The sequence below is a fragment of the Mycolicibacterium pyrenivorans genome (genome assembly GCF_025821625.1).
GTDB lineage: Bacteria > Actinomycetota > Actinomycetes > Mycobacteriales > Mycobacteriaceae > Mycobacterium > Mycobacterium pyrenivorans.
Map to the genome: position 1 here is coordinate 1 of NZ_JACKSH010000039.1, position 100,704 is coordinate 100,704.

General features: G+C 67.7%; 100 protein-coding genes, 1 tRNA gene and 3 pseudogenes. 43 read left to right on the top strand and 61 right to left on the bottom strand.

Translation table 11 applies throughout. The annotated features are described in order from the left end of the window. Nucleotides 1-185: 185 nt before the first annotated feature. Nucleotides 186-1,259: an NAD(P)H-dependent amine dehydrogenase family protein gene (locus H7I57_RS05630; RefSeq protein WP_264022376.1), complete on the top strand. Its 1,074-nt coding sequence runs from the start codon at nucleotides 186-188 to the stop codon at nucleotides 1,257-1,259. A gap of 29 nt (nucleotides 1,260-1,288) precedes the next feature. Here the strand turns inward: H7I57_RS05630 and H7I57_RS05635 are convergent, their stop codons facing one another. Both H7I57_RS05635 and H7I57_RS05640 read right to left on the bottom strand, forming a co-directional pair. Continuing rightward, nucleotides 1,289-1,954: an NAD(P)H-binding protein gene (locus H7I57_RS05635; RefSeq protein WP_264022377.1), complete on the bottom strand. Its 666-nt coding sequence runs from the start codon at nucleotides 1,952-1,954 to the stop codon at nucleotides 1,289-1,291. A 10-nt stretch (nucleotides 1,955-1,964) separates the two neighbouring features. Continuing rightward, entirely contained in the window at nucleotides 1,965-2,396 is a 432-nt protein-coding gene (locus tag H7I57_RS05640; protein ID WP_264022378.1) for a VOC family protein, read from the bottom strand. A gap of 102 nt (nucleotides 2,397-2,498) precedes the next feature. Between H7I57_RS05640 and H7I57_RS05645 the strand changes: the two genes are divergently transcribed. Further along, on the top strand, nucleotides 2,499-3,689 hold the full coding sequence (locus H7I57_RS05645) for a metallophosphoesterase (RefSeq protein ID WP_264022468.1): 1,191 nt from the start codon (nucleotides 2,499-2,501) through the stop codon (nucleotides 3,687-3,689). A gap of 11 nt (nucleotides 3,690-3,700) precedes the next feature. Here H7I57_RS05645 and H7I57_RS05650 read toward each other — a convergent pair whose 3' ends face one another. The 5 genes from H7I57_RS05650 to H7I57_RS05670 all read right to left on the bottom strand — a co-directional run bounded on the left by H7I57_RS05650 (nucleotide 3,701) and on the right by H7I57_RS05670 (nucleotide 9,881). Then, nucleotides 3,701-5,182 carry an acyl-CoA synthetase gene (locus tag H7I57_RS05650; protein ID WP_264022469.1) on the bottom strand — a complete coding sequence of 494 codons (1,482 nt, stop codon included), beginning with the start codon at nucleotides 5,180-5,182 and terminating at the stop codon, nucleotides 3,701-3,703. After that, nucleotides 5,179-5,964 carry an SDR family NAD(P)-dependent oxidoreductase gene (locus tag H7I57_RS05655; RefSeq protein ID WP_264022379.1) on the bottom strand — a complete coding sequence of 262 codons (786 nt, stop codon included), beginning with the start codon at nucleotides 5,962-5,964 and terminating at the stop codon, nucleotides 5,179-5,181. Before H7I57_RS05655 ends, H7I57_RS05650 begins: the two co-directional genes overlap by 4 nt. Nucleotide 5,965: 1 nt before the next feature. Next, nucleotides 5,966-7,489 (bottom strand): AMP-binding protein, encoded by a 1,524-nt coding sequence (locus H7I57_RS05660; RefSeq protein WP_264022380.1) that lies wholly within the window; start codon nucleotides 7,487-7,489, stop codon nucleotides 5,966-5,968. 68 nt (nucleotides 7,490-7,557) lie between these two features. Continuing rightward, a complete protein-coding gene (locus tag H7I57_RS05665; RefSeq protein WP_264022381.1) occupies nucleotides 7,558-8,301 on the bottom strand; it encodes a GntR family transcriptional regulator in 744 nt (247 codons plus the stop codon). After that, nucleotides 8,298-9,881 carry an SMP-30/gluconolactonase/LRE family protein gene (locus tag H7I57_RS05670; RefSeq protein ID WP_264022382.1) on the bottom strand — a complete coding sequence of 528 codons (1,584 nt, stop codon included), beginning with the start codon at nucleotides 9,879-9,881 and terminating at the stop codon, nucleotides 8,298-8,300. Before H7I57_RS05670 ends, H7I57_RS05665 begins: the two co-directional genes overlap by 4 nt. Before the next feature lie 139 nt (nucleotides 9,882-10,020). Here H7I57_RS05670 and H7I57_RS05675 point away from each other — a divergent pair, with 139 nt between their 5' ends. From H7I57_RS05675 to H7I57_RS05730, 12 genes are all read left to right on the top strand, one after another. Then, entirely contained in the window at nucleotides 10,021-10,872 is an 852-nt protein-coding gene (locus H7I57_RS05675) for an SDR family NAD(P)-dependent oxidoreductase (protein WP_264022383.1), read from the top strand. Continuing rightward, nucleotides 10,872-12,242: an aromatic ring-hydroxylating oxygenase subunit alpha gene (locus tag H7I57_RS05680; protein ID WP_264022384.1), complete on the top strand. Its 1,371-nt coding sequence runs from the start codon at nucleotides 10,872-10,874 to the stop codon at nucleotides 12,240-12,242. The genes H7I57_RS05675 and H7I57_RS05680 overlap by 1 nt, the downstream gene beginning before the upstream one ends. A gap of 63 nt (nucleotides 12,243-12,305) precedes the next feature. Then, on the top strand, nucleotides 12,306-14,153 hold the full coding sequence (locus H7I57_RS05685) for a flavin-containing monooxygenase (RefSeq protein WP_264022385.1): 1,848 nt from the start codon (nucleotides 12,306-12,308) through the stop codon (nucleotides 14,151-14,153). Then, a complete protein-coding gene (locus H7I57_RS05690; protein WP_264022386.1) occupies nucleotides 14,146-15,063 on the top strand; it encodes an SDR family NAD(P)-dependent oxidoreductase in 918 nt (305 codons plus the stop codon). Before H7I57_RS05685 ends, H7I57_RS05690 begins: the two co-directional genes overlap by 8 nt. Beyond that, nucleotides 15,056-16,258, top strand: a complete 1,203-nt coding sequence (locus H7I57_RS05695; RefSeq protein WP_264022387.1) for a CaiB/BaiF CoA transferase family protein — start codon at nucleotides 15,056-15,058, stop codon at nucleotides 16,256-16,258. Before H7I57_RS05690 ends, H7I57_RS05695 begins: the two co-directional genes overlap by 8 nt. 8 nt (nucleotides 16,259-16,266) lie before the next feature. Beyond that, nucleotides 16,267-17,445, top strand: coding sequence for an acyl-CoA dehydrogenase family protein (locus H7I57_RS05700; protein WP_264022388.1), 1,179 nt, complete (start codon nucleotides 16,267-16,269; stop codon nucleotides 17,443-17,445). After that, nucleotides 17,442-18,359, top strand: a complete 918-nt coding sequence (locus H7I57_RS05705; RefSeq protein ID WP_264022389.1) for an acyl-CoA dehydrogenase family protein — start codon at nucleotides 17,442-17,444, stop codon at nucleotides 18,357-18,359. The genes H7I57_RS05700 and H7I57_RS05705 overlap by 4 nt, the downstream gene beginning before the upstream one ends. Next, a complete protein-coding gene (locus tag H7I57_RS05710) occupies nucleotides 18,356-19,552 on the top strand; it encodes an acyl-CoA dehydrogenase family protein (protein ID WP_372510129.1) in 1,197 nt (398 codons plus the stop codon). The genes H7I57_RS05705 and H7I57_RS05710 overlap by 4 nt, the downstream gene beginning before the upstream one ends. Then, a complete protein-coding gene (locus H7I57_RS05715) occupies nucleotides 19,552-20,553 on the top strand; it encodes an acyl-CoA dehydrogenase family protein (protein WP_264022391.1) in 1,002 nt (333 codons plus the stop codon). Before H7I57_RS05710 ends, H7I57_RS05715 begins: the two co-directional genes overlap by 1 nt. A gap of 10 nt (nucleotides 20,554-20,563) precedes the next feature. After that, nucleotides 20,564-22,276 carry a thiamine pyrophosphate-binding protein gene (locus H7I57_RS05720; protein ID WP_264022392.1) on the top strand — a complete coding sequence of 571 codons (1,713 nt, stop codon included), beginning with the start codon at nucleotides 20,564-20,566 and terminating at the stop codon, nucleotides 22,274-22,276. 39 nt (nucleotides 22,277-22,315) lie between these two features. Beyond that, entirely contained in the window at nucleotides 22,316-23,740 is a 1,425-nt protein-coding gene (locus H7I57_RS05725) for an aldehyde dehydrogenase family protein (protein ID WP_264022393.1), read from the top strand. A 257-nt stretch (nucleotides 23,741-23,997) separates the two neighbouring features. Next, nucleotides 23,998-25,233, top strand: coding sequence for a KasA/KasB family beta-ketoacyl-ACP synthase (locus tag H7I57_RS05730; RefSeq protein ID WP_275080940.1), 1,236 nt, complete (start codon nucleotides 23,998-24,000; stop codon nucleotides 25,231-25,233). Here H7I57_RS05730 and H7I57_RS05735 read toward each other — a convergent pair whose 3' ends face one another. Both H7I57_RS05735 and H7I57_RS05740 read right to left on the bottom strand, forming a co-directional pair. Next, nucleotides 25,234-26,130 carry a cyclopropane mycolic acid synthase family methyltransferase gene (locus H7I57_RS05735; RefSeq protein ID WP_264022394.1) on the bottom strand — a complete coding sequence of 299 codons (897 nt, stop codon included), beginning with the start codon at nucleotides 26,128-26,130 and terminating at the stop codon, nucleotides 25,234-25,236. It lies immediately after the preceding gene. Nucleotides 26,131-26,226: 96 nt separating this feature from the next. Next, nucleotides 26,227-27,162: a cyclopropane mycolic acid synthase family methyltransferase gene (locus H7I57_RS05740; protein ID WP_264022395.1), complete on the bottom strand. Its 936-nt coding sequence runs from the start codon at nucleotides 27,160-27,162 to the stop codon at nucleotides 26,227-26,229. Between the two features lie 119 nt (nucleotides 27,163-27,281). Between H7I57_RS05740 and H7I57_RS05745 the strand changes: the two genes are divergently transcribed. The 3 genes from H7I57_RS05745 to H7I57_RS05755 all read left to right on the top strand — a co-directional run bounded on the left by H7I57_RS05745 (nucleotide 27,282) and on the right by H7I57_RS05755 (nucleotide 29,766). Next, nucleotides 27,282-28,175 (top strand): amidohydrolase family protein, encoded by an 894-nt coding sequence (locus tag H7I57_RS05745; RefSeq protein ID WP_264022396.1) that lies wholly within the window; start codon nucleotides 27,282-27,284, stop codon nucleotides 28,173-28,175. A 73-nt stretch (nucleotides 28,176-28,248) separates the two neighbouring features. Further along, a complete protein-coding gene (locus H7I57_RS05750) occupies nucleotides 28,249-29,022 on the top strand; it encodes a VOC family protein (protein WP_264022397.1) in 774 nt (257 codons plus the stop codon). Between the two features lie 15 nt (nucleotides 29,023-29,037). Beyond that, nucleotides 29,038-29,766 carry a 3-keto-5-aminohexanoate cleavage protein gene (locus tag H7I57_RS05755; RefSeq protein WP_264022398.1) on the top strand — a complete coding sequence of 243 codons (729 nt, stop codon included), beginning with the start codon at nucleotides 29,038-29,040 and terminating at the stop codon, nucleotides 29,764-29,766. Here the strand turns inward: H7I57_RS05755 and H7I57_RS05760 are convergent. After that, nucleotides 29,756-30,202: a cupin domain-containing protein gene (locus tag H7I57_RS05760; RefSeq protein ID WP_264022399.1), complete on the bottom strand. Its 447-nt coding sequence runs from the start codon at nucleotides 30,200-30,202 to the stop codon at nucleotides 29,756-29,758. The two genes, H7I57_RS05755 and H7I57_RS05760, sit on opposite strands and share 11 nt — an antisense overlap. Nucleotides 30,203-30,227: 25 nt before the next feature. Here H7I57_RS05760 and H7I57_RS05765 point away from each other — a divergent pair, with 25 nt between their 5' ends. Together H7I57_RS05765 and H7I57_RS05770 are read left to right on the top strand one after the other, a co-directional pair. After that, nucleotides 30,228-30,674, top strand: coding sequence for a hypothetical protein (locus H7I57_RS05765; protein WP_264022400.1), 447 nt, complete (start codon nucleotides 30,228-30,230; stop codon nucleotides 30,672-30,674). Further along, complete coding sequence (locus H7I57_RS05770) at nucleotides 30,671-31,267, top strand: GNAT family N-acetyltransferase (protein WP_264022471.1); 597 nt, start codon at nucleotides 30,671-30,673, stop codon at nucleotides 31,265-31,267. Before H7I57_RS05765 ends, H7I57_RS05770 begins: the two co-directional genes overlap by 4 nt. A 67-nt stretch (nucleotides 31,268-31,334) precedes the next feature. On the opposite strand, the gene H7I57_RS05775 is transcribed toward H7I57_RS05770, so the two are convergent. The 5 genes from H7I57_RS05775 to H7I57_RS05795 are packed head-to-tail and all read right to left on the bottom strand — an operon-like array spanning nucleotide 31,335 to nucleotide 36,033. After that, a complete protein-coding gene (locus H7I57_RS05775; protein ID WP_264022401.1) occupies nucleotides 31,335-31,784 on the bottom strand; it encodes an Hsp20/alpha crystallin family protein in 450 nt (149 codons plus the stop codon). A gap of 53 nt (nucleotides 31,785-31,837) precedes the next feature. Continuing rightward, nucleotides 31,838-32,266: an isochorismatase family protein gene (locus tag H7I57_RS05780; protein ID WP_264022402.1), complete on the bottom strand. Its 429-nt coding sequence runs from the start codon at nucleotides 32,264-32,266 to the stop codon at nucleotides 31,838-31,840. 39 nt (nucleotides 32,267-32,305) lie between these two features. Continuing rightward, entirely contained in the window at nucleotides 32,306-33,160 is an 855-nt protein-coding gene (locus tag H7I57_RS05785; protein ID WP_264022472.1) for a winged helix-turn-helix transcriptional regulator, read from the bottom strand. 30 nt (nucleotides 33,161-33,190) lie between these two features. Further along, nucleotides 33,191-34,819, bottom strand: coding sequence for a carotenoid oxygenase family protein (locus H7I57_RS05790; RefSeq protein WP_264022403.1), 1,629 nt, complete (start codon nucleotides 34,817-34,819; stop codon nucleotides 33,191-33,193). Continuing rightward, a complete protein-coding gene (locus H7I57_RS05795; RefSeq protein ID WP_264022404.1) occupies nucleotides 34,816-36,033 on the bottom strand; it encodes an acetyl-CoA acetyltransferase in 1,218 nt (405 codons plus the stop codon). The genes H7I57_RS05790 and H7I57_RS05795 overlap by 4 nt, the downstream gene beginning before the upstream one ends. A 196-nt stretch (nucleotides 36,034-36,229) precedes the next feature. Between H7I57_RS05795 and H7I57_RS05800 the strand changes: the two genes are divergently transcribed. Further along, nucleotides 36,230-36,916 (top strand): GAF and ANTAR domain-containing protein, encoded by a 687-nt coding sequence (locus H7I57_RS05800; protein WP_264022405.1) that lies wholly within the window; start codon nucleotides 36,230-36,232, stop codon nucleotides 36,914-36,916. A gap of 11 nt (nucleotides 36,917-36,927) precedes the next feature. Here the strand turns inward: H7I57_RS05800 and H7I57_RS05805 are convergent, their stop codons facing one another. Beyond that, nucleotides 36,928-37,437, bottom strand: a complete 510-nt coding sequence (locus H7I57_RS05805; RefSeq protein WP_264022406.1) for an MmyB family transcriptional regulator — start codon at nucleotides 37,435-37,437, stop codon at nucleotides 36,928-36,930. A 100-nt stretch (nucleotides 37,438-37,537) separates the two neighbouring features. Between H7I57_RS05805 and H7I57_RS05810 the strand changes: the two are divergent. Next, nucleotides 37,538-38,361: pseudogene (locus tag H7I57_RS05810) on the top strand (aldo/keto reductase); the annotation flags it as partial. 182 nt (nucleotides 38,362-38,543) lie between these two features. Here H7I57_RS05810 and H7I57_RS33425 read toward each other — a convergent pair. Then, entirely contained in the window at nucleotides 38,544-39,302 is a 759-nt protein-coding gene (locus H7I57_RS33425; RefSeq protein ID WP_264022407.1) for an SPW repeat domain-containing protein, read from the bottom strand. A gap of 96 nt (nucleotides 39,303-39,398) precedes the next feature. Here H7I57_RS33425 and H7I57_RS05820 point away from each other — a divergent pair, with 96 nt between their 5' ends. Continuing rightward, nucleotides 39,399-39,656 (top strand): hypothetical protein, encoded by a 258-nt coding sequence (locus H7I57_RS05820; protein ID WP_264022408.1) that lies wholly within the window; start codon nucleotides 39,399-39,401, stop codon nucleotides 39,654-39,656. A gap of 62 nt (nucleotides 39,657-39,718) precedes the next feature. Here the strand turns inward: H7I57_RS05820 and H7I57_RS05825 are convergent. After that, nucleotides 39,719-39,791 (bottom strand) — tRNA-Arg (locus H7I57_RS05825). A 157-nt stretch (nucleotides 39,792-39,948) separates the two neighbouring features. Here H7I57_RS05825 and H7I57_RS05830 point away from each other — a divergent pair. From H7I57_RS05830 to H7I57_RS05840, 3 genes are read left to right on the top strand one after another with little or no spacing between them, the layout of a single operon-like run. Beyond that, nucleotides 39,949-40,602 carry a hypothetical protein gene (locus tag H7I57_RS05830; RefSeq protein WP_264022473.1) on the top strand — a complete coding sequence of 218 codons (654 nt, stop codon included), beginning with the start codon at nucleotides 39,949-39,951 and terminating at the stop codon, nucleotides 40,600-40,602. Next, nucleotides 40,599-41,201: a cytochrome c oxidase subunit 3 gene (locus H7I57_RS05835; RefSeq protein ID WP_264022409.1), complete on the top strand. Its 603-nt coding sequence runs from the start codon at nucleotides 40,599-40,601 to the stop codon at nucleotides 41,199-41,201. The genes H7I57_RS05830 and H7I57_RS05835 overlap by 4 nt, the downstream gene beginning before the upstream one ends. After that, nucleotides 41,201-41,470, top strand: a complete 270-nt coding sequence (locus tag H7I57_RS05840) for a cytochrome C oxidase subunit IV family protein (RefSeq protein ID WP_264022410.1) — start codon at nucleotides 41,201-41,203, stop codon at nucleotides 41,468-41,470. The genes H7I57_RS05835 and H7I57_RS05840 overlap by 1 nt, the downstream gene beginning before the upstream one ends. A gap of 6 nt (nucleotides 41,471-41,476) precedes the next feature. Here H7I57_RS05840 and H7I57_RS05845 read toward each other — a convergent pair whose 3' ends face one another. After that, complete coding sequence (locus tag H7I57_RS05845) at nucleotides 41,477-42,301, bottom strand: LLM class F420-dependent oxidoreductase (RefSeq protein WP_264022411.1); 825 nt, start codon at nucleotides 42,299-42,301, stop codon at nucleotides 41,477-41,479. 119 nt (nucleotides 42,302-42,420) lie between these two features. Between H7I57_RS05845 and H7I57_RS05850 the strand changes: the two genes are divergently transcribed. Continuing rightward, nucleotides 42,421-43,518, top strand: coding sequence for a glutamate--cysteine ligase 2 (locus H7I57_RS05850; RefSeq protein ID WP_264022412.1), 1,098 nt, complete (start codon nucleotides 42,421-42,423; stop codon nucleotides 43,516-43,518). Here the strand turns inward: H7I57_RS05850 and H7I57_RS05855 are convergent. The 13 genes from H7I57_RS05855 to H7I57_RS05920 all read right to left on the bottom strand — a co-directional run bounded on the left by H7I57_RS05855 (nucleotide 43,515) and on the right by H7I57_RS05920 (nucleotide 54,754). After that, nucleotides 43,515-44,261 carry an anti-sigma factor gene (locus tag H7I57_RS05855; RefSeq protein ID WP_264022413.1) on the bottom strand — a complete coding sequence of 249 codons (747 nt, stop codon included), beginning with the start codon at nucleotides 44,259-44,261 and terminating at the stop codon, nucleotides 43,515-43,517. The two genes, H7I57_RS05850 and H7I57_RS05855, sit on opposite strands and share 4 nt — an antisense overlap. Beyond that, nucleotides 44,258-44,839, bottom strand: a complete 582-nt coding sequence (locus H7I57_RS05860) for a sigma-70 family RNA polymerase sigma factor (RefSeq protein WP_308204317.1) — start codon at nucleotides 44,837-44,839, stop codon at nucleotides 44,258-44,260. Before H7I57_RS05860 ends, H7I57_RS05855 begins: the two co-directional genes overlap by 4 nt. A gap of 129 nt (nucleotides 44,840-44,968) precedes the next feature. Further along, a complete protein-coding gene (locus tag H7I57_RS05865; RefSeq protein ID WP_264022416.1) occupies nucleotides 44,969-45,700 on the bottom strand; it encodes a DUF1365 domain-containing protein in 732 nt (243 codons plus the stop codon). Nucleotides 45,701-45,890: 190 nt separating this feature from the next. After that, nucleotides 45,891-46,973: a poly-gamma-glutamate hydrolase family protein gene (locus H7I57_RS05870; protein WP_264022417.1), complete on the bottom strand. Its 1,083-nt coding sequence runs from the start codon at nucleotides 46,971-46,973 to the stop codon at nucleotides 45,891-45,893. Beyond that, nucleotides 46,974-48,200: an Nramp family divalent metal transporter gene (locus tag H7I57_RS05875; protein WP_264022418.1), complete on the bottom strand. Its 1,227-nt coding sequence runs from the start codon at nucleotides 48,198-48,200 to the stop codon at nucleotides 46,974-46,976. Nucleotides 48,201-48,291: 91 nt separating this feature from the next. Next, nucleotides 48,292-48,513, bottom strand: a complete 222-nt coding sequence (locus H7I57_RS05880) for a hypothetical protein (protein ID WP_264022419.1) — start codon at nucleotides 48,511-48,513, stop codon at nucleotides 48,292-48,294. A 37-nt stretch (nucleotides 48,514-48,550) separates the two neighbouring features. Next, the gene (locus H7I57_RS05885) at nucleotides 48,551-48,802 is read right to left on the bottom strand and encodes a hypothetical protein (protein WP_264022420.1); all 252 of its coding nucleotides are present in this window, start codon (nucleotides 48,800-48,802) and stop codon (nucleotides 48,551-48,553) included. A gap of 25 nt (nucleotides 48,803-48,827) precedes the next feature. After that, on the bottom strand, nucleotides 48,828-49,904 hold the full coding sequence (locus H7I57_RS05890; protein WP_264022421.1) for an NAD(P)H-dependent amine dehydrogenase family protein: 1,077 nt from the start codon (nucleotides 49,902-49,904) through the stop codon (nucleotides 48,828-48,830). A 46-nt stretch (nucleotides 49,905-49,950) separates the two neighbouring features. Then, nucleotides 49,951-50,742 (bottom strand): SDR family oxidoreductase, encoded by a 792-nt coding sequence (locus H7I57_RS05895; RefSeq protein ID WP_264022422.1) that lies wholly within the window; start codon nucleotides 50,740-50,742, stop codon nucleotides 49,951-49,953. 76 nt (nucleotides 50,743-50,818) lie between these two features. Beyond that, on the bottom strand, nucleotides 50,819-51,025 hold the full coding sequence (locus H7I57_RS05900; RefSeq protein ID WP_264022423.1) for a hypothetical protein: 207 nt from the start codon (nucleotides 51,023-51,025) through the stop codon (nucleotides 50,819-50,821). A 105-nt stretch (nucleotides 51,026-51,130) separates the two neighbouring features. Continuing rightward, complete coding sequence (locus tag H7I57_RS05905) at nucleotides 51,131-51,502, bottom strand: heme-binding protein (protein WP_372510130.1); 372 nt, start codon at nucleotides 51,500-51,502, stop codon at nucleotides 51,131-51,133. Nucleotides 51,503-52,892: 1,390 nt separating this feature from the next. Then, on the bottom strand, nucleotides 52,893-53,804 hold the full coding sequence (ku, locus tag H7I57_RS05915) for a non-homologous end joining protein Ku (RefSeq protein WP_264022425.1): 912 nt from the start codon (nucleotides 53,802-53,804) through the stop codon (nucleotides 52,893-52,895). Continuing rightward, on the bottom strand, nucleotides 53,804-54,754 hold the full coding sequence (locus H7I57_RS05920; RefSeq protein ID WP_264022426.1) for a carbohydrate kinase family protein: 951 nt from the start codon (nucleotides 54,752-54,754) through the stop codon (nucleotides 53,804-53,806). Before H7I57_RS05920 ends, ku begins: the two co-directional genes overlap by 1 nt. A 62-nt stretch (nucleotides 54,755-54,816) precedes the next feature. Between H7I57_RS05920 and H7I57_RS05925 the strand changes: the two genes are divergently transcribed. After that, nucleotides 54,817-57,144, top strand: coding sequence for an ATP-dependent DNA ligase (locus tag H7I57_RS05925; RefSeq protein WP_264022475.1), 2,328 nt, complete (start codon nucleotides 54,817-54,819; stop codon nucleotides 57,142-57,144). 1 nt (nucleotide 57,145) lies between these two features. Here the strand turns inward: H7I57_RS05925 and H7I57_RS05930 are convergent, their stop codons facing one another. After that, a complete protein-coding gene (locus H7I57_RS05930; RefSeq protein ID WP_264022427.1) occupies nucleotides 57,146-58,138 on the bottom strand; it encodes an NAD-dependent epimerase/dehydratase family protein in 993 nt (330 codons plus the stop codon). A gap of 84 nt (nucleotides 58,139-58,222) precedes the next feature. Between H7I57_RS05930 and H7I57_RS05935 the strand changes: the two genes are divergently transcribed. Beyond that, complete coding sequence (locus tag H7I57_RS05935) at nucleotides 58,223-58,681, top strand: MarR family winged helix-turn-helix transcriptional regulator (protein WP_264022428.1); 459 nt, start codon at nucleotides 58,223-58,225, stop codon at nucleotides 58,679-58,681. 85 nt (nucleotides 58,682-58,766) lie between these two features. Here H7I57_RS05935 and H7I57_RS05940 read toward each other — a convergent pair whose 3' ends face one another. From H7I57_RS05940 to H7I57_RS05955, 4 genes and pseudogenes are all read right to left on the bottom strand, one after another. Continuing rightward, nucleotides 58,767-59,204, bottom strand: a complete 438-nt coding sequence (locus H7I57_RS05940) for a TetR/AcrR family transcriptional regulator C-terminal domain-containing protein (RefSeq protein WP_264022482.1) — start codon at nucleotides 59,202-59,204, stop codon at nucleotides 58,767-58,769. Between the two features lie 9 nt (nucleotides 59,205-59,213). Continuing rightward, nucleotides 59,214-59,420 (bottom strand): annotated as a pseudogene (locus H7I57_RS05945) (TetR/AcrR family transcriptional regulator); the annotation flags it as partial. 59 nt (nucleotides 59,421-59,479) lie between these two features. Then, complete coding sequence (locus H7I57_RS05950) at nucleotides 59,480-60,550, bottom strand: dihydrodipicolinate reductase (protein WP_275080951.1); 1,071 nt, start codon at nucleotides 60,548-60,550, stop codon at nucleotides 59,480-59,482. A gap of 221 nt (nucleotides 60,551-60,771) precedes the next feature. Continuing rightward, a complete protein-coding gene (locus tag H7I57_RS05955) occupies nucleotides 60,772-61,116 on the bottom strand; it encodes a hypothetical protein (protein ID WP_264022430.1) in 345 nt (114 codons plus the stop codon). A gap of 232 nt (nucleotides 61,117-61,348) precedes the next feature. Between H7I57_RS05955 and H7I57_RS05960 the strand changes: the two genes are divergently transcribed. Next, on the top strand, nucleotides 61,349-61,960 hold the full coding sequence (locus H7I57_RS05960) for an LLM class flavin-dependent oxidoreductase (RefSeq protein WP_264022431.1): 612 nt from the start codon (nucleotides 61,349-61,351) through the stop codon (nucleotides 61,958-61,960). A gap of 103 nt (nucleotides 61,961-62,063) precedes the next feature. Next, nucleotides 62,064-63,545 (top strand): HNH endonuclease signature motif containing protein, encoded by a 1,482-nt coding sequence (locus tag H7I57_RS05965; RefSeq protein ID WP_264022432.1) that lies wholly within the window; start codon nucleotides 62,064-62,066, stop codon nucleotides 63,543-63,545. Between the two features lie 109 nt (nucleotides 63,546-63,654). On the opposite strand, the gene rnhA is transcribed toward H7I57_RS05965, so the two are convergent. The 8 genes from rnhA to H7I57_RS06005 form a co-directional block, all read right to left on the bottom strand. Then, nucleotides 63,655-64,107 (bottom strand): ribonuclease HI, encoded by a 453-nt coding sequence (gene rnhA / locus H7I57_RS05970; RefSeq protein ID WP_264022477.1) that lies wholly within the window; start codon nucleotides 64,105-64,107, stop codon nucleotides 63,655-63,657. Nucleotides 64,108-64,133: 26 nt separating this feature from the next. After that, nucleotides 64,134-64,322, bottom strand: a complete 189-nt coding sequence (locus tag H7I57_RS05975) for a helix-hairpin-helix domain-containing protein (protein ID WP_264022433.1) — start codon at nucleotides 64,320-64,322, stop codon at nucleotides 64,134-64,136. A gap of 34 nt (nucleotides 64,323-64,356) precedes the next feature. Beyond that, on the bottom strand, nucleotides 64,357-65,001 hold the full coding sequence (locus tag H7I57_RS05980; RefSeq protein ID WP_264022434.1) for a glyoxalase: 645 nt from the start codon (nucleotides 64,999-65,001) through the stop codon (nucleotides 64,357-64,359). Between the two features lie 93 nt (nucleotides 65,002-65,094). Next, on the bottom strand, nucleotides 65,095-65,376 hold the full coding sequence (locus tag H7I57_RS05985) for a hypothetical protein (RefSeq protein ID WP_264022435.1): 282 nt from the start codon (nucleotides 65,374-65,376) through the stop codon (nucleotides 65,095-65,097). Between the two features lie 86 nt (nucleotides 65,377-65,462). Next, complete coding sequence (catC, locus tag H7I57_RS05990) at nucleotides 65,463-65,747, bottom strand: muconolactone Delta-isomerase (RefSeq protein WP_264022436.1); 285 nt, start codon at nucleotides 65,745-65,747, stop codon at nucleotides 65,463-65,465. A gap of 1 nt (nucleotide 65,748) precedes the next feature. Then, on the bottom strand, nucleotides 65,749-66,645 hold the full coding sequence (gene catA / locus H7I57_RS05995; protein ID WP_264022437.1) for a catechol 1,2-dioxygenase: 897 nt from the start codon (nucleotides 66,643-66,645) through the stop codon (nucleotides 65,749-65,751). A gap of 58 nt (nucleotides 66,646-66,703) precedes the next feature. Then, a complete protein-coding gene (locus H7I57_RS06000) occupies nucleotides 66,704-67,810 on the bottom strand; it encodes a mandelate racemase/muconate lactonizing enzyme family protein (protein WP_264022438.1) in 1,107 nt (368 codons plus the stop codon). Beyond that, complete coding sequence (locus H7I57_RS06005) at nucleotides 67,807-68,721, bottom strand: LysR substrate-binding domain-containing protein (protein WP_264022439.1); 915 nt, start codon at nucleotides 68,719-68,721, stop codon at nucleotides 67,807-67,809. The genes H7I57_RS06000 and H7I57_RS06005 overlap by 4 nt, the downstream gene beginning before the upstream one ends. A 206-nt stretch (nucleotides 68,722-68,927) precedes the next feature. Here H7I57_RS06005 and benA point away from each other — a divergent pair, with 206 nt between their 5' ends. Genes benA through H7I57_RS06025 form a run of 4 tightly spaced genes read left to right on the top strand, consistent with a single transcriptional unit; the run spans nucleotide 68,928 to nucleotide 76,176 of the window. Next, nucleotides 68,928-70,298, top strand: coding sequence for a benzoate 1,2-dioxygenase large subunit (gene benA, locus H7I57_RS06010; protein ID WP_264022440.1), 1,371 nt, complete (start codon nucleotides 68,928-68,930; stop codon nucleotides 70,296-70,298). Between the two features lie 40 nt (nucleotides 70,299-70,338). Then, on the top strand, nucleotides 70,339-70,812 hold the full coding sequence (benB, locus tag H7I57_RS06015; protein ID WP_264022478.1) for a benzoate 1,2-dioxygenase small subunit: 474 nt from the start codon (nucleotides 70,339-70,341) through the stop codon (nucleotides 70,810-70,812). A gap of 9 nt (nucleotides 70,813-70,821) precedes the next feature. Continuing rightward, nucleotides 70,822-73,500 (top strand): benzoate 1,2-dioxygenase electron transfer component BenC, encoded by a 2,679-nt coding sequence (gene benC, locus H7I57_RS06020; protein ID WP_264022442.1) that lies wholly within the window; start codon nucleotides 70,822-70,824, stop codon nucleotides 73,498-73,500. Between the two features lie 36 nt (nucleotides 73,501-73,536). Further along, nucleotides 73,537-76,176: a helix-turn-helix transcriptional regulator gene (locus H7I57_RS06025; RefSeq protein WP_264022443.1), complete on the top strand. Its 2,640-nt coding sequence runs from the start codon at nucleotides 73,537-73,539 to the stop codon at nucleotides 76,174-76,176. On the opposite strand, the gene H7I57_RS06030 is transcribed toward H7I57_RS06025, so the two are convergent. The 4 genes from H7I57_RS06030 to H7I57_RS06045 are packed head-to-tail and all read right to left on the bottom strand — an operon-like array spanning nucleotide 76,122 to nucleotide 79,598. After that, entirely contained in the window at nucleotides 76,122-76,808 is a 687-nt protein-coding gene (locus tag H7I57_RS06030) for a CoA transferase subunit B (protein ID WP_264022444.1), read from the bottom strand. The two genes, H7I57_RS06025 and H7I57_RS06030, sit on opposite strands and share 55 nt — an antisense overlap. Further along, a complete protein-coding gene (locus H7I57_RS06035) occupies nucleotides 76,805-77,593 on the bottom strand; it encodes a CoA transferase subunit A (protein ID WP_264022445.1) in 789 nt (262 codons plus the stop codon). Before H7I57_RS06035 ends, H7I57_RS06030 begins: the two co-directional genes overlap by 4 nt. Next, complete coding sequence (gene pcaD, locus H7I57_RS06040; RefSeq protein ID WP_264022446.1) at nucleotides 77,590-78,390, bottom strand: 3-oxoadipate enol-lactonase; 801 nt, start codon at nucleotides 78,388-78,390, stop codon at nucleotides 77,590-77,592. Before pcaD ends, H7I57_RS06035 begins: the two co-directional genes overlap by 4 nt. Continuing rightward, nucleotides 78,387-79,598, bottom strand: coding sequence for an acetyl-CoA C-acetyltransferase (locus H7I57_RS06045; RefSeq protein WP_264022447.1), 1,212 nt, complete (start codon nucleotides 79,596-79,598; stop codon nucleotides 78,387-78,389). The genes pcaD and H7I57_RS06045 overlap by 4 nt, the downstream gene beginning before the upstream one ends. 87 nt (nucleotides 79,599-79,685) lie before the next feature. Between H7I57_RS06045 and H7I57_RS06050 the strand changes: the two genes are divergently transcribed. Beyond that, complete coding sequence (locus tag H7I57_RS06050) at nucleotides 79,686-80,567, top strand: LysR substrate-binding domain-containing protein (protein WP_264022479.1); 882 nt, start codon at nucleotides 79,686-79,688, stop codon at nucleotides 80,565-80,567. On the opposite strand, the gene H7I57_RS06055 is transcribed toward H7I57_RS06050, so the two are convergent. Together H7I57_RS06055 and H7I57_RS06060 are read right to left on the bottom strand one after the other, a co-directional pair. Beyond that, nucleotides 80,501-81,787 (bottom strand): MFS transporter, encoded by a 1,287-nt coding sequence (locus H7I57_RS06055; RefSeq protein WP_264022448.1) that lies wholly within the window; start codon nucleotides 81,785-81,787, stop codon nucleotides 80,501-80,503. The genes H7I57_RS06050 and H7I57_RS06055 overlap by 67 nt on opposite strands. Continuing rightward, nucleotides 81,784-82,122 (bottom strand): hypothetical protein, encoded by a 339-nt coding sequence (locus H7I57_RS06060; RefSeq protein ID WP_264022449.1) that lies wholly within the window; start codon nucleotides 82,120-82,122, stop codon nucleotides 81,784-81,786. Before H7I57_RS06060 ends, H7I57_RS06055 begins: the two co-directional genes overlap by 4 nt. An 86-nt stretch (nucleotides 82,123-82,208) precedes the next feature. Between H7I57_RS06060 and H7I57_RS06065 the strand changes: the two genes are divergently transcribed. Together H7I57_RS06065 and idi are read left to right on the top strand one after the other, a co-directional pair. Continuing rightward, nucleotides 82,209-83,393, top strand: coding sequence for an ROK family transcriptional regulator (locus H7I57_RS06065; protein WP_264022450.1), 1,185 nt, complete (start codon nucleotides 82,209-82,211; stop codon nucleotides 83,391-83,393). Between the two features lie 91 nt (nucleotides 83,394-83,484). Then, on the top strand, nucleotides 83,485-84,042 hold the full coding sequence (gene idi, locus H7I57_RS06070) for an isopentenyl-diphosphate Delta-isomerase (RefSeq protein WP_264022451.1): 558 nt from the start codon (nucleotides 83,485-83,487) through the stop codon (nucleotides 84,040-84,042). Here idi and H7I57_RS06075 read toward each other — a convergent pair. The 6 genes from H7I57_RS06075 to H7I57_RS06100 all read right to left on the bottom strand — a co-directional run bounded on the left by H7I57_RS06075 (nucleotide 83,966) and on the right by H7I57_RS06100 (nucleotide 90,981). Next, the gene (locus H7I57_RS06075) at nucleotides 83,966-85,069 is read right to left on the bottom strand and encodes a Rieske (2Fe-2S) protein (protein WP_264022452.1); all 1,104 of its coding nucleotides are present in this window, start codon (nucleotides 85,067-85,069) and stop codon (nucleotides 83,966-83,968) included. The two genes, idi and H7I57_RS06075, sit on opposite strands and share 77 nt — an antisense overlap. After that, nucleotides 85,066-86,601 (bottom strand): FAD-dependent oxidoreductase, encoded by a 1,536-nt coding sequence (locus H7I57_RS06080; RefSeq protein ID WP_264022453.1) that lies wholly within the window; start codon nucleotides 86,599-86,601, stop codon nucleotides 85,066-85,068. Before H7I57_RS06080 ends, H7I57_RS06075 begins: the two co-directional genes overlap by 4 nt. Then, nucleotides 86,598-87,308, bottom strand: coding sequence for a class I SAM-dependent methyltransferase (locus H7I57_RS06085; protein WP_264022454.1), 711 nt, complete (start codon nucleotides 87,306-87,308; stop codon nucleotides 86,598-86,600). The genes H7I57_RS06080 and H7I57_RS06085 overlap by 4 nt, the downstream gene beginning before the upstream one ends. A 67-nt stretch (nucleotides 87,309-87,375) precedes the next feature. Beyond that, nucleotides 87,376-88,314 (bottom strand): phytoene/squalene synthase family protein, encoded by a 939-nt coding sequence (locus H7I57_RS06090; RefSeq protein WP_264022455.1) that lies wholly within the window; start codon nucleotides 88,312-88,314, stop codon nucleotides 87,376-87,378. Nucleotides 88,315-88,327: 13 nt separating this feature from the next. Continuing rightward, nucleotides 88,328-89,839: a phytoene desaturase family protein gene (gene crtI, locus H7I57_RS06095; protein WP_264022456.1), complete on the bottom strand. Its 1,512-nt coding sequence runs from the start codon at nucleotides 89,837-89,839 to the stop codon at nucleotides 88,328-88,330. Further along, the gene (locus tag H7I57_RS06100) at nucleotides 89,839-90,981 is read right to left on the bottom strand and encodes a polyprenyl synthetase family protein (RefSeq protein ID WP_264022457.1); all 1,143 of its coding nucleotides are present in this window, start codon (nucleotides 90,979-90,981) and stop codon (nucleotides 89,839-89,841) included. The genes crtI and H7I57_RS06100 overlap by 1 nt, the downstream gene beginning before the upstream one ends. Nucleotides 90,982-91,142: 161 nt before the next feature. Between H7I57_RS06100 and H7I57_RS06105 the strand changes: the two genes are divergently transcribed. Then, nucleotides 91,143-92,423, top strand: a complete 1,281-nt coding sequence (locus tag H7I57_RS06105) for a glycosyltransferase (RefSeq protein WP_264022458.1) — start codon at nucleotides 91,143-91,145, stop codon at nucleotides 92,421-92,423. An 8-nt stretch (nucleotides 92,424-92,431) separates the two neighbouring features. On the opposite strand, the gene H7I57_RS06110 is transcribed toward H7I57_RS06105, so the two are convergent. From H7I57_RS06110 to H7I57_RS06120, 3 genes are all read right to left on the bottom strand, one after another. Then, nucleotides 92,432-93,298: an LLM class flavin-dependent oxidoreductase gene (locus tag H7I57_RS06110; protein WP_264022459.1), complete on the bottom strand. Its 867-nt coding sequence runs from the start codon at nucleotides 93,296-93,298 to the stop codon at nucleotides 92,432-92,434. Between the two features lie 65 nt (nucleotides 93,299-93,363). Further along, nucleotides 93,364-94,107: a DUF4873 domain-containing protein gene (locus H7I57_RS33430; RefSeq protein WP_264022460.1), complete on the bottom strand. Its 744-nt coding sequence runs from the start codon at nucleotides 94,105-94,107 to the stop codon at nucleotides 93,364-93,366. Continuing rightward, on the bottom strand, nucleotides 94,104-95,024 hold the full coding sequence (locus H7I57_RS06120; protein WP_264022461.1) for an AurF N-oxygenase family protein: 921 nt from the start codon (nucleotides 95,022-95,024) through the stop codon (nucleotides 94,104-94,106). Before H7I57_RS06120 ends, H7I57_RS33430 begins: the two co-directional genes overlap by 4 nt. A gap of 140 nt (nucleotides 95,025-95,164) precedes the next feature. Here H7I57_RS06120 and H7I57_RS06125 point away from each other — a divergent pair, with 140 nt between their 5' ends. The 5 genes and pseudogenes from H7I57_RS06125 to H7I57_RS06150 all read left to right on the top strand — a co-directional run. Next, nucleotides 95,165-95,548, top strand: coding sequence for a phage holin family protein (locus H7I57_RS06125; RefSeq protein WP_264022463.1), 384 nt, complete (start codon nucleotides 95,165-95,167; stop codon nucleotides 95,546-95,548). A 5-nt stretch (nucleotides 95,549-95,553) separates the two neighbouring features. Continuing rightward, a complete protein-coding gene (locus H7I57_RS33175; protein WP_275080942.1) occupies nucleotides 95,554-96,426 on the top strand; it encodes an Fpg/Nei family DNA glycosylase in 873 nt (290 codons plus the stop codon). Nucleotides 96,427-96,548: 122 nt separating this feature from the next. Beyond that, the gene (locus H7I57_RS06140) at nucleotides 96,549-97,298 is read left to right on the top strand and encodes an SDR family oxidoreductase (RefSeq protein WP_264022465.1); all 750 of its coding nucleotides are present in this window, start codon (nucleotides 96,549-96,551) and stop codon (nucleotides 97,296-97,298) included. Between the two features lie 60 nt (nucleotides 97,299-97,358). Further along, complete coding sequence (locus H7I57_RS06145; protein ID WP_264022466.1) at nucleotides 97,359-98,720, top strand: cytochrome P450; 1,362 nt, start codon at nucleotides 97,359-97,361, stop codon at nucleotides 98,718-98,720. A gap of 48 nt (nucleotides 98,721-98,768) precedes the next feature. After that, nucleotides 98,769-98,876 (top strand): annotated as a pseudogene (locus H7I57_RS06150) (helix-turn-helix transcriptional regulator); the annotation flags it as partial. Nucleotides 98,877-98,908: 32 nt separating this feature from the next. Here the strand turns inward: H7I57_RS06150 and pgi are convergent. After that, a complete protein-coding gene (pgi, locus tag H7I57_RS06155) occupies nucleotides 98,909-100,597 on the bottom strand; it encodes a glucose-6-phosphate isomerase (RefSeq protein WP_264022467.1) in 1,689 nt (562 codons plus the stop codon). Between the last annotated feature and the right edge of the window lie 107 nt (nucleotides 100,598-100,704).

The following is a 100,704-nucleotide window of genomic DNA, read 5'->3' on the forward strand; positions in this document are numbered from 1 at the left end:
GGCTACGGCCATCACACCGCCAAATCACTGACCTCGATGATCTACCTCATGCTCGGCGGAATCAGCCCGAAACTCCCCACAACAAGGTGAGGAGTCGCCGCGATCTTCCATGTCGACGGCGGCATCGACTCGAACAACTCGCCGCTCCCGATCCCCGACTACTGAGCAGGAACGGACACATCAGGATGCGCAGAGTGGTTCAGTTCTCCACCGGTAACGTCGGGCGGCACTCGTTGCAGGCGATCATCGGCAGACCCGATATGGAGCTGGTCGGCGTGCACGCCGCCAACCCCGAGAAGATCGGGCGGGACGCCGCGGAACTGTGCGGTCTGAGCGAACCGACCGGGGTCGTCGCCACGGACGACCTCGACGCGTTGATCGCGCTGAAACCCGATTGCGTGGTCTACACCGCGCTGGGAGAGACGCGGCCGATGGAGGCCATCGAGCAGATGTCGAAGCTGCTCGCCGCGGGTGTCAACGTGGTCGGCACGTCGATGGTGTGGCTGGTGACGCCGAAACAGGCCGACGACTGGCTGCGGACGCCGTTGGAACAGGCGTGCGAGCAGGGCAACGCCTCGCTGTACGTCAACGGCATCGACCCCGGTTACTCGGGGGACACGGCGGTGCACTCCGCGCTGAGTCTGGTCACCCGCGCGCGATCGGTCACCGTCCAGGAGATCTTCGACTACGGCAACTACGACGACTTCGAATACACCGGAACGGCGATGGGCTTCGGTAGCAGCCCGTCCGACGAGCTTCCGATGGCGTTCCAGCCGGGGGTCATCGCGTCACTGTTCGGCGGCTTGGTGCGCAACCTCGCCGCCCACCTCGACGTGGAACTCGACGAAGTGCGTGAGCGGTGCGACCCCTGGTACACACCCGAGCGCATCGAATGCAAGATGACGACGGTCGAACCCGGGCACATGGCCGCCGTGCGGTTCGCAGCCGTTGGGATACGCGACGGCGAACCCGTCATCACCGTCGAACACATCAACAGGCTGACCTCCGCGGCCGGCCCGCAGTGGGAGTTCCCGCCCGAAGGGCACCTCGGCGTGCACAAGGTGATCGTGGAAGGCGAGCCACGGGTGGAGGTGAGCACCCACCTGTCCCATCCCGTTCTCGACGTCACCGACGCCGGGTGTCTCTCCACTGCCGCGCGGGCGGTCAACGCCATCGACTGGGTGTGCCGGGCGCCCGCGGGCCTGGTCGCGGTCGAGGACATCCCGCCCACGGAGATGATCCGCGGGTTGATGTGGTGAGCGGACCGAGACGCGGGCTGCCGCGTTCGTCAGTCGCGGGGTGATGCAATCACCGCGTCGGCGATCGGCGTGTCGCCGGAGATCACCTCGAAGGTCGTTCCGGCGGTGTCCGGGGTGTCGAGAACCTCGAGAAGCACCGCGGCGACGTCTTCGCGGGGAATGCTGTCGCGCCCGGTCGACGATGCGATCCTCACCCGCCCGGTACCCGGATCGTCGGTGAGCAGACCGGGGCGCACGATCGTCGCGTCGAGCGTCTCCCGCCTCCGGACGGCGTCGTCCGCGGCTCCTTTCGCCCGCAGGTACGTGACGAAGACGGGATCCCCGGCGTCGTCGGGCGCCTCCGCGTCGGCCCCCATCGCCGAGATCATCACGTAGCGACGCACCCCTGCTGTCTCCGCGGCATCGGCCAACAGGATCGCGGCGTCCCGGTCGACGGTCTCCTTGCGCGCCGCCCCGCTGCCAGGTCCCGCGCCCGCGGCGAAGACCACCGCGTCGGCGCCGCGAAGATGGGTCGCGACCTCGTCTGCGGACGCTGCCTCGAGGTCCACCACGATGGCATCGGCACCGGCGTCTTCGAGGTCGGCGGTGTGGGCCGGGTTGCGGACGAACCCCCCCACCGAGTCACCGCGCTGCGACAGCAGCCGTTCCAGGAACAGCGCGACCTTCCCGTGCCCACCCGCGATCACCACACGCATGCTCTACCTCCTAAGCGGCGAACACCTGGGAGTCGTCGGCGAACGCCTTGAACTCCAGTGCATTCCCCGCCGGATCGAGAAGAAACATCGTCCACTGCTCACCCGTCTCACCTGCGAAGCGGACATACGGTTCGATGACGAACTCGACGCCGGCGGCGTGCAGTCGCTCGCTCAGCTTGTGGAACTCCGGGATCGTCAGGATCAGGCCGAAGTGGGGGACCGGCACGTCGTGCCCATCGACGGGATTGTGGAGCGCAGCCATCCGGTCGGGCGCCAGATGGGTGACCACCTGGTGCCCCTGAAGGTTCCAGTCGACCCACTGCTCGTCGCTGCGACCCTGCTGCAGGCCGAGGACGTCCCCATAGAACTTGCGAGCCGCCGTCAGATCGTCGACCGGGATGGCCAGATGGAACCGGGGGATCGGGGAGTCGAGCGTGGTCATCCCCCAATGCTAGGAGCCCGGGCCGGCGGCCGAACAGGTTCGACATGAGTAACGTCGGAGTCGATGACTGTCCGAGACCCGCATGCAGAAGATTCCGGCACCATGACGGACGCCCCTGCGGACGTGGTGGAATCCGTCGAACCGTCGCGGCGGTCGCGGCGGCGGTGGCGCCGCACGGCGGTCGTCTTCGGGATCTTGGCGCTGCTGTTCGGCGTGCCGTGGTGGACGCTGCTGGCGACGCCGGCCGACTGGCCGCCCGCCGTCTTCGTGACCGGAACGCTGTTCTTCGCCGCCGCGTTCGTCGCCACGCCGGTTTTGATGAGCCTGGGTCATGGCCGCAGGCATCTCGACTGGGCCGCTGTCACCGCGGTCACTCTGCTGGGTACCGCCTGGGTGTTGTTCGTCTGGTCGATGCTGGGCCAGGTGATGCGACTGGTACTGCAGCTCGTGGGCGTCGAGGATCAGGCGCGGTCGCGGATCGTCTCGCTTGCGGTCGTCACCGTCGCGGTGGCCCTCCTCGGGTGGGGATTCGTCGAAGCGATGCGCGTACCGCGGGTTAAGAAGGTCGATGTCGCAGGCACCCGGTTCGGTCGCGGTCTGGATGGCTTGCGCGTCGCGGTGATCACCGATACCCATTACGGGCCGATCGATCGTGCGCGGTGGTCGGCCGCCGTGGCGGCGCGGGTCAACGAACTGCGCGCCGACATCGTGTGCCACGTCGGCGACATCGCCGACGGGACGGTCGAGATACGCGAAAACCAAGCGGGCGCACTTGCTTCGGTGGAGGCCACATCGGCTCTCGTGTACGTCACCGGCAACCACGAATACTTCAGTGAGGCCCAGGAATGGCTGGACTACATGGAGAGCATCGGGTGGGAGGCCCTGCACAATCGACACATCGTCGTCGAACGCGGCGGTGACCGGCTGATCGTCGCCGGGGTGGACGACGCGACCGCGAAGGCGTCGTTCGTCGACGGACACGGCGAGGACCTGGACGCCGCCCTCGCCGACGCCGACCGCAACCTACCGATCCTCCTGCTGGCGCATCAACCCAAACAGGTCGTGCACGCCGCGCGCGCGGGCGTCGATCTGCAGGTGTCGGGCCACACTCACGGGGGCCAGATCTGGCCGTTCAATTTCTTGGTGCGGCTCGAGCAGCCGGTGGTGCACGGTCTGAGTCGACACGGTGAGCGGACGCAGCTGTACACGAGCCGCGGAACCGGGTTCTGGGGCCCGCCCTTCCGTGTGTTCGCGCCGAGCGAGATCACCCTGCTGACCCTTCGCTGCGCGTGAAGGCCGCACTCTCAGGCCAATCGGGCGCGTAGCTCCCGCTTGAGCACCTTGCCGTAACTGTTCTTGGGCAGCTCGTCGACGAACTCGTAGCGTTTCGGCCGCTTGAACCGCGCGATGCGCTCCAGCAGGTGGGTGTCCAGGTCGTCGGGGGAGACCCGGCCGACGATGAACGCGACCACCACCTCACCCCACTCGTCGTCGGGAGCGCCGACGACGCCGGCCTCCACGACGTCGGGGTGCTCCAGCAGGATCTCCTCGACCTCGCGCGGGTAGATGTTGCTGCCACCGCTGATCACCACGTCCTTGGACCGGTCGCGCAGCGTGAGGAACCCTTGAGCGTCAAACGATCCCATGTCGCCGGTGCGCAACCAGCCGTCCCGCAGCGTCGCCGCGGTGGCGTCGGGGTTGTGCCAGTAACCGGACATCACGACGTCGCCGCGGCAGACGATCTCGCCGATCTCGTCGACCCCCGCAGGCGCGCCGTCCGGACCGAGCACCGCGACGTCGACGCCGGAGCGCGCGTACCCGACCGAGCCGAGCACCGCGTCGGAGGCCCATCCGTCATCGGCGACGTGGTCGCGCTGCCGCAGACCCGTGATCGTCATCGGTGCCTCGCCCTGCCCGTAGAGCTGGACGAAGATCGGACCGAACGCCGCCATCGCCTTCTTCAGGCTGTCGACGTACATCGGACCGCCGCCGTAGACGATCGTCTGCAGGTTGCGCGGCCGCTCCCGCCCCGTCTGGACCAGTCGCGCCACCATGGTGGGCGCCAAGAACGCGCTGCAGCCCGGATGGTGCTCGCACAGGTCGAGGAACTCCAGGGGCTCGAACGCGCCCGATGCGGGCACCACCTGCCGGGCGCCGCGTGCCACGTAGGGCGGCACGTACAGGCCCGACCCGTGTGACATCGGCGCGCCGTGGATGAGGCTGCAGTTCTCGTCGGCGGAATCGAAGTCGGCGAGGTGCGACACCGTCATCGCCATCAGATTGCGGTGCGACAGCATCGCGCCCTTGGAGCGCCCCGTCGTGCCGCTGGTGTAGAACAGCCACGCCAGGCTCGCCGGATCGGTGAACCGGGGCGGGTCCGAAACCTCTGCACCACAGCGGCTTTCGTACTCCCCGCCGCCGATGGTCTCGATGGGCACCGCGGTCTCCGCGGCCAGCTGGGCGCCGAGCTTGGGGGACGCGAAGATCCGGGCGGCGCCCGAGTCGGCGACGATCTGCTCCATCTCGCGGGGGCGCAGCTTGTAGTTGATCGGCACGAAGACGCACTCGGCCGCCCAGATCGCGAACATCAACTCGACGATCTGCGGGCAGTTCTCGCTGGCCACCGCGACACGCGCGCCGGGCCCGAACTCACCGAACGTCGTCGCCAGCCGCAACGCCCGCTCCCGCAGCTGCGACCATGTATGCACCTGGCGCTCACCGTGATACACCGCACCGCGGTCGCCGTGGCGGGCCGCGGTCTGGTCGAGAAGGGCGAACAGGTTCACGACGAACCCCCACCCGGAATCCACTTGGCGTTCAGCGCGAACTCGGACAGGTACTTCGTCGAACTCCAGCCGCCGTCGACGACGATGGTCTGCCCGTTGATGAAGCTCCCGCCCTCGGAGCACAGGAATGCCACCGTGGCGGCGATGTCTTCGACCTTTCCGAGCCGTTGATGCGGCGTCATCTCGGTGTTGATCTTGCGGAAGCGCTCGTCTTCCAGACGGGTGGCGACCATCGGCGTAAGGGTGACGCCGGGAGCGACGGCGTTGCAGCGGATTCCCTGTGCGCCGTACTGGCAGGCGATGTGGGTGGTCAGCGACGTCAGGCCACCCTTGGCTGCTGAGTACGCACCGCCCCGCAGGCCGCCGACGACGGCGAACGTGGAGGTCACGTTGATGATCGCCGACCCCGGCTGCATGTGGACGATGACGTCACGCGCCAGCCGGAACGGTGCGCGCAGCATGAGACCGAGGAAATAGTCCAGTGATTCGTCGTCGGTCTCGTGCAGCGGCTTGGGGCTGCCCACACCGGCGTTGTTGATCAGGAAGTCGATGCGTCCCCACCGATCGAGGGCCGCGGCGACGATGCGTTGTGGCGCGTCGTCCGCGGTGAGGTCCACGGCCACCGTGGCGATCCGGTCGGGCTCGCCGACGGCCCGCTCCAACTCGGCGAGCCGGTCGGGGTCGCGGCCGGTGCCCAGCACCGCCATGCCCTGCTCGGCAAGCATAGTCGCGCAGCCGAACCCGATGCCGCTGCTGGCTCCCGTGACAATCGCTACCTGCATGTCACAACCCGTCTCTCTGTGTTCCGGTCAGCTCAGCCTTGATCTTGTGCTTGAGGACTTTGCCAGCATCGTTCTTCGGCAGCGCCTCGAACAGCACCACGTTCTCGGGAGCCTTGAACTTCGCGACGCCCCTGTCCGCCAGGAACTCCCGTAGTTCCGTGACGTCGGGCGCTGGTGGGGCGGTGGGAACGATGGCCGCGCAGGCCCGCTCACCGGTGCGGATGTCGGGGATGCCGACGATCGCGATCTCGGCGATCCGCGGATGGGTGACGAGAATGTCCTCGACCTCTTTGGGGGAGATGTTCTCGCCGTTGCGGATGATGATGTCCTTGGCGCGGCCCGTCACCACCAGGTAGCCGTCCTCCGTGAGGCGGCCGAGGTCACCGGTGCTGAAATAGCCTGCTTCATCGAAGGATTCACGGTTGTCCTCCGGATGCAGGTAGCCGGTGAGCATCTGGGGTCCGCGGGTCCGGATCTCTCCGTCGACCAGCCTGATGTCGGCAATGCCGGGACGGCCGTCGGTATCGGCGGCGCGGTCGACGTCACAGAGGGAGCCGACGGTGGTCACCGGGACCTCGGTGGACCCGTACACCCGGGTCACGAGGGCGCGCTCGAAGTAGTCTGCGGCGCGGCGGATCAGTGACGGCGGGACCGAGGCGCCGCCACAGATGAAGACCTTGAGATCGGGAAGGCGGGTGCCGGCCCGCTGCGCTGCGGCCAGCAGCCCGTCGAGAAACGGTGTCGCCCCGGCCATGTGGCTGCAACGGTGCGCCAGCATGAGGGCCACGGCGGCGTCGGGATCCCAGCGTTGCATCAGAACGGCCTCGGCGCCCAGCAGCAGCGGGCATTCGAACGCGTAGATCGATCCGCCGATGTGCGCGATGGGGGACGGCACGAGAAATGTGTCGCCGGGCTCGATCTTCCAGTGCTCACCCAGCTGAGTGATCAGCGCGTTCAGTGAGTCATGGCTGTGCAGAACGCCCTTCGGTCGGCCGGTGGTGCCGGACGTGTAGAGGATCATGCGGGTGGCTTCGGGATCCAGGGGCGGCAGCGTCCCGCTGGTCGACTCGCGGAACAGATCCGCGAACGCGGTGTGTTCTCCCGCGTCGCCGCGCACCACCACGACCTGCGGAGGTGACGGCAGCCCGGCGACCACCCGGTCCAGCATCGCGGCGTAGCCGTGGCCGGCGAAGGTGTGCGGGATGAAGATCATCCGGCTGTCGGCGTCGGACAGGATGAATGCCAGCTCGTGGTCACGTAGCGACGGCAGGATCGGGTTGACGGCCATGCCGGCCAGCGTTGCCCCCAGGTAGATGACCGCGGCCTCGCGCCAGTTCGGCACCATGAACGACACCACGCTGCCGACGGCCATCCGCTCGAGCAGCGCGTGCGCCAGTGTGGTCGCCTGATCGAGCAATTCCGCACAGGTCAAGCTGTTTTCGTCGTCCCGGACGAGGATTCGGTCGGGGGTCGCGTGCGCCGCGTCGCGCAGTGCGTCGGCCAGCGTGGCGCACCCGGATTTCATCGGGCGTCCCGGCTCCGGTCTCATTGTGCGTCCCGCACGCGGCTTCACTGTGCGTCCCGGCTCAGGTTTCATCGTGCGTCCCGCACGCGGCGCATCGTCATCGCGTGCCTGAACCTCGACGCCGGATGCGTGTTGACCGTCACCTGGGCGATCTCGCCGTCGGAGGTGGTGTAGCTGCGCTGCATCTGCAGCGCGGCGGTGCCCGCCTCGACCTGCAGGTGCTCGGCGAGCTCGGCGTCGAGGAGCACCGCGGAGATCTCCTGGTGGACCTCGACGACACTGACGCCGAACAGGTCTTCGATGAGCGGGAAGATCGGTCCGGTGTGGCGGTGCAGCAGCCTGCCGACCGCGGCGAAGCTGCGATTGATGTAGTACTCGGTCAGGCAGATCGGCGCCGAGTCGTCATCGGCGCGCCGGTATCCGCTCACCGCAAGCCATTCGGTGCCCGCCGCCAGGCCGGTGCGCTCCGCGAGCGCGCGGTCGACGGTGATCATGGCGTTCGTGTCGATGGCGAAGCGGGCGCCCTGGGCGAAGGCGAGCAGGTCGTCGATCGACATGACGTCCTGCTCGTAGGAGTTGGTGTTGGGGCGGGGAACCACCAGGGTGCCCGCCCGCGGCCGGGACGAGACGAGGTGGTCGTCACGCAGCCGGCGCAACGCCTCGCGAATGGTGTAGCGGCTCACCGAGAACCGCTCGCACAGCTCGTGTTCGGTGGGCAGCTGCGAGCCCACCGGGTAGACGCCGTCGACGATCTCCTTGCGGAGCGCGCGTGCCACCTGCAGGTAGCGGTGGTCGCCGGTCGTGGTCGTCATGTCCGGCGCATCGCCAGCACGCTGCCGTCGCCGTCAGCCGAGATGTACAGGGTGCCATCGGGTCCGCTGGTCACCCCGGCGAACGGCCCCTGCGGTCCGGAGAACGGCGGCATGCCCTTGAGGGGTTTGGGCTCGACACCGGGCGGGGGACCCACGGGCAGGTCCCTGGCGACGGTGCTCCGCGCGTTCGTGCTCAGGTCGACCTCGACGAGTTCCTTTGCGCCGGCGTCCACGATGTAGAGCGTGCCGTCGCGCACGTGGATGCCCTGCGGCCGCTGCAGGCCGTTCACCACCGTGTCCGCCCCGCCGCCGGCCAACCGCACCACCCTGCCCGCCCCTGACTCGGCGACCAGTGGGGCGCCGTCGGGATCGAAGGCCACGCCGACAGGATCACGCAAGCCGGACGCCAGCGTCTCGACGGTGTCGCCGCGCAGACCCAGGACCCGCCCGGTACCGAGTTCGGCGAACACGATCGCGCCGTCGCGGTCGACGGCGACGCCGTAGAGCTGATCGAAGTCGGTTGCCAGATAGTCGGTCTCACCCGCCGCCGGCCGGTACCGCGCGACCTGCCCGCCGGATGTGGTGACGACGAACTCGCCGGAGCCGACCGCCGCGAGGCCGCGCAGGAAGCCTGGGTAGCCCGGGGAGAACAGCATCCCGACGGTCTGCAGTGCGCCCTCGGGGGTGACGACATAGAAGTACGTGCCGTCGGCGACGTACAACTGCCCGTCGTCGGCGACCGTCAGGTCGAGCGGCCAGTTCAGACCGCCGGGCAATACCGTCTTCGTCTGCTGTCCGGGCAGGATCTCGGTGATCTCCCCGGTGAAGTTGGAGGCGAACAGCCGGTCACCCACGAACGTGAGGTTGTCCAGGCCCGGGTTCAGTTGGGCCAGTAGCGTTTTCTCACCGTTGCGCGGATCGATCCGCAGCACCTGTCCGCTGGCCACCTGCGTCGACACCAGGTATCCCTCGGAGTCGAACTTCACGGCGTCCGGAACCCCGAGGTCACCGGTGACGCGCTGCGGCTCGCCCCCCTCGGGATCGATTCGCCAGATCTCGTTGGCCGTCATCAGCGGGTAGTACAACAGCCCGTCGGGGCCCACCTCCATCGCGTTGGGCGAAGCGAGGTTGTCGACCAGGATCCGCGGCTCGCCGCCGTCGAGGGGCAGTTCCATCAGCCGGCCACCGTCTCGGCACTCCCCGACGAACAGGCGGCCCTGGTGCACGGTGATGCCGTTCGCGCACGGTAGGTCGCCGCGCAGCACCCGAGTGCGGCCCGCGGTGTCGCGCGCGCTGACCCGGCCGTCCATCACCTCGGTCGCGTAAAGCGTGCCGTCGGCGCCGAACGCGACGTCGTCCGGCGCGACGATGTCCCCGCCCTTGGCGCTGACGGTGTCCACAACTCCGGTCGCCAGGTCGAGCGCGCTGATCTGACTGCCCGTCACCTGCGCGACGTAGATGCGTCCGTCGGGGCCGGTGCGCAGACCGTTGGCGCCGAACAGCCGGCTCGGTGCAGTGACCCGCTGGAACTGCCATCCCGGAGCGGTGGTCGGGTCCTGCGCGACGTACCTGGCGTTCATGCGTTCGGACGTTAGCAAGCCGCGCTAGTCCAGACAATAGCGCGCAAGTCCGGCCTAAATCGGCCTTGACGTCCAGATAAGTCCTGCGGAATAGTGTTCTGCAATATGCAGAGCACCATTATTTGTCCGGACAATTGAGATGGCCGCGGGTTTGGAAATCAACCTCGCCGGCCGCGTCGTCGTCGTCTCCGGCGCAGGTGGTGGCGGTATCGGGACGACGGTGACGCGCCTGGCCGCCGAGGCGGGCGCCACGGTCGTGGCGGTGAGTCGCTCCACCGAGAACCTCGACCAGCACGTCGCGCCATTGGCGCAGCGCGGGCTGTCCGTGGTGCCCGTCGCCGCCGACGCGTCCACCGACGACGGCATCGCGACGGTCCTCGATCAGGTTCGGCGCACCGACGGGAAGCTCTACGGGCTGGTGAACGTCGCGGGCGGTGCGGCCCCCGCGACGTGGATGCCGTCCACGCGGGTGAGCCGGGACGACTGGCGCGCGCTGTTCACCGCGAACCTGGAGACGGCGTTTTTCATGAGCCAGGCTGTCGCCGCCGAGATCCGCGCCCAGGGAAACCCGGGCTCGATCGTGTCGGTCTCCTCGATCAGCGGGATGAACACCGCCCCGTTCCACATCGCCTACGGCACTGCGAAGGCTGCGGTGGTCGCGATGACGCGCACGATGGCGGTCGAGTTGGCGCTGGACGGCATCCGGGTGAACGCCGTCGCGCCGGGCGTCACCGAGACGGCGGCGTCGGCGACCTACGTCGACGAGGACCCCGAGCGTGACCGGACCGCGATCGCCATGGGCCGTCGCGGCACACCCGAGGAGCAGGCCGGGGCCATCCTGTTCCTGCTGTCCGACATGTCGAGTTACGTCACCGGCCAAACCCTGCTGGTCGACGGTGGCCTGAACCTGAAGTGGACCCATCTGGGCGCCGACAACACGTCGCTGTTCCTCAAAGACGAGTCCTTCCGAGCAGCCATTAGGAGGATCTGATGACCGATCTCGACGCGAACGTGGATGTCGCCGAGGAATTGTCGGAGTCGATGACCATTCCCGTCGACGCCTATATCTCGGAGGACTACGCCCGAGCCGAGAGGGACCGGCTGTGGCGCAAGGTGTGGCAGCAGGTCGGGCGGATCGAGGAGATCCCCGAGGTCGGCAGCTACCTGACCTACGACATCCTCGACGACTCGATCATCGTTGTACGAACGGGACCCAACGAGTTTGCGGCCCACCACAACGTGTGCATGCACCGCGGCCGAAAGCTGGTCGACACTCCCGACGGGGACAAGAACGCGGTCGGTCGCGCCCGCAAGTCCTTCGTGTGCGGATTCCACGGCTGGACATACGGTTTGGACGGTTCCTGCACCCACATCCGCGAACAGGATGACTGGAAGGGCGCGCTGACACCGCAGAACACCCACCTCGTCCCCGTCCGGGTCGACACCTGGGGCGGTTGGCTGTTCGTCAACATGGATCCCGACTGCGAGCCTCTGGCCGACTACCTGTTCCCGGCGGCGAAGATCCTCGACCCGTTCGGGCTGGAGAACATGCGCTACAAGTGGCGCAAGTGGCTGTACTTCGACTGCAACTGGAAAGTCGCGCTCGAGGCCTTCAACGAGACCTACCACGTGTTCACCACGCACCCGGAGTTCAACAGGTTCGGCGAGTTCAAGGGCTGGGCCAAGGCGCAGGGCAAGCACAGCAACATCGGCTACGACGCGCCGAAGGGGATGGACGAGACCAAGTCGAAGATCCGGCTGGGCACCGGCGACGACCCGCGGGTCTCCACCGCGGAGATGCAGATGTACACCTGGGAGCAGACCAACGCCACCACCACCGAGACTCTGGTGAACGCGGCCAAGCGCCTTGTCGACGAGTTGCCGGAGGGCACCCCGGCCGACAAGGTGCTGCAGCACTGGCTGGCCTCGGCCCGTCGTGACGACGAGGCGCGCGGCGTGATCTGGCCGACGATCCCGCCCGACATTCTTGGACAGAGCGGTACGGCGTGGCAGATCTTCCCGAACTTCCAGATCGGCCAGGGCCTGACGAGCGCGCTGTGCTACAGCGCACGGCCCGACCCGAGCTACAACCCCGACAAGTGCATCTTCGAGGTCGCGGTGTTCGAGCTGTACCCCAAAGGTCAAGAGCCGCAGACCGAATGGCAGTACACCCCGAAGGACAGCCCGAACTGGCTGTCGGTGCTGCCGCAGGATTTCTCGAACATGGCGGCGGTGCAGCAGGGCATGAAGTCTTCCGGTTTCCCCGGGACGAGGCCCAACCCGTACCGCGAGCGCAGCACAGTCAACCTGCACTACCAGCTGTCCAAGTACATGGGAACCGGCGAGCCCCGCGAGCTGTGATTTCGGTGTAGTCCGTCAACCTCAGCGTGACCAACTACACCGAAATCGCCAGAAAGAGGAGACATGGAGACCTGCGGGCCTACCGACACGCCCACCGATATCGACATTCCGGCACTGCGCGAGAAGTACGCGCAGGAGCGGGCCAAGCGGCTGCGGCCCGAAGGCGCCAAGCAGTATCTGGAGCTCAAGGACGATTTCGCCGATTTCTACGAGATCGATCCCTACACGACGGTGATGGAGCGTGACCCCGTCGTCGAGAACGCCGAGGTCGTCATCCTCGGCGGAGGATTCGCCGGGCTGCTGGCCGGGGCGTACCTGAAGAAGGCGGGCGTCGAGGGTGTCCGCGTGATCGAGATGGCCGGCGACTTCGGCGGCGTGTGGTACTGGAACCGGTTCCCTGGAATCCAGTGCGACAACGACGCGTACTGCTACATCCCGTTGCTCGAAGAGCTCGACTTCATGCCGTCGAAGAAGTTCGCCGACGGCGCGGAGATCTTCCAGCACTGCCGCAACATCGGTAAGCACTTCGGCCTGTACGACGGCGCACTGTTCTCCACCCAGGTGCGCGAACTACGCTGGGACGACTCGCTCGAGCGGTGGCGGATCAGCACGGACCGCGGTGACGACATCAAGGCCCGCTTCGTGGTCATGGCCCAGGGCTCGTACAACCGTCCGAAGCTGCCCGACATACCGGGCATCAAGGACTTCGCGGGACACGTCTTCCACTCTGCGCGCTGGGATTACGACTACACCGGTGGCGACGCCGACGGTGGCCTGGACAAGTTGGCGGACAAGCGTGTCGCACTGGTCGGCACCGGCGCGACGGGTGTGCAGCTGGTGCCGCACCTGGGCCGAGACGCTAAGCAGCTCTTCGTATTCCAGCGAACCCCGTCGTCGGTGGACGAGCGTGCGAACACCCCGACCGACCCGCAGTGGGCCGCCTCCCTGCAGCCGGGCTGGCAGGAGGAGCGCAAGCGCAACTTTCACAACTGGTCGCCGTTCGTCGCCGTGGTGTTCGGCGAGCCGGATCTGGTGTGCGACTTCTGGACCGAGCTGGGCCGTAACCTCACGGCGCGCATCGCGGGCAGCGAGGATCCCGCGGCGGTGACCGTCGAGCAGATCATGGCTTTCCGGGAAGAGGAGGACTACAAGATCATGGAGAGGCTGCGGCGGCGCGTCGCAGCCGTGGTCGACGATCCGGAGACCGCCGAGGCGCTCAAGCCGTACTACCGGTTCATGTGCAAGCGACCGTGTTCGAGCGAGGAGTACCTGACGGCCTTCAACCGGCCCAACGTGACGCTCGTCGACGTGTCCGCTACCAAGGGAGTGGAACGGTTGACGCAGAACGGGATCGTCGCCGACGGCGTCGAGTACGACGTCGACTGCGTCATCTTCGCGAGCGGGTTCGAGATCTCCACCGAGATCAGCCGACGGTATGCGATCGACACCATCGAGGGGCGAGACGGGCTCTCGCTCTTCGAATACTGGCAGGACAGCTACAAGACCCTCCACGGGATCACCAGCCGCGGATTTCCCAACCTCTTCTTCACCGGCTTCATCCAGGGCGGGGTTTCGGCCAACACCACCGCGATGTTCGAGCAGCAGGCCAAGCACATCGCCTACATCCTCGCCGAGGCGCAGAACCGCGGCGTCACCACCGTCGAGCCGAGTGAGGAGGGACAGAGCACCTGGGTCGCAACCATCAGGGAACTGGCGATCGACAACTCCGCGTTCGAACTCTCCTGCACACCCGGCTATTACAACAATGAAGGCCGTGGCGGCGCCGAAGGCAACGGCTCGTTCCTCGGCGACTTCTATTCGCCGGGCTTCTATGCATTCGACGACCTGCTCGCCGAATGGCGTGACAACGGTGATCTCGATGGCCTGACCCTGAAGAGTGGGAATGGGTGACCTGAGATACGACGGCCGGGTGGCCGTCGTGACCGGCGCCGGCAGAGGTCTGGGCCGCGCCTACGCCCTGCTGCTGGCATCGCAGGGAGCCAAGATCGTCGTCAACGACCCCGGCAGTGCACTCGACGGTGACGGCGCCGACTCGGGCCCCGCCCACGACGTGGTCCGCGAGATCGCCGACGCCGGTGGTGAAGCGGTGGCCAGCACCGACTCGGTGGCGACCCCCGCGGGTGGACAGGCGATCATCGACACCGCACTCGAGCGCTTCGGCGGCCTCGACATCCTCGTGCACAACGCCGGAATCGTGCGTCGGGCGTCCCTGGCGCAGATGACCTACGACGACTTCGACGCGGTGCTCGACGTGCACCTGCGCGGCGCGTTCCACGTGGTCCGACCCGCATTCCCCCGGATGTGCGAAGCAGGCTACGGACGCATCGTGCTGACGTCCTCGATCGGAGGTCTCTACGGCAACCACGAGGTCGCCAACTACGCCGTCGCCAAGGCGGGGGTGATCGGGCTGTCCAACGTCGCGGCGATGGAGGGTGCCGCGCACAACGTGGCCAGCAATGTGATCGTGCCCGCGGCGGTCACCCGGATGGCCGAAGGCATCGACACCTCGGCCTACCCTCCGATGGGTCCCGAACTGGTGGCCCCGGTCGTGGGGTATCTGGCGCACGAAACCTGTTCGGTCACAGGGGAGATGTTCGTCGCGCTCGCCGGCCGGGTGGCGGCCGCCGCCGTCGTCGAGTCGCCAGGTGTCTACCATCCAACATGGACCATCACCGACGTCGCCGAGCACATCTCGGCGATCCGCGACATGTCCGAACCCGTCAGGTTCCCGGTGGTACCCGACGGACACGGCGACCACATCAGGTACAGCTTCGCGATGGCGGCCGCTGCCCATGCCTGAGCAGTCGACGGGACCGCTGGCGGGGGTGCGCGTGGTCGACCTCACCGCGATGGTGATGGGCCCGTACTGCACACAGATCATGGCCGACATGGGCGCCGAGGTCATCAAGATCGAACCGCCGCAGGGTGATAACACCCGCTACATCTCGGTCGGGCCGGTGTCGGGGATGAGCGGGGTCTTCGTCAACGTCAACCGCGGCAAGCGCAGCGTGGTGCTGGACCTGCAGGAGGAATCGGGCAAGGCCGCGATGCGGGCGCTGATCGAACGCGCCGACGTCTTCATCCACTCGATGCGGTCCAAGGCAGTGACCAAGCTCGGGTTCAGCTATGCCGACGTCGCGGAGATCAACCCCTCGATCATCTACACGAACTGTTACGGATACGGCAGGCGGGGACCCGAGCGGGACCGCCCGGCCTACGACGACACCATCCAGGCCGAGTGCGGATTGCCCTATGTGCAAAAGCAACTCACCGGTGAGGCCGACTATGTCGGCACCATCATCGCCGACAAGGTGGCCGGGTTGACGGCGCTCTACGCGACGATGATGGCGCTGTTCCACCGGGAGCGGACCGGCGAGGGACAAGAAGTCGAGGTCGCCATGTTCGAGACGATGGCGTCCTTCATGCTGGTCGAACATGCCAACGGTGCCATGTTCGACCCCCCGCTCGGGCCCGCCGTCTATCCCCGCACGGTCGCGCCGAACCGGCGTCCCTACCGCACCAAGGACGGCCACATCGCGGTGCTGATCTACAACGACAAGCATTGGAACGCCTTCATCGCCGCGGTGCAGCCGCCGTGGGCGTCGGATCTGTACGCCACCCTCGAGATGCGCGCCCACCAGATCGACGCCGTGTACGGACTGGTGGCCGAGACCCTGGCGGAACGCACGACCGACGAATGGCTGGAATTGTTCGGTGAACTGGAGATCCCCGCGGCGCCGCTGAACACGCCCGACTCGTTGTTCGACAACCCTCATCTCAACGCCGTGGGCCTCTTCGAAACCGTGGACACACCGCACGGGAAGGTGCGGTTCCCCGGTGTGCCGACATGGTTCTCCCGCACCCCGGGCAAGGTGCGTGGTCCGGCGCCCGAACTGGGAGCCGACACCGCGACGGTGCTCGAGGAACTGGGGCTGGACCCAGCGGCCGCCGGAGGCACCCCGGTGCCGACACCCGATGCGGTCGGCTCAGGGTAGGGGCACCAATGGATTTCGACATGGGCAAGCGCGCCGCCGATCTGCGCCGCGAACTGCGGGACCTGGTGAACGAGGAAGTACCCGAACACTTTCTCGGCGCCTTCACCGACGATCCTGCTGACCTGCAGACCACGCAGCAGTTCTGTCGCACCCTGGCCGCACGCAACCTGCTGTGCCTGGCGTGGCCCGAGGAGTTCGGCGGTGGCGCAGCGCCGGTCTGGGAGCAGACCGTGGTGCGCGAGGAGATGTGGGCGCACCACGAACCTCGCGGTGCTCAGTACATGGGCGTCAACTGGGTCGGGCCGATCATCATGCGGCACGGCACCGCCCAACAGCAGCGCACCCACCTGCCGCCGATCGCCGCCGGGGAGGTGATCTGGTGCCAGGGCTTCTCCGAGCCCGAGGCGGGTTCTGATCTGGCGTCGCTTCGGACCTATGCCCGGCGGGCCGACGATGGATCAGCGGGCTGGCTGGTCAGCGGCCAGAAGATCTGGACGTCGTACGCGACGATGGCGCAGTGGTGTTTCCTGCTGGCCCGCACCTCCCGAGTGGGAGAAGGCGGCACCCAGAAGAAGCAACAGGGCCTGACCATCTTCCTTGTGCCGATGGATGATCCGGCGATCACGGTGCGGCCCATCGGCTGCATGATGGGCCCGCACCACCTCAACGAGGTGTTCTTCGACGACCTGCGGGTCACCGAGGCCGACGTGCTCGGCACGGTCGATCAGGGCTGGACGATCGTGCAGGACGTGATGTCGTTCGAACGTGTCGGTATCGCAAGGTACGCCCGGTGTGAACGGCTGCTCGCTGCCGCTCCCGAGGTGCTGGGGGAGCGGTGGGACGAGCTGCCCGCCGAGCTGCGCGGCCGCTGGGTCCGGATGCTGACGCACTGCCGTCGCGCCCGGCTGCTGGCCTACCGGGTGGTCGCCCTGCAGGCCAGCGGTCAGATCACGCCCGGCGACGCGGCCGCCTACCGCATCGCGGTGACGAAGCTGGATCAGGACAGCGCCGAGGTCCTGACGGACATCGCGGCGGAGGTGCGGCACTCCGACGTCCGCGCGGAATGGTTCCTCGGTGAGGTCGAGGACCATTGGCGATACTCTCAGGCCTCCACAGTGTCGTCGGGAAGCATTGAGATGCAACGAATTCTGCTGTCCCGTGCGATGCTGGCGGGAGGCAGGAAATGATCCTGGACCTCAGCGAAGACGCACTCGAGTACGGGCGACAGGCCCGGCACGCTTTCGAGGCCGCCGGCGGAGACCGACTCGTGGATCAGGCCCAAGCGGCCCCGGATGTCCGGGAGTCGTTGGTGGCGCCGGTGCTCTCCGGGCTCGGCGCGTGGGAGCTCGATCCGCGCGCCGACACCGACGGCCTGGAAGCCGCCGCCGCACTGTGCCGCAGCGCGGGCTACTGGGCGCTGCCCTATCCGCTGGCCGAGCGCCTTTCCAAACCGGTCGATCTGGAGGTCGACGGCCTGATCGTCATCGGCGCGACCCGGCCAGCCGGCACGGTCGCCGGACTCCGATCACACTGGGCAGCGGTCACAGTGGACGGACAACGCAGCCGGGTCACCGCGGTCGGACCGGCCGGGGCGGGATTCGTCGCCGAACTCGAGTTGGCGCCGATCGACGATGCCGGCTCACGCGACGTGGCGCTGGGTCTGGTGCTGCCGTGCTGGACCCTGCTCGGCATGCTCGATCGCGCGCTGGAACTGACGGTGGCGCATGTGACGCTGCGCAAGCAGTTCGGCCAGCCGCTGTCGTCGTTCCAGGGCGTGCAGTTCCAACTGACCGACGCCGAGGTCGAGCGCAGCGGGCTGGACATCCTGGCCAAACATGCGCTGTGGAGCATCGCCACCGGTCAGCGCGGAGCCCTCGATGACGCACTGGCACTGCGGATGTCCACGATCGAGGCAGCCGACGTGGTGTTCCGGGTGTGCCATCAGTTGCACGGCGCGGTCGGCTTCTGCGACGAGACCACACTGTCCTGGCTGTCGCGCTACAGCCAGCCGTTGCGACGCCTGCCTTTCGGGCTGTCCGCCACCCGTGACCACCTCACGCGAATCGCCGGGCGGCGCGGTCTGACGGGACTGTACTCATGAGCGGCCAAACTGAAGATATGGCCGAGAACTCCTCGGATTCTCGAGAACAAGCTCAGTTTCGGCGGGAGGTTCGGGCCTGGTGCGCCGAGCACATCCCGCGGAACTGGCGCGCAGCGCAGTCCGGGGTCGCCGACGAGGAGTTCGTCCGGTTCCAGAAGGCCTGGTTCGCCGAACTGCACAGCGCGGGGTACGCGGTCCCGCACTGGCCGGCCGAGTGGGGCGGCGGCCTCCCCGTCGAGCGACAGGTGATCCTGTACCAGGAACTGGCCGCACACGACGCGCCCCGGTTGGTGCTGGCGTTCGTCGGGATCCACCACGCGGCGTCGACGTTGCTGGTCGCCGGAACCGAGGAGCAACGACGACGGCATCTGCCCGCGATTCTCGACGGCGAGATCTGGGTGCAGGGGTTCTCCGAACCCGAGGCCGGGTCGGACCTGGCGTCACTGCGCACCACCGCCCGGAGGGTCGGCGACGAGTTCGTGGTCAGCGGGCAGAAGCTCTGGGCCAGCGGCGGTATGCACGCCGACTGGTGTCTGCTGCTGGCCCGCACCGATCCCGAAGCCCCGAAGCGCAAAGGCATCTCGTACTTCCTACTCGACATGACGACACCCGGGGTCGTGGTGCGCCCGATCCGCAACGCGATCGGCGACTCGCACTTCTGCGAGATCTTCCTCGACGAGGTGAAGATCCCGGCCGCCAACCTGATCGGAGCCGAGAACGCCGGTTGGCAGGTGGCGCAGGAGACGCTCGGGGCCGAACGCGGCATGACGATGCTGGAACTGGCCGAACGCCTCGCCAACGCGGGATTCCGGCGGCTTGTCCGGTCCGCGCCGGTCGACGATCCGGTCGTGGCCGACCGGCTCGCCCGGTTCGAGACCGAGATCACCGCGTTGCGCGGACTGTGCCGGCGACTCGTGGAGCACGGCGCGCGCGGTCCGGCCGACGCATCGGTCGTCAAGCTGTACTACAGCGAGCTTCTGCAGCGGCTCACCGACTTCGGCGTCGAGATCGGTGGGCCCGCCGCGCACACCGTTCTGACCAAGCCGATGTCCAGCGGCTGGGAATCCGGTTCGTGGGTCCTGGATTTCGTCGGCTCCTGGGAGTGGACCATCCCCGGCGGCGCCAGCGAGATCCAGCGCACGATCATCGCCGAACGCGGGCTGGGGCTGCCGCGAGAGCCGAGCGTGGTGTGATGGCCGACAGTCGTTTTCGCGAGTTCCACGACGAGCTGCGATCCGTTGCGGCCGGCCTCCTTGCCAAGGACCGCGAGGTCGAATGGGCGGCGCTCATCGATGCCGGGTGGGTCGGGATGGAGGTGCCCGAGGAACTCGGTGGTGCGGGCGCGACGTTCGGCGAGACCGCGGTGATCCTCGACCAGATCGGTCGGGCAGCGAGCACGAACAGCTACCTGGGTTCGGCTGTGCTCGCCGTCGGGCTACTGAACCTGGTGCAGGACAGCCAGATACGAGGCCAGCTGCTCACCGCCGTCGCCGAAGGCGGCAGCAGACTCGCTGCGGTGTCCGGCGACTTCGTGCTCGACGGTGGGCGGGTGACCGGAAGTGCGGAGTACGTCGCCGACGCCGTCGGCGCGGACCGCCTGCTGCTGATCACCGATTCCGGGGTCGCGGTCGTGCAGTCCGCCGGGCTGACCGTGCGGGCGCAACCCGTCGTCGACGAGACACGGCGACTGGCGACCGTCACCGCCGACGCCGCCGTGGTCGACGAGGTGCTCGCCTTCGAAGTGGAACCCGGAGCGGTCCGGCGCGCCCTGGAGGACCGAGCGGCCCTCGCGATCGCCTGTGACAGCCTGGGTGTGGCCGAGCAGATGCTTGCGGCCACCGTCGATTACGTGAAGGTGCGGCACCAGTTCGGCCGTCCGATCGGTTCGTTCCAGGCCGTCAAACACGCCTGCGCGGACATGCTGGTGAGCATCGAGGTGTCGCGCCAACTCGTCGCCGACGCCGCCGCGGCCATCGCGCAGGGTGGCGACGCAGCGGTGGCGGCGGCGATGGCGAAGTCGTACACCTGCTCCGCGGCCGTCGACGTCGCAGGTAAGGCCATGCAGCTACACGGCGGCATCGGCTACACGTGGGAGAGCGGGATCCACACCTACCTCAAACGCGCCGCATTGAACCGTTCCCTCTTCGGTTCCCCTGCAGCACAACGCAACAAACTCGTACAGCGATACCGATGAAGGAGCACTGATGGGCGTACCCGTGTACAAACGCATTCTCGACCTCTTCGAGGCCGAGGGGGTCAACACGCTGTTCGGCATCCCCGACCCCAACTTCGTGCACATGTTCACCGAGGCCGAAGCCAGGGGCTGGTCCGTCGTCGCGCCGCACCACGAGCTCAGCGCCGGCTTCATGGCCGAAGCCGCGTCCCGGATGACGGGCAAGCCCGGTCTGTGCATCGGCACCCTCGGGCCCGGTGTGGCCAACATCGCCGGGGCCATGATGTGCGCGCTGGTCGAGAACTCGCCGGTGATCTTCCTCGGCGGCCAGCGGGCCCGGGTCACCGAACGCCGGGTGCGTCGCGGCCGCATCCAGTTCGTCCAGCAGGAAGGGCTTTTCACCCCGTCGGTCAAGTACAGCAGCTCGATCGAGTACGCCGACCAGACCGACGAGATCGTCCGGGAGGCCATCCGGCGCTCGATGTCCGGCACCCCCGGACCGAGCTACATCGAGTACCCGTCGCACGTCATCCTCGAAGAGCTCGACGTCCCGGAGCCGTTGCCGCCCAACCGGTATCGCCTCGTCAACCAGAGTGCCGGCGAAAGGGAGGTCGCCGAGGCGGTCAAGCTGATCCGCGAGGCCAAGAGCCCGATCCTGCTGGTCGGCCACGGCGTCCACACGTCGCGCACCCAGCAGCAGGTCAAGGAGCTGGCCGAGCTGATGGCCTGCCCGGTGATCCAGACCTCCGGCGGCACGTCGTTCATCCCGGGACTGCAGGAGCGGACCTTCCCCTACCTGTTCTCCCCGGCCGCCAACGAGGCGGTCGAGGATTCCGACCTGTGCGTCGCGCTGGGCACCGAGCTCGGTGAGCCCATGCACTACGGCCGGACCCAGCACTGGGCGGGCAACGACGCGAACCGCAAATGGGTGTACGTCGAGCAGGACCCGACCGCGATCGGCGTGAACCGTCCCGTCGACGTGGCGCTGGTCGGCGATCTGCGCGGCGTCGTGCCGCAGCTCGTCGAGGCGCTGCGCGACACCCCGCGCGCACCCTCGGCCAACCTGGAGACCCTCGTCAAGGCCGACGCCGCCGAACTGGCGCGGGTGGCCGAAGAGGCCCCGAGCGGACGCACCCCCGTGCACCCGGCGCGCTACGTGGTCGAGGCGACCAAGGCGTTCGCTGAACTCGAGGACGGCATCATGGTGCGCGACGGCGGCGCGACCGTGATCTTCCAGTGGACCTACTCGCAGTCCAAGCCCCGCGACGTGATCTGGAACCAGAACTTCGGTCACCTGGGCACGGGCCTGCCCTATGCCGTCGGCGCCTCGGTCGCCGAGGGCGGCAAGCGACCGGTGATGCTGCTGACCAGCGACTCGGCGTTCCTGTTCCACATCGCGGAACTGGAGACCGCGGCACGGCGGAACCTGCCGCTGGTGTGCGTGGTCGGTGTCGACCACCAGTGGGGTCTCGAGGTGGGTGTGTACAAGCGCACCTTCGAGCAGCCGTCCCCTCAGCCCGGAGTGCACTGGAGCAAGGATGTCCGGATGGACAAGATCGCCGAGGGCTTCGGCTGCCACGGTGAGTACGTCGAGAAGGAAGAGGAGATCGGCCCGGCGATCGCCCGCGCGTACGCCAGCGGCAAAGTCGGTGTGGTGCATGTGTGTATCGACCCGACGGCGAACTCCGAGGAGATGCCGAAGTACGACCGATTCCGGACCTGGTATGCAGAAGGTACCCAATAGGCGTTTCGATCTAGCGGACCCCGAGTGAGGATTGGTGCCATGCGCGAATACCTGAAGTTCTACATCAACGGCCAGTGGGTGGACCCCGTCGAGAAGAGGTCACTCGACGTCGACAACCCCACCACCGAACAGGTCTCCGGCCAGATCGCCATCGGGAGTGCCGCCGACGTCGACAAGGCGGTCGAGGCCGCCCGCAATGCGTTCACCACCTGGTCGCAGACGAGCCGCGAGGAACGACTCGAGGTGCTCGGCAACATCATGACCGAGTACCAGAAGCGTGCCGCCGATTTGGCCGACGCCGTCAGCGAGGAGATGGGTGCGCCCGCCTCGCTGGCCGCCGGCCCGCAGGTCAACCTCGGTCTCGGCCACCTGGCCACAGCGATCGACGTGCTGAAGAACTTCTCGTTCGAGGAGCAGCACGGCAGCACGCTGGTGGTCAAGGAGCCGATCGGCGTCTGTGGCCTGATCACGCCGTGGAACTGGCCCATCAACCAGATCGCGTGCAAGGTGTACCCGGCGCTGGCCACCGGTTGCACGATGGTGCTCAAGCCGTCGGAGGTGGCCCCGTACTCCGCGCAGATCTTCACCGAGATCATGGACGCCGCAGGGGTTCCCGCCGGCGTCTTCAACCTCGTCTACGGTGACGGACCCGGCGTCGGTGCGGCGCTGTCGAGTCATCCCGACATCGACATGGTGTCGTTCACCGGATCCACCCGGGCCGGCATCGACGTCGCCAAGAACGCGGCCCCGACCGTCAAGCGGGTGACCCAGGAACTCGGCGGCAAGAGCCCCAACATCGTGCTCGACGACGAGGACTTCGCCAAGAGCGTGGCCGCGGGGACGTCGGTGATGATGATGAACAGCGGGCAGAGCTGCAACGCCCCGTCGCGGATGCTGGTGCCGAACTCCCGCATGGACGAGGCCATGGCGATCGCCCGCGAGACCGCCGGTGCGGTCAAGGTCGGCGACCCGGACGACAAGACCGCGATCGGTCCGGTGGCGTCGAAGGCGCAGTTCGACAAGATCCAGGGTCTGATCCAGAAGGGCATCGACGAGGGCGCCACCGTCGTCATAGGCGGCGTCGGGCGCCCCGACGGACTCGACGCCGGCTACTACGTCAAGCCGACCGTGTTCGCCAACGTCACGAACGACATGACGATCGCGCGGGAGGAGATCTTCGGCCCGGTGTTGTGCATCCTCGGCTACGACGACCTCGACCAGGCCCTCGAGATCGCCAACGACACCGAGTACGGCCTGGCCGGGTACGTCTCGGGAGCCGACCTGGACAAGGCCCGGTCGGTGGCCCGCCGCATCCGCGCCGGGTCGGTCGCGATCAACCACGGTTTCGACATGGCCGCGCCGTTCGGTGGCTACAAGCGCAGCGGCAACGGGCGCGAGTGGGGCCAGTTCGCCTTCGACGAGTACCTGGAGACCAAGGCGGCGCTGGGCTACGCACCGCAGTAGCCGACGGAGCCCCGAAAGTACGGTTTCTGACGAATTTCGGTGGAATCCCGTCAGAATCCGTACGTTCGGCGCACGGCTGCCGAACGATTCGCCCGGAAGCCATACCTCTGCCACGTGACATCGTCGCCCTTGTGGAAATTATGCTGTTTCATGGAGGGGCGGGTACCCGCGGCAACGCCGGCACCCGTGAATAATCGCTGACACAGCGGGTAGTCCCGGCGAGAGAAGTCGTTGGGGTGAGGGTGACGATGACGATGATGGGGAAGTTTCCTGACGTAGTGGTGACCGGGGTCGCGATGACGACCGCCGTCGGCACCGACGTGGAGAGCACGTGGCAGGCACTGCTCGAAGGCCGCAGCGGCATCCGCACGCTGGAAGACTCGTTCATAGAGGAATTCGACCTCCCGGTGCGCATCGGCGGCCACCTGCTGGAGACTTTCGACCATCACCTGACCCCCGACGAGCTCGCCCACTGGTCCTACCTGCAGCGCATGGCGGTCGTGCTCGGGAGGCGGGTATGGGAGAACGCGGGTTCGCCCGAGGTCGACACCAAGCGGTTGGCGGTCTCCATAGGTACCGGTATGGGCGGGATCGAAGAGATCTTGTGGGCTTACGAACACCTTCGTGAGGGCCGGTTGGACCTGGTCAACCCGACCGCGGTCCAGCAGTACGCGCCAAGCGGCCCGGCATCGGCGGTAGCGGTGGAACGCGGGGCGGGTGCCGGGGTGCTCGCGCCCGTCTCGGCGTGCGCATCGGGATCCGAGGGGATCGCGCAGGCCTGGCGGCACATTGCGCTCGGCGAGGCTGACATCGCCATCTGCGGGGGAGTCGAATCCAAGATCGAGGCGGTACCGATCGCCGGGTTCGTCCAGATGCGCATCGTGCTGTCCAAGAACAACGACGATCCGGCCGGCGCGTGCAGACCGTTCGACCGCGACCGGGACGGGTTCGTGTTCGGCGAGGCAGCGGCGCTGATGGTGATCGAGACCGAGGAGCACGCCAGGGCCCGCGGTGCGAACATCCTGGGCCGGTTGATGGGTGTCAGCGTCACCTCCGACGGCTTCCACATGGTGGCTCCGGATCCGAACGGAATGCGGGCCGGGCACGCGATGACCCGGGCGATTCAACTCGCCGGGCTGGCGCCGACCGACATCGACCACGTCAATGCCCACGCCACCGGCACCACCGTCGGTGACGTGGCCGAGTCGGTCGCGATCAACAACGCCCTCGGCGACCACGCGGCCGCCGTCTACGCTCCGAAGAGTGCACTGGGACATTCGGTCGGTGCGGTGGGCGCCGTCGAAGCGATCCTGACGCTGCTGGCGTTGCGGGACGGCATCGTGCCCGCGACCCGCAACCTCAAGAATCTCGACCCGGAGATCCACCTCGACGTCGTCGCAGGCAGCCCGCGACCCGGCAATTACCAGTACGCGGTCAGCAACTCATTCGGTTTCGGCGGCCACAACGTGGCGCTGGTGTTCGGCCGCCCCTGATCAGGGCTTGGTGAGCGTGAACTGCCCCAGCTCGCTGATGCCGCGCTGGAAGAAGTCGCTGCAGCCCGTCAGGTACTTCATGTAGCGCTGGTAGACCTCTTCGGAGGTGGCGGCGACGGCCTCGTCGTGGCGCGCCTCCAGAGCCTCGGCCCACGTGTCGAGCGTGCGCACATAGTGCTCGTTGAGAAGCTGCTTCTGCTCCAGCGAGAAGCCGGCGTCGGCCGACAGCCTGATGATGTCCTCGTCGCAGGGCACCGACCCGCCGGGGAAGATCTCCTTGGCGATGAACCGCATGAACTTCAGGTCGGACATCACGATCGGAATGCCCATCTCGGGCCAGCGCTTCAGGGGGTGCCCCAGGATCGCCTGCAGCACCATGCGGCCGCCCTCGGGCAGGAAGCTGTGGCAGGCCTTGAAGAACGGCGCGTACCGCTCCTGCGGGAACGCCTCGATCGCCTCGAGGCTGATGATGCGGTCGACAGGCTCGTCGAACTGCTCCCAGCCGCGCAGCAACACCCGCCGCGTGCGGTCGGTGTCCATGCCGTCGAGAAGCTCCTGGACGAATTTGGCCTGGTTCTTGCTCAAGGTCAGCCCGATGACGTTCACGTCGTACTTCTCGATCGCCCGCTGCATGACCGAGCCCCAGCCGCAACCGATGTCGAGCAGCGTCATGCCGGCCTCGAGATCCAACTTGCCGAGGGCGAGATCGATCTTCGCCATCTGCGCCTCGGCCAGCGTCATGTCGTCGCGCTCGTAGTACGCACAGCTGTACGTCCGCGACGGATCCTGGAACAGACCGAAGAAGACGTCGGAGAGGTCGTAGTGCGCCTGGACCTCTTCGAAGTGCGGTTCCATGTTGTTACTCGTCTCCCGCGGTTCCCCCGTGCTCTCCACCATCGGTCGACCGACCTCCATCCGAACCATGCGGCCACTAGTTTCGTACGCTGACAATCAGGCTACGTGTGTGGCCACAAGTTACTACACGGTCGTCAGTTACTTCTTCTCGCAGGTGAACTGGACGACGTCGGTATATCCCTCGCGGAACAGATCGGCACATCCGTCCAGGTACTTCAGGAACCGCTCGTAGATCTCCTCGGAGGTGATCCCGATCGCCTCGTCCTTGTTGGCCTCGAGGTTGCGCGCCCAGGTGTCCAGTGTCTTGACGTAATGCGGCTGCAGGTGCTGCTCACGGGTGACGGTGTAACCGGCCTTTTCGGCGTGGTCCTTGACCATCGACGCCAGCGGCAAGCGACCGCCGGGGTAGATCTCGTCCATGATGAACTTGATGAACCGCACCCGCGACATGGTCAGCGGCAGGCCCTTGGCCTTGATCTCCTCATCCTCGGGGATGGTGATCGTGTGCAGCAGCTGCACGCCGTCCTCGGGCATCCAGTCGAAGGTCTTCTTGAAGTAGTCGTCGTACTTGTTGAAGCCGAAGTGCTCGAACGCGCCGATCGAGACGATCCGGTCGACGCGGCCGTCGAAGTCCTCCCACGGCTGCAGCCGGACCTCCATCTTGCGGTCGCTCTTCGAGTTGGCGAACCAGTGGTCCTCGATGTGCTGCTTCTGGTTCTCCGAGAGCGTCAGGCCGATGACGTTGACGTCGTACTTCTCGACGGCGCGCATGATCGTGGCGCCCCAGCCGCAGCCGATGTCGAGCAGCGTCATTCCCGGCTCCAGCCCCAGCTTGCCCAGCGAGAGATCGATCTTTGCCAGTTGCGCCTGTTCGAGCGTGTAGTCGTCTTTTTCGAAGTACGCACAGCTGTAGACCTGGTTCGGGTCCTGCCACAACTTGAAGAAGTCGTTGCTGATGTCGTAGTGGAACTGGACTTCTTTCTTGTCCGACCCGCGGGTCTGCGATGCGGACTTGGACAACCACGCGGATTGCGCGGAGGTCGTCTTCGAGTCTTCGCTTGAGGTGTTCGACATCGCCCCATCCTGTCAGCAGTGCGTACCGCCACGCACCGGTGGCACGCCCCTTTTTTACTACCCGCGCGGCCTCCAGTGAAAACGATCCGGCGGTAGCGGGCCGGGGTAGCGTGCTGCGCGTGGGGGACAGGTACGAGTACGGCATCGATTTCGACCGTGTCGAGGCCATCGACGTCCACACCCACGTCGAGGTGGACAGCCACGGTCACAGGGCGTACGACGACGTGCTCGTCGCGGCGACCAGCAGGTATTTCAAGATGACGCCGGGCGTGACGGCCGGCGTGGATGCCGTCGCCGACCACTACCGGCAACGCAACACCGCGGCGGTGGTGTTCACCATCGACGCCCGTCACGGCATGCGGCATGCACCCAACTCCATCGAGGACCTAGTCGCGGGCGCCGCGCGCAACAACGATGTGCTGATCCCGTTCGGCAGCGTCGACCCGTGGCAGGGCCGGCACGCCGTGCACCGCGTGCACGAACTCGTCCGCGACTTCGGGGTCAAGGGGTTCAAGTTCCACCCCAGCATGCAGGCGTTCGAACCCAACGACCGGTCGCATTACCCGATCTACACCGCGATCGCCGAGGCCGGCGTGCCCGCGCTGTTCCACACCGGGCAGACGGGCATGGGGGCCGGCCTGCCGGGCGGGCACCGGATCAAGCTGCGCTACTCCGATCCGATGCTGCTCGACGACGTCGCCGCGGACTTCCCCGAGCTGACGATCGTGATGGCCCACCCCGCGGTGCCGTGGGTCGATGCGCAGATCTCGATCGCCACCCACAAATCGAACGTCTACGTCGACCTGTCCGGATGGTCGCCGAAGTACTTCCCCCCGCAGCTCGTGCACGCCATGACGCGGCAGCTGCGCACCAAGGTGCTCTTCGGCACCGACTACCCGTACATCCAGATGGACAGGTGGCGCCGCGACTTCGACACCCTCGACGTCGACCCGGCCGTGCTACCCCTGATCTACAAACAGAACGCGCTGCGGGTCCTGGGCCTCACCTCCTGACCGCGCGGGCGATGAGTTTTCGCGGTGGCGCCGGTCTGCCCCTGTGACCGCCCCCGCTACCCGAGGAGTACCGATGCCCGTCCGCGAAACCGCGCCATCCGGCGCACCGATCTGGATCGACCTGGCCACCTCCGACGTCGCCCGTGCCCAAGAGTTCTACGGCGCGGTGTTCGGCTGGACCTTCGAGTCGGCAGGCCCCGAATACGGGGGCTACGTCAACGCCTTCTCGCAGGGACGGCCGGTGGCCGGACTGATGCAGAATGATCCCCGGTGGAACGCCCCCGACGGCTGGACCACCTACCTGCACACCGCCGACATCAAGACCACCGTCGACAAGGCGACGGCGCTGGGCGCGGCGGCGTGCATGGGGCCGATGGAGGTCAAGGACAAGGGCTGGATGGGCATGCTGACCGACCCCGCCGGCGCCGTGTTCGGGTTGTGGCAGCCCGCCGGGCACCGCGGCTTCGAGGTCGTCGGCGAGGCGGGGGCGCCGGCGTACTTCCAGCTGACCACGCGCGACTACGCCGGCTCGCTGGACTTCTACCGGGACACCTTCGGCTGGCAGACCGAGACCGTCTCCGACAACGACGAGTTCCGCTACAGCACAGCGACTTTCGATGGTGAAGCCCTTCTCGGCGTGATGGACGGCACCGCGTTCATCCCCGAAGGCGCGCCGTCGACCTGGACGTTCTTCCTGGGCGCGGACGACGTCGACAAGACCGTTCAGTTGATCGTCGACAACGGCGGCAGCGTCGCCCGCGCCGCCGAGGACACGCCCTATGGACGGCTGGCGGCGGTGGCCGATCCGACGGGAGCCGGCTTCAACCTGTCCAGTCTCGACTCGTAGGTCAAGATTGGGGGTATGCCCCCGAGCCCGAAGATCTACCTCAAGGCATGCATCAACGGTGCCCGCACCCCGGACCAGCATCCGAACCTGCCCGTCACCCCCGAGCAGCTCGCCGCCGAGGCGGCGGCCGCGCACCAGGCGGGCGCCAAAGCGGTGCACATGCATCCCAAGAACGTCGACGGTGTCGACTCGCTGCTGCCCGCGGAGGTGGACGCCGCGGTGGCGGCAGTCCGGCACGCCGTGCCCGGGCTGCCCCTCGGGGTGACGACGGGGTTCTGGGCGCTGTCCGACGCGCGGCAGCGGCTGCGGGCCGTCGAGGGCTGGAGCGTTCTGCCCGACTTCGCCTCGCTGAATTGGCATGAGCCGGGGTCCCCCGAGCTGGCAAGGCTGCTGCTGCGCCGCGGCCTCGGGGTGGAGGTCGGCATCTTCCACGCCGACGCGGCTCAGTCCTGGGCGGCCTCGGACCTCGCACAGCACTGCATGCGCGTGATGATCGAACTGGGCGCCGACGGCGACGTCGCGACGGCCGACGAACTGCTCGCCTTGGTCACCGCGGCGGGCTCACCGGCGCCGATCCTGCTGCACGGACTCGACGAAAGCTGTTGGCCGCTTTTGGAACACGCGGGTGTGCGGGGGGTGCAGACCCGGATCGGGATGGAGGACTCCCTGTCGCTGCCCGACGGTTCCACCGCTGCCGGCAACGCCGCGCTGGTGTCGGCCGCCGTCGACCTGCTCAGTCGCTAGGCGCCCCGAGCTCGAAGTCGGCGAAGTCGAACCCCGGCACCACCACGCAGCTGACCAGGCACGGCTGGTCATCGCGCGGCCGGGCCCGCTGCCAGTGCCCTGGTGGGACGACGAACTGCGGGCTCTCGCCGGCCAGGATGTCGGCCCCCAGCAGATGGGTGGTGGCGGTGTCGTGCGTCGCGCCGACCTCCAGCAGCAGCGGACCACCAGAGTGGTACAGCCACAACTCGGCGCTTCGCACCGTGTGCCACGCGGACTGCTGACCCGGCATGAGCAGGAACAGGATTGCGGTGCCCGCGTCGCGGCACCCGGCATAGTCCGGCGGCAGGGCCGACTGCGGGATGGTCTGCCCACTGCGCCATGTCTCCCGGAACCAGCCGCCCTCGGGATGCGGGGAGAGGTCCAGCCGACGCGCCCATTCCGGAAGATCGGTCATCCGTTCACCCTAGTAGGCTCATCGCATGGCTCGCGTGCGTCCCGGTTGGCTGGTGGCGCTGTGTGCGTTGGCGGTTGCGGTCAGTGCGTGGCTGCCGTGGTTGACCTCCACGGCCGACGGTGGCGGGCGCGCCAATGCGATCGGCGGGATCGCCGGTGCCATGCCGGTGCCGCCGCCCGGGTTCGGGGTTGGTCAGTTCGTCGTGCTGCTCGCGTCGTCGTTGGCCGTCGCCGGCGCGATGTCGGCCCGCGGGATCTCCGCGCGAATGGCTTCGACGGCGGCGCTGGCGATTTCGGTGATCCTGGTGGTGCTCGCCGTCTGGTTCTACCGGCTCTACGTGTACCCGCCGGTATCGGCGGGCTACGGGCTCTACGTCGGCGGTGCCGTCGCCTCGGCCGCGGCGTTGCTGTCGGTGTGGGCGATGCTGGCGGCCTGGAGCAGTTCGGCGGCGGCCACCCGTGGGACGTCGTGAGCGGCTTCGTCGAGCCGGTGACGCTGACCGGTGACCGCTGGGTGACGTTGGAACCCCTTGCCCACGATCATGTTCCGGAGATCGAGGCTGTGGCCGCCGACGGTGAGCTGGGCCGGCTGTGGTTCACCGGCGCGCCGAAGGCAGGTGCGGCAAGGGATTGGGTCGAGATGCGGCTGGCGCTGCAGGCACCCGACACGGGCCTGACGTTCGTGGTACGCGGGCGCGACGGTTCGCTGGTCGGCTCGTCGAGCTACATGAACGTCGACGGCCCGAACCGCCGGCTCGAGATCGGCAACACCTGGTACGCCGCCTCGGCGCGGCGCACCGGGATCAACTCCGAGACGAAGCTGTTGATGCTCGGTCACGCCTTTGACGAGTTGGGTTGCGTCGCAGTGGAGTTCCGCACTCACTACTTCAACTCGGTCAGCCGGTCCGCGATCGAGCGACTGGGCGCCAAGCTCGACGGGGTGCTGCGCAGCCACCAGATCCTGCCCGATGGCTCGCGCCGCGACACCGTCGTCTACTCGATCCTCGACATCGAATGGCCCGCGGTGCGCAACAACCTGCAGTTCCGGCTGGGCCGCAACTCCTGAGCCGCAAGCCTGCGGGCAGATCGCGGGATTCGGCGCTTTGCGATCTGCCCGCAGACTCGACCGCCCGCTATCCCGAGTCGACGGTCGTCGGTCGTATCGACTTCTGCGACGCCGAGTGGGCGACGTCGATCTTGCGCGGCCTCGCCCGCTCGGCGAGCGGGATGGTCACGGTGAGGACGCCGTTCTCGTAGGTCGCGGAGATCGCCGAGGTGTCGACGCCCTCACCCAGCGACAACTGCCTGCGGTAGGTGCCGAAGAACCGCTCGTTGGCCAGCCATTGCACCGACTCCTCGGAGCGCGCGGTGCGGTGCGCCGAGATCGTGAGGGTGCCGTTGTCGACGTTGACGTCGACCGATCCGGGATCGACACCGGGCAGGTCGGCGGTCAACAGGTAGTGGTCATCGATCTTGCACAGGTCCATCGGCATGAACCGGGGGATGCGAGTTGATCCGGTCTGACTGCTCAGCAGACCCCGGGTCACGGCATCAAGGTCATTGAACGGATCAAAGCGAAGCACAGTAATCCACCTCCTATGTCACTCAGAGCCCACCACCTCGGCGGGCAGTCAAATCACTGTGCACCAGCGAGATTAGCACTCCCCACCGGGGAGTGCCAGAAAAATTTCGACCGATTTACGGATCCGGTCTCAGCCTCACTTCGTCGGTGGTGGCGGTCCCCGCCGTGCGCCCCGGCGCGGCCTGGTGCGCCTTCGCGCTCCAGGCCGGTGTCCTCGAACGAGTCTCCGTAGTGCTTCTCCACCGATGCCTCGTCCTCGCCGGGTGACAGTTCGGGCACGATCTGCCACCCGTGGCTGCTCCTGGCGAGGTCGTCGTCGCTGTGCTGCACCCACACCACGGGAACGTCCTCGCGCCGCGCACGTTCGACGAGGGCGGCGATGTTCGCCACGACGTCGTCGCGCCGGTGCGCCCCGTCGACGACGTCGTTCTGCACGTCGACGACGAGCAGCGCGCTGTGTGGCCGGTTATGCAAAGTGGTCATACCTGCATTGTGGCTTGTCGGCACACGGCCTTTGGTGCGCTACACCGGAATGACGTGCGCACCGCGTAGCGCGGTCGAGCATTGGTCGCAGACCAGAACCGGGACGAACCTGCGGCCGCACCCGGTATGCGTCAGGACCACCGCAGGGCCCTCGGCGTCCGGGTACCACCGCTGCGCCCACTGCAGCGCCGTCACCAGGACCGGGAAGAACGCGCCGCCTTTTTCGGTGAGCCCGTACCGGCCGTCGGCGTTGACGAGGATGCCTTCGCCGGTGAACACCGACAACCGGTCGGCGACTGTGGCAGGCGGAGCACCCAGCTGAGACTGGAAGTCGGTGAACCTGGCCATTCCGACGAACGCGGCGACCAGCAGTGCGAACGCCCACCGGTCGCCGATCACGCTCATGGTCTGCGGGAAGAGCAGCCCCGCACCGGAGCGGCGACCACCCGATCGGCGGCGGTTGGTGGTGGCCGGAATGGACCGTTCCCAGGAGCCGCTCGGGCCCCATTGCGCCACAACGTCGTTCCCGCTCGCCGTGGCATCGCATGCCCTGCAGGTGACTCGTGGTGCGAAGTCACCACCGCACGCTCGGTGCCGCATGCCCGGAAGCGGCGGGGAGTGGCCGGGGACCCACCGGCGCTCCCATTCCCAGATCGAGGTCAGCATCGGCCACAGCGACCTGCTCCGCGGCGTCACCAGATACTCCGAACGCGACGGGTTGGTCTGGTACTCACGGCGGTCGAGCAGCCCCTCGGCGGTCAGCGACTGCAGTCGGGCGGTCAGCACCGAGTTCGACACCGGCAGCGCGGCGCCGAATTCGCCGTAGCGGGTTGCGCCCAGGAGCGCCCGCTGAATGATCAGCAGCGTCCATTCGTCGCCGAGCAGCCCGAGCATTCGGGCCACGGCGTTGGGCGGCTGCACCAACTAGAGGCCGATCGCGGCGGCTGCGCTGTCGGTCTCCCGCCAGCGACGGAGGTCGGACCCCGGCGCCCACGTCGAGTGGGTACCACTCGAGATTCGTTCGGGCAGCTGGAGTTTGCATACCGGCCCGTCGCCGAGCCGGGCCGCGTCGAACACCAGGCAGTACGACGCGTCGGCGCCCATGTCAGTGGTCAGGGTCACCAGGTAGCCGTCGTCTTCGGCGGCGACATGTGACCGCGGAGCCGCTCCGGCGGCGACATGTGACCGCGGAGCCGCTCCGGCGGCGACATGTGACCGCGGAGCCGCTCCGGCGGCGACATGTGACCGGGGCGCCATCGCCGTCTCGCTGCCGAAGACACCGTCGCCGAAGCCGAAACGTTCCTCGGCGCCGGTCGCGAGGTCGTGGCGGACCAGGCCGTCGAACAGGAACCAGCCGGGCTTTCCGGTCGCCGCGTAGATGTAGCGGTAGTCGCGCCCGGCGAATCCGGCGTTGATCATGCCGAATTCGGTGATGCTGTCCGACAACTGTTCTTCGCGGACCTGCCCGGTGACCAGGTTGAAGCGCCAGCGGTGCAGCCGGGTCTGCATGCCGTCCAGGGACAGGCCCCGGAACACCTGCTGCCACTTGCGGCTCATCCCGTTGTCGAATCCCTCGGCGGGCTGGGGGTCGCCCTGGAAGAACCCGTCGAGCACGATCTCGTCGCCGTCCTCGTAGGCGTTGGGGAAGTGGAGCACATACGTGGGGTCGGCCTCGAACCACCTGATCTGCGAGGTGTCCCCGTGGCGCGGGATGACCGCGAACCGGGACGCCATGTCGTGGTGGTACTTGGGGAAATGGATGTTGTGTTCGAGCAGCGCCGGATCCCAGAAGAGCGGAAAGTCGTTGAGTATCAGGTAATTCTCGGTGAACGCCATGTCGTGCGGCAACCGCGGCCCCGGCAGCGGGACGTCGACACGGTGCACCACCTCGCCGGCGTCGCTGACGACGCCGTATCGCATGTAGGGGGCGTCCTTGCTGTAGCTGAAGTACAGCAGCTCGCCGGTGCGGTCGTCGACCTTCGGGTGGGCGGACACCCCCCAGTCGGACGGGAAAGCGCCGCGCCAGTCCTCCTTGCCGAGGGCGGCACCGGTGCACGGGTCGGTGCGGTAGAGGTCACCGCACTGGTAGTGACTGGTCAGTGCGGTTCCCCGGTGCACGACGACGTCGGTCGAGGACGCGTCCTTCATCAGAGTCCTTGCGCCCCAGCCGTAGTCGCGGCGGGCGAGTTCGACGGGTTCGGCGATGCCCGGCCACAGCGGCCCGCCTTCCGCGTTCTCCTCGTTGAACGCGTCGGTACGGACGAACCTGTTGCGGTAGAAGGCTTTCCCGTCGCGGAATCCGACGATGTGCAGCATCCCGTCACCGTCGAACGGGTGGTAGTACTTCAGCGCGGGGTGCAACGGGTTCTCGGTGTTGCGCAGGTACACACCGTCGAGATCGGGCGGGATCTCACCCGCGACGACTGTGAGGTCGTCATCGTCCCATTCGGTGGTCTGAGGTCGCCATGGACCGGTGCGGTAGGGGTGATCGTCATCTTCGGGCAAGGTGGACAAGAACTTGCCGACGACCTCGGGGTGGGTGTGAAGCCTCATGGTGTCCTCCCGACGACGAAGCTGACGGTGGTGGCGGTGCTGCCACCGAAGTTGAGTATTGCGAACATCTTTGCGTCTTCGACTTGACAGTCGCCCGCGGTGCCACTGACCTGCCGGGCCGCGTCCAGCAGCATCCGCACCCCGGTGGCTCCGACGGGATGACCGCCGCCGATCAGGCCGCCGCTGGGGTTGATGGGCAGGCGGCCGCCGATGTCGATCTCACCGTTCTCGATGGCTTTCCAAGACTCGCCGGGGCCCGTCAGCCCGATATGGTCGATCGCCAGGTATTCGCTTGGAGTGAAGCAGTCGTGCACCTCGAACCCGTCGACGTCGTCGAGGGTGATGCGAGCGCGGTCGAAGGCGTCGAGGACGGTCGTGCGCACGTGCGGGAGCACATAGGGCTCATCGCGGGAACGGTCGAGTTTCTGGCGCAGGCCGAGGCCGACGGTGCGGTGGCCCCAGCCGTCGATCCTGCCGAGGGGCCGAGCCCCGGGATGGTCGCGCAACCAGTCGTCGCTGACCAGCACGACGCCCGCGCCGCCGTCGGTGATCTGGCTGCAGTCGAAGCGCCGCAGCCGGCCCTCGATGACGGGGTTCTGGACCTCGTCGTCGGTCAGCGGCGTGGGAACGGCCCAGTCGCGGGTCTGCGCCTTCGGGTTGCGCCGGGCATTGGCGAAGTTGAGCTCCGCGATGGCTCTCAGGTGGGTCTCGTCGAGACCGTATCGGCGGTCGTACTCGGCGGCGACGCTGTCGAACATGTGCGGCCACATGAACCTGGCGTCCTGGCCTTCGTGGCCGGTCCACGCCGCCGCGCCGAGGATCGTCGTCGCGGCGTCCCCTGGCACGGTCTTCTCCAGTTCGATCCCCACCACGAGCGCCGTCCGGTACGCGCCGGAGCGGAGGTCGGCGATCGCCGCCAGTGCCGCGGCGCTTCCCGACGCGCACGCGGCTTCGTGGCGGAGCGCGGGGGTGCCCCACAGTCCGTCGCTCACGGTGGCCGGCATGGCCCCGAGGTGCCCCTGACGGGTGAACAGTTCGCCGAAGGCGTTGCCGACGTGCACGACGTCGATGTCGGCGGCGTCGACACGCGCTGCTTCAAGCGCATTCTCGACGACTTCGCTGGTCAGGTCCGCGAAGCCGAGACCCTCTCGGTCGAAGTTGCGAGCGAAATCACTCTGATATCCGCCGAGAATCCATACGTGCGGCGCACCCATGCCCAGCACGGTACTACAACTAACAGAGTGACTGAAGGAGGGGGACGGCCCCGCCGGCTGCAGGTCTGAACCGACGGAACCTGACAGAGGTGACGGTCGACCGTCACATCTGTCTCAGGGCTGCATTGCCCACGCCGGGGCACCGCAAACACCTGTCAGGTGTACTCCGCGGGCGGCATGGGGGATTGTGGGCGGTATGACCGAATCGCTGAACCACGATCTGGCGCACAGGATGGCCGAGCTGGCCCGTACGGTGGCCTCGCCGCGGCGCGTCGAGGACGTGCTGTCCGACGTCACCGCCGAGGCCAAGAAGCTGATCCCCGGGGTGGACGCCGCGGGGGTGCTGTTGATCGGCAAGGCAGGCAGGTTCGAGTCGCTGGCGGCCACGTCGGACCTACCTCATCGCTTGGACGAGCTGCAGATGGAATATCGCGAGGGGCCCTGCGTGCAGGCTGCCCTCGACGACCTCATCGTCCGCAGCGACGATTTCCGCACCGAGCAACGCTGGCCGATGTACTCGGCCGCCGCCGTCGAGCTCGGAGTGCTCAGTGGGGTGTCGTTCAAGCTCTACACGAGCTCCCAGACCGCCGGCGCGCTGAACCTGTTCGCGTTCGAGCCGAATGCGTTCGACGCCGAGGCGGAGACGATCGGGGCGGTGCTGGCGGCGCACGCCGCGGCGGCCATCCTGGCCAGCAGGCAGAACGAGCAGCTGGAGTCCGCGCTGTCCACCAGGGACCGCATCGGGCAGGCCAAGGGCATCATCATGGAGCGCTACAACGTCGACGACGTCAAGGCCTTCGACATGCTGCGCAAGCTGTCGCAGGACAGCAACACCCGGTTGACCGAGGTCGCGGCGAGGGTGATCGAGACGCGGGGGCAGTGACCGCGCGCTGTTCAGCGTGAATCGACGCTCTGGTCTCCGACCACGGCGAGGAGTCGCAGGTCTTCCAGCGCCGACGAACCCGGAGGCGGGGTGAGCACCACCAGATGCTGGTTGTCCGCGGTCGCGAGCACCTCGCAGTCCAGCGTGATCGCTCCCACGCTCGTCAGGAACGTCTTTCGCTGCATCCGCCGGACTGCCACCTCATGACGCGCCCAGAGTTCGGCGAATTCGGTGCTGCGCTCCAGGAGGCCGCCGACGAGTGCCCGCATGTCGGCGTCGTTGCGCCTGCGTGCCCACGCGGCCCGCAGGTCGGCCACCATGGTGCGGCCGTGCTCGTCGTGGTCAGCGGCTGGTGCCGCCTCGCGGATGCGGGGATCGGTGAGCCACTTCCAGGCTATGCTGGATGCCAATCCCGTTCCGTCGCCGACACTCTCACGGGTCAGCGCCTTCGACAGCGTGTTCTGCGCCAGCAGGATGTAGGTGTCCGAGCAGACGAACGCCGCCATCCCGTCGCGATCCATCAGCCCATTGTCACCGACCGGAGGTCGCGCAGACAGGGAGTCGGAGTCCCTGGTCGAACGGGTCGTGGTAGCGCTGCGCATTTCGACGAACACTGGCCGCATGCAAGCAAAGACACTGGGAACTCTGACGACATCGGCGATCGGCCTCGGCTGCATGGGAATGTCTGGGGCCTACGGCGAAGCGGACCGCGGCGAGAGCATCGCCACCGTGCGTACCGCGCTGGAGGTGGGCATCACGCTGCTCGACACCGCCGACTTCTACAGCATGGGACACAACGAACAGCTTCTCGCAGACGCCCTGCGGGACGTGCCGCGAGACGCCTGCCAACTCAGCGTGAAGGTCGACGCCCAGATCGGCACCGACGGATCCTGGCACGGCTTCGATGCCCGTCCTGCGGCGGTGAAGACCGCGGCTGCGTACACGCTGCAGCGTCTCGGCACCGACCACATCGACATCTACCGGCCCGCACGCCTGGATCCCGCCGTGCCGATCGAGGACACCGTCGGCGCCATCGGAGAACTCGTCGACGCCGGCTACGTGCGCCACATCGGACTGTCGGAGGTCGGGTCCGACACGATCGGTCGCGCGGCGGCGGTCAGGCCGATCAGCGACCTGCAGATCGAGTACTCGCTGGCTTCCCGCGGAATCGAGGACGGAATCCTCGACACCTGCCGCGAACTCGGTATCGGCGTGACGGCCTACGGGTTCTCTCGCGCGGGCTGATCAGTGGCCACTGGACGAAATCATCTGGAGGACAGGGAGACTCGCGCAGCATTGGACCACGCTTCTGCGGAGGCAATCTCGACCGTAACCTGGTGCTGGTCGAGGCGCTTCGCGGTGTCGCCGACGAACTCGGAATCACCGTCGCCCAGTCGGCGATCGCGTGGGTGGCCTCGCGCGGGCGCGACATCGTGCCGTTGATCATGCGACACCGAGCACCACCGATTCTCGATCATTGCAGCCGAATAATCGCCGAGCACGTTGACACGCGGAACTAGTGTGGACGCACTGCGGACGGCACAAACCGCGCAGAGGAGTACCGACGGCACCCACGCCGCCGACAACTTCTCAGATGAAGGGGAGCGGGACGTTTCCCGGAGCTGCGTCAGCGAAACCGTCTGCGATACCGCTCAGCCGAATCGTCGCGGACGGCGGTTGCGAAGTCCAGGCGCTCATCTCGCAGGTATCCCACCACGCCAAGCGCGGTGGCAAGGGCGCCAGCCACCCAGGCCGTCCATGCGAGGCTGTCCGCGGTGAACCCAGCCACCCAGGGAGACAAGAACAGTGCGAATCCCGTGATGCCGAGCGTCAGGAAGTTGTGGGTGGGCTCGGAGGCGAGCAGTGACCAGACGGCGACCACGGCGATCAGCCCGCCCAGACCGATGGTGACTGCGGTTCCGGCTGCCGTCGAGCGGAACGCGATACCCAGAAGCACGCTGGCGAGACCGATGATCAATGCCATCCGCCCGATCAAAAAACTCCAGGGGTGTCGCAGCTGTTGGCTGTCTCCCAACTCGGTGATGCCGTACTCGGTCGGCGTTCTGTCATGCGTCCAGGCGAAGCCACCGAGGATTATGGCGAGGCCCCCAGCCACCCAGCACGTCCAGGAGGCCCCCCGGTCGAAGTTGTAGGGGTTGCCAACGAACGGAACGGTGAACATGGCCAGGCCGACGAGGAGCAGGCCCCAGTGATCGGGGGTCCGGTTGTGGGCGAGGACTGACAGTGCCCCGAAGAAGGCGATGAAGGCGCCGAAGCCGAATGCGAATCCCTGTCCCGCCTGAGTCGAACTGACGGCGAACGCCGACACGACGGCGCATACGCCGATGGCTATTGCAGCCCAACCGATCCAGGTCTTCGAATTCACAAGTAACACTTAACACCGTTGTCGTCAGAACGCTAGGGACCAACGGGGTACCTGAAACGCGAAGATAGGGCGAAGACCGAGTCCGGTCTGCGGACCGTGACGCTCCCCAAGTTCAGCGTCAAGGTGCTCGAAGACCGCAAGGGCCGGGCGTTCGTCAGCGAACAGCCGATGATCTCCCGTCATCCACGGGCGGTGGCGCGGTCCCGACAACTTCAACGCGACGTGGGCGAAAGTGCGCGCGGCGCTTGGCGCAGCCGAAATGAGTTCGCATGGTTATCCGATGACGGTGGCGACCTTGCTCTTGCATCGCTGACGTTCTCGACGAGGTCGCCGTCAAAAGTGTTGAATAAGTGACGATCGGGCAGTCTGACGGCGCAGTAGGAGCGACCGACGACACCGTTGAGCTGGAAAATCAGTGCCCCCGGCATGATTCGAACATGCGACACCGGCTTTAGGAGAGCCGTGCTCTATCCCCTGAGCTACGGGGGCTGACCGCTGGCAGCTTACCCGGCAGATGGGAAAGCCCCACAACGACAACGGAGCCTGATCAGGTTATGGCAAAAGTGTCAAAACATCTGCCGCGGGCGGTAGCGTGCCAGCCGTGGAGCTGACACTGCAACGCATCGGCGCCTGGTCGGGCACCGTGATGATCCTTCTCTACGGCGCCAGCTTCTCCGGAATCGCACAACTCTTCCCGCCGCTGTCACCGGCGGCCCCCGCCGACGAGATCGCTGCGTTCTTCGTCGAGCACAAGCTGTGGATCCGGTTCGGTGTCTCCGGCGCACTGCTCAGCGCGGTGCTGGCCCTCCCGTTCCTGGCCGCCATCGTCCTGCGCATCCGCCGGGCCGAAGGCGGCTGGGGCATGCTGTCGATGACCCAGCTGATGGCCGCGACGATCTTCGTGCCCGCGCTGCTGTTCCCGCAGTTCTTCCTCGGCGTGGCCGCCTACCGACCCGAAGAGCGCTCCGCCGAACTCACCCAGGCGCTCAACGACGTGTTCTGGCTGTGGTTCATCGGCATCGTCGGCACCATCATCGTCCAGAACATCACCCTGGCGATCGCGTCGTTCGTCGACAAGGCCGACCCGCCGACCTTTCCGCGCTGGTACGGCTACCTCAACCTGTGGGTGGCCACGCTGTCGCTGCCCGGCTGTGTGGTCGTCGTGTTCAATGACGGCCCGCTGGCCTGGAACGGCGTATTCGCGTTCTACATACCGGGTCTGGTCCTGGTGGTGTGGCTCTTCTCCACCACCGCGGTGATGCTGAAGTCCATCAAGGCAGAGCAGGCCCAACTGGCGTGACAGAGACCGTCAAGTCACCCGCGCCGCCGCAAGACCCGCGGCGAATCCCCGGCGAGAGCGGCACCTGGGTCTTCCTGTTCGGCGACATGCTCGTGTTCGGCGCCTTCTTCGTCACCTTCCTGGTCGAGCGGGCAGGGTCTCCTGCGACGCCCGGAACGTTCGACACCGCCAGGACCACGCTGCACATCGGCGTCGGTGTGTTCAACACCCTCGTCCTGCTCACCAGTTCGCTGTTCGTGGTGCTGGCGCTGGGTGCGATGCGCTCCGGCGCCAGGGCGATCGCCACCCGCGCCGTGGCCGCGGCGATCGCCTGCGGGCTGGTCTTCATCGCTCTCAAGGTGTTCGAGTACGTCTCGCTGGCCACCGCCGGACACGGACCGGGCGCCGACCCCTTCTACCTCTACTACTTCATCCTCACCGGTTTGCACCTGTTCCACGTCTGCCTGGGCCTGGCCGCGCTGACCTTCGTGCTCACCCAGACCCGGCGCGCCGAACTCGGTTCCACCCGCACCGCGCTGGTCGAAGGTGCGGCCTGCTTCTGGCATCTGGTCGATCTGCTGTGGATCTTCCTGTTCGCACTGCTGTACCTGGTGAGCTGATGACGATCACGAACCTGCTGCGCACCCGGGCCACCGTCACGTGGCTGCTGCTCGTCGCGGCCACCGTGCTGTCGTGGGCGATAGGCGCGGAACACGGCACCGGTTCGATGGTCGCGGTCGTGGTTCTGGCGATCGCCGCGATCAAGGTGCGCTACGTCGGGCTCGACTTCATGGAGCTGCGCCACGCCCCGATCCCGCTGCGCGCCGCCTTCGAGTGCTACTGCGTGGGCATGTGGGCGCTGCTGTCCGGCCTGTACCTGTGGCTGTGAAGGGCGCTACTTCAGTAGCGCGATCACCTTCGCGAACGCCTCGGCGTGGCGGTCCTGCACGGTGACGTAGCTGATGCCGTAGACATCGCGGTACCGGCGGATCCGGTCGGCCATCTCGTCGGTCGACCCCGACAGCACCCCCGGGTGCCGCACCAGCTCCTCGTCGGACAGACCGGGCAGGAAGTGACGGGGAATCGTCAGGTCGGGCATCGCGGAGTCGTCGACCGGCATGGCGGTGACGGCGATGTTGAGCTCGAGGGCGTCGAAGCGCTCACCGGCTGCCTCGCGGACGTAGGCGATCCGATCGGCCAGCGGATCCCCGTCGGCGGTCGCTGCTCGGTCCCCTCCGGTGAGCCCGATGATGTCGGCCGACCGCGCCGCGATCCGCAGGACCCGGTCGCCGTTGCCTGCGATCATGATCGGCACATCGGGCAGGTGCTCGGCCATGTACTCGGTCGTCGCACGCAGGTGGTCGACGCGCTCGCCCGCGCTGGGGAACGGAATCCCGGCGGCGTCGAACTCCTCCTTGACGTAGCCGGTGCCGAGCCCCAGATCGAAGCGACCCTCGGTGAGGTCACGCAGCGCGGCCACGTCGCGCGCCAGCAGGGCAGGCCGATAGAACGCCGAGTTGATCACGAACGTGCCGACTCGTAGCCTCGACGTCGCCATCGCGATGGTCGTCATCACCGGGAACGGTGCGGGGCCGCCCAGGTGGTCCGGGACGTGCATGACGTCGAAGCCGAGATCCTCTGCTCGACGCGCCGCCCCCTCCAGAGCAGGGCGCGACGTGCCGCGCATGACTCCGACGCCGAACCGAAGATCCTTGGCCACGAACCCGATCGTAGGCGCGATGTTTGGACCCGATTCGCCCTGGGCATTAAGCCAATCAAGTTGTTCCCCCGATCCGGCCCGTCGTCGAACTATCCGACGGGCCGGATCAGTTTTCTGTCATGCCCAACATCCCCACACTCGGCGTCGAGGAGGAGTTCCTTCTCGTCGATCCCGCGTCCGGAGCCCCGATGGCGCGCAACAGGGCGGTCGCCGACCGCGCGGCCGAGCACGGCGTCGAACTGCAGCTCGAACTCACCAGCTGTCAGGTCGAGACCACATCCGGCGTCGTCACCGACACCGCCGAGTTGCGTGAACAGTTGGTTCGGTTGCGGCGCACCGCCGCCAACGCCGCCGAGCGGACGAGGGCGCAACTGCTTGCCGTCGGGCTTCCGCCGACGCTGCCCAAAGAGTTCCCGATCACCGACACCCCCCGCTATCGCGACATCGGCGAGAGGTTCGGCATGATCGCCCACGAGCAGGGCATCTGCGGCTGCCACGTGCACGTCGCCGTCCCCGACCGCGACGTCGCCATCGCGGTCAGCAACCGGCTGCGGCCCTGGTTGCCCCTGTTGCTGGCCCTGACCGCCAACTCGGCGATCTACCGCAACGCCGACACCGGGCATGCCAGCTGGCGCAGCGTGCTGTGGGCGCGCTGGCCCAGCGCCGGCCCGCCGCCGCATTTCGATTCCGCCGACGAGTACGACGCCGCGGTGCGGATGTTGTGCCGCGCCGACGTGATCCGCGACGAAGGCATGGTCTATTGGGATGTGCGGCCGTCGGAGGATTTCCCGACGGTGGAGGTGCGCGTCGCCGACGTCCCGGCGACGGTGGCGGAGACGGTGCTGTTCGCCGCGCTGGTCCGGGGCTGCGTGATGACGGCGCTGGACGACGAGCAACTCGGTTTGCCGGTGCTTCCGCTGGCGCCGTATGCCCTCAAGGCCGCGTACTGGAAAGCCGCTCGCGACGGACTCGACGGCAACGGCATCGACCTGGAGAGCCACGCGCTCGCGCCCGCGCTGACCCTGCTGGAGGGGCTCGTCGAACGGGTCCGGCCCTCCCTGGAGGCCGCAGGCGACCACGAGCTGGTGACGACGGGCCTGGCCCGGGTCGCGCAGCTCGGCAACGGCGCCATGCGGCAGCGGCGGGCATGGGCTCGTCGTCACGACGTCCGCGATGTGCTCGACGCCGCCGCGGCGGCGACGCTGGAAGCCCCTTAGGTCAGCGGCAGTTCGGCGAACACCGGGCTGGTGGGCCGCGTCGACCCTCCGGGCGGTTCGACGGTGAACGCCAGGGCCTGCGACGAGCCGAGGTCAGGGAGCACCGCGGTGGTCGACGGTGCGACGGCCTCCGCGTCCATGGTCCCGGCCGAGTGCGGACCGTCGGCGTCGACCAACCACATCTGGTAGACGGTGCCCGGCTGCGGTGGCGGCACGTTGTTCATGACGAGGACGCCGGAGTCCCGCTCGCGGGAGAACACCACCGTGGCGATGCCGCCGCCCGGGATCTCCCCGGAGACGGTGCGCACGTCGGGCGCGGCGAAAACCTGATCGGCGGTCGACGGTGCCTGCGCGCCGGGCCGCAGGGCGAGGCCGACGCCGAGTGCGCCGAGCCCGATCGCCACGGTCGCCGCCGCGGCAAGCACCGGCTTGGCCCAGCGCCTGGACCGGTCGGAACTCTCGGGGCGTCTCATCGGGATGGGTTCGTCGGCGACGCGGCGGAGCAGTTGGGCCCGCAGCCGGGCCGGCGGCTCGACCGCGCCTGCAGCCGCCACGACGGCCATCGTCTCCCGCACGGCACGCACCTCGGAGGCGAACGCCTCCGAGGTGTCGGGGGGCACGTCCCCGAGGCGGCGGTCGATGTCGGCGAGGTCGGCGTCGGTCAGCGCGTGCAGCGCGTAGGGCGTCGCGAACGACAACAGGTCGGCTCCGGCGGGTCCGGTGGGTCCGGTGGACTCGGTCATGCCACCCCCAGACACCTGCGTAGGCCGCGAATGGCGTCACGCATCCGCGATTTGATGGTTGCGAGGTTGGCCGACAACCGCTCGGACACCTGGACGTACGTCAGCCCCTCGTAGTACGCGAGCTGAATGCATTCCCGCTGCGTGTCGGTCAACGACCCCAGGCACTCGGTGACCTGACGACGCTCGTCGCTGCCGATGACCGCGTCGGCGACGTGGTCCGACGGCAGGTCCACGTTGGCGGCGCCGTAGCGGGAATCCCGGTTGCTGGCGGCCTGCTCGGAGCGCACCCGGTCCACCGCGCGCCGGTGGGCCAGCGTCATCAGCCAGGCCAGCGCTGAACCGGCCGACGGGTCGTAGCTGTCGGCGCTGCGCCACACCTGCAGATAGACGTCCTGGGTGGTTTCCTCGCTGTACCCGGGATCACGCAACACCCGTGTGACCAGGCCGAACACCCTGGACCGGGTCTGATCGTAGAAGGCTGCGAACGCGTCGACGTCCCTCCGGGCCACCTGGCGCAGGAGCGCGTCGAGTTCGGCGGTCACGAGCGGTAGCCTAGCCACCAGCGGCAACGTCGTCACGTTAATCGGGACTTCGCGGGGGTCGCCATGAAAAATAATGTGCGCGAACGGTATTCGCAGAAGTCCCGGCAAGTCGCCCATTTGCTTCCCGGTGAGCGCGCCCGGCGAGTGTCGCGGGAACGTCGATGGTCACGGTTGCCGCACCTTCTCCCGTTCCGCGCTCGGGTGAGGCACCACGGGCACTCGTCGGAGCCACAGCAGGATTCCCTGCACGCGGATGCTCAGCGTGTTCATCAACGGCGCCATCGGCGCGACGATCTGCAGCCCCACGATCTGGCCGATGCCTGCGCGTCTCCTGGTGCCCCGCATGGTGGCGACGAAGGCGGGCTGATTGTCACGGTGCAGCGAGATCGTGACGTCCAACTGGTCGTCCGGGTGGGGCGCCCGGACGAGATAGTGCCCGTCGACGCCGTTGAACGGTGACGCGTAGAGCTCCTTGGGCACCATCGCGGGCCGATCCTCGGACGGCGGAAGGAGATAGGCGTGGCGCCCGCCGTAGGTGTTGTGCACCTCGGCGATGACGTAGCGCAGCACACCACGGGCGTCGTGGCACCAGTACATGCTCAGCGGATTGAAGACGTAACCGAGCACCCTGGCGTGCATCAGCGCGGTCACCTTGCCGCCCTGCAGGTTGATTCCCTTGTCGGCGAGGAACGCATCGACGCGGCCGCGCAAGGTGTCGTCGTCGTCCCCCCAAAGATGATCGCGGGCATCGAACTTGGCGAACGGCCGCAGCCAGCGGGGCAGCCGCGGCAGCGCGTCGAGGTCGACGAACCAGCTGTAGCTGCGGTGTTCGAAATAGTGGTGCACCGGTGCGCGGCGCAGATGGGTGATCCTGGTCCGGTACAACGCGGCGGTCATCTCGCCACCGCCTCGGCGCCGAAGCCTTCCGCCGACCGGCCTGCGTCCCGCCGCATCGCCTGGAATTCCTGGGAGGCAACGCGTTCCGTACGGTTCGGTGTCGCCGACGACGGCGGTCGACCGGTTTGCTGGGCGTAGGAGTTCCACATAGCCGTATTCGGAGCGGCGGGACCGGCGGATGGGTGTCTTCCTAGGCGAATTCCGACTTCCACGAGCGGGCGGCGGCGATCAGTCCCTGCACCAGCGCGGAGGTGGCGGGGGACAGGCCGTCGTCCCCGGGTATGCCGCTGCGGGGACCGAGGCCGCGCACCCGCGGCGACAGCTCCAGCTGTGCACCGCCGCCGCGCACCCGGTTGACCGGGTTGTCGGGGTGCATGCCGCGTAGTTCGCGGGGTATCGCGTCGAGGTCGGTGACCACCTGGTAGCCGGGGACGTCGATGTGGTGCGCGAGATGTTCGGCGAGCGCTCGGTGGCGGCCGCCGGCGAGGAGGTGCGTGCTGCGGCCGAGGCGGCCGTAACCGTGAACCGACACCGCGACGTCGACGTGATCGAGGAACTCGGCGAGTAGCTCGGACTCGCCGGGTCGGTAGAGCGCGGACGGAAGGTGATGCGGGTAGTGATCTGGGTGGCGCACCACGTACACCGATGCCGCTGCGGCGTCGGCGGCGCGTTCGGCGATCACCTCGGTCATCTGCTCCAGCCCGCCACCGTGGATGGCGAGGAAGCCGAACCGCGACCGCAGGGTGCTGTCCTCCGCCACCGCGGGGTCTGCGAGCAATTCGGAGAAGCTCTGCGGTGCAGCGGAATCGGAGTGATCCCGGCGTTGGGGCCAGCGGGCGGGATCCCAGCGCTCGAGAAACTCGATCCACCGGTGCGGCAGCCCGTGATGGCGGGCGCCGTCGAGGATCCGTTCCAGATAGCCGGGCCGCGGCGGGCCGGGTTCGGCGCGATGGTCGATGTAGACCCAGGCCGGGGCCGGACCCTCGTCGGTGCGCACCGTCAGCCGATCGCGGCGGTAGCGCACCGGCACGCCCTCGGCGCTGTCGAGCGTGGCGAGGTCCCGGTCGGACAGTCGCCACACCACGCCGTGGACCTCGCTACCGGTGAACGGCTCGACGGTGGCGACCCCGCGTTCGTTGATCAACCAGTCGTGGTCGGCCAGCGTGGCACGGCGCGGATCGGTCGCATCGGGGCACCGGTGCGCCATCTGCCGCACGCACAGGTTGGACCCGTACGCGAAGTAGGCGTGCCCGCCTTCTCGCAGCCGCGACATTCAGCCTGTGAGGGTCAGGTAGATGAGGACCACGTTCAGCAGACTAATGACCCCGGCAACACCCCAGCCCAGGGCGGTGGTGACGCGGTGGTTGGTGTCGGCGCCCATCAGGCGCGCATCGGCGGTGAGCCGCACCAGCGGGATCAGCGCGAACGGGATCCCGAACGACAGCACGACCTGCGACAACACCAGCGCCCGGCTCGGGTCGATGCCGACTGCCAGGATCACCAGGGCCGGCAGCAGCGTGATGAGCCGGCGCGCCACCAGGGGTATGGACCGGCGCAGCAACCCCTGCATGATCATCGCGCCCGCGTACGCCCCGACGGACGACGACGCCAGCCCGGATGCCAGCAGGCCGATCGCGAACAGCAGGGCGACGGTATGCCCGAGGGTGCCCTGCACGGCGTCGTGAGCGCCCTCGATGGAGTCGGTGTTCTCCATGCCCTGCAGGTTCGTCGCCGCGACCAGCAGCATCGACATGTTGACCGCGCCGGCGACCAACATCGCGATGCCGACGTCCCATTTGGTGGCGCGCAGCAGGAGCCGTCGCGCCGGGCCGGCGTCGGGGTGGCCGTGGCGGTCGCGTGCCAGGCCGGAGTGCAGGTAGACGGCGTGGGGCATCACGGTGGCGCCGAGCATCGCGGCGGCCAGCAGGATGCTCTCGGCGCCGTCGAACCGCGGTATCAGCCCCGCGGCGGCCTCGTCGATCGGTGGTGGCGCGGCCACCAGGCTGGTGAGGAAGCCGACCGCGATGACGAGTAGCAGGCCGGTGATGACGCGCTCGAACGTGCGCTGGCCGCGCCGGTCCTTCACGACGAGCAGCAGCAGAGACACCGCGCCGGTGATGACGCCGCCGACGAGCAGCGGCAGGTCGAAGAGCAGGTACAGCGCGATCGCACCGCCGACGACTTCGGCGAGATCCGTTGCCATGGCGACCAATTCGGCTTGGACCCAGTAGGCCAGCCGGCTCGTCTGTCCCATCTTCGCCCCGACGGCCTCCGGTAATGACAGGCCTGTGACCAAGCCGAGCTTCGCCGACAGGTACTGCACGAGGCACGCCATCAGGTTGGCGACGACGATGACCCAGACGAGCAGGAAGCCGAACTGGGCGCCGGCGCTGACGTTGGCCGCGACATTGCCGGGGTCGACGTAGGCGATCGCGGCGACGAAGGCGGGCCCGAGCAGGAGCCAACCCGGCCGCGTCCGCTGATGGACGTCCTGCGTCACCGCACCCTCTTCCATCCGGTTGAACGAACAGAAAAGTTAGGGTAGACGAAACCTCGACGTCAGGCCAGCGCCGGGTGAGAGAAGCGGGTCGTCACTCCCCGAGGCCGAAGCCTCCGACCAGCGGCCAGAAGCCGATGCCCTGCCAGCCGCCGTAATTCCACGGAGGCGGGGTGGTGATCAGCTGGGTGCTGCCGTTGGTCTCGCAATAGGTGACGGTGGACCCGATATCGGTGCAGTCGGGAGCCGCGGCTGCCACCGGCGCGCCGCCGATGGCGATCGCGGCGCCGGCGATCGCCAGCGCGAGAGCCTTCATGACCCGCTCCTCGTGAGGGTGTCGGTCCGGGCGTCCGTCAGAGGATGAACATCCCGTAGCCCCACGGGAACATCGACTGGCTGACGTTGGGCGCGAGGACGCTCGGGCGCGAATCGATCTGGGTGTTGCCGGGTGACGTGCACACTGTCGTCGAGCCGCCCTGTGTTCCGCCACCCTGCCCGGTCTCGGTGCAGTTCGGCTGGGCGAGTGCGGCAGGCGCGGCGGCGATCGCCACGGCGGCACCGCCGGCAACAAGGAAAGCAGCGAGGGTGCTGAGGCGAGCCTTCATGTCTTCATGGTCCTTCCAGCGTGAGTTATGCCTCAGCGTACAGCCCGTTTCCAGTTATGGGAGGCAAGTCGATCGCTGTCACGATTCCCGGCGACGCACCCACCACCGCGGGAATGGCGTTGACGACGCGGGCCGCCGTGGCCACGAGCCCCGCATGGTTGTGGTCGCCGTTCGGGCTGCTCAGGCACAGGTCGAGGGTGTAGGACGGCTCGCCGGTGATCTCGATCCGGTAGGAGCCGCCGTGCTGAGCCGGCTGTGGCCAGTCCGGGCACAGATCGTCGCGCAGCCTGGTGACGTGTTCGAGCACCACGGCGACGCGACCGTCCTTGACGCCGCGCACCTCGAAGCGGATCGCGGCGGTGGTGCCTTCCTCGATGCGGCCGGCGGCGATGTCGAAGGCCTCCGGCGCGGGCACCCGCACGTGCGTCTCGGTGACCTCGTCGAGCTCGATGCCGAGGCCGGCGGCGAGCTGTCGCACCACCGAGCCCCACGCCAGGCTCAGCACGCCGGGCTGCAGCAACATCGGGGTGTCCTCGAGGCTGCCGCCGAAGCCCATGACGTCGAACATCACCGTCGCGCTGTCGTAGGTGTCGTAGTTGATGATCTCCATGCAGCGGATCTGCTGGACGCTCTGGCAGGTCCCCGCCAGCGCCATGGGCAACAGGTCGTTGGCGAAGCCCGGGTCGATGCCATTGACGAAAATGGTCGAAGATCCCTTTTGGGCGGCATCCTCGATGGGCGTGACGAGCTCGTCGGGCAGCACTTTCCACGGGTACTGCAGGAACACCGCAGCGCTGCCGACGACGTTGATGCCCGCGGCCAGGATGCGCCGGTAGTCCTCGAGTGCTTCCGGCAGGCGGTTGTCGGCCATCGCGGTGTACACGGCGCACGCCGGGTTGGTCGCCAGGACGGCGTCGAGGTCGGTGGTCGCGATGACGCCCGTCGAATCCTGCAGTCCCGCAAGCTCGGCGGCGTCCTTGCCCGCCTTGGACTCCGAGGAGACCCACACCGCGGTGAGGTCGAACCTCGGGTCCTTGATCAGCTGGGTCAGCGCATGCCTGCCGACGTTTCCGGTGCCGATGGCGGCGACTTCGATGGCCATGTCTGGGTCCTCACAGGTCGGGGATGGGTCACAGGTCGGGGATGGGTCACAGGTCGGGGATGGGTAGGTCGAGGTTCGGGAAGGTGAGCCCGCCGTCCACTTCGAGCATCTTGCCGGTCAGGTACGAACCCGCCGGAGAGGCGAGGTAGACGGCGGCGGCGGCGATGTCGAGCGGGTCGCCGAGTCGACGCATCGGGGTGGCCTGTTCCATCGGCGTGCGCAGATCGTCGTTGCTGGCGACGATGTCGAGGGCCGAGGTGAGGATCGATCCCGGCGCGATCGCGTTGACCCTGATGCGCGGCGCCAGGTCGAGCGCCGACAGTCGCGTGTAGTGCGCCAGCGCAGCTTTGGCGGTGCCGTAGGCGGCGAAGCCGCGGCCGGCGAGTCGCCCCATCGTCGACGTGATGTTGATGACGCTGCCCCCGCCGGAGTGCTCCAGCATCAACGGCACCGCGGCCGTTGTCAGGGCGTGCGCGGTGGCGACGTTGAACGTGAAGGCGTCGCGCATGTCCTTCGTCGAGGTGCTCAACAGAGCGTTCGGCATGGTGCCGCCGACGTTGTTGACGACGATGTCTAGTTTGCCGAATGCCTCGACCGCCTGGTCGGCGAGCGTGGCCGTGTCGTCGGGACGGGCCAGGTCGGCGACGACGACGTGGGCGCGGCGGCCGGTGGCGCCGATCTGCGCGGCGACCTCCTCGAGCTGCGACCGCGTACGGGCCGCGATGACCACGTCAGCACCGGCTTCGGCGAATGCGAGCGCCATAGCGGCGCCCAGGCCCCTGCCGGCTCCGGTGACCACAGCCACCTGACCGTCGAGCCGGAATCTGTCCAAAATCACGTGTCCCTCGCTTCCGTCGCCGCGGGCCACGCTAGCAAGGAGCGCCGGCCCGCGTGCGCAGTTTCTGGAACACGTTCTAATTCATGGCGAGCGTGGGCTCAGGCGGCAGCGGGCGGCGGAAATCAAGAACGTGGTGGGCGAGCGGGCGACCGTTCCCCCACTCGTCCTGCGTCGCCGTCGGCGGAAGAGCATCGAAGAATAAGCCTGCATCACGGCGAAGATGAACGCTTGCGATGGTCAGCACGATGAGCGACAGGCCCAAGACCCAGCTCGCCAGATTCACAGTTCTCCTTCCGTGTGCCAGACCCGCAGACGACCACGGCTCACTGCGGCATTCGCCGACGCAGAACATTTGGAAGCGCCGCTGAGCGCCGGATGCAGTCGAGTGCTATCTACAGCGGTCCAGGAAGTTGACCGCGGGTTGCTTGATGCCCTCCAGTTCAGCTCGAACCTGCGGGTTGGCGTCCAGGTACTCCTGTACCCGAGGTTGCATCTCTTCCCTGGATTGGCCTTCGAGGGTCGCGAAGAAGTCGTTCACCGGGGGGTGGGTGAACAGATAGGCCGACGTGGCCGCGGCCACGCCCGCCCTGACGCCCGCCCAATCCGCGGGCGAGCAATTCGGCGGCGCGGGTGGCGGTGGCGTTGGTGGTTGAGCGGTTGCAGCCGCGGCGCCGCCGAAAAGCGTGGCAACGGCCAGTGCGGCGGCGCCGACGGCGCCCAACGCTGCGCGTTGCCGAATTCGTCCTGAGGACAACATCATGGGTTCTTCTCCTTTATCGATTGATTGGGCGGATTCATCGGGTTCTCGCTCACGTCGAGGGACCACGATGAAGGGGTCCGGCCGTCCAGGTACACGCTCCGCAATGGGCATAGAGGTTGAGATCACTTTTGGCGCAAGTAGATTCAGCTAAACGACATCAGCGTCGCCCGCCGCCACGAGGTCGGGGTGCGGGTCCGGGACGCCCGACACCCGGTCCCGGAGCCCCGATACCTGGAGGCCCGACACCCGGAGGGCCGATACCCGGAGGGCCGGGAAGCGGGATGTCTAGGTCGACGTCGACGATATCCGGGACATAAACCGGCAACCACGGATCGACGTACACCACCGGAGGTGGCGGAAACTCGCAAACAACCGTAGCGAAGTTCCAGTACATGCCCGGCGGGCAAGGTGGTGGTGGTTGGGCGCGGCCGACCGCTGGTGAGGCGAGTTCCATCAGCGGCAGAAACGCCAACACGACGGCCGACACGGCGCTGCGTTGCAGCCAAGGCTTCATTGGACATCTTCTCTCGGTTGGCTCTGCGTGGAGATTCCAGAATTCGTGCACATCCTGGGGGCTCGAACGGGCGCGAAAGCGGCGATGATCGAGACGGCGACCAGGACCCCGTGCCCCATCGAGGGTTAAACGATTCGCTGCTATTTGCGGAACGGGCAGAATGCACCGGGCTGCCACGGTAGTGGGGCGGCCGGGTTGGCGGGGTCAGGTGGGCAGACGCGGTTGCATTGGGTTCCACCGAAGCCGAGCACGGTGACACTTACGCAGTGGTCGTAGCTGCCATCCTCGTACGTGTAGCCGTCGCAGTACTGCCCCCCGCCCCACGGGGTCCAGCCGCCCTGACATTGCGCCGAGACCGGTGCTGCTAGTACGATTCCGCCGGCCGAGAGCGCGAGAACTGTCAAAGCGATAGTGATGCGACACATAATTTCTCCTGCTGCGCAACGGGAGTTACGTCAAAAACTTGTCCTTTCTCGTTTGCTGACCCATCCAGCGGTGCGGACAATCGGCATCCGGCCCCTGCGAGCAGCTGTGGAACTGCTGATTGCAATGCAACCGACCTGGTAGCGGGTTGTGTAGGGCCCATGGGCGCCCCCTCAAGGGCCTTTGGTCCCCCTGACCGCGATAGATCGGGGCCCGAACAGAGCCGGTCGCCGTGCGCTGCTCCTACGAGTGCAATCAGCATGCGCAGGTGCGCATTCATGCAGTGAAGTGGTGGATTGCCGTAGTTTCGTCGCTGTCCGATGGAATGCTGCCCAGCAAACTCCGTCGAGAATTCTGCGTGGGCAATGCGGGCTCCATGACACAGGGACTGGCGGCTCCGAAACCGCCCTTTTGCATGCGCGCGCATGACGGCACAGCTCGCGGAAGGCGGCGCTATTTCTTCGCCGGCGCTTTCTTGGCGGCGGACTTCTTCGCGGGGGCCTTCTTGGCTGCCTTCTTGGCGGGTGCCTTCTTCGCCGGCTTGTCGGAGTCCGAAGAATCCGAATCCGACCCGCCCTTGCGGGCCTTGACGCTGGCCTCGAGTTTGGCCAGCAGATCGGACACGTCCTCGGTCTCGTCGAGCTCTTGCGGTTCCTCTTCGGTGGTGAACGCCTCGCCGCCTTCGAGCTTCGCGTCGATCAGCTCCTGCAGATGCTCCTGGTAGTCGTCGTGATACCGGTCGGGGTTGAAATCATCGGTCATCGAGTCGACGACCTGGCTCGCCATCTTCAGCTCGGCCGGCTTGACGTCGACTTCCTTGTCCAGCACCGGGAAGTCGGGATCGCGGATCTCGTCGGGCCACAGCAACGTGTGGATCATCATGACGTCCCGCTTGCTGAAGTCCTTGACCCGCAGGGCCGCCAGCCGGGTCTTGTTGCGCAGGGCGAAGTTGACGATGGCGACCCGGTCGGTCTCCATGAGCGTCTTGGCAAGCAGCACATAGGATTTCGACGACTTACCTTCGGGCTCGAGGAAGTAGCTCTTGTCGTACATCATCGGGTCGAGGTCGCTGGCAGGTACGAACTCGAGCACCTCGATCTCGCGGCTGCGTTCCTCGGGCAGCGTGGCGATGTCGTCATCGGTGATGATCACGGTCTGGCCGTCGTCGGAGTCGAAGGCCCGCGCGATGTCGCGGTACTCCACGACTTCGCCGCACACCTCGCACACCCGCTTGTACCGGATGCGGCCGTTGTCCTTGGCGTGGACCTGGTGGAACTTGATGTCGTGGTCCTCGGTGGCGCTGTAGACCTTCACCGGTACGTTCACCAGGCCGAAGGCGATCGAACCCTTCCAGATGGATCGCATCAGCCCAGTATTCCCGATTCGGCCGCCGCATCACGCTCAACACGGTCGGGCAGGTCGGCGCCGGCGCGCGCCACCGTCAGCGCGGCCATCAGCGCCGCGGCGCGTACGGCGGTGGTCAACGTGGGGGTGTCGATGGCGGCCAGTTGCGATCGGCGGTCGGCGCCCAGTAGGTCCAGCGACCACAGCGCGTCGATCAGACCGGTCATGAACGCATCGCCGGCGCCCACGGTGTCCACCACATCCACATCGAACGCAGGTACCCGTACCGTGCCCGCCGCACACATCGCGAACGCCCCGGCGTCACCCAAGGTCACCACGACGATCGATGGCCCCATCGCGAGCCACCCGGCGGCGATCTGCTCCGGCGTCCGCGTCGGGTCGATCCAGCGCAGATCCGCGTCGCTGGCCTTGACGACGTCTGCACGCTCCAACAACCCGCCGATGCGGGCGCGGGCGCTATCGGCGTCGGTGATCAACGCCGGCCGCACGTTGGGGTCGAACGTCAGCGTCGCCGACAGGTGATACGTGTCGACAAGTGCGGCGACCGCCAGACAGCCGGGTTCGAGCACTGCTGCGATCGAACCGGTGTGCACCACCACCGGAGGCGGCACCTCCGGCGTGCCGGTCAGCTGCCAGTCGATGTCGAAGGTGTACGTCGCCGAGCCCGCGTCGTCGAGGGTGGCCAGCGCGGTCGGCGTCCGTCCGGCACTCCGGCTGCCCGGAACCAGTTGTGCCCCTGAGGCTTCGACATAATCGCTAATCCGTAGCCCGCGGTCGTCGGTGCCGATGTGGGTGAGGAAGTCGACGTCGCGGCCGAGCCGCGCCAGGCCGACCGCGACGTTGAGTGGGCTGCCGCCGACGTGCTCGGCAGGTCTTGATACTCGCTCGGTGACGCGGCCGCCCTGCTCGACGATGTCGATCAGCGCCTCGCCGATGACCAGTGCCCTCACCGTATTGACGCTACCGCCACTCCGTCTCGGTCCAAGGCTTATACCTTGGATCTATGCCGGAAATGGTGGATCGCTATGGCCGGGTGAAACTGACCAACCCGGACAAGGTGCTGTACCCGGCGACCGGGACCACGAAAGCACACGTCTTCGATTACTACGTCAACGTGGCCGAGGCGATGCTGCCCCACATCGCGGGCCGTGCGGTGACGCGCAAGCGCTGGCCCAACGGTGTGGAGGAGGCGTCCTTCTTCGAGAAGCAACTGGCCTCCTCGGCGCCTGACTGGCTGGACCGGGGCACCATCGCGCACCGGTCGGGCACCACCACCTACCCGATCATCGACACCGTTGAGGGATTGGCCTGGATCGCCCAGCAGGCCGCACTGGAGGTGCACGTGCCGCAGTGGCGGTTCGTCGACCCGGGCGGGCGAAGCGGGGTGGGTGGTGACTCGGGCGGGCGAAGCGAAACGGGCGGTGACGGGGCGGTAGTGGGCCCGGCCACCCGGATCGTGTTCGATCTCGATCCTGGCGAGGGCGTCACGATGCCTCAGCTCTGCCAGGTCGCCCATGAGGTGCGTGATCTGATCACCGACATCGGCCTTCAGACGTTCCCGTTGACCAGTGGAAGCAAGGGCCTGCATCTCTATGTACCGCTGCAGGATCCGATCAGTTCGCGAGGTGCCTCGGTGCTGGCCAAGAGGGTGGCCCAGCAGCTGGAGCAGACCATGCCCAAGCAGGTCACCGCGACGATGACCAGGAGTCTGCGCGAAGGCAAGGTGTTCCTGGACTGGAGCCAGAACAACGGCAACAAGACCACGATCGCGCCGTATTCGCTTCGGGGACGCGATCATCCGACGGTCGCTGCGCCCAGGACGTGGGACGAGATCGAGGACCCGGATCTGCGTCACCTGACCTTCGAGGAGGTGCTCGACCGGTTGGACTCCGACGGGGACCTTCTCGCCGACCTCGATGAACTGCTGCCGGTGGCCGACCGCCTGACGACCTACCGTGGCATGCGGGACACGGCCAAGACCCCTGAGCCGATTCCCGCGAAGCCGCCCACGGTCGGCAACAACGACAAGTTCGTCATCCAGGAACACCACGCCCGTCGCCTGCACTACGACTTCCGTCTGGAACGTGACGGCGTGCTGGTGAGTTGGGCGGTGCCGAAGAACCTGCCCGACACGCCATCGGTCAACCACCTCGCCGTGCACACCGAAGACCATCCGATGGAGTACCTGACGTTCGCCGGCGAGATCCCGAAGGGCGAGTACGGCGGTGGCGAGGTCTACGTCTGGGACACCGGTACCTACGAGACCGAGAAGTTTCGTGACAACCCCCCGGACGGTCCCGAGAAGGGGGGCGAGGTGATCGTCACGCTGCACGGCGAGAAGATCGACGGCCGCTACGCGCTGATCCAGACCGACGGCAAGAACTGGCTCGCGCACCGGATGAAGGACCAGCAACGGCCGACCTTCGCAGACCTCGCGCCGATGCTGACCACCGAGGGGTCGGTGGAGAAGCTCACGAACAAGCAGTGGGCTTTCGAAGGCAAGTGGGACGGCTACCGGCTGCTGGTCGACGCCGACCGCGGCAGGCTGACGCTAAGGTCCCGGCGGGGCCGCGACGTCACCGGCGAGTACCCGCAACTGCAGGCGTTGGCCGCCGACCTCGCCGATCACCACGTGATCCTCGATGGCGAAGCGGTGGCGCTCGACGAGTCGGGCGTGCCCAGCTTCGGCGAGATGCAGAACCGGGCCCGCTCCACCAAGGTGGAGTTCTGGGCGTTCGACATTCTTCACCTCGACGGTCGATCTTTGCTGCGGGCCAAGTACAGCGACCGCAGGCGGGTGCTCGAGGCGCTTGCCGAGGGTGGCGGTCTGATCGTGCCCGACCAGATCGACGGTGACGGACCCGACGCCCTGGAGTTCGCGCGCAAGAAGCGGTGGGAGGGCGTCGTCGCCAAGAAGCGCGACTCCACCTATCAACCGGGCCGACGGTCGTCGTCGTGGATCAAGGACAAGATCTGGAACACCCAGGAAGTCGTGATCGGCGGCTGGCGCGAGGGCACCGGCGGGCGCACGAGCGGAATCGGTGCGCTGATGCTCGGCATTCCCGGCGAGGGCGGACTGCAGTTCGTGGGACGGGTCGGTACCGGATTCACCGAGAAACAGCTCACCGCGCTGAGAAAGTTGCTCGCACCGCTGCACACCGACGAATCACCCTTCGCCACAGAGCTTCCGAAGCAGGATGCGAAAGGCGTGACGTTCGTGCGGCCGGAGCTGGTGGGCGAGGTCCGTTACAGCGAGCGCACCTCGGACGGCAGGCTGCGACAACCGAGTTGGCGCGGCTTGCGCACCGACAAGGTGCCCGACGAAGTCAGGTGGGAGTAGTTCAGTGTGAGAGGGAGTCCGCCATCTCCGCGAGTCCGTCGGCCAGGTTGACGGACGGAGTGTAGCCGAGTTCGCTTCTTGCAGCGCTGATGTCGTAGCTGCGGTCACGGCCCATGAACGTGGTGATCCAATTCGTCAGCATCGGTGGTTCAGGCCGGCGCAACAGGCGTGCCCCTGCTTCAAGGAGCGCTCCGAGGGGGGCCGCCAACGCGAACGGCACACTGCGGGCCGCGCTCACGTCGACCCCTTGGGTGGCCAGTAGCGGGGTGAAGAGATCGCGGGTCGGCATGGGCGTGCCGTCGGTGACGTAGTACGCGCGACCGGCACGGCCACGGGTGAGTGCGAGGCGGACGGACTCGGCGAGGTTGTCGACGTGGACGAAGTCGACCGTGTGCTTGCCGTTGTCGATCCAGCTGAACCGGCCGGCTTCCACCGCGGCGACGAATTCGTCCAGGGTGGACATGCCCGCACCCCAAATGAAAGGCGGCCGAAGTGCCACCGTCGTCATCATCGGTGAGACCGCGTTGAGCAGGATGCGCTCGGTGGCGAGCTTGACGCGGCTGTAGGCGATATTGGGCCGACCTTCATCGGTGCGCTCGTCGACGACCGGCGCGCGCTGGGTGCCGGTGGCCACGCTGGCGGCGCTGATCAAGACGAACCTTCTCACCCCGGATGACGCGGCGACCCGGTGGAGGGCGACGCTGGGCTCGAGATTGGCACGGCGGAAGACGGCATCGCGACCCCAGAACGCCATGTAGGCGGCGCCGTGCACGACGGCATCGACGCCGCGCAGTGCAGACGTCCACTGCGGTGGTCGATCACCGCTGATCAGTTCCGACAGGTCGCCGAGAACTGGCTCAGCCCCAGCCCGGCCGACGAGGTCGGCGGCGCTGTCCGTGCGGGCGAGCGCACGCACCTCGTGCCCCGCACCGACCAGTCGCCTAACCAGGTGCTGCCCGACGAATCCACTGCCACCCGTGACGAAAAGTTGCATCTGTCTCTCCATTCATTCTACTTCAAATCATTTGATATCAAACTATATGGACGCTGATAGTATCTCGTCAACGTGAAAGAGGCGATGAGTGGACGCGCTGCTTCAGGTGCATCGGCGCAGCGCGCGGGGCGCCTGGCCGATGCGTTCGGACGCGCAGGCAAATCGGTTGTGCGGGCCTTCGACGACCGCCTGGGGGAGCACGGCGTCTCGACTCCGAGATCCAAATTGCTCGCCGAAGTGGCCCGGATGCAGCCGGTCCGGCTCGCGGATCTGGCCCGGGAGGTAGGAATCAGCCAGGGTACTGCGTCGACGCTGGTGGAGGCACTTGTTCGCGACGGACTGGTCGCCCGCGGCGTCGACGACAACGATCGCCGCGCGATACGCCTGACTACCACGCCCGAGGGGGAGACGCAGGCGCGAAACTGGCTCCGCGACTACGTCGTCGTCGCGGGGGAGATCTTCAGCTGCCTCACAACCGAGGAACAACGCCAGCTGACCCGACTGCTCGATCGGATCGCCGAGTCCCTGGACCCTCCGGCTTAGCTGAGTGGAGATTCGTCAGCTCAGGCGATAAGTGCGCGGTAGCGGTCCAGGGGAGTTCAGACCTCGAATACTGCACCTCCGCCGGTTAGCCGGGAATAGCGACGCTGGTGAGCACTGACGACAGAAGAAGTTCGAACGCGCGGTCGTCCTGCGGTACCGGGTCTGTCGCGGATCCGCCATCATCGGCAGGCTCCGTCTGCTGTGCTGCGTTGTGCTTCTGTGTCAACCTCGCGAGAAGTACCGACCCCCGGACGAGTTCCGAAACCGCCGAGTACGTGTCGTGAGCGGTCTGCTCGTCGAGGCCGGCTTCGATCATGTTGGCGATCGCCTTCTGCGTCTCCTGTTCACCGAGTCGTCGTGCCATCGGGCTCAGTGCGCCTCTTATGAGGATCAGATCGGTCAACACCGGATCGCCGAGGAACGTCCGGCGCACACCGCGTGCATGCGCCATCAGTGACTCGCGCCAGTCGTCCGACGCGGCATAGGCCGCTAACCCGCTGCGGCGCAGCGCACGGTCGGTCATGGCGTCGAGAAGCTCTGACTTGTTGCGAACGTGCCAGTAGATGCTGGTTACGCCAACGCCAAGTGACTTGGCGATCAGTGGAATGCTCAGCTCGTCGACCGAGGATTCTGCTGCTATCGCGAAGGCGGTCTCAACGATTGTGTCCGCGGTCAGCGAGCCGCGGGCTCGTCGCTGTGTTTGTCGCCGTCGCGACGTCGTTGGGCCTGGCACCCTCACCTTCTTACTCCCGCAAGGTGGCGTCGTCGATCACGTTGTCGAACGGGTCGTTGTACACATCAACGGCTTTCGGAGTCGTCATGTCGGCGGCGGGTTTGCCGGGTGACGATCGACGGACCGGCCAGCGGCGCGGGCAGAAGTCCGGGCGCAGCGTCGATGACCGTCGGGATGGCGTTGATCGCGGCCATCGCCGTCGCCGCGACGCCGGGGTTGGTGGCGTCGTCGGGTGCGGGGTCGAGTCGGAGGTCGAGGGTCATTCTGGGATTTCCCTCGATGCGGAAAACCATGCCGCCCTGGCCGGGTTGAGTCGGGCGCGGCCAGGAGTCGGGCCACGGCGTGGAGGTCACCGCCGCGAAGTACTGAACCGACACCACCGGGCGATCGTCGTGCATCGCAGCGAGCTGCCAGCGGTGACCGCAAATGGTGTCCTTCGGGATCACCCCGAGAGCGGTGTCGAGGTCGTGCGGGGCGAGGATCGTCTCCCAGTCCAGTGCCACTTCGTCGACGTCGACGGTGAGCGTGTCGGCGATGTAGCGCACGACGGGCTCCCAATCGTTGTTCACCTTCCCGACAGCGATGCGGATGGGAACGTGGCCGTCGGGTTTTCCGAAACCCATCGACTCGTGCAGGACTTCCCAGATGGGGTAGGCCAAGTCGAGGTCGAGGGCGTACTCGTCCATGCGGTAGGAGTCGATCGCACCGGCACCGGCCAGCAGCGCGGTGGGCAGGTTCAGGCTCACGAAGCCTGGTTCGCATCCGGTGGCGTAGAAGGTCGCACCGCCTTGCAGTGCGGCGCGTTCGATCGGATCGCGCCAATTCGGAGGGGCCGCTTTGGGATACACCATCGGGATGGCGGAAATGGTGACGACGTTGATCCCAGCTTCCAGGTAGCCGATGATGTCGGCGATGACGTCGTCTTCACGTCGAACCGCGGTCGCGCAGTAGGCGACGCAATCCGGCTTGGTGTCCAGAATGGCCGCCACGTCGTCTGTGGCGGCGACGCCGACATCGGGGCGTCCGCACAGTTGACCGGCGTCGGTGCCCACCTTCGTCGGCGACGACACCTTGAGTCCGACCAGGTCGAGCACGGGGTCGTCGATGATGGCGCGAAGCGCGACGCTGCCCGTCATGCCGGTGCCGACATGCACCACGCGACGTTTCGCGGTGCCAGGAGATGAAGTCACGGTCTTGCCTCTCGGGCGACTCAAGCGGTTGCCAATGCATCGGACAGAGTTTTACTGTAGATGTAACCAGTAAGAGTTACCAGTAGTAGGTTCGGTAGAACGGCGGCGGACGAGGGGTACGCATCTGCGTTGCGGGAGCGAACCTCTGCCCTCGTGAATCGTGAACCCTAGAAGTTCCGTACGTGTGAGACCTCGCGCAGGAGAGGCTTCGCCGCAGCACGGATTTCTCGAATCGTCATGGCGCGCAAAGGATGGATGGCAAGTACCAGGGCAATTCGATCGTCGGCATCGAGTACCGGCGCCGAAATCGTGGCGACGGGGTGTGCTCCGCGGGAGGTGTCGTCCGGCATCGGGTCTGCGGAGGCGAACTCCACCCGCAACTGATGAATGACGGAACGCGGGTTGTGGGGGATGGAGTCTCCGGACAGCGTTCCGATTGCCTGGGCCGCCTGGCTCGAAGTAGGTGTCATCCAGTCGACGTCGTAGCCGCGCTCGCGGGTGCGGGTCAACACCGTTCGCAGGCGCTCGCGCAGACCCTCGTCGTCGGCAGCGCCGCGACGGATCCAGGCTTGCTGCTCGTCGGCGGTATCCCATGCCGCGAAGGCGATACCGAACGGCGGTGCGTCTTGAGGATCGCGTGCGCGGTGCGCTGTGACAGGTCCAGTTCGCGCACGACATCGGAGAATCGGATGTCGCCATGCCCGGGTCGACTGAGCAACTCGATGACGTCGAGGACACGTCCGGTTGGCGCCGAACCGGTCCGATCGTGGTCGCATCGCCGATGAGAAGCTCGGGCTGCTGCGCCGATTATTGGCCGGAGAAGAGGTGGAACACTGCGGCAGGCGGATGAAGGTGACGCCGCGTCCGCGGACGCCGGAGGGGCCGATGCTTAATTGGGGCGGTTCGAGCCACGGTGCGGCGCGGAGTGCGGGACGCAACGGTCTCGGCCTGCTCGCCAAGGGCGGGGTGCCGGGTATGCAGTGGGCGTACGAAAAGGCGTGCCGCAACAACGGTTTTGAGCCAGGCTTCGTGCTCATACCCGACCGGGACGTTGTGGCGAACCTCTTCGTAGCCGAGGATGTCGACGCGGCATGGGACGAAATCGGCAAGTATCTGCTGCACGATGCGATGTCCTATTCGGAGTGGAACCCGGACAATCAGGTGTCGGCCAACATGAGCACCGCCAGAACCGTCGACGAACTCCGCCGCGCGTCGGCGTCCCACGTAATCCTCTCGGTCGAGGAGGCGAGATGGCGCCTCGCGGGTGGAGAGATTTTCAACCTCTCACCGTTGTGCGGCGGGATTCCGCCTGAGATCGCGTGGCGGTACCTGAAGAGATTCGCCGACCGGGGCTAGTGAGGTGGCGGCGGCTGTGGCCAGCCATGCGCCGGATCGTGACATTCGAATCCGGCAGTGGAGTAGGTGGAGTAGGTCGTGAACCAAACTTGTCGGTGGTCGAATGTATGTTCGAAGTATGTCCGGGGAGGCGTTGCAGGAGGCGGTGACCGCGTTGCGTGCTGCGTTCGACGCGTTGGCCGCGTGCGACATCGATTTGCTGACCCGGTCCGATCTTGTCGAGCCCCTTGATGAGCTCGAATCGCTGTGGTGTCAGCTGCCGGCGCTGAGGAACCGTATGCTGGCCCGTTTGCAGGCCGAGGCGACGCCGCAGCAGATGGGTGCCAAGTCCTGGAAGGACGTGCTCGCGATCCGCTGGCGGATCTCCACCAGTGAGGCCCACCGCCGGTTGACCGAGGCCGCATTGTTGGCGCCGCGGCGGGCGTTGACCGGAGCGTCGCTGCCACCGTTGCTGCCCGCGACTGCCGCCGCCCAAGCCCACGGGTTGATCAACGGTGAGCACGTCGAGGTGATCCGCAAGGCCGTCGCCAAGTTGCCGGGTTTCGTGGACGCGGTCACCCGCGCGCAGTTCGAGGTCGGCCTGGTCCGTAGGGCGGTCGGCGTCGGACCCAAGGAACTCAAGGACACCGCCTGCTTGACCCTGTTCCTGCTCGACCAGGATGGCCCCGCACCCGACGACACTGAACGCGCCCGCAAGCGCGGGGTGTCGAAGGGCAAGCAGCGCTCTGATGGGATGTCCTCGATCTACGGGGACCTGACACCCGAAGCGTCGGCGGTATTGGAGGCGATCTTCGCCAAGTACGCGGCGCCGGGGATGTGTAACCCCGACGATCCCGAACCCTGCACCGACCACCGCAGCCTCGCCCAGCGCCAACACGACGCCCTGGTCGCCGTCGGGCGCATCGCGCTGATGAGCGGCGAACTCGGAAAGCTCAACGGGCTACCGGTCTCGATCATCATCCGCACCACCCTGCAGGACCTGGAATCCCGTGCCGGGGTCGGTACCACCGGCGGTGGCACCGTCATGCCGATCGCCGATGTGATCAGGCTGGCCGGCCACGCCAACCACTACCTGGCGGTNTTCGACCGCGCCACNGGCTCGGCCCTGGANCTGTTCCGTGCCAANCGAATCGCNTCCCCGGCGCAGCGGATCATGCTGATCGCACGCGACGGTGGATGCACCAAGCCGTGCTGCACCGTCGGCGCCTACGGCTCCCAGGTGCATCACGCCGCGGCCGACTGGACCGACGGCGGCAACACCAACGTCGACGAACTCGGCCTCGCATGCGGACCCGACAACCGCATGGTCGGCAAGGACGGCGGCTGGACCACCCAGATGAACGACCGCTGCGAAGTCGAATGGATACCGCCACCGCAGTTGGACACCGGCCAAGCCCGGCTCAACTACTATCACCGCCCCGAANGACTCCTGCGCCCGGCCGATCCGGAACCCCAGGGCCACAACAACACCGAGCAGNCCGNACCGATCGAGCCCACCCTCGGCGACGAGCGGGGCGACCCCTCGTCGGGCGACACCGCCGGTGAACCCGGCGGGCCTGCGCCGCCTGACGACCAAGCGGCCTGACGGCTGCCGACTTCACGTATGCATGCCACCGGTTGGTATCGAGTGGTGAGTTGCGCTACGACTGCCTCCACCGGGCGGAGCGACGGCTGCGCGGACGTCGGCGCAGCAATCAACCGTAGGCGCCGATCGCCTCCTGCAGACCCCGCGTGGCCAACTGATCGGCCAGTTCGTTGTCGGCCACACCCGAATGCCCCTTCACCCAGAACCACTCGACTTGGTGCAGCGCGCAGGCCATCTGAAGCCGCTTCCAGAGGTCGACGTTCTTCACCGGCTGTCTGGCGGCGGTGATCCAGCCGTTGCGTTCCCAGCCCATGACCCACCTGGTGATTCCGTTCCGGACATAGGTGCTGTCGGTGTAGAGGTGCACCACCACAGGTCTGGTGAGCGCCTCGAGCGCCATGATCGGTGCGGTCAACTCCATCCGGTTGTTGCTGGTCTCGCCGGGCTCGCCGCCGCACATCTCACGGACGTGCTCACGCAGGCGCAGCACCGCCCCCCAACCGCCGGGGCCGGGGTTGGGTCTGCACCCGCCGTCGGTGTGGATGACCACTACATCGTTGATGGACTTGATGTACTCGCCCATGACAGTCAATCCGCCTGCGCCTGCCGGAGCAGACGCACCGCCTTCGGCCCGACTCCGTGGAGGGCGAGGAGTCCCTCCAGGTCGGCGGGCAGGTCCGCGAGGGTGCGGTAGCCGGCGTCGAGGAGCGCACCGGTCGCCGGCCTGCCGATCGGGACGCCGTCGAAGACGGGGCCACGGTCCGCGGGATCGATCATTCGCCGAGGATAGGCATTGCGTCGAGCTGTCCGCTCAGCGACGCGCCGAGATCATCGCCGTCCGCACCGACATCCCGAACTCGTGATGCCGCAGCGTGGTGATCCGCCGCCCGGGCTGCACCGCGTCCCTGACCGGTGCCGTGCGGTCACCGAAGAACGCGGCAGTCGCGTCGATGTCCGCGACGACGTACGTGATTCCCCAGAGCTTCGATGGACCGCTGCCGGCCGTGTCCGGCGAACCGACGACCTCGACGATCACCTCCCCGACCCGATAGAAGATCTGGCGGATCGGCCGGCCGCCGAGTTCGCCGTCGCGCTCCCGTCGCGGCTCCAGGCCGACCGCGGCCAGCGACTCGACCGTTCGACCGAGGTCCGGTGACAGCAGCACGACGTGATCGATCGCGGTCACGCCGTTCGCGTGCCCGGCAGGCGTTGAAGCGATCCCGTCCGACCCGACCGTGGGGATACCGTCGAGGTCGTGGATCGAGTCGTCCGATGGTAGTCCGCGCAACGACCACCCGACGATGCCGGTGCCACGCTCGCGTCCGAGCAGTCGGATGCGGACGCCGCCGATCCGGCAGATCCCCGAGGTGCCCACGGCAGAATCGACACTGAATCCGGCCCCGATCCAGGCGTCTGCGGGGTCGGCGACCTCGAACTCGTCGACCTCGACGGGCATGGACGCGCTGCCGCCATGGGTGGTCTCAAAGTGGTTGATGCGGCTCAGAGTACTTCGGGACGGCGGATTGCCGCTGGGGTGGGAGGAGATGCGCTAGTCGTCGCTCTTCGAGTCCTCGCCCTCGGACTTCTCGGAATCTTCGTCGTCTGAATCTTCGGAGGCTTTGTCGTCGCCGTCCTTGTCGTCCTTGGCGTCGTCGCTGTCGCGCGACTTCGCCTCCACGAACTCGATCACGGCCCAGTGACTCGGGGAGAGCAGCACCGACCATTTGCCTTCTTCGCGGCCCAGCTTGAGGACGCCGTCGTCGAGCTCCCACACGGTGTCGTCGTCGTGGTGGCTCTCTTGTCCATCGGAGTAAGTGAGTTTGAATGCCATGTTCGTGGATGCCCAGATGACAGGTGTGTTAACCACTCCCGAGTGGCACACCGTCTTTGCAGCGCGTCGGACCGAGTCTCGCAGACCTACCGGGCGTGCACGTCGGACGGATGCTGCGCCAGCGGCGTCACCCGGATCTCCATGTAGGGGAACAGGGGAAGCCGCGAAAGTATCTGGTGCAGTTCATCGTTGGATTCGACGTCGAAGATTGAGTAGTTCGCGTACTCACCGACCACCCGCCAGATGTGCGGCCACTTGCCCTCGCGCTGCAATCCCTGCGAGTAGGCCTTCTCCCGGCCGACCAGCTCGGTCCGCACCTGCGGGTCCATGTCGACCGGGAGGTTCACGTCCATGCGTACGTGGAACAGCACATCAGCTCCACTCGGGGTCGAGCGCGAAGTCGTAGGTGACGGACTGAGAGCCGTCGGCTTCGACCTGAGGGTCGAGGATCAGTTCCGGCTTCACCGCGCTGGCGATGTCGTCCTCGTTGTGCTCATCGCCCGGGAAATACAACTGGGCCGTCAGCAGTTCGTGTCCAGGAGCCGACACCTTGACGTGCAGATGCGCCGGCCGCCACGCGTGCCAGCCGGCCGCGGCGATCAGCTTCCCGCACGACCCGTCGGTCGGGATCTGGTATGGCGCAGGGCGAATCGTGGTGATCTCGAAGACCCCATCCGGTCCGGTGGAGAAGCTGCCCCGCAGGTTCCACTCCGGGATGCCCGGCGCGAACTGCGAGTAGTAGCCGGCGTCGTCGGCGTGCCACAGTTCGACCTTTCCCTGCAGTGGCGCGCCGTCGGTGTCGGTGATCCGGCCATGCCACACCAGCGGCGTGCCCTGCTCACCGTCGCGCATCGGGATGGTGCCCTTCGGGCCCAGCTCCGGCGAGCCGGGCACGTAGTACGGGCCCTCGATGCTGCCCTTGTTGCCCACGCGGTGGTCGGTGGCCACATCCTCGACGGCGTGCTCGACCCAGACATCGAGGAACAACGGCCATTCGCCGTCCTGCCCGACGTTGATCAGCCACGCCTTGAGGGCGTTGTACTCGTCGTAGGTGACGCGGTGACGGCGGATGGTGTCGTGCACGGCGCCCAGCACCTCGCGGGCAAGCAGGTCGACCCGCTCGGCCGGGGTGTCCTTGACGGCCGCAAACGGCGACTTGTCGGCATGGAACCGATCGGTGGCCGACGCCCCCGAGGCTGCTGCGCTGGCGACACCGGAAGGGGCGGGCGCAGCGACGGGGGATGGTGTGCTGTGTTCGACGGTGGTCATGATCAGTTCTTCTTTCTCTTGTTCTCCAGCTTGTGCAGGGGCTGCCTGCGGGGAAGTTTCAGTGCCGGTCCGTGCGGTACCGGGTGAGCTTGTCGGGGTCGATGTCGATGCCGAGGCCCGGGCCGGCCGGTACGCGTAGCAGCCCGTCACGGATGCGCAGCGGCTCGGTGAGCAGGTCGTCGGACATGTCCAAGAAGTTGGACAGCTCGCCGGCCCGGCGCGAGGTGAGTTGGAATGCCGCCCCGAAAGCGACGGCGCACGCGCTGCCGATCTGCCCGTCGATCTGATTTCCCATCACGACCTCCAGGCCCAGGCCTTCGGCCAGGTGGTGCACGCGCTGGGATGTGGTGAAGCCGGTGCGCGCCGTCTTGATGCTGATCGCGGTGGCGGATCTGCCCAGCACCTCCCGCGTCACGTCGGCCGGTGTCGGGACGGACTCGTCGGCGATGAACGGCACATCCAGGCGTTCCACCAGCCAGCGGCGGCCCAGGACATCGTCGGCGGGACAGAGCTCCTCGGCGAACAGCAGATCGAGGTCGGCCATCTCCTGCATGGCGCGCAGCGACTCCGCCGCCGTCCATCCGCGGTTGGCGTCGACATACAGTTCGATCGAGTCGCCGAAGCGGTCGCGCAGGGCCCGCACCACGGCGGTGTCCAGAGTCACGGGCCTGCGGCCGACCTTGACCTTGAAGGTGTTGATGCCGTGGATGTCCCGCATCTTCTCGGCCTCGGCGACCATCGCAGCCGGATCCGCGAAGCCCAGCATGTGGCTGACCCGCATCCGGTCCGTGTAGCCGCCGAGCAGGCTGGTGACGGGTAGTTCGAGGGTACGCCCCAGCGCATCCCAGATCGCCATGTCGACAGCGGATTTCGCGGCCGGGTTGCCGATGGTGCGCGCCAGCCGGGCGTTGGCCACCTCACGTTCGAGCAAGGTCAGGCCGACGAGGGCGGGCGCGAACAGCTGCTCGATGACCGCGATGATCCCGGCCTGAGTCTCGCCGTAGGTGAACGGCCGGGGCGGTGCCTCTGCCACACCGACGATCCCGTCGTCGGTGTGGACACGGACCAGCACGTGCTCGGCGGTGTGGACTTCGCCTGAGGCGAACTTCAGCGGCTTGGAGTACGGGATGGCGAACGGAATCGCCTCGACGGCAGTGATTTTCATATCAGCGTCTCCGCAACGCCGGGCGCGAAGGCCGGCGCGAAAGTTGAGGACAGCACGTTGACGACCGCATCGACGACGGGATTGTCGCCGCCGCGGCGCCAGGCAAGGGCGAGTGCGATGCTGCCGCCGTCGGTCAGGTCGCGAAAGACGACCCCCTGCAACGGCAATGCTCGGACCGAGGCCGGCAGTACTGCGACGCCGAAGCCCGCGGCCACCAGCGCCAACAGCACCGCGGTACCCGGTGCGGCATGTTCGCGGTGAGGCACGAAACCGGCACGCTTGCAGCTGCGCAGTACGGCGTCGTTGACTGCCGAGTCCCGGCTTGCGTAGGCAACGAATGACTCGCTACGAAGGTCGGTCAACGACACCACGGGCTCGACGGCCAGGCGGTGGTCCGCCGATACCGCGAGGACGAGGGGTTCGACGTCGATGGAGCGAAGCTCGATGCCGTCGCCGACGGCCGGGGGGCGGAGCACGCCGACGTCCAGCGCGCCCGCACGGAGCTGTTCACATTGCAGCGGCGTGAGCATGTCGGCCTGAATCTCCATCGCCACGTCCGGCAGTTCCTGACGGAGGATGCGGGCGATGCGCGGCAGATGAGAGAACGCGGCCGTTCCTGTCAGCCCGACCCGCAGCAGACCGCTGCGGCCGGCGGCGATCCTGCGCACGCCGCGCTCGGCGTCATCCACCCCGGACAGGATCCGGGCCGCTTCCGCCTTCAGGAACTCCCCGGCCGGAGTCAGCGACACCTGTCGCGTCGTCCGGTTGAACAAGGTGACGCCGAGTTCGTCCTCGAGCTGGCGAATCGCGTAGGACAGGGCGGGCTGCGCGACGACCAGCTGCTCGGCCGCCTGGCCGAAATGGCAGGTCTCGGCCACCGCGGCGAAGTATCGCAGGTGACGCAGCTCCATGTGCTTTCCGTCCGTTCCCGGGCCATGTGTGATGACCGACACCTCAGACGGTAGGGCTCAGACCAATAGAGAACAAGGACACATTTCCGCTCTATTGATCGACACCATCGATCAATCTGACGCCTAGCCAGGACTAGGCAATTGCCTAGTGTGACGAGTGCCACTCGGTGTCAGAGTGCCAACAGGGATCACTTCTGGAGGCATACATGACCGCATCGATCGAACGCACAAGCCATGTGGCGGCTGTCCTGGCCGACGCCGTCATCGACGACGCCGAGGCCGGCATCTACCGCACCAACCGCAGGATCTTCACCGACGAGGAGATCTTCGAACTGGAGATCAAGCACATCTTCGAGGGCAACTGGATCTACCTGGCGCACGAAAGTCAGGTGCCCGACCCGGGTGACTACATCACCACCTACATCGGCAGGCAGCCCGTCGTCGTCACCCGGGACAAATCCGGAGAGTTGCACTGCCTGGTGAACGCCTGCGCGCACCGCGGCGCGATGATCTGCCGCCGCAAGACTGACAACCGGATGACGCTGACGTGTCCGTTCCACGGGTGGACGTTCCGCAACGACGGCACCCTGCTCAAGGTCAAGGATCCCGACGGTGCCGGCTACCCGGACACGTTCAACTCAGGTGGCAGCCACAACATGACCAAGGTCGCGCGGTTCGAGGGGTACCGCGGCTTCCTGTTCGCCAGCCTCAACGACGACGTACTGCCGCTTTCCGAACACCTCGGTGACACCACCAAGGTGATCGACATGCTCGTCGACCAGTCGCCCGACGGGTTGGAGGTACTGCGCGGCTCGTCGACCTACACTTACGACGGCAACTGGAAGGTGCAGGCCGAGAACGGGGCCGACGGCTATCACGTCACCGCGACGCACTGGAACTACGCCGCGACCACGAGCCGGCGCAGTACGGGGGAGTCGACGAACGACACCAAAGCGCTCGATGCGGGCAGCTGGGGTAAGTCCGGCGGCGGCTATTGGTCGTATCCCCACGGTCACCTGTGCCTGTGGACCTGGGCGGGCAACCCGCAGGACCGGCCGTTGTGGGACAAGCTCGACGAATTGAAGGCCCGCTTCGGCGACGCCAAGGGCGAGTTCATGGTCAAGGGTTCCCGTAATCTCTGCCTCTACCCGAATGTCTATGTGATGGACCAGTTCTCGACCCAGATCCGGCACTTCCGGCCCATCGCGCCGGACAAGACCGAGGTCACCATCTACTGCATCGCCCCGAAGGGCGAGAGCGACGCGGCCCGTGCGCACCGGATCCGGCAGTACGAGGACTTCTTCAACGCTTCCGGCATGGCCACCCCCGACGACCTCGAGGAGTTCCGCTCCTGCCAGTTGACCTTCCGTGCGCAGGCCGCGCCCTGGAACGACATGAGCCGGGGTGCCGAGCACTGGCTGACCGGCCCCGATGACGTCGCTCGATCACTCGGCATGGACGGTGTGATCTCGTCCGGGGTCAAGAACGAGGACGAGGGGCTGTACCCGGTGCAGCACGGTTATTGGCTGGACACCATGCGGAGCGCGCTGGCCCGCGAGACCACAAAGGAGAGCTGACGTGACGACCACCGAAGCGGCAACACTCATCACGCAGAACATGATCGAACAGTTCCTCTACCGGGAAGCGCGTTATCTCGACGACCGCGAGTTCGAGAAGTGGCTGCAGTGCTACGCCGACGACGTCGTGTACTGGATGCCCTCCTGGGACGACAACGACACGCTCGTCGAAGACCCGCAACGCGACATCTCGCTGATCTACTACGCGAACAAGGGCGGGCTGGAGGACCGAGTGTTCCGCATCCGCACCGAACGCTCGTCGGCGACGTCCCTGCCCGAACCCCGCACCAGCCACAACATCAGCAACGTCGAGGTCATCGAGCGTCGTGGTGACCTCGTCGATGTCCGATTCAACTGGCACACAATGTATTTCCGCTACAGGACGATCGATCCCTATTACGGGACCTCGTTCTACACGATCGACTTCACTGGTGAGCAGCCCCTGATCCGGCGCAAGACCGTCGTACTCAAGAACGACTACATCCACCACGTGGTGGACGTCTACCACTTCTAGGAGCGCGCCATGACCGCCCAGATCGACACCCAAAGCTTCTCCGTCGCACTGTCCTTCGAGGACGGGGTGACGCGGTTCATCACCTGCCGGGACGACCAGACCATCGCCGACGCGTCCTACCGGCAGCGCATCAACATCCCGCTGGACTGCCGCGACGGGGCCTGCGGCACCTGCAAGGCGCTGTGCGAGTCGGGCAGTTACGACGGCGGCACCTACATCGACGACGCGCTCCCACCCGACGAGGCGGCGGCGGGCTATGTGCTGCCGTGCAGCATGAGGCCGCGCTCGGATCTCGTGCTGCAGATCGCCAGCACCTCCGACGTCGCCAAGACCCAGGCGGCGACCTACACCGGCACCGTCGCCCAGCTCGATCGACTGTCGGCGACCACGGTGGCTCTCGGTGTCGAGATCCCGAACCGCGGCGAGTTGGCATTCCTGCCGGGGCAGTACGTGAACATCGCGGTGCCGGGTACCGACCAGACCCGGTCGTATTCGTTCTCCAACGCACCAGATGACGAGGTCCTCACGTTCCTCGTGAAGCTCACGCCGGGTGGCGTGATGTCCGATTACCTGAGTCACCGTGCGGCGGTCGGTGACACCATCTCGTTCGCCGGCCCCAACGGATCGTTCTTTCTCCGCGATACCGACCGCCCGGTGTTACTGCTGGCCGGCGGGACGGGACTGGCCCCGGTGCTGTCGATGCTGCGCACCCTGCGGGACGGCTCGAGTCGGCGCAAGGCCCACCTAGTCTACGGCGTCAGCACCGACGAGGACCTGGTGGCGCTCGACCAGATCGAGGAGATCGCCTCCAGCCTCACCGGATTCACCTGGGACCACTGTGTCTCGGATCCCGACTCGCGTGCCGCCAACAAGGGCTATGTCACGAGCCTGATCGAGCCGGCGCATCTGCACGGCGGTGACGTCGCGGTGTATCTCTGCGGACCGCCCCCGATGGTGGAAGCGGTGCGCACCCACGTGACGGAGGCCGGCATCGAGCCGACCGGCTTCTACTACGAGAAGTTCGCGCTGGCCCATTCCGGCCCTGCGCCGGAGTTGGCTTCCGTGCCCGCCGCGTCGACCTCGTCCGAGCAGGCGCTGCTGCTGTCCGCGGATGCCCGCGCCGTCGCCGGTCAGGTGATGCTGCCGCAACGCGACATCGGTGCGTACCCCGGCTCTGCCGAGAGGATCGAGGACGACCGGTCGATCCGATCGGTCGCCGGGCAGCTGATGGTTCCCGCGAGACAACACGGTGATCCGGAGCCTCTTGATGCCGACGACGGTTCACTGATCGCGAGTGGCGCAAGGCTTCTGGCCGGGCAAGTGGTCTTCGACAGTATCGAGGCAGCCGAGGAGGCCAACGTGATCGAGGCCGTGTCCGCACCGGTGCGGGCTGTCGTCGCCGCCGACGGGTATCAGATCGGCGAGGAGCCCCCCGACGTCCACGCCTCGGATGCGCTCTTCGAGGCCCGGCAGGCGCTGGAACTCGGGGCCCTCGAGCTGACCCTGGGACGGCTGAACTCCCAGCAACTCGCCGGCTACCGGCTACTCGCCGAATCGACCCTGCCCTTCGTCGACGGCGATCGGTTCGTCGACGCCGCCCAGTACACCGAGACGAACGCGGCGTTCCACGACTACCTGTTCACCCTCACCGGGAACGCCCACCTGCTTCAGGCCTATCAGGCGCTGGACGTCAAGGGGCGGATGAGCGAGGTGTTGCGGCACGCCACGTGGTGTCACCCACTGTGCGCACAGGATCACGTCCGCATCGTCGACGCGTTCGAAGCCGGTGACCGCACCGCGGCGCGGACCTTGATCATGGCCCACGCCGAATGCTCCAAGCAGACCATGCGAAGAGCCTTGTCCGATCTGGAATCTGCGCGCGCTGCACAGAGGCCGAGGTTCGTCACGCCCGGCCGGTTTGCCGGAAAGGTCGTGGTGGTCACGGGCGCCGCCCAGGGTATCGGCGAGCAGACAGCGCGCCGCATCGGCGCCGAAGGCGGCATCCTGGTGCTCGCCGATCGGTCCGAGCTGGTCGAGGAACTCGCCGACGAGCTGGGCGACCGCGGTGGCGGGGCACAGGCCGTCACCGCCGACCTCGAGCACTGGGAGGGGGCCGAATCGCTGGTGAAGCAGGCGCTTTCGACGTTCGGCCGCATCGACGTGCTGATCAACAACGTCGGTGGAGCGATCAACTTCAAGCCGTTCACCCAGTTCACCGACGCCGAGATCCGCGCGGAGATCGACCGCTCGCTGATGACCACGCTCTACGCCTGCCGCGCCGCGCTGCCGTCGATGGTCGACCGCGGGCAGGGCGTCATCGTCAACGTGTCCTCGGCTGCGACCAAGGGGATTCACCGGATCCCGTACTCGGCGGCCAAGGGCGGCATCAACGCCATCACGGCGTCGTTGGCGATGGAGTACGCCGGCGACGGGATACGGGTGGTCGCCACCGCACCAGGTGGTACCGCTGCCCCCGCGCGCCGCATCTCGCGCGGTACCCCGGAGCCGCGCAACGACGCCGAGCGCGCCTGGTTCGACGCGCACATCGAGCAGACGATCGGGTCGTCGCTGATGAAGCGATATGGCACCCTCGACGAGCAAGCGGCCGCTATCTGTTTCCTTGCCTCCGACGAGGCCGGCTACATCACCGGCTCGGTGCTCCCGGTTGCCGGCGGCGACGCGGGCTGACCGGGCCCGGCCGCGGCGTCTCGCCACTACGATGTGATGGTGCTCATCGGGCCGACCGGCTGCGTCGGGCGTGACGACGAACTCTGCGAACTCGCCGCACGTCTTCATGGGACCGTCAGCGGCGGCGCAGGTGTGGTGGCGGTGGTGGGCGGACCGGGCACCGGCAAGACCGCACTGCTCCGGGCTCTGGCCGGCGGGTCCGGCACGACGTTGTGGGCCCGCGCCGCCCCGTGGGAGTCCGACCTTCCCGGCGGAGTGCTCGCGCAGATGCTGCAGGACGACGTGCCCGCCGACCCGGTGGAGGCGGCAGCGCAGCTCGTCGACCGGTTGCGGGCACCGGGGCCGGTGCTGCTGATCATCGACGACGCCGAGCACGCCGATTCCGAGTCGCTCCAAGCCATCTCGACGCTGGTGCGACATCAGCGGGAACTGCCCGTCCTCGTCGTGCTCGCGACGACCTCACCGACACCGGCGTTGACCGACCTCGCCGATGAGAGACTGGACCTGGCCGGGCTGTCGGAACGCGCGGTCGCCGCGCTCGCCGCCGCCCGCGGCCGGACCCTGCACCCGTCGGTCGTCAGCGCGCTGACCCGGCACACGGCGGGGAATCCGCGCGATGTGCTCGCACTGCTCGACGAGGTGCCCGATTCCGTATGGTCGCAGCCCGACGCGGCACTGCCCGCGCCGAGCCACCTCAGGGCGCAGACCCGCGAGCGGCTGGCGGATTGCACACCCGACGGCCGCGCGCTCGTCGAGGCGTTGGCGGTCCTCGGCGAGGATGCCTCGCTCGCCGACGCTGCCGCGCTGGCAGGATTGGTCGACCCGCTGCCCGGCTTGGACTCGGCCGCCACCGCGGGGCTGGTCACCGCGGCGACACCGTTCGAGCCGCGGTTGTGCGATTCCGCGACCCGGGTCTCGGTGGTCGACCTGATGGGCGTGCATGCTCTCGCCGACGCGCACCGGCGGGCGGCCGGCATCGTCAGCGATCCGGTGAAGCGGCTCGGCCATCTCGTGGCGGCGACGCCGACACCGGATTCCGCGCTCGCCGACGACGTCGCGCAGTTGGCACACGACCGCGGCGCGGAAGGCGCCTGGGCGCAGGCGGCGACCCTGTTCCGCGACTCCGCGCGGCTCACCGCCGACCCGCTCCTGCACGACGAACGGCTGACCCGCTCGGTCGACGCCCTGGTCGCGGCCGGTGACTGTGTGGCCGCGGCCGCGAAAGTCCCTGCGGTGGAGAGCCTGCGGGAGACACCGCTGCGCAATGCCGTCCTGGCCTACCTGGCCATTCTCCGCGGCCGGTCGGCCGAAGCCGAGGTCCGGTTGGCGCGCGCATGGGACATCGTCAACGCCGAGCGTGATCCCGACACCGCGGCGCTGGTGGCGCAACGTCATGTGCTGCATTCGCTGATCCGTTGCCGCGGCGAGGAATTGATTGCCTGGGCAGACCGCGCGCTGAGCTTGGCCGACAGCGACTCACCCGCCGGGATCGAGTCGGCGGCGATCCGGGGTCTCGGGCTGCTGGCGGCCGGACATCCCCGCCGCGCCGGCGCGGCCTACGACGATCTCGGTGCGCGTGTCCGGCACGGCGCCCAGGCTCAGCGTGTCGTCATGGGGCGCGGCTGGGTGCAGTTCATCCGCGACGACGTCGACGGTGCGCGCGCGAGCCTGGAGAGCGCGGTCGCGGTCGCCGGCCTCGGCGGATCGGCGCGAATCACGCTGTGGGCGTTGGCATGGCTGGGTCGAGTCCAGTTCGCGATCGGTGAGTGGGACAAGGCGTCGGACACCGTCGAACGTGGGCGCGCGCTGGCGACGTCCAGCGGGATCGTGGTCACCACACCGCTGCTGGAGTGGACGGCGGCACAGATCGCCGCGCTCCGGGGCGACTGGCCCGCTGCCGCGTCGGCGCTGCACTCGGCAACCTCGGTCACCGGCGACTACGAGATGATGGTGATCCCGACGGTGCTGGCGCGCGCGCAGATCGCCGAAGCGGAGGCCGATTACTCCAAGGTCCGTCGGATCGCCACCCCGTTGGCCGCCATGGCCGCCGGTACCTCGCTGCAGGAACCGGGCTATTGGCCGTGGCCCGACCTGTTGGCCAATGCGCTGGTGCTCGACGGCCAACTCGCAGAAGCCGACACCTTCCTGCAGCCGCATGAACAACGGGCCAGGGCCCGCGGCCATCGATCGGCACGGGCCCGCCTCGGTTATGCCCGTGGCCGATTGCACGGCGCGCTCGGTGACATCCACGCGGCCCGAAGGTCGTTCGAAGAGTCGCTGGAACTGCTGCAGGGGCTGCCGCTGCGGTACGACACCGCGCGGGTCAACTTCGCCTTCGGGCAGACGCTGCGGCGCGCCGGGAAGCGACGCCAAGCCGACGCGGTGATCAGCGCCGCCCGTGAGCTCTACCTGTCCCTGGGTGCGCACACCTATGTCGCCCGCTGCGACCGGGAACTCAAGGCGGGCGGCCTGCACCGGGTCCGTGGCTCACGTGACGACGTGGATCTCACGCCGCAGGAGGAGGCGGTGACCGCCCTTGTCGCCCAGGGCTTCTCGAACCGCGAGGTGGCTGCGGAACTTTACGTGTCCCCGAAGACGGTGCAGTACCACCTCACCCGCGTCTACGCCAAGCTCGGCGTGCGGTCCCGCTCGGAGCTCGCCGCGCTGCGGCGCTGACGGTCATCGCTCACCGGAGCGGCGGTCTTGGCCGCAACCTCGTCGAAGTCCACGCCGTCGGCGAGTTCGACGACCGCGAACCCGGTGCCGGTCACGTCGAACACCCCAAGGTCGGAGATCACCCGGCTGACCACCGCCTTGCCGGTCAACGGCAGATCGCAGTGGAGAACAAGCTTGGCGGCACCGGATTTCGCCACGTGGTCCATCAGCACGATGACGCGCTCCGCGCCGCTGACGAGGTCCATCGCGCCGCCCATACCCTTGACCATCGACCCCGGCACCATCCAGTTGGCCAGGTCGCCGTTGGCCGCCACCTGCATACCGCCCAGCACCGCCACGTCGACGTGGCCGCCGCGGATCATCGCGAAACTGGTGGCCGAATCGAAGTACGACGCCCCGTCGACCACGGACACGGTCTGCTTGCCCGCGTTCACCAGGTCCGGGTCCACCTCGTCGTCGTACGGGAACGGGCCGACGCCGAGGATGCCGTTCTCGGCGTGCAGCGTGACGTCCGAGCCCTCCGGTAGATGGTCCGGGATCAGGGTCGGCAGGCCGATGCCGAGGTTGACGTAGTCGCCGTCGCGGAGTTCGAGGGCCGCCCGCGCGGCCATCTGCTCACGGGTCCAACTCATGGGGAGACCTCCTGGGGTGTCGGCCGGGGCCGGGTGGTGCGCTTCTCGATTCCCTTGCGGGAGGCCTGTTCCGGCGACAGCTCGACGACGCGCTGCACGAAGATGCCCGGCAGGTGGACCTCGTCGGGATGAAGGTCGCCGACCTCCACGACCTTCTCCGCCTCGACGACGGTGAGCCGGCCCGCCATAGCCGCCGGGGGATTGAAGTTGCGTGCCGCGGAGTGGAAGACGCAGTTGCCCGCCTTGTCGGCGACGGCCGCCCGCACCAACGCGTAATCGGTGACGATGGACTCCTCGAGCAGCATCTGGCGGCCACCGAACGTCCGCACCTCCTTCGGGGGTGACGCCAGCGCGACACTTCCATCGGGGTGATAGCGCCAGGGCAGACCCCCGTCGGCGACCAGCGTGCCCACCCCGGTCGGGGTGAAGAACGCACCGATGCCGCTGCCGCCGGCACGCAGTCGTTCGGCCAGGGTGCCCTGCGGGGTCAGCTCGACCGTCAACTCGCCGGACAGGTACTGGCGGGCGAATTCCTTGTTCTCGCCGACATAGGACGCGACGACGCGGGTGATCCGGTGCGCTTCGAGGAGCAGTCCGAGGCCGCCGCCGTCGACGCCGCAGTTGTTGCTGACGATCGTCAGGTCACCAGCACCCTGTTCCAACAGGGCCTCGATGAGGAACCAAGGAATCCCGGCCAGTCCGAAGCCGCCGACGGCCAGGCTCGCGCCATCGGGGATGTCGGCAACCGCTGCGGCCGGTGAACCCACGACCTTGTTCAAAGTCATTGTCGCTCCAGGTGTTCGATGAGGGCGGGGGTGACGATGCCGGGCTGCTCGGCGTTGGCCAGGTGCGCGGCCCGCGGTACGGAGAGCAGTCGCGCACCGGGTATCCGGGCGGCGATGTCCTCGAGTTTCGCCGGCGGCGTCGCCGGGTCGTCCTCGCCGGCGATGACGAGAGTCGGCGCGGTGATGGCGGGAAGCTGCTCTCGCAGATCGAGTGTCGCGATGGCCTCACAACAGCCCGCGTAGCCTTCGGCGGGGGTGGACCCGATCATCTGTTCGTACGTGCGGCGCTCGTCGGGATGCGCGGTGAGATAGGCCGAGGTGAACCAGCGCTCGACGACGGCGGGAGCCACCGCCCGACTGCCCCGCGCGCGCACGACGGCCGCACGCTCCGTCCAGGCTTCCGCGGGCGCCAACTGCGCCCCGGTGCACAACAACACGATTCGCGCCACGCGGTCCGGGTCACGGGCAGCCACCCGCATGACCGTCATGCCGCCGAGCGACAAGCCGACCAACGAGGCCCGTGCGACACCGAGCCGGTCGAGCAGCGCGACGAGGTCGTCGGCCAGGTCGTCGATCGAATACGGTCCGGCGGGCACCGGGGAGTCGCCGTGGCCGCGGGTGTCATACCGCACCACCCGAAAACGCCGTTCCAGGTCGGCGATCTGGGGGTCCCACATGCAATGGGTCGAGCCCAGCGAGTTGGACAGCACCACGACCGGCGCGTCGGCGGGTCCGCTGACGACCGCGTGCACGTCGACCGCGCGCGGCTGCCGACTGCTCGTCGCGCGAGCGCTCACGACACCACCTCGAAGACGGCCGCCAGTCCCTGCCCGCCGCCGATGCACATCGTCTCCAGGACGGTGCGCGCGCCGCGGCGGCGTGCCTCGTGGGCCGCCGTGGCCAGGATCCGGGCACCCGTCGCCCCGACCGGATGGCCCAGCGAGATCCCGGATCCGTTCGGGTTCAGCCGGTCGTCGAGCGGGTCCATTTTCCACTCGGCCAGCACCGCAAGCACCTGCGCGGCGAACGCCTCGTTGAGTTCGATCAGGTCGACGTCGTCGAGCGTCAGCCCGGCCCGGTCGAGGGCGGCCGCGGTGGCGCTCACCGGGCCGATGCCCATGGTCTCCGGGCGGCATCCCGTCACCGCCCAGGACCGCAACGCCAGCATCGGGATCAACCCCAGCCTCGCGGCGGCGGCGGCCGTGGTGACCACGCACATCGCCGCGCCGTCGTTCTGGCCGGAGGCATTGCCGGCGGTGACGGTGGAATCGGCGTCGACCGTCGCCCTCACCGCGCGCAGGCCCGCCAGTTTCTCGGCGCTGACGTCGGCGCGGGGATGTTCGTCACGATCGACGACGATGTCGGGCTTTCCGCGTTTCCCGGGCACGGACACCGGGACCAGTTCCTCGGCGAAACGGCCCGCGTCGTGGGCGGCGATCGCGCGCTGATGGGACCGCACGGACAGCTCGTCCTGCTCCTCGCGGGGGATGCCGTACCGGCGTCGCAGGTTCTCCGCGGTCTCGATCATGCCGCCCGCGATGGGATGCGAGGCGCCGCCCGCTGTTTCGCGGGCCCGGTCGAGTCGGTCGGCAAGGGCGATGCCTCCCTGGCGCACGCCGGTGCGAAGGCCGAGGGCGTAGTGCTCAACAGTGGACATCGACTCGGCCCCGCCCGCGACGACGACTTCGGCCGCACCGGTCGCCACCTGACCGGCGGCGTAGAGCACCGCCTGCAGACCCGATCCGCACCGTCGGTCGATCTGCAGGCCGGGCACGTCGGTTCCGAGTCCGGCGTCCAGGGCTGCGATGCGGCCGATCGCCGGCGCCTCACCGTTGGGATAGCCGTTGCCGAGCACGACGTCGTCGACATCACCTTCGCCGAGGCCGGTCTGTTCGACGAGCGCGCGCAACGTCGCGGTGGCCAGATCTGCGGCCGTCAGCGTCGACAGTGCCCCGCCCATCCGTCCCACCGGGGTGCGGAGGGGATTGCAGATCACGACGTCCATGCTTCGACGGTAGGACCAAAGAGCGATATTCTGAAATACTCAAATAAGCTCGATTGATATGTCTAGAGTCCTATCGGGGCGGTGAGTGTGGAACTGCGACACCTGCGGTACTTCCGAGCGGTCGCCGAAGAGCTGCACTTCGGCCGGGCCGCGGAACGGCTGCACATCGCGCAGCCGCCGCTGTCCCAGCAGATCCGCCAACTCGAGCGCGAACTGCGGGTCACCTTGCTGACTCGCTCCACCCGCAGTGTCGAACTCACCGCGGCCGGCCGGGCCTTTCTCGACCGGACCATCGAGATCCTCGACGCCGTGGACGACGCCGGCAAGCAGGCCCGCCGGGTCGCCGAAGGTGCGCAGGGGCGCCTGGTGATCGGCTGCGTCGGCTCCGCCACCTACTCGCTGCTCCCACAGCTGGTGCGTGCGCTGCGCAGGACGCTGCCGGACATCGACGTGAGTGTGCGCGGCGAGATGCTGGCTCCGGCGCAGCTCGCCGCGCTGCACATCGGCGAGATCGACCTGGGGCTGCTGCGACCGCCGGTCACCGACCCCGACATCACCGTCGAAACGGTCCGGCGGGATCGCCTTCTGGTGGCCGTGCCCGCCGGACACCGCTACGCCGAACGCGACGAACTGAGGATCGGCGACCTGCGTGACGAGGACTTCATCAGCCACGCGGGCCGGGGGCGCTCGCGGATGAGCGCACTCGTGACCACCCTGTGCACGGACGCCGGGTTCACGCCGCGTATCCGTCACGAGGTGGAGGAGACGTCCACGCTGGTGACCCTGGTCGCCGCGGGCCTGGGCGTGGCGGTGGTTCCCGAACCGACCGCGGAGCTGGACATCGCAGGCGTCTGCTATCGGCCCCTGTCGCCGGCGTCGAATTCGATAGACCTGCTCGCGGCCTATTCCAGTACGCGCGGGTCCGCGCTGATCGCCAATGTTCTCGAGGTGCTGCGCACCCTCGAATAGTTTCGCTTCGCGGTCCGCTTCTGCAGAAGCACCGACACCGTCAGCACGGCGATTCCCGCCAACGCGAGCAGCGCGCCCGCGGCTGCCGGTGCCGTGTAGCCGAGACCGGCGGCGATCACCATGCCCCCGACCAGCGCGCCCGTCGCGTTGCCGATGTTGAGCGCTGAATGGTTCAGCGCCGCGGCGAGAGTCTGGGCGTCATGGGCGACGTCCATCAGCCGGGTCTGCAGCGCCGGGGCGACCGCAGAGCCCGACGCGCCGATGCCGAAGAGCACCACCAGCGCCGTCCATGGGTTGTGCGAGGCCACGACGAAGACGGCGAGTACCGCGCTCAGCGCGCCCATCGACAGGTACAGCGCCCGGATCACCGAGCCGTCGGCCAGTCGGCCGCCGAGCAGGTTTCCGGCGACCATGCCGAGACCGAACACCATGAGCGCCACCGGGACCAGCGCGCGCGGCATGCCCGCGACGTCGGTCATCGTGGTGGTGATGTAGGTGTAGACGGCGAACATGCCGCCGAAGCCGATCATGCCGACCAGCAGCGCCAGCCAGACCTGGACGCGGCGCAGCGCGGTGAGTTCGGCCAGCGGACTGGTCGACGGGATGAAGCGCAGCTGGAACGGGAGCCAGAACCACAGTGCCGTCAGGGCGACCACGCCCACGGCGACCACAAGGCCGAAAGCGGAACGCCAGCCCAGTGATTGGCCCAGCCAGGAGGCCATCGGCACGCCGAGCACCGTCGCGATCGTCAGCCCGGACATCACGTGGGCGACCGCCTTGGCCCGGTTCTGCGGACCCATCAGGTGAGCGGCCACCAACGCGGCCACGCCGAAGAACGCCCCGTGCGGAAGACCCGCGAAGAACCGGGCCGCGATCAGCGTCTCGTAGGTCGGTGCCAGCATGCTTGCCAGGTTGCCGAGGGTGAACACCGCCATCAGCGCGAGCAGCAGCTTGCGGCGCGCCATCCTCGCGGTGACGGCGGCGATCAGCGGGGCGCCGACGACGACTCCCAGCGCGTACGCCGAGATGACATGTCCCGCTGCGGGTTCGGACACACCGAGGCCATTCGCGATGTCGGGGAGCAGGCCCATGGCGACGAACTCGGTGGTGCCGATGCCGAATCCACCGAGTGCGAGCGCGACGACGGCGAGCCAGCGCACCACCGGATCGGGCGCCACCACCGAAACGGGGCCCGAGGCGCGGTCGAGGGTCACGGTCATAGTGCTCGAACAGCGGTGACCGCGGGCCTGCTCAGCGTGACGGCGACCTCGGCGAGACGACGGATCCGGCCCCAGTCGCCTCGGCGGACGGCATCTGCCGGGTGCAGGACCATGTCGGTGTAACCGTCGTCGAGCAACTGCATGGCTTCCGGTGCTGTCGCCACACCGGGCAGGTGGGGGAGTTCGGTGTCGCGCATCGCCGCGCACAGAGGCGCGGCGCCGAGGGTGGCGACCAGGAACTCCGCTCCCACCGCCCGTGCGAGTGCGGGCTGGTCGCGCACGCTGATCACGGGCATCACCGGTGCGACGTCCAGCAGCGATCTCGGTTCCTTCATCTGGACAACGGTAATCCCGGATAAGGTACTTCTCAATCTGACTTATGTATTTGAAAATCATAAGTGTCTGGAGTTAGGCTCCGCCCGTGCCCTTGTTCCGGACGGCGTCTGCGGTTTCTGTCGGGGACCTGTATGCCCTGATCAGGGACAAACGCGAGGTGACGCGCGCCGAGGTCGGCAAACTGACCGGGTTGTCGCGGACCGCGGTCTCGGCGAGGGTGAGGGAACTCACCGCACGCAACCTGGTCTTCGAGCGGGAGCAGGCGGTGTCGACGGGTGGGCGGCCTCCCGCGCTGCTGAGCTTCAACGCCGACGCCGGGGTGGTGCTGGCAGCGGCCATCGGCGGCAGCCGCGCACGGCTCGGGGTCTGCAATCTGGCCGGCGACGTGCTGGTAACCGCCGACATCGATCAGGAGCCGGGGCTTCGCGCCGAGGATCTGATGCCCGATGTGGTCAAGCGCCTGGATCTGATGCTGGCCGACTCGGGCTACTCGCCGGCGCAGGTCTTCGGTGTCGGGCTCAGCCTGCCCGGCACCGTCGACCGGCAGCGGGGGTGCAGCGTCGACACGCCCGTGCTGAGCGGCTGGGACGGGGCACCGCTGGTGCCGTACTTCCGTGAGCTCACCGACGCGCCGGTGGTGCTGGACAACGACGCCAACGTCATCGCCCTCGCCGAATGGCGCGCCGGAGCAGGCGGCTTCCACGACATCGTGGTCATCAAGGCGTCGACCGGCCTCGGGGCGGGCATCATCGCAGGCGGGGTGCTGCAGCGCGGCGCGATCGGGGCGGCAGGCGAGTTCGGCCACGACAAGACCGCCGCGGCGGCGGGGCGGGTCTGCCGGTGCGGCGACACCGGATGCCTGGAGGCCGTCGCCGGCGGCTGGGCGTTGGTGCGCAGCCTGCGCGAGGAAGGCAGGCAGGTCGGGAACCTTCGCGACGTCGTCGAGTTGGCACACGGTGGCGACGTGTTGGCACGGCGGTTGATCCGCGACAGCGGCCGCCACGTCGGCGAGGTGCTGGCCGCGGCGGTCAACCTGCTCAACCCCGCTGCGCTGGTGGTGGCGGGCGACGTCGCGGGCGCCTACGACTTCTTCGTCGCCGGGCTGCGAGAAACGTTGTACGGCAACGCCACAACGCTGGCCACCAGAATGCTCGAGGTCGTGCCGGCCGCATTAGGGGACCGGGCCGGGGTCCTCGGCACCGCCATGGTGGTGCTCGACCAGGTCCTCGGCCCCGAAACCATCGATGCGCTGGTCACTCCGTCGCGGTGATCTTCGGCGCGTATCCGACTCTGCCGACGGATGTTCCGTAGGCTGCTTGAATCGTTGAAGCATCGTTTGATTGGGAGACCGGCGGGTAACAATGACGGTTGTGAGCCACGAGGAACGTGTGGTGCTGCTCGACGAAGCGGGCAATGCCGTGGGCAGCGCCGCCAAGGCCACCGTGCACCATGCCGAAACGCCGTTGCACCTCGGATTCTCCTGCTACCTCTTCGACGGGACCGGCCGCGCGCTGCTGACCCGGCGGGCGCTGACCAAGCAGACCTGGCCGGGGGTGTGGACCAATGCCTTCTGCGGTCATCCCGCGCCGGGGGAGTCCGTCGAGGATGCGGTGCGCCGCCGCGCCCGTCAGGAACTGGGAACCACGCTCGCCGAGGTGGTCTGCGTGCTGCCCGATTTCCGTTACCGGGCACAGGCCGCCGACGGGACCGTGGAGAACGAGGTCTGCCCGGTTTTCTGTGCCTTGGCCGCGAGCCGGGTGGACGCCGCCCCGGACGAGGTGATGGACCTGGTGTGGGTGGGCTGGGACGACGTGCGCGCCGCCGCGGCCCTGGACTGGGCGATCAGCCCGTGGGCCCGCAGCCAGGTGCCGCTCCTGGATGCCGCGGGTCTGCCGTCGTGGGCGCGTCCAGCGGCTTGAGCAGATCCGCCGTTTTATCGGTGTCCTGCCTGCGCACCGTGTGCAGGCGCTCGGCGTAGCGCAGATCGTCGCGCCACAGTCGGTGCGCCGCGCGGCGCATGAACGGTGTGATGGCCGGTGCGGCACGTAGCGCACGGGCGAACCCCGGACGGTCGGAGTGCGCGATGACCGCCTCCAGAACTGTGCTTCGGGGCTGACCGTCCGGTCCGAATCCAGCTGGCGTGGCGTGGGTTTCGACGACGCTGCCGGCGCCTTCCCCGTCGACGATGCGCATGACCAGGGTGCGCGGCTCGGGACTGGTGAACTCGGCGATCACCGGGACGCCGAGCCGTCCGATGCGGAACGTCACCGCGACCAGGAAGCGGTCCAGTTCGTCGGGCACCACCTCACCGTCGGGCGGCGCGCTGAGGACCTCGAGTCGGGTGAACGAATAGGGATGGAACCAAGCGCCGTGCCAGGGATCCATCCGGTTGGCGATGATGTCGGCGGGTTCGCAGGTGCCGGTGAGGCTGGTGACGGCGGCGATTTGCGGACCCTCGGGCCGCACCGGCAGGATCGGCGCCGGCGTGGGCGCCGCCCCGCCGATGCGGTCGAGCCGGACCCAGGCCAGCACGCCGTCGTCGTACGCGGGCAGTGCCGGCCAGTCCGGCCGGGAGCGGCCGGTCAGCCGCAGGCCGTGCCACGGACAGATCAGGGCGCCGCGGTCCACGGAGCCGGTGCACAGGTCCGCGCCGAGGTGCGGGCAGCGGGCCGGACCGATGAGCAGTTGACCGTCGACACCGCGCCAGCACACCAACTCGGCGCCGGCCACGTTGGCGCCGTGGGGCTTCGAGGCGATGTCAGAACTGGCGGCGACGACGAACCAGTTGCCGCCCGGCCGCTTCTGCGACCGTGCGAGCGCCGCGTCGATCACCGACGGTGACGCCTGCCGATAGGTCGGGGTTTGCCGCGCCCACGGCGTGCGCGGCAGGATCTCGAACGGCCACGCCTTACGCGCGGAGGTCGCGAACCGGTTCAGCCCGTTCACTGCGATGTCCCCCTCTCGACGCGGCCGGCGAGATGGCGCAGGACGCGTGACCGTCCGCGCACCGGCACGGTGTACATATCGTGCCCCCTCACACCGAAGTGGTCGAGCAGGGCGTTGGCTGCCGCCAGACCCGTGGTGGCGGCGCGCTCCATCAACGCCACCGGCAGGTCTATCCGGATGCCGTCACCGGCCAGCGCCAGACCCGGATACGGACTGATCACCGACGGCCGGCTCCCGAAATCTCCCGGCGCCAGCCGGGGACAGTCGTTGCGGCACAGTGTCTGTTCGAAGACGACGCGAGCCGACGAGGTCTCCGGATACAGGGCGTGCAGCCGGGCCACCAGGTCCCGGCGCAGTTGCGGGGTGTCCTCGGCGACCGAATAGGCGTGCAGTTCGACGACGGACCCGCCGGTGCGCTCGGCCCATTCGGTGGCTTCGCGTTCGTACCGGTTCAGCACGCTGACATTGTCCAGCGGCATCTGACCCCCGGTGCCGAGGAAAGCCGGTCGGTCGGCACGCACCGGACGGTCCAGCCACAGACGCTGCACGAGGAACGGTGCCGCGGTGCCCATCTGGTCGATTCGGGAGCGCCACCCGGGATCGTCGAGGCCCGTCGAATTCGCCACGATCGACTGCAGGGCTGCGACGTCGGTGGCGAGCACCACGCCGTCGGCGTCGATGTCGGTACCGGCCTCATCCGTCACGGCGAACCCGCCGGGGGCGGTCACCGCAAGGTGGCGTACCGCTGTCCCGGTGCGCACCCGAACCCCGAGGTCCTGCAGATGCTCACCGAGGGGCCGCCACAGTGCCATGTCGAAGTCGGCGGTGGCGACGTCGAACACCAGACCTTCGCTGGAGCCGAGGAAGTAGATGTGGAACATGGTGGCCAGTTCGGCTGCCGACAAGGCGGCCGGGCGGGTGAAGAAGCTGCGGGAGAACACCTCGAAGGCCAGATGCCTGGCGGCCTCGGGAAAGTTGATGTCGCGCAGGAACCTCTCGGCGTCCAGGTCGTCGAGTTCGTGGTAGGTCTGAGGTACCGACACCGCCGCCAGCGGCGCCGCGGCGCGGGCGTCGAGGCGGACGAGGTCGCGGAGCCGGAATGTGGGGCTGCGCAACGCGAAAGCCACCGCGTTCAGTGGTGGGGTACGGGGCAGGCCGCGGAACGTGTCGCGCCGACCCTGCCCGTCGACCAGTGGATAGTCGTCCAGCGGACTGAGCATCGATAGGTCGGGATCGATGCGCCTCAATAGGTTTCGCAGGTTGTAGTACTGACGGAAGAACGCGTGGAAGCCGCGGTTCATCGACACCGGTGTGCCGTCGGGCAGCGTCTCGCGCCAGCCTCCGACCCGGCCGCCGAGGTAGTTCTGCTTCTCGATCAGGTCGACGGCCACGCCCCGTTCGGCGAGCGCGGCCGCCGCGGCCAGTCCCGCGATACCTGCGCCGATGACCACGGCCCGGGGGCGGGTGGGCAGCGCGGCGGCGTCTGGCAGTCCTGGCGCGGCGGGGTGCAGGACTCGGCGAGAGTCTCTCACCGCGGCGCCCGGCCGAGGAAGGTGTGCACGATGTTGTGCTGCCAACCGGGGACCGAGAGGCTGTGCACATCGGTGAAGCCGTTGCGCTGCATCCGATTCCGGAACTCGGCTGCGCCGTCGAAGTCATTGACGCTGCGGCGCAGGTAGCGGTACAACCCGGCGTCGCCGGAGCGTAGCCGGCCGGCCGGGATGATGATCGCCGAGCTCACCATGTTCCAGATGGCGGTGGCCACCCGGGAGTCGGACACCGAGTACTCGTGGGCGGCGAAGACACCGCCGGGTCGCAGGAGGGCGCACAACGACTGCAGCACCGCGTCCGGGTCGGCGACGTTGCGCACCAGATAGGCCGCCAGGATGCCGTCGAACGGGCCGGCGACACCCGCCTCGGCGAGGCCTTCGGCGCGGCTGTGGACGAAAGTCACCGTCGCCGGCCACTGCTTGGCCCGCGCCCGTGCCAGCATGCCCGCAGAGCCGTCGGCGGCGACGATCTCGGCGTGCGGTGCGACGTGCAGCAGAGCTGCGGTGGATGCCCCTGTGCCGCAGCCGATGTCGAGCAGACGTAGGCCACGTCCTTTGTCGGGCAGCTGCATTCGCTGTGCCGACATGCGCAGGTGCCTGTGGTAGCCCGGATTCGCGCCGACCAGGCCGTCGTAGGCATCCGCGCCCGCATCGAATGCGTTGGGAACGTCATACGGTCCTGCGCTCATGTCGCTCCCTGTTCGGTCGTGTCCCGGTGGCGTTCCCGCAGCAGCAGGTACTGGTACCGGTCGATGGTCACACCTCCTGCCGGCGGGCCCGCAAGGCCTTGACCAGCCCGGTGCCCGCGACCTGCAGCCGGCGGGCCGTCGAAACGCGCGCCCGCTCGGTGAACACGGCGAAATCCAGTTCCTCGATGCGGTCCAGTATCCCCGAGTACAACGTCAGCGCGGCGTCGACGCACGGGCGTGACCGCGGATGCAGCAGCGCGATGCCGCCTTTCGCCTGCGTGTAGATCCGCCGGGTCACGGCGTGCTGTTCGGTCAGGGCCGACCGCACCCGCGGGTCGGTGCGACGATTCCTCTGGCACCACGCCAGCACGTCGCGGTCGACCCCGTGGCCTGCGAGTTCATCGGCGGGCAGGTAGACCCGCCCGCGAGTCAGATCCTCGTCGATGTCGCGCAGAAAGTTGGTGAGCTGGAAGGCTTTCCCGAGGGCAGCTGCGTACGGCGCCGCCTCGTCCCGCGGGGCGACGGTACCCAGCACCGGCAGGAGTTGCAGGCCGATCACCTCGGCGGAGCCGTACATGTAGCGGTCCAGCGCGGCTCGGTCGGGATAGTCGGTGACCGTGAGGTCCATCCTCATCGAACCGAGAAAGTCGTCGAAGAGCTGCCAGTCCAGTTCGTAGTTGTTGGCGGTGTCCACGACCGCCTCCAGGATCGGGTCGTCTCCGGCCGGTCGCTTCTCGACCAATCGGGTGAACAGCGCCGTGGCCAGCGCCTGTAGCTCTCGGGCGCGCTGATCCGTGCTGCGCGAGTCGAAACCGTCGAGTACGTCGTCGGCCCGCCGGGCGAACCCGTACAGCGCATGCACGGCCGGTCGCTGGGCCGGCGAGAGCAGCCGGGTCGCGAGGAAGAAGGTCCGGCCGTGCTGGGCATTGATGGCGCGGCAGCGGCGGTAGGCCTCCCGCAGCGCCTGGTCGTGCACGCCGGCGGCGTCGAGTTCAGAGCCGATCACCGTTGCCCGCCAATCACTTCGACACCGCGCGTGGATGGGTCCGGCTGACGAGTCCGGTGACGCGGTCGGCGGCGAGGCGACCCGACACGATCGCGGTGGGAATGCCGACACCGGGCACGGTGGACGACCCGGCCAGCACCGCGTTGTCGACACCGCGCACGGTGTTACCCGGCCGGAACGGACCGGTCTGGCCGAACGTGTGCGCAAGGGCGAACGGGGTGCCCGCGGCCATGCCCTGCCTGGCCCAGTCCTGCGGCGTGACGACGTGCAGGATCTCGGCGTCGTCGCCGAGGTGCGGCATGCGCGTGGTGACGGTGTCGAGCATGTGCTGCACGTATCCGTCCCGTTCGCCATCCCAATCCTTGTGCCCGACAGCCGTATTGGGTGCCGGTGCGAGCACGTAGAGCAGGTCGCGCCCCGGCGGCGCCAGGCTGGGGTCACCGGCGGTCGGCCGGGTGACCAGCAGCGACGGGTCCACCATCGGGCGGCCCGCATCGATGATGTCGTGGAAGGTCTGCTGCCAGGCGTCACCGAACAGGATCGTGTGGTGGGACTGGTCGGCAGCGGAGGCGACGCCGCGGCAGCCGAGGTGCGCCACGACCGCCGACGGTGCGGGGCGCAGCGTCAGCAACCGGCGGGGGGTGCGTCCGAGCAGTCGGTACGTGTCGGGCAGTTCGGTGGTGAGGACCACGGCGTCGGCGGGAAACCGCTCGCCGCCGGCGGTGCGCACGGCCGTGACCCGGCTGCCCGAGCGTTCCAATTCGGTGATCGCGCAGTTGTAGCGGAACTCGACTCCGGCGTCGGCGGCGGCCGCGGCCAGTGCGTCGGGCAGCGCGCGCATCCCGCCGCGGGGAAAGTACACGCCCGACACCGTGTCCATGTAGGCGATCACGGCGTAGGCCGCCAGCGCCTTCCGCGGCGGGACCCCGACGTAGAGGGCCTGGAACGTGAACACGCGCAGCAGTCGTTCGTCGCTGATGAACCGCCGCACCATCGGCTCCCAGCGCCGGAATCCGCCGATGGCGGCCAGCCGGGCGAGCTGCGGGGTCAGCAGGGACAGCGGGGAGTCGAAGTTGGCGCCGATGAAACCGTCGAACTCGAGGTCGTAGAGCCGGGTGAGCCACTGTCGCAGCCGCAGGTAGCCCGCGGCTTCGCCGGGTCCGGCGAAGCGCTCGATCTCGGCGGCCATCGCCGCCGCATCGGTGTGTACGTCCAGGCTGCTGCCGTCGGCGAAGGCGGCGCGGTATGCGGGCATCACCGGCAGCAGGTCGAGCCGCGCGGCGGTGGACTCTCCGACGGCCGCGAAGGTGTCGTCGATGATGTCGGGCATCGTCAGCACCGTGGGTCCGGTGTCGATCCGGTAGCCGTCGATGTCGGCGCGCCCGACGCGGCCGCCGGGATGGGCGCCGCGTTCGACGACGGTGACGGTTCGCCCGCGTCCGGCCAGGTGAAGCGCCGCCGACAGCCCTGCCAATCCTGCGCCGACAACCACCACGCGGTCGGTGGATCCGGTGACGGACCGCATCAGTTCTCCCGCTGGGTACAGGCCGCGGCCATGCCGGTGAGCGCCGAATGCGCGTCACTGTTCAGCGGCGCGGCGTCAAGCCTGTCCAGCGCACGCTTCAGTCGTTGGTCGATGAGATGCTCGATCCACTCCACGGTACCTATGTCGGCGATGAGCGTCTGCCAGCCGGCGATATCGGCCGGGGTCAATTGATCGGCGGTCATCAGCCTGCACAGTTGTCGCCGCTGCGCGGCGGTGGCGAGCTGGTGGGCGGCCACGACCACGGTGGTCGCCTTGCGCGCGCAGAGGTCGGCGCCGGCGGGCTTCCCGGTCGTCTTCGGAGAGCCGAACACCCCGAGGAGGTCGTCTCGCAGCTGGAACGCCTCGCCGACCGCCTCGCCGTAGTCACCGAGCGCGGTCAGGACCTGATCGTCACACCCTGCCAACGTGGCTCCGATCTCCAGTGGACGGCGGACCGTGTAGTTGCCCGACTTGCGCCGGGCGACGTCGAGCACCTCGTCGAGCGAGGGAAATGCGGCGGTGTCGTTGACCAGGTCGGCGAACTGCCCGACCGCCAATTCGATGCGCATTGCGTCGTATCGCGGCCAGGCCCTGGCCAGGGCGGCGTCGTCCAGTCCGCTCTCCCGGAGCATCTGCTCGGCCCAGACCAGGCACAGGTCACCGAGCAGGACCGCCGCCGATTCCCCGAATCGCGCGGGCGACCCGGACAGTCCGCGGCGGCGATGCCAGTGTGCGAGGGCATGGTGGGCGCTGGGCCGGCCGCGGCGCAGCGGTGAACAATCCATCACGTCGTCCTGCATCAAGGCGAACGCGTGCAGGAACTCCAGGCTGGCGGCGGCCCGCACCGCGGCGCGCCCCGGTTCGGCACCACACAGCCAGCCCAGATACAGGAAGGTCGAGCGCAGGCACTTGCCGTCGGTCAGCAGGCCGCGCAGCACGTCCACGGCGATGTCCACCCGGCTGTACTCGAGTGCCGCAGCGCAGTGGGTGTCGACGAACTCCGCCACCGCAGCGAGCACGTCCTCGCGCACCTGCCTGCGGAACACGGGCGAACCGGCCGCCCGCGTCGAGCGCGCGGCGGCGCCGTCGTTTACCGCCGCCAAATGAGCGCGGTCGGTCGCGAATCCCCCACCGGATGTCATCGGTGTGACTCATTACCCAGTTTCGCCCCGGTTATGCATCGTCAGCAGCATGGATCCCCAGGGTTCCGCGACCCGGGACTCCAGGTACCGTCGTGCACACCGCTCGATCCGACGCGGGCGGGCCCAGGAGCCACCGGTTCCGAGAGCACGAAGGATCAGGTTTGGCCCGCTATCTGCTTGCAGTGAGCCCGCTTCGGGGGCACGTGCTCCCGATGGTGAACGTCGGCGCGGGCCTGAAGTCGCTCGGCCACGACGTCACCGTTCTGACGGGAGCCGAGTTCGCGGGCGACGTCGATCACGCCGGTCTCCGGATGGCGTCCCTGCCCGAGGAGGTTCGGATCGCTCCGCCGGACGCCGCGCCCGCATGGCTGCGCAGGCTGCCAGTGCAGGTGCGGCGCTTCTGGCTGGGACGCGCCGAGCTCGACTCGGTGTTCGCCGAACCGCTTGTGGCAGCGGCCGAATCACTACGGGATCAGCTGCGGTCGGGACCCGTCGACGCAATCCTTGCCGATGTGACGTTCACCGGCGCGCTGCCGATACTGCTGTCCGAGGGCCCGCGCCCGCCGCTGCTGGTGTGCGGAGTCGGGCCGTTGACGATCTCCAGTGCGGACACCCCGCCGTTCGGCATGGCGTGGCGACCGGAAGCGGGCGTCGACTACCGGCCGATGACGGCCGTGGCACACCGCGTGATCATGCGCTCCAGTCAGCGCAGGTTCAATCGTGCACTGCGGCAAGCGAACTGCCGGCCGTCGCCGGTGTTCGTCAGTGACTGGCCGCGGTTGGCCGACGGTGTCCTGCAACTGGCGGTCGAGGGCTTCGAATACCCGCGCGGTGACCTGCCCGCCGACGTGGAGTTCGTCGGTCCGGTGCTGCCGGAGGCCGCGGGCGACTTCACCCCACCGCCATGGTGGTCCGACGTCACCGAAGCCACCACCGTCGTCCACGTCACCCAGGGCACCTTCGACAACGGCGACCTCGACCAGTTGATCGCACCCACGCTCGTGGCGCTCGGCGATCGACCGGACCTGCTGGTGGTGGCGACCACCGGCGGACGTCCCGGCCAGCAGGTGCGCGGCCGGATACCGGCCAACGCGCGGGTCGTCGACTGGCTGCCCTATCCCGAGTTGATGCCGCACGTCGACGTGATGATCACCAACGGCGGCTACGGGGGTGTGCAGTACGCGCTGAGCCACGGGGTGCCGCTGATCGTCGCCGGGGAGACCTCGGACAAAGCCGAGGTTGCCGCGCGGGTGAACCACAGCGGTGTCGGCGTCGACCTGGGTACGGCCACACCGTCACCCGACGCGATCCGCGCCGCGGTGGACCGGATCTGTCGCGAGGGCGGATACCGCGCCGCCGCGCAACGTCTGCGTTCGCAGATCGAGTCGGCGACGCCGGTCGACTCGATCGCCAACGCGCTCAAGCGGTGCTGCGATGTGTGAGTGTCCGTTCACACCTTCGCGATGACGTTCTCGGCGAACATCTCCAGGTTGCGGATCTTCGCGTCGAGCGGTTCGGTGTCCTGGCCCATGATGTACGGGATCCGGAAGCCGACGATCACGTCGGTGACGCCCTTGTCCTCCAGTCGCTTGATGCCGTCGGGCGTGTAGGCGTCGATCGAGATCACGTGGATCTCATAGGGGCCGGTCTGGCCCGCTTCCTCGCGGAACCGGTTGAGTTTCGCGAGGAGAGCGTCGAGTTCTTCAGGGTCGCCGCCGCCGTGCATCCAGCCGTCGTTGCGGGCGGCGCGCCTCAGTGCGGCGTCGGCGTGCCCGCCGATGAGGATCGGCAACGGCTTCGACGGCGCGGGCGTCATCTTGGTCTTGGGGATGTCGTAGAACTCGCCGTGGTACTCGAAGTACTCGCCCGACGTCAGGCCCCTGATGATGTCGATGCACTCGTCCATCCGCTTGCCGCGCCTGGCGAACGGCACGTTCATCAGCTCGTAGTCCTCGGGCCACGGGCTGGTGCCGACACCGAGGCCGAGCCGATTGTCGAACATCGCCGCCAGCGAGCCTGCCTGTTTGGCGACCAGGGCGGGAGGGCGGATCGGCAGCTTGAGCACGAAGTGGTTGAACTTCAGCGTCGTCGTCACGGCGCACAGCGCGGCGGTCAGCACGAAGGATTCGATGAACGCCTTGCCGTCCAGGAACTCGCGGTTCCCGTCGGGGGTGTACGGATACTTCGAGTCCGACTCGAAGGGGTAGGCGACGCTGTCGGGGATCGTCATCGCGTGATAGCCGGCGGCTTCGGCGGCCTTGGCCAGCGGGATGTAGAACGCCGGGTCGGTCATCGCTTCCGCGTAGGTGAACCGCACATCGCCTCCTGCTCGTCGGTGAGCGAATACTAGAACGCGTTCTAGTCCGGCGGCAGTGGATTGCCCTATAACAGTGGGACGTCGATCTCGACGTCGTCCAGGGCGAACGGTGGCGCGCCGACGCCGACGACCGAGTGGGTCGACCACGGGGTACGTTCGGTCAGCCGCGCGGCGGCCGCACGCCGACCGATCGACACGGTCACATCCTGGGGCAGTCGCACGTCGAACGTGGCTTCGAAAACCGTTCCTTGCCAATGGTATCGGCCGTCGATCGGGTCGAGACGGCCAGTGAGCCTGACGTGGGCCCGGTGGCGGTCGCCGCCGATCTGGACCGTAGCGGGTCCGTCGTAGTCGGCGCCGCCTGCGATGGGTTCGCCGGTGTGCGAGCCGACCTCGAATGCCGACGGGATCCGCCTGCCCACCCGCCGCCAGTAATGACCCCGCCGGGGATGGAGATCCCGGCGGCGGCGCGAACGGTCGTTGTAGAACCGCTGCGCCCCGGGCCGCACCTCGATGCGGGTGCTGTCGCTGCGGCTCATGTAGGCCAGGCACTTGGCGACGTAGGCCTTCTTGGCGGCGACGTCCGGGTCGGTGAGCAGGAAGTAGTTCGGCACGCCGTGCACGGCGACACCGAGATACGGCTCCAGGTCGGCGGTCCGCAACGCCGAGGCGGTGGGAAGCGTGCCGTCGGTCGCGATGACCACCCGGGCGCGGCGGTCACCGACGGTCCACGTGTGGGACGCCTCGTCGAACCCGGCGCTCGCCGCGTCCTGCCCGCTCGCGAACACCACCGTCTCGGTGTCCGTCACAGGAAGCGGCTGCGCTTCCACATGCGGCGCGCAACGGGCCCCATCAAGCCGACCTCCTGCAGGAAGGCCGCCAGCGGGGCGAAACCGGAAACCTGCACCTGATGGCGGTGCGGGCTGGTCCGGGCGGCGCGACGGGCCTCCCGCGGGTCGAGTCCGGCCCGGCGGTACTGCACGGGGTTGCTGAACAGGTACTGGAAGAAGACCCCGCCGACACCGTTGACGTTGGCCACGAACATCTTCGGGATGCGTCGCAGATGGGGCGCGCGCTTGCGCAGTCCGTCGCGGGCGAACTGGATGTGCCGCGCCTCCTCGGCGACGTGGATCCGCATCAGCCGCTGCACCATCGGCTGCAGGTCGGGGTCGTCCATCATCTGCCGCTGTAGCGAGTCGAAGATCTCCTCGCCGATGAGCGCTGCGACCCACAGCGCCGAGCCCTGGAAGGCGAAGGGCAGCGCGTTGATGATGACGCGCTGATATCGCTTTGGCCGCACCGGTTTGGCGCCCACCCGCTCGATGGCCTTGCCGAACATCACCATGTGCCGGGTCTCGTCGCCGAGCTCGGTCAGCTCGTAATGCGTGGCGCGGGCCGTCGGATCCTGGTGCATCATCTTGCGCAGCAGCGCCTGGTTGAGGATGTTCTCGAACCAGATCCCCGCCGACAGGGTATTGACAAGCTCCTGCCGCGAGAGCTCGATCTGCTGCTCCCGTGTCATGCCGTCCCACAGCGGTGTGCCGTACAGCGACACGGTTTTCGGCGGCAGGAAGAACTTGTCCGGGTCGAGGGGGGCGTCCCAGTCGATGTCGACGACCGGCGCGTAGGACTTCTTGACCGAGCCCTTCAGCAGGCGCTCGGCGAACTCGTCGCGGGTCGGACCGGCGGGCGGCGGCGCGGAGGGCGGTGTCGTCGGAGCGGTCATCGCGAACGTCCCTTCGTCGACGTGAGGTGAATCGAAACTATGGAGCGCCCCGCGCGATGTCAATACCTCGGGTATCGCATACCTCTGGTATCGCAACATGTGCGCCCCGGAATCAGGGGCGATGGTCGATCATGGTGGCCATGGGATCTTTTCTGCTGCGCGCCGCGCTGACCGGGCTCGCGTTGTGGGTCGTCACGCTCCTCGTCCCCGGCATCGAATTCGTCGGCGGCGACTCGACGGCGGCCAGGGTCGGCATCATCTTCGTCGTCGCGGTGATCTTCGGCCTGGTCAACGCGGTCATCAAGCCGATCGTCCAGATCATCTCGATCCCGCTCTACATCCTGACGCTCGGCCTGTTCCACGTCGTCATCAACGCGTTCATGTTGTGGATCACCTCGTGGATCACCGAACACACCACCCACTGGGGTCTGTTCATCGACGACTTCTGGTGGACGGCGATCTGGGCCGCGATCGTGCTGTCGGTCGTGAGTTGGCTTCTCTCGCTTGTCGTGAAGGCAGACTGAGTGACATGCCCGAACTGCCGGAGATCGAGGCCCTCGCCGATCATCTGCGTCGGCACGCGGTCGGACTGACCGTGAGCCGCGTCGACGTCGCGGCGCTGTCGGTGCTCAAGACGTTCGACCCGCCGGTGTCCGCGCTGGCCGGGCGTCAGGTGACGGGCGCGAACCGGTGGGGCAAGTACCTCGGGCTGCAGGCGGGAGACATTCACCTGATCACCCATCTGTCCCGGGCCGGCTGGCTGCGGTGGTCGGACAAGCTGGCCGCCGCCCCGCTCAAGCCGGGGAAGGGGCCGATCGCGCTGCGGGTGCACTTGGAGAATCCGGGCACACCGGACCACACGGTGGGCTTCGACCTGACCGAAGCCGGGACCCAGAAACGCCTGGCGGTCTGGCTCGTCACCGACCCGATGGCGGTTCCGCAGATCGCGGCCCTCGGGCCCGACGCGCTGTCGCTGAGCCCCGAAGCACTGGCCGAGGCGCTGCGGGGGAACTCGGGACGGATCAAGTCGGTCATCACCGATCAGAAGGTGATCGCGGGCGTCGGCAATGCCTACAGCGACGAGATCCTGCACGTCGCCAAGCTGTCGCCGTTCGCGACGTCCAACAAGCTCACCGAGGTGCAGCTCGCGGCGCTGCACGACGCGATGATCTCGGTGCTCACCGACGCGGTGACGAGGTCGGTGGGTCAGCAGGCGGCGACGCTGAAGGGGGAGAAGCGCTCCGGGTTGCGGGTGCACGCACGCACCGGGCTGCCGTGCCCCGTCTGCGGGGACACCGTGCGGGAGGTGTCGTTCGCCGACAAGTCCTTTCAGTACTGCCCCACTTGCCAGACCGGCGGCAAGGTGCTCGCCGACCGCAGGATGTCCCGGCTGCTCAAGTAGCGCTCGGTACTTTCGCCGGAATTGCATTCCAGCAGGTCGTAACCCGCATTCTTACTGCTGGAATGCAATTCCGGCGGGGAGACGATTACTCGGCACTTGTCTAACTCGGTTATCCTGCCCGCATGACTCGGCAGAAGATCCTGATCACCGGTGCCAGCTCGGGGCTAGGTGCGGGAATGGCCCGCCAATTCGCCGCGAAGGGCCGTGACCTGGCGCTGTGCGCGCGTCGCGTCGACAACCTCGATGAGTTGAGGGCCGAACTCACCGCCCGCCATCCCAACATCAAGGTCGCCGTGGCGGCGCTGGACGTCAACGATCACGAGCAGGTGCCGAAGGTCTTCGGGGAGCTCTCCGACGAACTCGGCGGGATCGACTGCGTCATCGTCAACGCAGGCATCGGCAAGGGCTACCCGCTCGGCGGGGGCAAGCCGTGGGCCAACAAGGCCACGATCGAAACCAATCTCGTTGCGGCACTGGTGCAGATCGAGACGGCGATGGAGATGTTCAAGAAGGCGGGCGAGGGGCATCTGGTGTTGGTGGCCTCGGTGCTGGGCAATGTCGGCGTGCCCGGGCACAAGGCCGCCTACTCCGCCAGCAAGGCGGGCGTGATCTCGCTCGGCCAGTCGCTGCGCGCCGAGTATCCCTCGGGCCCGATCAAGATCACCGTGCTCGAACCCGGCTACATCGAGTCGGAGATGACCGCGAAGTCCAACTCGACCATGCTCATGGTGGATAACGAGACCGGCGTCAAGGCCATGGTCGACGCGATCGAGAAGGAGAAGGGCCGCGCCGTCGTCCCCGGGTGGCCGTGGTGGCCGCTCGTGGAGTTGATGAAGGTGCTGCCGCCCCGGTTCACCAACCGCTTCGCCTGAACAGTAGTCAATTACGCAGAACTGTCTATTCGGCGGTCCGGGTTTTCCTATTCTCGAACCATGTCCGATCCGACGAGCGTGGATCGGCGGCGCGAAGAGCGCAGCTTCCACTTCGACCGCCACACCCCGCAGTACCGCGACCGATTCGAAGAGATCACCGCGGAGATGCACGACCGGTGTCCGCTCGCGTGGACCGACACCTACGGCGGGCACTGGGTGGCTGCGGGTACGACGGAAGTCTTCGAACTCGCACGGTGCCCCCACGTCTCCAACGACAACGACGTGACCGGCGAACGCAACGGTTACACCGGCATCAACATCCCTCGCGGGGACTACAGCGCGGCCATCCGCGGCGGCATGCTGGAGATGGACGACCCCGAGCACCGGGAGTACCGCACCCCGCTCAACGCCTATCTGTCGCCCGCCGCGGTGCAACGGTGGGTCCCTGTCGTCGACGAGATCGTCAAGGCCTGCCTGGACGAGAAGATCGAGGAGGGCCGGATCGACTTCGTCGACGACCTGGCCAACATCGTCCCCGCGGTGCTCACCCTCGGACTGTTGGGCGTCCCGCTGAAGGACTGGGAGATCTATTGCGAGCCCGCCCACGCCATGGTGTACACCCCCGCCGACTCGCCTGACTTCCCCCGAGTCGCCGACCTGGCGATCGCTTCGGCCATGGGCATGATGCGCCACGTCGCCGAGATCCGGGAGACGCCGCGGCCCGGCCTGATCGACGCGCTGGTGCGGTGCCGGATCGACGGCGAACCGGCGCCGGACGCCGAGATCATGGGCATGCTGATGTTGCTGATCGGCGGCGGCTTCGACACCACCACCGCGCTGACGGCGCACGCGCTGGAGTGGCTCTCGCAGCACCCCGACGAACGCGAGCGCCTGAGCCGGGACCGTGACACGTTGCTCAACCCGGCGACCGAGGAGTTCCTGCGCTACTTCACGCCGGCCCCGGGGGACGGCCGCACCGTCGCGGCGGACCTCGAGGTCGACGGCGTCCTCCTCAAAGAGGGTGAGCGGCTCTGGCTGTCATGGGCGATGGCGAACCGCGACCCCGAGCTCTTCGAGAACCCCGACGAGCTGATCCTCGACCGGAAAGGCAACCGCCACTTCAGTTTCGGACTCGGTGTGCACCGGTGCATCGGCTCCAACGTCGCCCGGACCGTCTTCAAGTCGATGCTCACCGCAGTGCTCGACCGGATGCCCGACTTCCGTTGCGACCCCGACGGCGCCGTGCACTACGAGACGATCGGCGTCATCCAGGGCATGCAGCATCTGCCCGCGACGTTCACGCCGGGACCTCGGCTCGGGCCCGGCCTCGATGCCACGCTCGACAAGCTGCAGCGCATCTGCGACGAACAGCAGCTCGCGGCGCCCATCACCGTGCGCAAGGCTGCCGCGGTCATCGACTGAGCTGCGGCCACACTTGACAAATCGTTGGGTTTTCCCCCGATTGATTAGGTGAGTCCGGTAAGGCGAGGGAAAACGTTCCCGATATACAACCGCATCGGTGTGCTCCGCGCCGAACGGAAGATGAGTCGGGCGCAGCTCGCTGACCTCATCGACGTCGGTCAACCACAGCGTGACCAGCGGCACCGAAATCACGCGCTGCGGCCGCGCTCCGTGCGGTAGCGGCGCACCAGGGCGTCCGTCGACGAGTCGGTCTGCTCTGCGGGTGAGGTGTCACTGGTGATCACCGGCAGCAGCGCCTTGGCCTGGGTCTTGCCCAGCTCCACGCCCCACTGGTCGAACGAGTCGATGCCCCAGATGACGCCCTCGACGAACACCTGGTGCTCGTAGAGCGCGATCAGCTGGCCGACCACAGACGGCGTCAGCTTGGTCCCCAGGATCGACGTGCTCGGACGATTGCCGGGCATCACCTTGTGCGGCACCACCTCGGGGGCGGTGCCCGCTGGGAGATCTCGGATGATCTCCGCCGCATCTCTGCCGAACGCCAGCACCTGTGTCTGGGCGAAGAAGTTGCTCATGAGCAGGTCGTGCATGCTGCCGGTGCCGTCGGCGGTGGGCAGGTCGTCGGTGGGCTCGCTGAACCCGATGAAGTCGGCGGGAACCAGCCGGGTGCCCTGGTGCAACAGTTGGTAGAAGGCGTGCTGGCCGTTGGTGCCCGGTTCGCCCCAGAAGATCTCGCCCGTATCGGAGGTGACCGGGGTGCCGTCGGCGCGCACCGACTTGCCGTTGGACTCCATCGTCAGCTGCTGCAGGTAGGCCGCGAACCGCGACAGATCGTTCGAATACGGCAGCACCGCACGGATTCCGGCGTCGAAGAAGTTGTTGTACCAGAGGCCGATGAGGCCGAGCAGCACTGGGGCGTTGGCCTCGAGCGGCGCGGTCCGGAAGTGCTCGTCCACGAGGTGGAAACCGGCGAGGAACTCCGCGAACCGCTCGCGGCCGATCACCGCCATCACCGACAGCCCGATCGCCGAGTCCACCGAATAGCGCCCGCCGACCCAGTCCCAGAACCCGAACATGTTGGCGGTGTCGATACCGAAGTCGTCGACCAGCTTGCTGTTCGTCGACACCGCGACGAAGTGCTTGGACACCGCGTCCTGTCCGGCACCGCCGCCGAGTCCGTCAATCAGCCAGCGGCGCGCCGCGGTGGCGTTGGTCAGCGTCTCCAACGTGGAGAACGTCTTCGACGCGATGACGAAAAGCGTTGTCGCCGGGTCGAGTCCGTCGAGTTTGGCGACGAGATCGGCCGGGTCGACGTTGGAGACGAACCGGGCCGAGATGCCGGCGTCGGCGTAGTGCCGCAACGCCTGGTACACCATCACCGGACCCAGATCCGAACCGCCGATGCCGATGTTGACCACCGTCGTGATGCGCTCACCGGTCGCGCCCACCCACTGGCCGCCGCGCAGCCGGTCGGTGAACTCACCCATGCGGTCGAGAACCTCGTGGACGTCGGCGACGACGTCCTGGCCGTCGACCTCCAGCGCGGCCCCGCGCGGCAGTCGCAGCGCGGTGTGCAACACGGCCCGGTTCTCGGAGGTGTTGATGTGCGCACCGGAGAACATCGCATCGCGGCGTTCCGTGAGGCGGGCGATGCGGGCGAGATCGAGCAGCAACGTCAGTGTGTCGCGCGTGATGCGGTGTTTGCTGTAGTCGATGTAGAGGTCGCCGACCGTCAGCGTCAGCTCGCTTCCGCGGGCGGGATCCTGGGCGAACAGGTCGCGCAGATGGGTGGCGCCGATCTCGTCGTGATGCCGGGAGAGTGCCTGCCATGCCGGAGTGGTGGTGACGTCGGGGATGTGGGAGGTCTCAGAACCCATGTGCAGAACCCTAGATGAGTGATTCCAAGGGTTAGTGGTCGTAGGCGGTCAGTGATCGGCGGACGGTGGCGCCGATGGTGTCGTTGTGCCAGATGGCTGCGGTGAGC

Bases quoted from the DNA above. Each gene is read 5' to 3' on its own strand.
- H7I57_RS05630 (WP_264022376.1), top strand. From the start codon at position 186: ATGCGCAGAGTGGTTCAGTTCTCCACCGGTAACGTCGGGCGGCACTCG.
- H7I57_RS05635 (WP_264022377.1), bottom strand. From the start codon at position 1,954: ATGCGTGTGGTGATCGCGGGTGGGCACGGGAAGGTCGCGCTGTTCCTG.
- H7I57_RS05640 (WP_264022378.1), bottom strand. From the start codon at position 2,396: ATGACCACGCTCGACTCCCCGATCCCCCGGTTCCATCTGGCCATCCCG.
- H7I57_RS05645 (WP_264022468.1), top strand. From the start codon at position 2,499: ATGACGGACGCCCCTGCGGACGTGGTGGAATCCGTCGAACCGTCGCGG.
- H7I57_RS05655 (WP_264022379.1), bottom strand. From the start codon at position 5,964: ATGCAGGTAGCGATTGTCACGGGAGCCAGCAGCGGCATCGGGTTCGGC.
- H7I57_RS05660 (WP_264022380.1), bottom strand. From the start codon at position 7,489: ATGAAATCCGGGTGCGCCACGCTGGCCGACGCACTGCGCGACGCGGCG.
- H7I57_RS05665 (WP_264022381.1), bottom strand. From the start codon at position 8,301: ATGACGACCACGACCGGCGACCACCGCTACCTGCAGGTGGCACGCGCG.
- H7I57_RS05670 (WP_264022382.1), bottom strand. From the start codon at position 9,881: ATGAACGCCAGGTACGTCGCGCAGGACCCGACCACCGCTCCGGGATGG.
- H7I57_RS05675 (WP_264022383.1), top strand. From the start codon at position 10,021: ATGGCCGCGGGTTTGGAAATCAACCTCGCCGGCCGCGTCGTCGTCGTC.
- H7I57_RS05680 (WP_264022384.1), top strand. From the start codon at position 10,872: ATGACCGATCTCGACGCGAACGTGGATGTCGCCGAGGAATTGTCGGAG.
- H7I57_RS05685 (WP_264022385.1), top strand. From the start codon at position 12,306: ATGGAGACCTGCGGGCCTACCGACACGCCCACCGATATCGACATTCCG.
- H7I57_RS05690 (WP_264022386.1), top strand. From the start codon at position 14,146: ATGGGTGACCTGAGATACGACGGCCGGGTGGCCGTCGTGACCGGCGCC.
- H7I57_RS05695 (WP_264022387.1), top strand. From the start codon at position 15,056: ATGCCTGAGCAGTCGACGGGACCGCTGGCGGGGGTGCGCGTGGTCGAC.
- H7I57_RS05700 (WP_264022388.1), top strand. From the start codon at position 16,267: ATGGATTTCGACATGGGCAAGCGCGCCGCCGATCTGCGCCGCGAACTG.
- H7I57_RS05705 (WP_264022389.1), top strand. From the start codon at position 17,442: ATGATCCTGGACCTCAGCGAAGACGCACTCGAGTACGGGCGACAGGCC.
- H7I57_RS05710 (WP_372510129.1), top strand. From the start codon at position 18,356: ATGAGCGGCCAAACTGAAGATATGGCCGAGAACTCCTCGGATTCTCGA.
- H7I57_RS05715 (WP_264022391.1), top strand. From the start codon at position 19,552: ATGGCCGACAGTCGTTTTCGCGAGTTCCACGACGAGCTGCGATCCGTT.
- H7I57_RS05720 (WP_264022392.1), top strand. From the start codon at position 20,564: ATGGGCGTACCCGTGTACAAACGCATTCTCGACCTCTTCGAGGCCGAG.
- H7I57_RS05725 (WP_264022393.1), top strand. From the start codon at position 22,316: ATGCGCGAATACCTGAAGTTCTACATCAACGGCCAGTGGGTGGACCCC.
- H7I57_RS05730 (WP_275080940.1), top strand. From the start codon at position 23,998: ATGGGGAAGTTTCCTGACGTAGTGGTGACCGGGGTCGCGATGACGACC.
- H7I57_RS05735 (WP_264022394.1), bottom strand. From the start codon at position 26,130: ATGGTGGAGAGCACGGGGGAACCGCGGGAGACGAGTAACAACATGGAA.
- H7I57_RS05740 (WP_264022395.1), bottom strand. From the start codon at position 27,162: ATGTCGAACACCTCAAGCGAAGACTCGAAGACGACCTCCGCGCAATCC.
- H7I57_RS05750 (WP_264022397.1), top strand. From the start codon at position 28,249: ATGCCCGTCCGCGAAACCGCGCCATCCGGCGCACCGATCTGGATCGAC.
- H7I57_RS05755 (WP_264022398.1), top strand. From the start codon at position 29,038: ATGCCCCCGAGCCCGAAGATCTACCTCAAGGCATGCATCAACGGTGCC.
- H7I57_RS05760 (WP_264022399.1), bottom strand. From the start codon at position 30,202: ATGACCGATCTTCCGGAATGGGCGCGTCGGCTGGACCTCTCCCCGCAT.
- H7I57_RS05765 (WP_264022400.1), top strand. From the start codon at position 30,228: ATGGCTCGCGTGCGTCCCGGTTGGCTGGTGGCGCTGTGTGCGTTGGCG.
- H7I57_RS05780 (WP_264022402.1), bottom strand. From the start codon at position 32,266: ATGACCACTTTGCATAACCGGCCACACAGCGCGCTGCTCGTCGTCGAC.
- H7I57_RS05785 (WP_264022472.1), bottom strand. From the start codon at position 33,160: ATGCTCGGGCTGCTCGGCGACGAATGGACGCTGCTGATCATTCAGCGG.
- H7I57_RS05790 (WP_264022403.1), bottom strand. From the start codon at position 34,819: ATGAGGCTTCACACCCACCCCGAGGTCGTCGGCAAGTTCTTGTCCACC.
- H7I57_RS05795 (WP_264022404.1), bottom strand. From the start codon at position 36,033: ATGGGTGCGCCGCACGTATGGATTCTCGGCGGATATCAGAGTGATTTC.
- H7I57_RS05800 (WP_264022405.1), top strand. From the start codon at position 36,230: ATGACCGAATCGCTGAACCACGATCTGGCGCACAGGATGGCCGAGCTG.
- H7I57_RS05805 (WP_264022406.1), bottom strand. From the start codon at position 37,437: ATGGATCGCGACGGGATGGCGGCGTTCGTCTGCTCGGACACCTACATC.
- H7I57_RS05830 (WP_264022473.1), top strand. From the start codon at position 39,949: ATGATCCTTCTCTACGGCGCCAGCTTCTCCGGAATCGCACAACTCTTC.
- H7I57_RS05840 (WP_264022410.1), top strand. From the start codon at position 41,201: ATGACGATCACGAACCTGCTGCGCACCCGGGCCACCGTCACGTGGCTG.
- H7I57_RS05850 (WP_264022412.1), top strand. From the start codon at position 42,421: ATGCCCAACATCCCCACACTCGGCGTCGAGGAGGAGTTCCTTCTCGTC.
- H7I57_RS05855 (WP_264022413.1), bottom strand. From the start codon at position 44,261: ATGACCGAGTCCACCGGACCCACCGGACCCGCCGGAGCCGACCTGTTG.
- H7I57_RS05865 (WP_264022416.1), bottom strand. From the start codon at position 45,700: ATGACCGCCGCGTTGTACCGGACCAGGATCACCCATCTGCGCCGCGCA.
- H7I57_RS05870 (WP_264022417.1), bottom strand. From the start codon at position 46,973: ATGTCGCGGCTGCGAGAAGGCGGGCACGCCTACTTCGCGTACGGGTCC.
- H7I57_RS05880 (WP_264022419.1), bottom strand. From the start codon at position 48,513: ATGAAGGCTCTCGCGCTGGCGATCGCCGGCGCCGCGATCGCCATCGGC.
- H7I57_RS05885 (WP_264022420.1), bottom strand. From the start codon at position 48,802: ATGAAGGCTCGCCTCAGCACCCTCGCTGCTTTCCTTGTTGCCGGCGGT.
- H7I57_RS05890 (WP_264022421.1), bottom strand. From the start codon at position 49,904: ATGGCCATCGAAGTCGCCGCCATCGGCACCGGAAACGTCGGCAGGCAT.
- H7I57_RS05905 (WP_372510130.1), bottom strand. From the start codon at position 51,502: ATGATGTTGTCCTCAGGACGAATTCGGCAACGCGCAGCGTTGGGCGCC.
- ku (WP_264022425.1), bottom strand. From the start codon at position 53,804: ATGCGATCCATCTGGAAGGGTTCGATCGCCTTCGGCCTGGTGAACGTA.
- H7I57_RS05925 (WP_264022475.1), top strand. From the start codon at position 54,817: ATGGTGGATCGCTATGGCCGGGTGAAACTGACCAACCCGGACAAGGTG.
- H7I57_RS05930 (WP_264022427.1), bottom strand. From the start codon at position 58,138: ATGCAACTTTTCGTCACGGGTGGCAGTGGATTCGTCGGGCAGCACCTG.
- H7I57_RS05935 (WP_264022428.1), top strand. From the start codon at position 58,223: ATGAGTGGACGCGCTGCTTCAGGTGCATCGGCGCAGCGCGCGGGGCGC.
- H7I57_RS05940 (WP_264022482.1), bottom strand. From the start codon at position 59,204: ATGACCGACCGTGCGCTGCGCCGCAGCGGGTTAGCGGCCTATGCCGCG.
- H7I57_RS05950 (WP_275080951.1), bottom strand. From the start codon at position 60,550: ATGACGGGCAGCGTCGCGCTTCGCGCCATCATCGACGACCCCGTGCTC.
- H7I57_RS05975 (WP_264022433.1), bottom strand. From the start codon at position 64,322: ATGATCGATCCCGCGGACCGTGGCCCCGTCTTCGACGGCGTCCCGATC.
- H7I57_RS05980 (WP_264022434.1), bottom strand. From the start codon at position 65,001: ATGCCCGTCGAGGTCGACGAGTTCGAGGTCGCCGACCCCGCAGACGCC.
- H7I57_RS05985 (WP_264022435.1), bottom strand. From the start codon at position 65,376: ATGGCATTCAAACTCACTTACTCCGATGGACAAGAGAGCCACCACGAC.
- catA (WP_264022437.1), bottom strand. From the start codon at position 66,645: ATGACCACCGTCGAACACAGCACACCATCCCCCGTCGCTGCGCCCGCC.
- H7I57_RS06000 (WP_264022438.1), bottom strand. From the start codon at position 67,810: ATGAAAATCACTGCCGTCGAGGCGATTCCGTTCGCCATCCCGTACTCC.
- H7I57_RS06005 (WP_264022439.1), bottom strand. From the start codon at position 68,721: ATGGAGCTGCGTCACCTGCGATACTTCGCCGCGGTGGCCGAGACCTGC.
- benA (WP_264022440.1), top strand. From the start codon at position 68,928: ATGACCGCATCGATCGAACGCACAAGCCATGTGGCGGCTGTCCTGGCC.
- benB (WP_264022478.1), top strand. From the start codon at position 70,339: ATGATCGAACAGTTCCTCTACCGGGAAGCGCGTTATCTCGACGACCGC.
- benC (WP_264022442.1), top strand. From the start codon at position 70,822: ATGACCGCCCAGATCGACACCCAAAGCTTCTCCGTCGCACTGTCCTTC.
- H7I57_RS06025 (WP_264022443.1), top strand. From the start codon at position 73,537: ATGGTGCTCATCGGGCCGACCGGCTGCGTCGGGCGTGACGACGAACTC.
- H7I57_RS06030 (WP_264022444.1), bottom strand. From the start codon at position 76,808: ATGAGTTGGACCCGTGAGCAGATGGCCGCGCGGGCGGCCCTCGAACTC.
- H7I57_RS06035 (WP_264022445.1), bottom strand. From the start codon at position 77,593: ATGACTTTGAACAAGGTCGTGGGTTCACCGGCCGCAGCGGTTGCCGAC.
- H7I57_RS06045 (WP_264022447.1), bottom strand. From the start codon at position 79,598: ATGGACGTCGTGATCTGCAATCCCCTCCGCACCCCGGTGGGACGGATG.
- H7I57_RS06055 (WP_264022448.1), bottom strand. From the start codon at position 81,787: ATGACCGTGACCCTCGACCGCGCCTCGGGCCCCGTTTCGGTGGTGGCG.
- H7I57_RS06060 (WP_264022449.1), bottom strand. From the start codon at position 82,122: ATGAAGGAACCGAGATCGCTGCTGGACGTCGCACCGGTGATGCCCGTG.
- idi (WP_264022451.1), top strand. From the start codon at position 83,485: ATGACGGTTGTGAGCCACGAGGAACGTGTGGTGCTGCTCGACGAAGCG.
- H7I57_RS06085 (WP_264022454.1), bottom strand. From the start codon at position 87,308: ATGAGCGCAGGACCGTATGACGTTCCCAACGCATTCGATGCGGGCGCG.
- crtI (WP_264022456.1), bottom strand. From the start codon at position 89,839: ATGCGGTCCGTCACCGGATCCACCGACCGCGTGGTGGTTGTCGGCGCA.
- H7I57_RS06100 (WP_264022457.1), bottom strand. From the start codon at position 90,981: ATGACATCCGGTGGGGGATTCGCGACCGACCGCGCTCATTTGGCGGCG.
- H7I57_RS06120 (WP_264022461.1), bottom strand. From the start codon at position 95,024: ATGACCGCTCCGACGACACCGCCCTCCGCGCCGCCGCCCGCCGGTCCG.
- H7I57_RS06125 (WP_264022463.1), top strand. From the start codon at position 95,165: ATGGGATCTTTTCTGCTGCGCGCCGCGCTGACCGGGCTCGCGTTGTGG.
- H7I57_RS33175 (WP_275080942.1), top strand. From the start codon at position 95,554: ATGCCCGAACTGCCGGAGATCGAGGCCCTCGCCGATCATCTGCGTCGG.
- H7I57_RS06140 (WP_264022465.1), top strand. From the start codon at position 96,549: ATGACTCGGCAGAAGATCCTGATCACCGGTGCCAGCTCGGGGCTAGGT.
- H7I57_RS06145 (WP_264022466.1), top strand. From the start codon at position 97,359: ATGTCCGATCCGACGAGCGTGGATCGGCGGCGCGAAGAGCGCAGCTTC.
- pgi (WP_264022467.1), bottom strand. From the start codon at position 100,597: ATGGGTTCTGAGACCTCCCACATCCCCGACGTCACCACCACTCCGGCA.